At 50.5% G+C, this 81,298-nt stretch carries 75 protein-coding genes, 1 pseudogene, 1 CRISPR repeat array and 1 riboswitch; of the genes and pseudogenes, 72 read left to right on the top strand and 4 right to left on the bottom strand.

Annotation, left to right across the window (positions count from 1 at the left end; all coding sequences use genetic code 11):
• The coding region (locus ACTRC3_RS02885; RefSeq protein ID WP_440321428.1) for a GTP-binding protein TypA/BipA at nt 1–1,473 on the bottom strand (1,473 nt) is incomplete at its 3' end.
• Between the two features lie 244 nt (nt 1,474–1,717).
• Between ACTRC3_RS02885 and ACTRC3_RS02880 the strand changes: the two genes are divergently transcribed.
• From ACTRC3_RS02880 to ACTRC3_RS02830, 11 genes are all read left to right on the top strand, one after another.
• Nucleotides 1,718–2,344 carry a single-stranded DNA-binding protein gene (locus ACTRC3_RS02880; RefSeq protein WP_349164434.1) on the top strand — a complete coding sequence of 209 codons (627 nt, stop codon included), beginning with the start codon at nt 1,718–1,720 and terminating at the stop codon, nt 2,342–2,344.
• Nucleotides 2,345–2,435: 91 nt separating this feature from the next.
• Nucleotides 2,436–2,921: a cob(I)yrinic acid a,c-diamide adenosyltransferase gene (locus ACTRC3_RS02875; RefSeq protein ID WP_178038895.1), complete on the top strand. Its 486-nt coding sequence runs from the start codon at nt 2,436–2,438 to the stop codon at nt 2,919–2,921.
• Between the two features lie 106 nt (nt 2,922–3,027).
• Nucleotides 3,028–3,202: riboswitch (Lysine riboswitch) on the top strand.
• A 90-nt stretch (nt 3,203–3,292) separates the two neighbouring features.
• Complete coding sequence (gene dapA, locus ACTRC3_RS02870) at nt 3,293–4,183, top strand: 4-hydroxy-tetrahydrodipicolinate synthase (protein WP_178038896.1); 891 nt, start codon at nt 3,293–3,295, stop codon at nt 4,181–4,183.
• 3 nt (nt 4,184–4,186) lie between these two features.
• Nucleotides 4,187–4,942: a 4-hydroxy-tetrahydrodipicolinate reductase gene (dapB, locus tag ACTRC3_RS02865; RefSeq protein ID WP_349164436.1), complete on the top strand. Its 756-nt coding sequence runs from the start codon at nt 4,187–4,189 to the stop codon at nt 4,940–4,942.
• Nucleotides 4,943–5,297: 355 nt separating this feature from the next.
• A complete protein-coding gene (locus ACTRC3_RS02860; protein WP_440321425.1) occupies nt 5,298–6,248 on the top strand; it encodes an ABC transporter ATP-binding protein in 951 nt (316 codons plus the stop codon).
• Between the two features lies 1 nt (nt 6,249).
• Nucleotides 6,250–8,328 carry a Gldg family protein gene (locus ACTRC3_RS02855; RefSeq protein WP_440321423.1) on the top strand — a complete coding sequence of 693 codons (2,079 nt, stop codon included), beginning with the start codon at nt 6,250–6,252 and terminating at the stop codon, nt 8,326–8,328.
• Nucleotides 8,329–8,907: a DUF4340 domain-containing protein gene (locus ACTRC3_RS02850; RefSeq protein WP_440321421.1), complete on the top strand. Its 579-nt coding sequence runs from the start codon at nt 8,329–8,331 to the stop codon at nt 8,905–8,907.
• Between the two features lie 118 nt (nt 8,908–9,025).
• Complete coding sequence (locus ACTRC3_RS02845) at nt 9,026–9,664, top strand: TIGR01906 family membrane protein (RefSeq protein WP_440321419.1); 639 nt, start codon at nt 9,026–9,028, stop codon at nt 9,662–9,664.
• A gap of 250 nt (nt 9,665–9,914) precedes the next feature.
• Nucleotides 9,915–10,373: a hypothetical protein gene (locus ACTRC3_RS02840; protein ID WP_440321417.1), complete on the top strand. Its 459-nt coding sequence runs from the start codon at nt 9,915–9,917 to the stop codon at nt 10,371–10,373.
• A 254-nt stretch (nt 10,374–10,627) separates the two neighbouring features.
• Nucleotides 10,628–11,074: an EFR1 family ferrodoxin gene (locus tag ACTRC3_RS02835; protein ID WP_440321415.1), complete on the top strand. Its 447-nt coding sequence runs from the start codon at nt 10,628–10,630 to the stop codon at nt 11,072–11,074.
• A gap of 119 nt (nt 11,075–11,193) precedes the next feature.
• Nucleotides 11,194–11,616, top strand: a complete 423-nt coding sequence (locus ACTRC3_RS02830; protein ID WP_440321413.1) for an N-acetyltransferase — start codon at nt 11,194–11,196, stop codon at nt 11,614–11,616.
• A 78-nt stretch (nt 11,617–11,694) separates the two neighbouring features.
• Here the strand turns inward: ACTRC3_RS02830 and ACTRC3_RS02825 are convergent, their stop codons facing one another.
• Nucleotides 11,695–12,021: a DUF1622 domain-containing protein gene (locus ACTRC3_RS02825; RefSeq protein WP_440321412.1), complete on the bottom strand. Its 327-nt coding sequence runs from the start codon at nt 12,019–12,021 to the stop codon at nt 11,695–11,697.
• Between the two features lie 178 nt (nt 12,022–12,199).
• Between ACTRC3_RS02825 and ACTRC3_RS02820 the strand changes: the two genes are divergently transcribed.
• The 30 genes from ACTRC3_RS02820 to ACTRC3_RS02675 all read left to right on the top strand — a co-directional run bounded on the left by ACTRC3_RS02820 (nt 12,200) and on the right by ACTRC3_RS02675 (nt 46,313).
• The gene (locus ACTRC3_RS02820) at nt 12,200–12,697 is read left to right on the top strand and encodes a MarR family winged helix-turn-helix transcriptional regulator (RefSeq protein ID WP_440321410.1); all 498 of its coding nucleotides are present in this window, start codon (nt 12,200–12,202) and stop codon (nt 12,695–12,697) included.
• The gene (locus tag ACTRC3_RS02815; protein WP_440321408.1) at nt 12,691–14,436 is read left to right on the top strand and encodes an ABC transporter ATP-binding protein; all 1,746 of its coding nucleotides are present in this window, start codon (nt 12,691–12,693) and stop codon (nt 14,434–14,436) included. The genes ACTRC3_RS02820 and ACTRC3_RS02815 overlap by 7 nt, the downstream gene beginning before the upstream one ends.
• Nucleotides 14,433–16,352 carry an ABC transporter ATP-binding protein gene (locus ACTRC3_RS02810; RefSeq protein ID WP_440321406.1) on the top strand — a complete coding sequence of 640 codons (1,920 nt, stop codon included), beginning with the start codon at nt 14,433–14,435 and terminating at the stop codon, nt 16,350–16,352. Before ACTRC3_RS02815 ends, ACTRC3_RS02810 begins: the two co-directional genes overlap by 4 nt.
• Before the next feature lie 10 nt (nt 16,353–16,362).
• Nucleotides 16,363–16,758 (top strand): hypothetical protein, encoded by a 396-nt coding sequence (locus tag ACTRC3_RS02805; RefSeq protein ID WP_440321404.1) that lies wholly within the window; start codon nt 16,363–16,365, stop codon nt 16,756–16,758.
• 161 nt (nt 16,759–16,919) lie between these two features.
• On the top strand, nt 16,920–17,273 hold the full coding sequence (locus ACTRC3_RS02800; protein ID WP_349164459.1) for a hypothetical protein: 354 nt from the start codon (nt 16,920–16,922) through the stop codon (nt 17,271–17,273).
• 201 nt (nt 17,274–17,474) lie between these two features.
• A complete protein-coding gene (asnS, locus tag ACTRC3_RS02795) occupies nt 17,475–18,866 on the top strand; it encodes an asparagine--tRNA ligase (RefSeq protein WP_440321402.1) in 1,392 nt (463 codons plus the stop codon).
• A gap of 215 nt (nt 18,867–19,081) precedes the next feature.
• Nucleotides 19,082–20,320 carry a VWA-like domain-containing protein gene (locus tag ACTRC3_RS02790; RefSeq protein ID WP_440321401.1) on the top strand — a complete coding sequence of 413 codons (1,239 nt, stop codon included), beginning with the start codon at nt 19,082–19,084 and terminating at the stop codon, nt 20,318–20,320.
• Nucleotides 20,317–21,786, top strand: a complete 1,470-nt coding sequence (locus tag ACTRC3_RS02785; protein ID WP_440321399.1) for an ATP-binding protein — start codon at nt 20,317–20,319, stop codon at nt 21,784–21,786. Before ACTRC3_RS02790 ends, ACTRC3_RS02785 begins: the two co-directional genes overlap by 4 nt.
• Before the next feature lie 179 nt (nt 21,787–21,965).
• Nucleotides 21,966–22,349 carry a metal-sensing transcriptional repressor gene (locus ACTRC3_RS02780; RefSeq protein ID WP_440321397.1) on the top strand — a complete coding sequence of 128 codons (384 nt, stop codon included), beginning with the start codon at nt 21,966–21,968 and terminating at the stop codon, nt 22,347–22,349.
• Nucleotides 22,350–22,427: 78 nt separating this feature from the next.
• The gene (locus ACTRC3_RS02775; protein WP_440321395.1) at nt 22,428–23,285 is read left to right on the top strand and encodes a hypothetical protein; all 858 of its coding nucleotides are present in this window, start codon (nt 22,428–22,430) and stop codon (nt 23,283–23,285) included.
• A 149-nt stretch (nt 23,286–23,434) separates the two neighbouring features.
• A complete protein-coding gene (cas3, locus tag ACTRC3_RS02770) occupies nt 23,435–25,585 on the top strand; it encodes a CRISPR-associated helicase Cas3' (protein WP_440321393.1) in 2,151 nt (716 codons plus the stop codon).
• Between the two features lie 315 nt (nt 25,586–25,900).
• Nucleotides 25,901–26,563, top strand: a complete 663-nt coding sequence (cas5c, locus tag ACTRC3_RS02765; RefSeq protein WP_440321392.1) for a type I-C CRISPR-associated protein Cas5c — start codon at nt 25,901–25,903, stop codon at nt 26,561–26,563.
• Nucleotides 26,560–28,290 (top strand): type I-C CRISPR-associated protein Cas8c/Csd1, encoded by a 1,731-nt coding sequence (gene cas8c / locus ACTRC3_RS02760; protein ID WP_440321391.1) that lies wholly within the window; start codon nt 26,560–26,562, stop codon nt 28,288–28,290. Before cas5c ends, cas8c begins: the two co-directional genes overlap by 4 nt.
• Complete coding sequence (gene cas7c, locus ACTRC3_RS02755) at nt 28,291–29,202, top strand: type I-C CRISPR-associated protein Cas7/Csd2 (RefSeq protein ID WP_440321390.1); 912 nt, start codon at nt 28,291–28,293, stop codon at nt 29,200–29,202.
• Nucleotides 29,202–29,867, top strand: coding sequence for a CRISPR-associated protein Cas4 (gene cas4 / locus ACTRC3_RS02750; protein WP_440321388.1), 666 nt, complete (start codon nt 29,202–29,204; stop codon nt 29,865–29,867). The genes cas7c and cas4 overlap by 1 nt, the downstream gene beginning before the upstream one ends.
• On the top strand, nt 29,864–30,895 hold the full coding sequence (cas1c, locus tag ACTRC3_RS02745; RefSeq protein ID WP_440321431.1) for a type I-C CRISPR-associated endonuclease Cas1c: 1,032 nt from the start codon (nt 29,864–29,866) through the stop codon (nt 30,893–30,895). Before cas4 ends, cas1c begins: the two co-directional genes overlap by 4 nt.
• Before the next feature lie 8 nt (nt 30,896–30,903).
• Nucleotides 30,904–31,194: a CRISPR-associated endonuclease Cas2 gene (gene cas2, locus ACTRC3_RS02740; RefSeq protein ID WP_158364165.1), complete on the top strand. Its 291-nt coding sequence runs from the start codon at nt 30,904–30,906 to the stop codon at nt 31,192–31,194.
• A gap of 165 nt (nt 31,195–31,359) precedes the next feature.
• Nucleotides 31,360–32,181: direct repeats of the CRISPR family, unit length 33 nt; unit sequence GTCGCTCCCCTCGCGGGAGCGTGGATTGAAATC.
• Between the two features lie 214 nt (nt 32,182–32,395).
• Entirely contained in the window at nt 32,396–32,935 is a 540-nt protein-coding gene (locus ACTRC3_RS02735) for a Uma2 family endonuclease (protein WP_440321386.1), read from the top strand.
• 222 nt (nt 32,936–33,157) lie between these two features.
• Nucleotides 33,158–33,934, top strand: a complete 777-nt coding sequence (locus ACTRC3_RS02730; RefSeq protein WP_440321384.1) for an SDR family NAD(P)-dependent oxidoreductase — start codon at nt 33,158–33,160, stop codon at nt 33,932–33,934.
• Nucleotides 33,935–33,949: 15 nt separating this feature from the next.
• Nucleotides 33,950–34,627 carry a nuclear transport factor 2 family protein gene (locus ACTRC3_RS02725; protein ID WP_349164468.1) on the top strand — a complete coding sequence of 226 codons (678 nt, stop codon included), beginning with the start codon at nt 33,950–33,952 and terminating at the stop codon, nt 34,625–34,627.
• Between the two features lie 13 nt (nt 34,628–34,640).
• A complete protein-coding gene (locus tag ACTRC3_RS02720; RefSeq protein ID WP_440321381.1) occupies nt 34,641–35,318 on the top strand; it encodes a hypothetical protein in 678 nt (225 codons plus the stop codon).
• 33 nt (nt 35,319–35,351) lie between these two features.
• Entirely contained in the window at nt 35,352–36,338 is a 987-nt protein-coding gene (locus ACTRC3_RS02715; protein ID WP_440321379.1) for an ABC transporter permease, read from the top strand.
• Entirely contained in the window at nt 36,335–37,219 is an 885-nt protein-coding gene (locus tag ACTRC3_RS02710; RefSeq protein ID WP_440321377.1) for an ABC transporter permease, read from the top strand. Before ACTRC3_RS02715 ends, ACTRC3_RS02710 begins: the two co-directional genes overlap by 4 nt.
• 15 nt (nt 37,220–37,234) lie before the next feature.
• Nucleotides 37,235–38,215, top strand: a complete 981-nt coding sequence (locus ACTRC3_RS02705) for an ABC transporter ATP-binding protein (RefSeq protein WP_440321375.1) — start codon at nt 37,235–37,237, stop codon at nt 38,213–38,215.
• A gap of 3 nt (nt 38,216–38,218) precedes the next feature.
• Nucleotides 38,219–39,178: an ABC transporter ATP-binding protein gene (locus ACTRC3_RS02700; protein ID WP_440321373.1), complete on the top strand. Its 960-nt coding sequence runs from the start codon at nt 38,219–38,221 to the stop codon at nt 39,176–39,178.
• Between the two features lie 23 nt (nt 39,179–39,201).
• Nucleotides 39,202–40,836, top strand: coding sequence for an ABC transporter substrate-binding protein (locus ACTRC3_RS02695; protein ID WP_440321371.1), 1,635 nt, complete (start codon nt 39,202–39,204; stop codon nt 40,834–40,836).
• Between the two features lie 40 nt (nt 40,837–40,876).
• On the top strand, nt 40,877–42,055 hold the full coding sequence (locus ACTRC3_RS02690; RefSeq protein ID WP_440321368.1) for a lactonase family protein: 1,179 nt from the start codon (nt 40,877–40,879) through the stop codon (nt 42,053–42,055).
• A 10-nt stretch (nt 42,056–42,065) separates the two neighbouring features.
• Nucleotides 42,066–42,779, top strand: coding sequence for an MBL fold metallo-hydrolase (locus ACTRC3_RS02685; protein ID WP_440321366.1), 714 nt, complete (start codon nt 42,066–42,068; stop codon nt 42,777–42,779).
• The gene (locus tag ACTRC3_RS02680) at nt 42,776–44,767 is read left to right on the top strand and encodes an oxidoreductase (RefSeq protein ID WP_440321364.1); all 1,992 of its coding nucleotides are present in this window, start codon (nt 42,776–42,778) and stop codon (nt 44,765–44,767) included. Before ACTRC3_RS02685 ends, ACTRC3_RS02680 begins: the two co-directional genes overlap by 4 nt.
• A 43-nt stretch (nt 44,768–44,810) precedes the next feature.
• Complete coding sequence (locus tag ACTRC3_RS02675) at nt 44,811–46,313, top strand: FGGY-family carbohydrate kinase (RefSeq protein WP_440321362.1); 1,503 nt, start codon at nt 44,811–44,813, stop codon at nt 46,311–46,313.
• A 5-nt stretch (nt 46,314–46,318) separates the two neighbouring features.
• On the opposite strand, the gene ACTRC3_RS02670 is transcribed toward ACTRC3_RS02675, so the two are convergent.
• Entirely contained in the window at nt 46,319–47,275 is a 957-nt protein-coding gene (locus ACTRC3_RS02670) for a sugar-binding transcriptional regulator (protein ID WP_440321360.1), read from the bottom strand.
• Nucleotides 47,276–47,417: 142 nt separating this feature from the next.
• Here ACTRC3_RS02670 and ACTRC3_RS02665 point away from each other — a divergent pair, with 142 nt between their 5' ends.
• The 26 genes and pseudogenes from ACTRC3_RS02665 (at nt 47,418) to ACTRC3_RS02540 (ending at nt 72,887) form a co-directional block, all read left to right on the top strand.
• Nucleotides 47,418–48,680 (top strand): peptidoglycan-binding protein, encoded by a 1,263-nt coding sequence (locus tag ACTRC3_RS02665; RefSeq protein WP_440321358.1) that lies wholly within the window; start codon nt 47,418–47,420, stop codon nt 48,678–48,680.
• 129 nt (nt 48,681–48,809) lie between these two features.
• Nucleotides 48,810–49,580 (top strand): phosphoribosylformimino-5-aminoimidazole carboxamide ribotide isomerase, encoded by a 771-nt coding sequence (hisA, locus tag ACTRC3_RS02660; protein WP_440321356.1) that lies wholly within the window; start codon nt 48,810–48,812, stop codon nt 49,578–49,580.
• A gap of 37 nt (nt 49,581–49,617) precedes the next feature.
• Entirely contained in the window at nt 49,618–50,142 is a 525-nt protein-coding gene (gene hpf, locus ACTRC3_RS02655; protein WP_178039627.1) for a ribosome hibernation-promoting factor, HPF/YfiA family, read from the top strand.
• A 199-nt stretch (nt 50,143–50,341) separates the two neighbouring features.
• Complete coding sequence (gene secA / locus ACTRC3_RS02650) at nt 50,342–52,915, top strand: preprotein translocase subunit SecA (protein ID WP_178039626.1); 2,574 nt, start codon at nt 50,342–50,344, stop codon at nt 52,913–52,915.
• Between the two features lie 65 nt (nt 52,916–52,980).
• Nucleotides 52,981–53,172 carry a small, acid-soluble spore protein, alpha/beta type gene (locus ACTRC3_RS02645; protein ID WP_178039625.1) on the top strand — a complete coding sequence of 64 codons (192 nt, stop codon included), beginning with the start codon at nt 52,981–52,983 and terminating at the stop codon, nt 53,170–53,172.
• A 155-nt stretch (nt 53,173–53,327) separates the two neighbouring features.
• The gene (locus ACTRC3_RS02640; RefSeq protein ID WP_440321353.1) at nt 53,328–53,912 is read left to right on the top strand and encodes a response regulator; all 585 of its coding nucleotides are present in this window, start codon (nt 53,328–53,330) and stop codon (nt 53,910–53,912) included.
• Between the two features lie 17 nt (nt 53,913–53,929).
• Nucleotides 53,930–54,436, top strand: a complete 507-nt coding sequence (locus tag ACTRC3_RS02635; protein WP_440321351.1) for a hypothetical protein — start codon at nt 53,930–53,932, stop codon at nt 54,434–54,436.
• Nucleotides 54,418–54,711 (top strand): helix-turn-helix domain-containing protein, encoded by a 294-nt coding sequence (locus ACTRC3_RS02630; RefSeq protein ID WP_440321430.1) that lies wholly within the window; start codon nt 54,418–54,420, stop codon nt 54,709–54,711. Before ACTRC3_RS02635 ends, ACTRC3_RS02630 begins: the two co-directional genes overlap by 19 nt.
• Nucleotides 54,712–54,782: 71 nt before the next feature.
• Nucleotides 54,783–55,262: pseudogene (locus tag ACTRC3_RS02625) on the top strand (histidine kinase); the annotation flags it as partial.
• An 85-nt stretch (nt 55,263–55,347) separates the two neighbouring features.
• A complete protein-coding gene (locus ACTRC3_RS02620) occupies nt 55,348–55,491 on the top strand; it encodes a hypothetical protein (RefSeq protein WP_349164489.1) in 144 nt (47 codons plus the stop codon).
• A 64-nt stretch (nt 55,492–55,555) separates the two neighbouring features.
• On the top strand, nt 55,556–56,821 hold the full coding sequence (locus ACTRC3_RS02615) for a saccharopine dehydrogenase family protein (RefSeq protein WP_440321348.1): 1,266 nt from the start codon (nt 55,556–55,558) through the stop codon (nt 56,819–56,821).
• Nucleotides 56,822–56,904: 83 nt separating this feature from the next.
• Nucleotides 56,905–57,348 (top strand): N-acetyltransferase family protein, encoded by a 444-nt coding sequence (locus tag ACTRC3_RS02610; RefSeq protein ID WP_440321346.1) that lies wholly within the window; start codon nt 56,905–56,907, stop codon nt 57,346–57,348.
• A gap of 14 nt (nt 57,349–57,362) precedes the next feature.
• A complete protein-coding gene (gene cdd / locus ACTRC3_RS02605; protein WP_178039621.1) occupies nt 57,363–57,791 on the top strand; it encodes a cytidine deaminase in 429 nt (142 codons plus the stop codon).
• On the top strand, nt 57,788–59,830 hold the full coding sequence (locus ACTRC3_RS02600; RefSeq protein WP_440321344.1) for a hypothetical protein: 2,043 nt from the start codon (nt 57,788–57,790) through the stop codon (nt 59,828–59,830). Before cdd ends, ACTRC3_RS02600 begins: the two co-directional genes overlap by 4 nt.
• 179 nt (nt 59,831–60,009) lie before the next feature.
• A complete protein-coding gene (locus ACTRC3_RS02595) occupies nt 60,010–60,684 on the top strand; it encodes a transaldolase family protein (protein ID WP_349164493.1) in 675 nt (224 codons plus the stop codon).
• A gap of 27 nt (nt 60,685–60,711) precedes the next feature.
• A complete protein-coding gene (add, locus tag ACTRC3_RS02590; RefSeq protein WP_440321342.1) occupies nt 60,712–61,698 on the top strand; it encodes an adenosine deaminase in 987 nt (328 codons plus the stop codon).
• A 92-nt stretch (nt 61,699–61,790) separates the two neighbouring features.
• Nucleotides 61,791–62,381 (top strand): TetR family transcriptional regulator, encoded by a 591-nt coding sequence (locus ACTRC3_RS02585; RefSeq protein ID WP_178039617.1) that lies wholly within the window; start codon nt 61,791–61,793, stop codon nt 62,379–62,381.
• Nucleotides 62,382–62,642: 261 nt separating this feature from the next.
• Nucleotides 62,643–64,175 (top strand): sodium/proline symporter, encoded by a 1,533-nt coding sequence (locus ACTRC3_RS02580; protein ID WP_349164495.1) that lies wholly within the window; start codon nt 62,643–62,645, stop codon nt 64,173–64,175.
• A gap of 182 nt (nt 64,176–64,357) precedes the next feature.
• Nucleotides 64,358–66,838, top strand: coding sequence for a LuxR C-terminal-related transcriptional regulator (locus ACTRC3_RS02575; protein WP_440321339.1), 2,481 nt, complete (start codon nt 64,358–64,360; stop codon nt 66,836–66,838).
• 85 nt (nt 66,839–66,923) lie between these two features.
• Nucleotides 66,924–67,163, top strand: a complete 240-nt coding sequence (locus tag ACTRC3_RS02570) for a DUF2442 domain-containing protein (protein ID WP_178039614.1) — start codon at nt 66,924–66,926, stop codon at nt 67,161–67,163.
• Between the two features lie 28 nt (nt 67,164–67,191).
• Nucleotides 67,192–68,118 carry a hypothetical protein gene (locus ACTRC3_RS02565; RefSeq protein ID WP_440321336.1) on the top strand — a complete coding sequence of 309 codons (927 nt, stop codon included), beginning with the start codon at nt 67,192–67,194 and terminating at the stop codon, nt 68,116–68,118.
• A 12-nt stretch (nt 68,119–68,130) separates the two neighbouring features.
• Nucleotides 68,131–68,898, top strand: coding sequence for a hypothetical protein (locus tag ACTRC3_RS02560; RefSeq protein ID WP_440321334.1), 768 nt, complete (start codon nt 68,131–68,133; stop codon nt 68,896–68,898).
• An 18-nt stretch (nt 68,899–68,916) separates the two neighbouring features.
• Nucleotides 68,917–70,254, top strand: coding sequence for a hypothetical protein (locus tag ACTRC3_RS02555; protein WP_440321332.1), 1,338 nt, complete (start codon nt 68,917–68,919; stop codon nt 70,252–70,254).
• 15 nt (nt 70,255–70,269) lie between these two features.
• Entirely contained in the window at nt 70,270–71,214 is a 945-nt protein-coding gene (locus tag ACTRC3_RS02550; RefSeq protein ID WP_440321330.1) for a hypothetical protein, read from the top strand.
• Between the two features lie 10 nt (nt 71,215–71,224).
• Complete coding sequence (locus ACTRC3_RS02545) at nt 71,225–72,103, top strand: DUF3137 domain-containing protein (protein ID WP_440321328.1); 879 nt, start codon at nt 71,225–71,227, stop codon at nt 72,101–72,103.
• Nucleotides 72,104–72,350: 247 nt separating this feature from the next.
• A complete protein-coding gene (locus tag ACTRC3_RS02540; protein WP_440321326.1) occupies nt 72,351–72,887 on the top strand; it encodes a DUF3592 domain-containing protein in 537 nt (178 codons plus the stop codon).
• Nucleotides 72,888–72,961: 74 nt separating this feature from the next.
• Here ACTRC3_RS02540 and ACTRC3_RS02535 read toward each other — a convergent pair whose 3' ends face one another.
• Nucleotides 72,962–73,666, bottom strand: coding sequence for a S1 RNA-binding domain-containing protein (locus tag ACTRC3_RS02535; RefSeq protein ID WP_440321324.1), 705 nt, complete (start codon nt 73,664–73,666; stop codon nt 72,962–72,964).
• A gap of 123 nt (nt 73,667–73,789) precedes the next feature.
• Here ACTRC3_RS02535 and aroD point away from each other — a divergent pair, with 123 nt between their 5' ends.
• The 5 genes from aroD to ACTRC3_RS02510 all read left to right on the top strand — a co-directional run.
• Nucleotides 73,790–74,548 carry a type I 3-dehydroquinate dehydratase gene (gene aroD, locus ACTRC3_RS02530; RefSeq protein WP_440321322.1) on the top strand — a complete coding sequence of 253 codons (759 nt, stop codon included), beginning with the start codon at nt 73,790–73,792 and terminating at the stop codon, nt 74,546–74,548.
• 25 nt (nt 74,549–74,573) lie between these two features.
• Nucleotides 74,574–76,217: a hypothetical protein gene (locus ACTRC3_RS02525; RefSeq protein WP_440321320.1), complete on the top strand. Its 1,644-nt coding sequence runs from the start codon at nt 74,574–74,576 to the stop codon at nt 76,215–76,217.
• Nucleotides 76,214–77,935 carry a cache domain-containing sensor histidine kinase gene (locus ACTRC3_RS02520; protein WP_440321318.1) on the top strand — a complete coding sequence of 574 codons (1,722 nt, stop codon included), beginning with the start codon at nt 76,214–76,216 and terminating at the stop codon, nt 77,933–77,935. The genes ACTRC3_RS02525 and ACTRC3_RS02520 overlap by 4 nt, the downstream gene beginning before the upstream one ends.
• Nucleotides 77,928–78,668 carry a response regulator transcription factor gene (locus ACTRC3_RS02515; RefSeq protein ID WP_440321316.1) on the top strand — a complete coding sequence of 247 codons (741 nt, stop codon included), beginning with the start codon at nt 77,928–77,930 and terminating at the stop codon, nt 78,666–78,668. Before ACTRC3_RS02520 ends, ACTRC3_RS02515 begins: the two co-directional genes overlap by 8 nt.
• Before the next feature lie 204 nt (nt 78,669–78,872).
• Nucleotides 78,873–81,298, top strand: a 2,426-nt coding sequence (locus tag ACTRC3_RS02510) for a LamG-like jellyroll fold domain-containing protein (RefSeq protein WP_440321314.1), incomplete at its 3' end; no start/stop codon positions are given.

Raw genomic sequence — 81,298 nt, 5'->3', positions numbered from 1 at the left:
CATGGATCCCTGCTTCCGGTACTGAATATCTCCCTTGTACGGGCCATAGTTCTCAAAAATAGTGTTCAGCACGCCGGTTCCCTTGGTGTCGGTCATGAACTCGCCTCTGTATCCGATGAGGCCTCTGGCCGGAATCAGGAACTCCAGACGGGTGGAACCGGAGCCATTGCTGTGCATATTGATAAGCTCGCCTTTCCGCTCGCCCAGCTTCTGGATAACATTTCCCGCATACTCGTCATCCACGTCGATGTAAGCGCGTTCCATGGGCTCCAGCTTCTTGCCGTGCTCATCGTAGTGATACAGAACTTCTGCCTTGCTGACTGCGAACTCATAACCTTCGCGGCGCATATTCTCGATAAGGACGGACAGATGCAGCTCGCCGCGTCCGGATACCTTGAAACGCTCAGTGGAATCAGTCTCCTCCACACGCAGGCTGACATCCGTGTTCAGCTCGCGGAACAGACGGTCACGCAGGTGACGGGAGGTGACATATTTACCCTCTTTACCGGCCAGGGGGCTGTCATTTACCAGGAAGTCCATGGAAATGGTCGGTTCGGAAATCTTCTGGAACGGAATGGCTACCGGGTTTTCCGGAGAGCACAGGGTATCGCCGATATGGATGTCCGCAATACCGGAGATAGCTACGATGGAACCGATAGTGGCTTCATTCACATCTACCTTATTCAAACCGTCAAACTCATAGAGCTTGCTGATTTTTACCTTCTTGAACTTGTCCGGATCGTGGTGGTTCACCATGACCATATCCTGGTTGATGCGGATAGTTCCGTTATCCACCTTACCAATACCGATACGGCCCACATACTCGTTGTAGTCGATGGTGCTGATCAGTACCTGGGTTCCGGCTTCCGGATCTCCCTCCGGAGCGGGGATGTAGTCGATGATAGTCTCGAAGAGCGGAGTCATATCCTTCGGCTCATCGTCCAGGCTGCGCATTGCATAGCCTGCTTTCGCAGAAGCGAAAATGAACGGGCAGTCCAGCTGCTCGTCGGAAGCGTCCAGATCCATGAACAGCTCCAGAACCTCGTCTACCACCTCAGTCGGACGGGCCTCGGGTCGGTCAATCTTATTGACACAGACGATAACCGGAAGATCCAGCTCCAGGGCCTTACGGAGCACGAACTTGGTCTGGGGCATAGCGCCTTCAAACGCGTCAACCACCAGAACAACGCCGTTTACCATTTTCAGAACTCGCTCCACCTCGCCGCCGAAATCCGCATGGCCCGGGGTGTCGATGATATTGATTTTTACATCCTTATAAGTAACTGCCGTGTTCTTGGACAGAATGGTGATGCCTCGCTCACGCTCAATATCGCCGGAGTCCATGACACGCTCCGCCACCTCCTGGTTGGCACGGAATACGCCGCTCTGCTTCAGAAGCTCGTCTACCAGTGTGGTCTTACCATGGTCTACATGGGCAATAATCGCAATATTTCTGATATCTTCTCTTTTCATAAAACAATTCCTCAATGCAAATAAAAATACTTCGTCAACCTTTACAGTTTATCACATTTTCGGCCAATTACAAGGGAAATCTTAGGCTTGCGCGTACTTTTTCGAAAACAACTTAGAAAAAATTTACAGAAATGGTTCTAAATGGAAATATCTGGGCATATATATTTATGAATAATACAGGAGTCCGGCGGAAATCTGCGCGAAAACGTCATTTCCAAAGGGAGAAGAAGGGAGAACACAAACTATGTCAGATAAGGTAATTGAAAACAACCAGGTGTCGGTAAGCGGAGAAATTGTATCGGGATTTACGTTCAGCCATGAGGTATTCGGGGAGGGCTTTTATATGGTGGATATTCTGGTTCGCCGCCTGTCCGATTCGGCGGATCTGATTCCGGTGATGATATCCGAGCGGCTGATTGACATATCCAGGGATTACGTGGGGGAATATATCCGTATCGGCGGACAGTTCCGTTCCTATAACCGGCACGAAGAGAAAAAGAACCGGCTGGTGCTTTCGGTCTTTGCCAGAGAGGTGGAATTTCTTGACGAAGAGGTGGAAAATGCCAAGACAAACCAGATTTTCCTGGACGGCTATATCTGCAAGCCGCCGGTGTACCGGAAGACGCCGCTGGGCCGTGAGATTGCCGATCTGCTCATCGCAGTCAACCGCCCCTATGGGAAATCAGATTACATCCCATGCATCTGCTGGGGCAGAAACGCCCGCTTTGCATCCGGCTTCGAGGTGGGAGGCCACGCCCAGATTTGGGGCCGCATCCAGAGCCGCGAATACGTGAAAAAGCTCAGCGAGACCGAGTCTGAGCGGCGGATTGCCTACGAGGTATCCGTGAGCAAGCTGGAATACGAATACTGATACGCTTGCATTTCCTCCTGTTTTGTTGTATGATAAGCCTGATTATGGAGTAGTATACGGAATTGCTTTAGAAGGGAGTAGCGTATAAAAAATGGGGAAAGCACATGTAACTGTCTTTTGTGGCAACGGGAAGGGTAAGACTTCAGCGGCGCTTGGACAGGGAATCTTCGGGGCCAGCGCAGGAAAATCCGTCATTATTATACAGTTCCTGAAGGGAAAGGTTGGCGAACGTATTGATTTCATCAAGCGTCTGGAGCCTGAGATTAAGGTATTCTGTTTTGAAAAATCCGATGTGAATTTTGAGGCGCTGTCGCCGGAGGAGCAGCAGGAAGAGGCCATGAATATCCGCAACGGCCTGAATTTCGCCAGGAAAGTGCTGACGACGGACGGCTGTGACATATTGATCCTGGATGAGGTGCTGGGGCTGATCGACAGGGGAATCCTGACAATTGAAGAGCTGAAGGCCCTAATTGAAGCCGGAGATGGCGATACAGAGCTGATGCTGACCGGTATCCGGATGTATGAGGAGCTGTATCCGTGTGTAGACGATGTATTTTGCATTGATACATTAAAGTAAAGACAGATGTATCCGTTATACGGACAAATGTTGCGAGATGTCCGGAAAGCGTTGACAAGCGATACACACTGTGCTAATCTGAACATAATTCATATAATTTAATAGGAAGAAAGATAGAGGTTGCGTTTTCCATCAGTACCTTTTCGGATATGGCAGGCATAGACGAAGAAGAGGGAAAGGGGGCGACGCCGAAAGAGATTGTTTCCTGTGAGTAGTTTCTTGGGCATACCGTGAAGAACGATATGACTGTCATCAGTTTTTGATGGGGCGCTATCCGGGGAATAGAACAGAACATGCGATTCTTTTGGGGCGGGCCTTCACAGGTACGCCTCATTTTTAAACCTTATTTCATCTAGCAGGAGGAAATGAAAATGGCTATTTTTAAGGGAGCAGCAGTAGCAATTGTAACACCGTTTTTTGACAATGGAGAGATTAACTATCCGAAGCTTGCAGAGCTTCTGGACTACCAGATTGAAAATGGCACAGATGCCATCGTCATCTGTGGAACCACCGGCGAGTCATCCACACTGAGCCATGAGGAGCATCTGGAGGCTATCCGCTTTACCGTAGAGCATGTCGCTAAGCGCGTGCCGGTCATCGCAGGCACCGGCTCTAACTGCACCGAAACCGCAATCTATCTGTCGCAGGAAGCGGAAAAGTACGGCGCGGACGCTCTGCTTGTGGTAACTCCGTATTATAATAAGGCGACCCAGAAAGGTCTGATTGCTCACTATACCGCAGTGGCAGAGTCCGTAAGCCTTCCGGTTATCATGTACAACGTACCGTCCCGTACCGGATGTAACATCCAGCCGGAGACCGCAGTAGCTCTTGCAAAGAATGTCAAGAATATCGTTGGCATCAAGGAAGCAAGCGGAAATATTTCCCAGGTAGCGAAGCTGATGCAGCTGGCAGACGGATGCATCGAGCTCTACTCCGGAAATGACGATCAGGTGGTTCCGATCCTTTCCCTTGGTGGAAATGGCGTCATCTCTGTACTTTCCAATGTAGCGCCCCGCCAGACCCACGACATGGTCATGAAGTATCTGGAGGGCGACCTGGCAGGCAGCCTTGCTATCCAGCTTGCGGCCATTCCGGTTATCGATAAGCTGTTCTGCGAGGTGAATCCGATCCCGGTAAAGGCAGCCCTGAACCAGCTGGGATTCCAGGTTGGCCCCCTTCGTATGCCGCTGACCGAGATGGAGCCGGAGCACCAGGCACAGTTAAAGCAGGCAATGATTGATTTTGGAATCGAGGTAAAATAACAAATGACAAAAATTATACTTCACGGCTGTAATGGCCGCATGGGACAGATGCTGACCGGACTCCTGAAAGAGGATCCGGAGGCAGAGGTAGCAGCAGGCGTAGACGGATATACCGGTATCGCAAATGAATACCCGGTATTCGCAAGCATTGACGAGTGTGATGTGCCGGCAGACGTAGTTATCGACTTCTCAAACGCAAAGGCAGCGGACGGACTGTTGGACTACTGTGTACGGACCAAAACCCCGGTTGTTCTCTGCACCACCGGACTTTCCGAGGAACAGCTTGCGAAAGTCGAAGAGGCAGCCAAAGAAACGGCTGTTCTGAAATCCGCCAACATGTCTCTGGGTATCAACCTGCTTATGAAGCTTCTGAAGGAAGCAGCTCCGACTCTGGCGGCAGCAGGTTTTGATATCGAGATTGTAGAGAAGCACCACAACCAGAAGCTGGACGCACCCAGCGGCACCGCACTGGCACTGGCAGACGCCATCAATGAGGCATCTGACGGAGCATATCACTATGTATATGACAGAAGCCAGGAGCGTAAGAAGCGCGAAAGCAGCGAAATCGGTATCTCTGCTGTTCGTGGCGGCACCATCGTGGGTGATCATGACGTGATCTTCGCGGGAACTGACGAAGTCATCACATTTGAGCACCGCGCTTACTCCCGCGCTGTTTTCGGCAAAGGGGCGATTCAGGCGGCGAAATTCCTGGCGGGGAAACCGGCAGGACGGTATGATATGAGTGATGTTATCGGTTAGTGTATAGAAAGACGGACGGGTCGGGGCTTTGTAGTTATCTGTGTTCATCGTTTATCTGACAGTGTATGCCACCCACGGACGCAAGGTCCGCAGGTGTCACACACTGTCCGCTAAAACGCTGTACACAATGATAACTACAAAGTCCCGACCCTGGTTTTTGAAGATGCACGGCGCTCCGGACTTTCGTCCATTTGCTCGTGTTCACAAAAGTTTCACTTAAAAATCACAGAATCCATTCAGAAAAAACACAAAAGAGGAATATCCTTAGACAGATACGTCTGCCCGAGGATACTCCTCTTTTTTATTGCAGAAGAGAGAAAAGGGCCGGACGATTACGGAGAAGGAGGAAACAATCTTGATTGAAGTAAAAGATCTCGTGAAACGCTACAGCAAAAACACTGCGGTCGATCACCTGAATTTTCATGTACAAAAAGGTCAGATCTACGGATTCCTGGGTCCCAACGGAGCCGGAAAATCTACTACTATGAATATGATGACCGGCTATCTGGCTCCCACGGAAGGGCAGATTCTTATAAACGGGTACGACGTAGCGGAAGAGCCTATGGAGGCCCGAAAATGCATCGGATATCTGCCGGAGATTCCGCCTCTCTATCCGGACATGACTGTCCTGGAATATCTGCGTTTCGCAGCAGAACTGAAACAGGTGCCGAAAAACGAACGCAGCACGGAGATAGAGAGGGTTATGGATGAAACACGCATCAAAGATATGGAAAATCGGTTGATTCGTCATTTGTCCAAAGGATATAAGCAGAGAGTGGGACTGGCTCAGGCGCTACTTGGGGATCCGGAGGTACTGATTCTGGATGAGCCCATGGTGGGTCTGGATCCAAAGCAGATCATTGAAATCCGTGAGCTGATCCGCGGGCTTGGGAAGAAGCATACGGTTATTTTGAGCTCCCACATTCTCTCGGAGATCAGCAGCATCTGCGACCATGTCCTGATTATTTCCAATGGAAAGCTGGTGGCCAGCGATACGCCGGAAAATCTGGGCAGTTACATGAAACACACAGACGCGATGGAACTGCAGGTGCGTGGAAGCAAAGAAGCCTGTGAACAGGCCATAGAACTTCTGAAGCAAGTCAAGGGGCTGGAAGTGAAGACCACGACAGCAACGTTGGAGGATGTATTCCTGGAATTGACGAATGAGGAAAATAATGGAAATCCAAAGACAACAGAGGAACAGGAAAAAACAGAGAGATTTTCTCTGAGAAAAAAGCTACGCAAAACAGAAGAGAAAGAATTTTCTGTGAAAGAAACAAAATCAGACGAAAAGGAGGAAAAGTAATATGTGTGCGATTTGCAAAAAAGAACTGCGGGCGTATCTGACCTCCATGACAGGCTATATCTTCATGGCTGTACTGCTGGCGGTTACCAGCCTGTACTACGTGGCCAACTGCCTGGTGGGCGGCTATCCGGTATTCGGAGCTATCCTGTCCTCTGTTTATTTTGTGCTGTTGATTATTGTACCGGTGCTGACTATGCGCAGTATGGCCGAGGAAAAGCGCCAGAAGACCGACCAGCTCCTGATGACCGCGCCGGTTTCTCTCTGGAAAATTGTACTGGGCAAATATCTGGCTATGGTGACTGTTTTTCTGATTCCCATGGCGATCCTGTGTCTGTATCCGTTGATCTTATTGCGATTTGGCAGTGTCTCATTGCCCATGGCGTATACAGCAATCCTGGGCTACACCCTATTTGGCGCAGCCTGTCTGGCCATTGGACTGTTTCTGTCAGCAGTGACGGAGAGCCAGGTCATTGCGGCGGTACTGACCTTCGGCGTTCTGTTCTTCCTGAACATGGCATCCGGTATTGCCAACGTTATCGGAGCCAGTGGCCTTCTGGCGTCCATTCTTAACGCCCTTTGTATCTATCAGCCGTTCATTAATTTCGTGCAGGGTATGTTTGATTTGACCGGCATTCTTTACTATATGACGGTCATTGTCCTGGCTCTGTTTCTGACGGTTCAGCTTCTGCAGAAAAAGCACGGAACCTACCGCGCCAGCATGGTGGTTTTCGCCTGTGTGGCCGCCGTGCTGGTGAACCTGACAGCAGGAAAATTACCCTCCCAGTACCTGAAATACGATGTCAGTGACCAGAAGCTGTTCACTACCGGAGATCAGACGGCAGAGATTGTGAAGGGTCTGGACGAGGATATCACCCTCTACCTGATTGCCCAGCAGGGCAGTGAAGATGCCACCTTACAGGAATTGCTGGATCGCTATGCGGGACTGTCCTCCCACATCAAAGTAGAGACGAAGGATCCGGTGCTTTACCCGAATTTTGTCTCTCAGTATACCAGCGAAAATCTGTCTGAAAACAGCGTGCTGGTGGTGGGCCAGAACCGTTCCAAGGCTGTAGATTACTATGATATTTATCAGTATAGTATGGATTATTCCACTTACAGCAGCTCTTTAAGCAGCTTCGACGGTGAGGGTCAGATCACCAGTGCCATTGCCTATGTAACCGCCGAGGATATGCCGGTTATTTATACGCTGGCCGGCCATGATGAGGCAGAGCTGAGTACTACGGTCACTTCGTCCATTGAGAAGGAAAATATTGAACTGAAATCCTTAAGTCTGCTGACGGAGGAGGCTGTGCCGGAGGATGCAAAAGCTGTTATTATCTACGGGGCCATTTCCGATATTTCCGAGGATGAGAAAAATAAGCTGGAAGCCTATATGGAACAGGGCGGACAGATGGTGCTGCTGCTTGGATACACAGACAAGGATACGCCGAATCTGGACAGTCTGCTGGGCGATTATGGAATTACTTTGGCGGACGGGCTGGTGCTGGAAGGCGACAGTCAGCATCATTTGCCGAACTATCCCTATTATCTGCTGCCGGATATTCAGTCCTCGGCATATACCTCAGACGTAAGCTCCCGTTATGTGTTACTGGCCTTTGCTCAGGGTATGACGGAGGCTGCGGATATCAGTGAAGATCTGACTTATGAAAGCCTGCTGACCACATCGGCAAAGTCTTATTCCAAGACCAACCTGGAATCTGAAAATCTCGATCAGGAGGAGGGCGATATTGCGGGGCCCTTTGACCTAGGTGCTGTCGTCACCAAGACCATTGACGAAGACACAGAAGCAAAACTCATCGTGTTCTCTTCTGAGACTCTGCTGGATGAACAGGTAGACAGTATGGTATCCGGCGGCAACAGTACCCTGTTTCTGAATGTCATGAGCCAGCTGGTAGACCACGAAAGCATTGTCTCCATTGAGCCGAAAAGCATGAGTACGGAATATCTGACTGTACCGGCCGGAAGCGCCATCTTCTGGGGCATCCTGACGATTATATTGATTCCGTTGCTTCTGCTTGCCACCGGCGGCATTATCTGGTTTGGAAGGAGGAAACGGTAAATGACAAAGAAAAAGAGAAAGGTAAGACTGCTGGCGGCTATAGCCGCCCTGGCAGCTCTGGGACTTCTCTATGTTTTGGTAAGCCGCGCGGACTGGAACGGTGAGGAAGACGATACGGCTGCCGAAGAAATTGAGGCTTTAAGTATTTCGCCCGCAGAAATCAGCGAAGCTGTAATCACCAGCAGCTACGGTACTCTGCGCCTGAACTATGACGGTGAAACCTGGACCAGCCCTGACGCTCCGTCCATGGAACTCAATCAGGACGCCCTGTCCAATCTGTGGAACCGTCTGAATCCGCTGTCCGCTGTCCGCGATCTGGGCGAAGCGCCGGAGGATTTAAGCGTTTACAGCTTAGCCGATCCGGCCATCACGATCCGGATCACCCGTGACGATGGTACCGAAATTACGGTTTCCATTGGGAGTACTGCATCGGATGGAAATGTGTATGTGATGACTTCTGAAAGCGATCATATCTATACTTGCGACAGTTATTTGGCTACGGCTTTTACGTGTCAGTTAAGTGATTTTGAGGTGATAGCTGAAGAGGAAGAGCCTGATACAACGGATTCCGCTGACTAGACGGTAGATGATAGACGGCCGGGCCGGGACTTTGTCCACTTTTACCACACAAAATACTGGAAATGTGGTACAAATTATTTTATACTGAAAAAACACCGCATCAAGAGGAGAACGCCCTATGAAATCAAAACTGACCAAACTGACGCTATCCATAATCCTGACCCTGACTATCATATCTCTGGCCGTGGTTCTGACCCTGGCCTGCAAGCCGCTGTATTATCTGGACATCCATGCGCTCCATATTCCGGAAACTACCGGCTGCACGATTTCGGAGATTAAAGCGAATTATAATGCAGTCATCGATTACTGCCTGAGTTTCGGAAACGCGCCTCTGGAATTCCCGACCTTTCCCATGTCAGAAGGCGGGCGCATCCATTTTGAAGAAGTAAAGAATATCTTCAATCTCTTCAAATACATGGTTATCGGCGGCACTCTGGCAAGCACCGCCGGGATCCTGTGGATGCGACGAAAGCATTGCTATGGCTATCTGAAATTGACCGCTATCCTGACCGTGGCCCTGCCAGCCATTATTGGGGCAGCCGTGGCCCTGAACTGGGACCGGACTTTTGTTACTTTCCATGAGATTGCTTTCAACAATGATTATTGGCTTTTTGACCCGGCTACCGACCCGGTTATCAATATCCTGCCGGACCTGTATTTCCTGCATTGCGCTGTGATGATTCTGGCGCTGGTGATTCTCGAAAGTATCCTGTGTGCCTGGGCTTATCGGGCAGAAAAAAGGAAAAACAACAAATAACACAAAAAAAAGAGCTGATATCCGGAAAAACAGATCTGAATATCAGCTCATCTTATTTTAAAGTATGGACAATCGGTTGGGCGTCCTATGCATTGATCATAGTAACAAGCCTATTCGAAATGAGATTCCGAAAAAGTATAACTGAATAGAGGGAAAATTTGTAAAAAAGAGGAGGAGTCCGCCTATGAGTGTCGAAGACTGTGGTTGAAGGCGTCTGGTTTAGCATGTATAATGAGAGGAGAAGCATAGCATGAGTAGAAACCGAAATACTTCCACAACCAGACAAAAGAGAAAAGTAAGAAATACACAAAAGAAGGTACATCATCAGCATAAGGACAGATTATTCCGGTACATTTTTCAGGATAAAGAGGATTTACTGGATTTGTATAACGCGGTGAACGATACGGATTATGATGACCCGAATGGGCTGGAGATTACGACGCTGGATGATGTGATTTATCTGAGTATGAAAAATGATCTGTCTTTTATGCTTCGGATCACCCTGAATCTGTATGAGCATCAGAGTACCTGGAATGAAAATATGCCACTCAGGGGATTTTTCTATTTTGCTGAATTGTATGATAAATACATTAAGGAGCAGGGAATTAAGATCTCAGAAACGATTTGGCAGGTAAGACTTCCCTTTCCAAAGTACGTGGTGTTTTACAACAGAACGAAGGATATGCCGGAACCGGGAACTGATGCGTAAATGCCACAGACTGGCAGAGTATGCATATTTTATCGGAGAGATTCGGCGGTATATGAGCGATGGCTGGTCATTGGAGGAGGCGACTGATTTCAACATTCAGAAATGCCTCCGGAAGGAAGTATTGTCGGATATCCTGGGAAAAAGCGCAATGGAGGTGCGTAGATTTTCTGCGACAGGGAACTGTAAATACGTTGCAACTCGGCTTGTACAGTCCGAGAAACAGGAAATAATTTCTATTACAGATTGTGTTCAGAATGACCAGTACGCATTTTCCGATGAAACAATCGGAATCATCTCGCCCACTTATGATTGCCACTCCGGAAAAAGTTGCGAAGTATACCAAAAACACCGAGACTGAAATCAGCGGTGTTATTCGCAACGTCAAGGAACGCAATAGGAACAGTTATATGTCGCCACGCACCCCGGCATTCATCACCGAATGGATCGCTGAGCCAATTTATAACAGCAAAGTACGGCGCACGATGAATTTCTGTGTAGAGGATACCTGTATCGGATGTGGTCTGTGCGCCAGGAAGTGTCCCGTGCAGGCCATCGAAATGCAAGATAAGCGACCTGTCTGGGTCAAGGACAAATGTGTGATGTGCCTGGGCTGTTTGCATCGCTGTCCGAAGTTTGCCATTCAGTATGGCAGAAACACCAGGAAACATGGACAATACATGAACCCGAATGTTAAGGTTTAAATTCCGTTTTGTAAAGGTATTCGTTGTTAGTTCTGAACTGTGCAGGCGTCTGTACAGCAGAATCGGGCAAATGAAATGAATAATTGTACCAGAATCAGATTTGATGGAGAATAATTGTTGTGATTAGAAAGCTGCAGAATGTAGATATAAATAAGGTTGTTGACCTATGGTTAAAGACGAATCTGGAAGCACATAATTTTATTTCTGAACAATACTGGACCGGTAATTATGAAGCAGTAAAGAAAATGCTGCCACAGGCAGAAGTTTATGTGTATGAAGAGAATAACATAATTCATGGCTTTGTAGGTGTACAAGATGAATATATAGAAGGTATTTTTGTTTCCGGTAAAATGCAGTCCCAAGGGATAGGCAAAGCGTTGCTGGATTATATCAAGGATAAAAAAGGCAGATTACAGTTAAACGTATATCAGAAAAATGTCAGGGCAATGTCTTTCTACCAAAGAGAAGGGTTCACGATTCAGCGTGAACAACTGGATGAATTCACTGGCGAAAAAGAATATGTAATGGAGTGGAATCATTGAAATTAATTTGCAGAGATTTTCTCATAGTCTCCAAAGAAATTTGTGTAGGCTCTGAAGCATCTTTTTATTTCTTATTCTTTAAGCTTCCTTTTCCTCTTCCTTAATCTCCCAGTGAATCAAGAACGTCAGCGCAGCCCTGAGCGCAATAATTCCTGCCACCGTTCCGATTTCCTTCCAGTCCCGGACCACTACGGTTCGCAGGATCTCACTTCCCAGCTTAAATTCCAGCCCCATGGCCAGCCCCCGGGCCAGGGTCAGCTTTGTCTCCGGAGAGCGGTGCAGGTAGCTCCAGAAGCCTCGCAGGCCTGAGAAAATGATAATGCCCACGCCGATAAATTCAAAGAGCAGAATCGCTCCGTCTACGATATTTTCCAAAATGAGGTGCAGTAATTCTAAAAATTCCATAGTAAAATCCCCCCGATTTTCTAAAGTAAGATAAGGACAGTATAACATAAGTTCACACATTTTTAAGATTTATTTTGTTGACAATCCAGAACAATCGTAATAACATATAGGATACTATATAGTAAACTATATAGCGTCCTATTTATATTTTGCAAAAACGCAGAAGGAGGATCAACCAATGAGGAGGGGGCCCAGCCCAATCAGCAAGCGGATTCGTATTATCAACAACAAGTTCCGCGAGCTGTGGGATAAAAATCTTCTGAAATACAACCTGACCGGCATGCAGATGGAAATACTCTGCTACCTGAAATGCAATCCGGACAAGGAAATTCATCAGCGGGAGATCGAGTACTGGTTCCAGCTGAAAAACCCGACGGTGACCGGCATCCTGAACCGGCTGGAGGAAAAAGGCTATATCGCCAGACGGCGGAATCCGGATGACGGCAGATACCGGATCATTGAAGTGACCGAAAAAGGCAATCAGGTCATGGAGGATATGGGAGAGGGAGCCAGAAGCCTGGACGAACGAATCTACGCCTGTATGACCGATGAGGAGCAGGCAAAGCTTCTGGAGCTTCTGGATCGGATCCTGGCGACTATGACGGAACATGATGGAACAGAAGAGCAGTTAGAGCAGCATAGAGAAAGAATCACACAAGGAGGGCACACATGCTGAAGACATTAAAGGCCTATATAGGCGAGTACAAAAAGACGGCCATCTCAGCGCCGATTTTTATTGTCTTCGAGGTTATCTTTGAGATGATCATTCCGCTTCTGATGGCGGCCATCATCGACAACGGACTTGAGACAGGCAACATGAAATACGTAATCACGATGGGACTGGTGATGCTTCTGGTATCCTTTGCGTCCCTGTTCTGCGGAGCTTTTGCCGCGAAGCAGGCGGCCATCGCGTCTACCGGCTTTGCGAAAAATGTAAGAGAGGGAATGTACAATCATATCCAGGAATTTTCCTTCTCCAATATCGATCATTTCTCTACCGCAGGACTGGTTACGCGTCTGACCACCGATGTAACCAACGTACAAAACGCGTTCCAGATGATGATGCGTATGCTGATGCGTGCGCCGGTTATGCTGGTTACGGCCATGACTATGACCTTTATCATCAATGCCAGACTGTCCTGTGTATATCTGGTGGCGCTGGTATTCTTAGGAATCGTCATTGCGTTTCTGATGGGCCGCGTAGGAAAATATTTCCGTGAAATGTTTGACAAATATGACGCCCTGAACGCGGATATCCAGGAAAATCTGACCGGTATCCGGGTAGTCAAGGCATACGTGCGTGAGGAGCATGAGAAGCAGAAGTTCGGCAAGGCCTCTGAGGCCGTATACCGCTGCGCGGTCCGGGCCCAGAAGCTGATGGTCAGCATGATGCCCACCATGCAGTTTACAGTTTACGCCTGTATCATCGCGGTGTCCTGGCTGGGCGCCAGAACCATCGTGGCGGGCAATATGACCACCGGCCAGCTGATGAGTCTCTTTACCTATACGATGAATATCATGATGAGCCTGATGTTCATCGCCATGGTAGCCGTTATGCTGACCATGGCGAAATCCTCCGCAGAGCGTATCTGCGAGGTCTTAAATGAAAAGAGCAGCCTGACCAATAAGGAGCAGGCTGTCACAGAGGTTCCCGATGGTTCCATTACCTTTGATAACGTATCCTTCAGCTACCGGAACGACGAGGGGAACCTGAATCTGGATCAGATTAATCTGGAAATCAAATCCGGCGAGACTGTAGGTATCCTGGGTGGCACCGGAAGCGCCAAGTCCACACTGGTACAGCTGATCCCCAGATTGTATGACGTAACAGGAGGAAGCGTCCGGGTAGGCGGTATCGACGTCCGGGATTATGACCTGGATTCCCTCCGGAATCAGGTGTCCATGGTGCTTCAGAAGAACGTGCTGTTTTCCGGCACCATCAAGGAAAACTTGCGCTGGGGCGATAAGGACGCCAGCGATGAGGAGCTGATCCGTGTCTGTAAGCTGGCCTGCGCCGATGAATTTATCCAGCGCTTCCCGGAGCAGTATGACACCTGGATTGAGCAGGGCGGCAGCAATGTGTCCGGCGGACAGAAGCAGCGTCTCTGTATCGCCAGAGCCCTGTTAAAGAAGCCGAGAATCCTGATTCTGGACGATTCCACCAGCGCGGTGGATACCCATACGGACGCTATGATCCGGAAGGCCTTCCGGGAGGAGATTCCCGATACCACCAAGATCATCATTGCCCAGCGTATTTCTTCCGTACAGGATTCGGATAAGATTATCGTGCTGGACGACGGTGCGATTAGCGGCGTCGGAACCCATGCGGAATTATTGAAAAATAACGCAATTTACCGGGAAGTATATGAATCCCAGCAGAAGCCCACAGACAGCGAAGGAGGTGACGCAGAATGAGCAACAGCAAAAGACCCGGAGGTCCCGGAGGACCCAGAGGCATGAGAAAAGGCCCCAAGGCGAAAAACCCCATGAAGACGCTGAAGCGGATCTTCGCCATCATCGTAAAGGGCTATCCGATTCAGTGCGTACTGGTTATCATCGGTATCGTAGTCGGAGTACTGGCCAACGTATACGGCAGCTTATTCCTGCAGTCCCTGATCGATGACTATATCACACCCCTGGTGGGAAGCTCTGCGCCGGATTTCACGCCGCTTTTGAAGGCGCTGGCCACCATGGCAGTGATTTATCTGGTGGGCGTAGTCTCCAACTATCTGTACAACCGCCTGATGATTTACATTTCCGAGGGCAGCCTGAAAAAAGTAAGGGACGGCCTGTTCGACCACATGGAGACCCTGGCGATTCCGTATTTTGACACCCATACTCACGGAGACCTGATGAGTATCTACACCAATGATACAGATACCCTGCGCCAGATGATCAGCCAGAGTATTCCGCAGCTGCTGTCCTCCGCCATTACCATCGTCAGCGTCTTCGCGTCTATGGTATACTTAAGCCCGATTCTGACCCTGATGATCATTGCCATGGTATTCGTTATGACAAATGTCATCAAGAAAATCGGCGGTCAGTCCGGCCGGTACTTTATGGCGCAGCAGCAGGATCTGGGTAAAGTCAACGGCTACATCGAGGAAATGATGGACGGCCAGAAGGTGGTAAAGGTCTTCTGCCATGAGGAAGAAGCCAAGGCAAAATTCAAGGAGCTGAACGATAAACTCTTCGACAGCGCCAGCAACGCGAACATCTACGCCAACGTGCTGATGCCGGTAATGGGAAATATTGGAAATATCAATTATGTACTGACCACCATTGTAGGCTCTCTGCTGGCCATCGGCGGGATCGGCGGCCTGACTCTGGGCGGTCTTGCCTCCTTCCTGCAGCTGACAAGAAGCTTCAATCAGCCGATTGCACAGATTGCCCAGCAGTTCAACTCTATCATTATGGCCCTGGCAGGCGCGGAGCGAATCTTCAACCTGATGGATGAGCCCTCCGAGCAGGACGGCGGTTATGTAACCCTGGTCAATGCCCGCTATGAGGGTGACAAGCTGGTGGAGGTGCCGGAGCGTACCGGTATCTGGGCCTGGAAGCATCCCCATCATGACGGTACCATCACATACACGGAGCTGAAGGGCGACGTAGTCATGGACGGGGTAGACTTTGGGTATACACCGGAAAAAACCGTACTTCACGACATTAAGCTCTACGCGAAGCCCGGACAGAAGGTGGCCTTCGTAGGCGCCACCGGAGCCGGAAAAACGACCATTACCAACCTGATTAACCGGTTTTACGATATTCAGGACGGAAAGATCCGTTACGACGGTATCAACATCAATAAGATTAAGAAGCAGGATCTGCGTCGTTCCCTGGGTATGGTACTTCAGGACAGCCACCTGTTTACCGGCACCGTAGCCGACAATATCCGGTACGGCAAGCTGGACGCCACCGACAGCGAGGTCAAGGGCGCAGCCATGCTGGCAGGCGCAGACAGCTTTATCAGGCACCTGCCCCAGGGCTATGATACCATGCTCACCGGAGACGGCGGCAACCTGTCCCAGGGACAGCGTCAGCTTCTGACCATCGCCCGTGCAGCCATTGCCGACCCGCCCGTCCTGATCCTGGATGAGGCGACCTCCAGTATCGATACCCGTACAGAGGCCATCGTACAGCGGGGTATGGACAGCCTGATGGAGGGCCGTACCGTATTTGTCATTGCCCACCGTCTGTCTACGGTCCAGAATTCTGATGTCATCATGGTGCTGGATCAGGGCCGGATTATCGAGCGGGGCAGCCACGAGGAGCTGATTGCCCAGAAGGGCAAATATTATCAGCTCTATACCGGAGCCTTTGAGCTGTCATAAAGGAGAACCTATGCGAGAAAAATTTCAACATTTTATGCAAGGCCGCTACGGCGCCGACCAGTTGTCCCGGTTTCTGACTGCCATCGGCCTGGTTCTGATTATTCTGAACCTGTTTGTCCGCAGCAATGCGATCACCTATCTGGTAATGGCTCTGCTTGTTTACTGCTATTACCGGATGTTTTCCAGGGATTATAACCGCCGTTACGCGGAAAATCAGAAATTCCTGACCTGGCAGAACAAAATAAAATACAAAGTAAATAACTGGAAAAGAAACCTGGCCGACCGCAAAACCCATCACATCTACAAGTGTCCCAGCTGTGGCCAGAAGATCCGTGTCCCCAGGGGCAAAGGCAAAATCATCGTAACCTGCCCCAAATGCCGGACGGAATTTCAGAAAAAAAGCTAAAACCCAAAAAGCAATGCAGTCTGTAAAAAGATTACATTGCTTTTTTTAATAGAACAAAGTGGAAAAATAACATTTCCCTGTGTATAAAAAAATCAGGAACCGCTCATAATGTGGATAGAAACGGATACCGTCCAGCGACGGCAGAAAGGAGATTCTATATTATGAAGAGGTTCAGAAAATACACAGCAGGACTGTTGCTGCTTGTACTGGTCCTGGGCGTAAGCGCCTGTGGCAATTCCGACAACAACGGCGGAACCAACAAGCCGAACACCGAAAACAACGGAACTACCAATAACGGAGCCACCACCGACGGCACCGTGAACAATGGAACCGTCAATGACGGCAACATCGTAGACGACGCCGTAGACGGCGCAGGAGACGCAGTGGAAGACGTGGGCGACGGCATCATGAACGGTGTGGACGACGTGGTAGACGGCACAGAAAATGTGGTGGACGATATGACGAATGGGACAACGAACACCAATAACGGCACCACAAACCAGACCACTCGTTAAGCCTGAAAAGAAAGCAAAAAGCAATGCCCTGCAGATCGAGATGGATTTGCAGGGCAATTTTATGGGAAAACCTGGTCTGACGGTGAGATTCTTTGTGATTCCCGTCTTGCAGACCCGTCCAAAATGCGCTATACTGTAGACTGAATCGGCGCGCGGGAAAAGCGCCGGAAGCAAGAGAAAGAAAAGGGCAGGGATAAAACAATGAAGTGCATTACTGTAAAAGAATTATATCGCAACACCGAAAGCTATCTGGATAAGGAAATCACAGTAGCAGGCTGGCTCCGCAGTAACCGTGGCTCCAAGGCCTTCGGCTTCCTGGTTATGGGAGACGGAAGCTGCTTCCAGACACTGCAGATCGTATACCATGATAACATGGAGAATTTTAAAGAGATCTCCAAGCTGAACGTAGGTGCAGCTGTTATCGTAAAGGGAACTCTGGTTGCTACACCGGAGGCAAAGCAGCCCTTCGAGATTCAGGCAGAAGAGGTTGTGGTAGAGGGCGATTCCGCTCCGGATTATCCGCTGCAGAAGAAGCGCCACTCCTTCGAGTATCTGAGAACCATTCCCCATCTGCGCGCCAGAACCAATACCTTCCAGGCTGTATTCCGGGTTCGCTCCCTGATTGCCTACGCGATTCACCAGTTCTTCCAGGAGAGAGGCTTCGTATACGTACATACGCCGCTGATTACCGGAAGCGACTGCGAGGGCGCAGGCGAGATGTTCCAGGTGACCACGCTGGATCTGAACAATGTACCGAAGACCGAAGAGGGACAGATCGATTACAGTCAGGACTTCTTCGGAAAAGAGACGAATCTGACCGTAAGTGGACAGCTGAACGGCGAGACCTACGCTATGGCGTTCCGTGATATCTATACCTTTGGACCGACCTTTCGCGCGGAGAATTCCAATACCACACGCCATGCGGCTGAGTTCTGGATGATTGAGCCGGAGATGGCCTTTGCGGATCTGGAAGACAATATGGAAGTAGCCGAGGCTATGCTGAAATATGTCATCAGCTACGTGCTGGAGAATGCTCCGGAGGAGATGAATTTCTTCAACCAGTTTGTGGACAAGGGACTTCTGGACAGACTGCACGGCGTGCTGAACTCCGAGTTCGGTCATGTGACCTACACCGAGGCCATTGAAATTCTGGAGAAGAACAACGACAACTTTGATTATAAGGTAAGCTGGGGCTGCGATCTGCAGACCGAGCATGAGCGTTATCTGACCGAACAGATCTTCAAGCGCCCAATTTTCGTAACAGATTACCCGAAGGACATCAAGGCCTTCTATATGAAGCTGAACGAGGACGGCAAGACCGTAGCCGCTATGGACTGTCTGGTACCGGGTATCGGTGAGATCATCGGCGGAAGCCAGAGAGAGGATGACCTGGAGAAGCTGACCGGTCGTATGCAGGAGCTGGGTCTGAAGGAAGAGGATTACGGTTTCTACCTGGATCTGCGGAAATACGGTTCTGTCCGTCATTCCGGCTTTGGCCTGGGCTTCGAGCGCTGCGTGATGTATCTGACCGGCATGGGCAATATCCGCGACGTGATTCCGTTCCCGAGAACCGTAAATAACTGCGAGCTGTAATTAGAATCTAATATTTTACAAATTATATGGAAATGTAATTAGAATATCTGTATCATTCTCTGATTGGGGGTGGTGCAGATATTTTTATATTCAAAGATTTCGGGAGAGACATATTTTTTCATTTTCTTTTTTCATGGAAAGGGTTCTTTATAAAACGATAGCATCGTGTTAGAATAAAAGCTGAGAATAAAAGCAAAAGGAGCAGAGAGGGATCCATGGAAAATCAGTCCAGCCAGTACGCAACCGAATACGAAATCCTCGATCTGGTCAAGCTGAAGCTCTACCAGCGTCTCCACGGCCTTGCGCCTGTGTTGGGGGCGGTGAAGTTTCAGATAGAGGAGACGAAGCAGCTGGTACAGAAGAACCTGGATCCGAAGGAATTGGAGCAGAAATCAGACGCAGAGGGTTGGGAAAGTGAAAAGAAAGTCTGCGCGGGCTTTCGGACCGACGGCCGCCTCTTTTATCTCTCCCCGTCCCGGATCCGGTCAGATTTCCTGAAAGACAGCGATTTCCTCTGCCGGGAGCTGCTGCACATGCTCAGCCACTGCCTCCTGGGGCACCCCTTCGAGGCCTGGCGTGTGGAACGGGAGGAGCGAAAAGTCTGGGAGTCTGACTGCGACGAAAAGGCCTGGGCGCTGACGGAAGAGCTTTTGGGGAAAGCTATCCCGGAAAAGCCCCCGGTAGACGACCACAGCCTCTGGGGACAGAAGCCTGACGAGCGGGAAAAGGCCTTCTGGCAGGGGCAGGGGGAGAAGTTGCTTCGAAGCGGCAATCCCAGAGGAAAACGGAAAGCGGGGACGGCTAAGCGGCACCGCACCCGGCAGCTGGTTCCGGCAGCCGGTCAGCGGGGTGATTATCGGAGTATTTTAAGAGGCCTGTCCTCCTACCGGGAGGACAGCCGCCTGAATCTGGACGAGTTTCAGTATGCCTGGTACACTTACGGACTGGAAATGTATGGAAATATGCCGCTGATAGAACCGCTGGAATACAGCGAGGAACGGAAAATCGCCGACCTGGTCATTGTCATCGATACCTCCGGTTCTTGTGAAAAAGAACTGGTGCGGGTATTCCTGGAGGAGACCAGGGGGATTCTGGAGCAGGATCGCCTGTTTTTCCGAAGCTTCTGCCTGCACTTGATCCAGTGCGACAATCAGATCCAGCGGGACGACTGCATTCACAGCCGGGAAGAATTCGAAAAATATCTGGAGCACCTGGAGATCCGGGGCGGGGGCGGGACAGATTTCCGTCCGGCCTTTGAACGGATTGAGGAGCTGAGGCAGCGGGGAGAGCTGCGGGATTTACAGGGAATTCTGTATTTTACGGACGGCTGCGGCTGGTATCCGAAGAAGGAGCCGGACTATCAGGTCTGGTTCGTAATGCTGCAGGGGCATTTTGACAGTATTGATATGCCGGACTGGGTACACAGACTGGTATTGGAGGAGAAAAGGGCATGAATATACAGGAAGCAAAAGAAGAAATCAAAAAGACAGTCCGGGCTTATACAGCCAGAACGGCGGCGGGAACCTTCCGGATCCCGGTGCCGAGACAGCGGCCGGTGCTGCTGATTGGCCCGCCGGGTATCGGCAAGACCGCCATCATGGAGCAGATTGCCGGAGAATGCGGCGTCGGCCTGGTGTCTTACACCATGACCCACCATACCCGTCAGAGCGCCATCGGCCTGCCGGTACTGACGGAAAAGCAGTTCGCTGGGAAAGAGTATACCGTGACCTCCTATACCATGAGTGAAATCATTGCGTCGGTCTATGAGCAGATGGAAAAAACCGGCTGCAGGGACGGCATTTTATTCCTGGACGAGATCAACTGTGTGTCAGAGACGCTGATGCCGGCCATGCTGCAGTTCCTCCAGTATAAGACCTTCGGAAGCCATACGCTGCCCGAGGGCTGGGTCATCGTGGCGGCCGGTAATCCGCCTGCCTACAACCGTTCTGTGCGGGAATTTGACACCGTGACCCTGGATCGGGTACGCTGCATGAATGTGAAGCCGGATTTCACCATCTGGAAGACCTACGCCGTGGCGCGGGGGCTGCACCCGGCGGTACTGTCCTTTCTGGAACTGCGCCCGGAGCGCTTCTATGTGATGGAGCCTGGCGAGAAGGGCTTTGTGACCGGCCGGGCCTGGGAAGATTTGTCAGAAATTCTGCTGACTATGGAAGAACTGGATTTGGGTGTGGAAGACGTACTCTTCGGCCAGTATCTTCAGGACGAGGACACAGCGACGGAATTCACCTTCTACTATCGCCTCTATGAAAAATGGAAAAAGGAACTGAAGCCTGAGCAGATCCTGACCGGAGCAGCGGACATGCCGACGAACCTGCCGTCCCTGCCCTTTGACGAGCGCCTCTGCATCGTCTGGCTCCTGTTACAGCGCATTTACACCATGAGCGGGGCTTACGAGGAGCAGCAGAAGCTGGCGGAAAGCTTACGCTTCTTTTCAGACGGTCTGAGCCGTGATCTGGCGGCGCTTTCTACGGAACAGCTGACAGCGCTCATTGACGACCGCCTGGACAGCCGACGCAGAAGCCTGGCCGTGCGAAAGGAAAACGGCCTGCTGGACGCCAAAGAGGGAGAACGGGAGCAGCGATTATTCGAGGTAATCCGCGGCTGCCGGGAGGAGATCCGGCTTGGCGGGGCAGCGGACGCATTTTCCGGAAAGAGCGAAGAGGAACGGGTGCAGGCAGAACGGCAGAGGAGCGAGCTGACCGCGGCCATAAGAAATGGAGCTGCTTTCATAAAAGAGACCTTCGGAGAAAAGCAGGAGCTGGTCATCTTCCTGACCGGCATCCGGGAGCGTTCCGTCTGTGCGGGAATCCTGAAGAGGGAGCCGGAGCTTCGGACGCAAGCGGAGCAGCTTCTGGGCGCAGACCGGCGGGAAGCGGAGCTTCGAAAACGGCTGGAATAAAACAGAAAAATGACAGAAGGGGGAAGAGAGCAGATGAGAAAAAGAGTAAGGAGTATTCTGCTGGCGATCTGACATCCCCTTGACCCGGATTGTAATTTCAGGGTGTGTATGATATACTGGACAAAATAAAAGAAAGAACGCAATGGGAGCGAAACTCGTTGCGAAAGAGAAAAACAGACATGAGTGAGCATACACATCCCCATACACACATCGCGCCGGATGGTACGGTATACGAGCACACCCACACAGACGACAGCCACAGCCATGAGGGCGGCCATCCCCATAGTCATGGTCACACCCACACCCACCAGAACACCAAGGCAGTCCTGAACCGCCTGTCCCGGGCCATCGGCCACATGGAGTCCATCAAACGCATGGTGGAAGATGGCCGCGACTGCAGCGAAGTACTGGTTCAGCTTTCCGCCGTCAAAGCTGCCATCAACAACACGGCCAAAGTGATCCTGAAAGACCACATCGAACACTGTATGGTAGACGCCGTTGAAAGCGGCGACCATGAAGCTATAGAAGAGCTGACCGCAGCCATCGACCGCTTCATCAAATAAATAAAAAAATCTTCATAAAAACTTAAACGAAGCTACGGAAAAACGCGCTAAGATAACAGAAACAGGAGGCGCAAGGATATGAAGAGAAAAAAGATATTGCTATGCATATTGCTGACTGCAGCCCTGCTGGCCGACTGCAATGCCAGAAACACAGATACGGATATAACAACACCATCCCAGGGTACCGAAGACACCGCAGATTCCGATACCCCGCTGATATCCGAGAACGAAAAATCCGGAAGCGTCACCCCGCTGGCTGTCAATATCCCGACCGGGATAAACGGAACAGAATTTACCATTATCACAGAACAGGCCTACCCGGACGACGATGAATTCCTGGCCGTCAGCGCCGTATACGGCGACCAGACCCTGAAGCTTGATGAAAGCTTCGGCGTCAACGGAATCTATGAAGTCGTGCAGGCCGACGGCATCTACGTCATGACAGAGACCTATACCCTGGACGATTACGGCATCACCTATTTGGTAAAAATCGATGAGAATGGCATTACCCAGACTGACACCCGGGACGGTTCCCTTGGCGAAATGCCTGCAGATTCGAAGGATGGCTTCCCAATCACCTCCAAGATAGACGTGCTTGGCAGCTACGGCGGCACCCGGATCTACACCATTGAAAATGGCCGCTTCATCACAGACAGCACGCTGTATGAATTCCGGGGCACCCCGGACGGATACAGGCCTGTGCTAACCGTAACAGGCGAAATCAGCTGCCGGATCGAAGGCGGCAGTACGGAACTGAAGCCTGGCGATATCATTACCCCGACGGCATATTCGGAGGACGGAGTATTCTATTTTGAAAGGGAGGACGGCACTCCGGGCAGCTTCCAGGTGGATCTGGACGGGGAAGGAAATTACGCATATACAATTGGCGGCGTAGATGAGAATGAGCTGTTTGAATCGTTGCCCTATGCAGGTTAAAGACAGGTGTGGCACCCGGTCGGAAGGAATCCTTCCGCCGGGTGTTTTTGCGCGAATTTAAAAGGATTATTTTAGGAACTTAGATCTGGCTGTCGGCGCGTTGGCTTGGTACAATATAAAAAACGACGATTCATACATGGGGGAATTCAATGGATTATTATGCACATCTGACGGAGAGCAGGAAACAATCGGTAAAAGAACATTTACAGGGAACAGCAAAGCTTGCTGAAAAGTTTGCCGCAAAATTCGGATCAGCAGACTGGGGATATTACTGCGGGTTACTTCACGATATAGGAAAGTATTCATCGGAATTTCAGCGAAAAATTCAGGAGAATCCGGATCTGCGCGTGGATCACTCTACTGCAGGGGCGCAGGTAAGCAATGAATTGGGAGCATATTATAGCCTGATGAGCTATTGTATCGCCGGACACCATGCCGGACTTCCGGATTGCGGGAGAAAAGGAGTATCCGCCAGCCTGTTGGGCAGACTTGAAAAAAAGGTTTGTGATTACAGCGAATATAAAAAAGAAATAGAGATACCGAAAATCACTACGGAGCCATTTGCACCGGAACAGGTGGCGGATTTTGATTTCTCACTGAGTACCTTTATCCGTATGCTATACTCCTGTCTGGTAGATGCAGATTTCCTAGATACGGAACAATTCATGAGCGGCGGGGCAGCTCAAAGAGATTCCGGGGAAAATATGGAAAATCTTTTATTCAGGTTCAAAGAGCATATAGCGACATGGCTTGAAGATTGGGACGATAGAACCATCAACGGCAGACGAAGTGAGATCCTCAGAAATTGTCTGGAGCAGGGCAAATCATGTAAGGGGTTATTTCAACTTACGGTGCCTACCGGTGGAGGAAAAACGATTTCTTCGATGGCATTTGCATTGCAGCATGCCGTGAAAAATCAGATGGATCGGATCATTTATGTTATTCCCTATACAAGTATTATTGAACAGAATGCACAGGTATTTCGTGAAATACTGGGGAATGAAAATGTATTGGAAAATCACAGCAATGTGGATTATGAAAGCTCAGAGGAATTTAAACCGATGCAGCTGGCGGCGGAAAACTGGGATAAACCGATAGTGGTGACTACAAACGTCCAGTTTTTTGAATCTCTGTATGCCAATAAATCATCGAAATGCCGGAAGCTACATAATATTGCAAACAGTGTGATTATATTTGATGAGGCACAGATGCTTCCGACAAATTATTTAAAGCCGTGTATTGCAATCATGGAGGAATTGCTGCAGCGATATGGAGCCAGCATTGTATTGTGTACGGCGACACAGCCGGCGTTGCTTCCGCTTTTTCATGGAAAACAGACGGTCAGAGAATTATGTCCAAGAAGAGAGGAACAGTTTCAATTTTTTGAAAGAGTTACTTATCAGAATATGGGAACGGTAACGGAAGAGAATATGATAGAAAGTCTGTGTCAGGAGGGACAGGCACTGTGTATTGTTAATACACGGAAAAGAGCGCAGAGACTTTATGAAGAGCTGCGGGGAGAGGGGATCTATCATTTATCGACCAGCATGTATCCGTTACACAGAAGGAGGGTCCTGAATGAAATCCGCAGCAGGATAAAGGAGAAGGATAAAAAATGTATCGTTATTTCTACAAGTCTGGTAGAGGCGGGAGTAGATTTGGATTTTAAGTCTGTATATCGGGAACTTGCAGGTGTGGATTCCATGATTCAGGCAGCAGGACGCTGCAATCGAAATGGGAACAGAGATAAAAAAGAGAGTGTGGTTCATATGTTTCAATGGGAGGACAAAGAACACATACCGGGACAACAGCAGCAGATCGATACGACAAAAAGTCTGTTGGCAGAGGGAAAAGATATTACAACCCTGGAGCATATTACGGAATATTTCCGCAGACTTTATCACATCAGGGGCGGGAGCCTGGATAAAAAAGATATTTTAGATAAATTCAAAGACAGAGATTACCATTTTGCAACAGTCGCCAGGGAATTTAATCTGATTGAAGAAAATTCAGTTACCGTATATGTAAACAGAGAACCGGAGGCAGAGAAGCTTTTGCAGGAAATTCGGCAAAAGGGACTGACCAAAGGATTAATGAGAAAGGCCGGAAAATATTGCGTAAATGTCTATCGGGGAGACGGTCGGAAAGAAATGTTGTTTGAGAAAATGTACAGAGCGGGAATGCTGCGTCTGGTGGTGGACGGAGCACAGGATTTTTATGAGCTTACAGATAAAGAGCAGTATCTGGAAAATACAGGAATGAAACTGGACGTGGAAATGGGCGGAATGATACTGATCTGAATAAAGGAAGAATGGAAACGGCGGTACACCATAAAAAAAGTGTACCGCCGCTCTTTGAACACAACAAAAATTATAATTATTTCAATCCACAGGGATTCCCTGACGTGTATAGTGTACCACAGGTTTGGTAGTTTATTCAAGGCGATATATGATTTCAATTATAATTTATGTTGCAAAAAATAATTTACTATTGCAATTCTAAAATAAATGTGATACAGTCTAATTATCAGATAAATGCAGAATGAAATATAACGTTATCTCGCAGATACTGTAGATGAGAGTAATAGTTTGACGATGAAAGAAGGTGAAAATAAAATGGGAATTGGAGTAAAGGTGCATGTATGGGGTGATTACGCATTGTTTTCAAGACCGGAGCTTAAGACAGAACGCTACAGCTATGACGTTATTACCCCCTCGGCGGCCCGCGGCATCCTGGACGCCGTATATTGGCATCCAGGTATGAGATGGGTCATCGATAAAATCTATGTGAAAAATCCCATTTGTTTTACAAGTGTACGGCGGAACGAAGTAAAAAGTAAAATTCTGGCAAGTAATGTGCTGCAGGCGTACAATGGCGCGGACAAGCCGTTGTATATCAGCACTAGGGAGGATATTGTCCAGAGGGCAGCGCTGGTGTTGTGTAATGTTTCCTATGTGATAGAGGCGCATTTTGAAATGACAGACAAGGCAAATGCGTCGGATAATCCGGGTAAATTTAAGGATATCATTATGCGGCGATTGCGAAGGGGAGAGTGCTTCTATATGCCGTGCCTCGGATGCAGAGAATTTCCGGCAAATTTCGCTCTCTGCGAGGAAGAAGAGATCCATACCGCTTATGATGAAGTGCCGGAAAAAGATTTGGGACTTATGTTATACGATATGGATTACAGCGACCCGGAAAATATTCAGCCTATGTTTTTCCATGCGGTTATGCGTCACGGCGTGATAGATTTAAGAGAATGCGAGGTGTTACGATGATCTTGCAGGCATTGGTAAAACAATATGAGAATCTGGAAAGACAGGGAAAAGTATCCGGGCTGGGCTGGTGTCAGGCCAAAGTGTCATACGAACTTGATTTGTCAAAAAATGGAGACGTTCTGGGCGTTACTTCGCGGAAGATAGAAGAAATGCGCGGTAAAAAGACCGTCTGGGCACCAGCATCTCTGATTGTCCCGGAAATGGTGACGCGCTCTTCTGGTGTGTCAGCTAATTTCCTGTGTGATAATTCCAAGTATATGCTGGGAATTGATGTGCAGGGAACAAATCAGCGTGTTATTGATTGCTTTCAGGCCACAAGAGAAAAGCACCGGAGCGTGTTGAAAAACGCGCAGGGAGAAATAGCCCGCGCGATTTTGGCCTATTTTGAGAAGTGGGATCCGCAAAAAGCAGAACAGCATCCGGTTATTCGAGAAAACTGGGAGAAATTAACAGAAGGCGGAAACCTGATTTTCAGCGTAGAAGGGCAGGAGGCGCAGGAGGACGAGGAAATCCGGACGTGTTGGAAACAGTACCGGGAGCAAGACGATGGTGAACGTAAGGGTCTTTGCCTTGTTACAGGTAGGAAAACTGAGATTTCCCGAATCCATAAAGTGATCAAAGGGGTTCCGGGCGCGCAGTCCAGCGGAGCGGCATTGGTATCTTTTAATGCCCCGGCATTTGAGTCTTATGGAAAAGAACAGAGCTACAATGCGCCGGTGGGGAAATATGCGGAATTTGCCTATACGACAGCATTAAATTATCTTTTGACACAGAGAGATTATACCTTTTCTCTGGGCGACGCCATGGTGGTGTACTGGGCAGAAAGCGGAAAAGAAGAATATCAGAAGTGCTTTTTTGATATCCTGAGACCGACCAAGGATAATCAAAAAAAATTAAAGGATATTTTTGATAGTTTAAAAGAAGATACGAAGGTATATCTGGAAAACGCAGAGATGGATCCGGAACAGAAATTTTATATCCTGGCGTTGGCGCCCAATGCGGCTCGTTTATCGGTACGATTTTTCTACATGAATTCATTTGGGAAGATATTGCAGAATATTGCGGAACATTACGAGCGGCTCAGTATTGTAAAACCGGCTTGGGCAGAGCAGGATTATTTGGGAATTCGCGATATGCTGAATGAGACCGTGAGCCAGAAGTCGAAAGATAAAACACCCATTTCGAATATGTCGTCGCTTGTATTGCAGGCGATTCTGTCAGGAAGCAGATATCCGGCAAGTCTTTATACAGATACTTTGATTCGCATACGGGCAGAGAACGGTAAAATTACATGGGGGAGAGCCGCTATTATCAAAGCATATCTGAATCGCAACTATGGGTGGAAGAAAGGAGAAGGATTTATGGGACTAAAGGAAGAATGTACGGATACAGCTTACGTACTAGGAAGATTATTTTCTCTGCTGGAAGCAATACAGAAAGAAGCAAATCCATCAATCACAACGACAATCCGGGATCGGTATTTTAATTCCGCCTGTGCAACACCTGCAAGCGTATTCCCGGTGTTGATCAAACTGAAAAACAGTCATATCAAGAAGCTGGAAAGAGATAAAGGGGGCGCAAAAATTTATTATGAAAAACAGCTGACAGATATCATGGGGAGACTGGAGGAATTTCCAAAACGGTTATCATTGGAGCAGCAGGGACAATTTACGCTGGGTTACTATCATCAGCAGCAGAAAAGATATGAAAAAGGGGAGGAAAAATAAATGAGTGAAGCGATTAAAAACAGATACGAGTTCGTGATATTATTTGACGTGGAAAATGGAAATCCAAATGGCGACCCCGACGCAGGTAATATGCCCAGAATCGATCCGGAGAGTGGACTGGGATTGGTAACAGATGTTTGCCTGAAGCGCAAGATTCGTAATTATGTGGAAACAGTAAAAGAGGATGCGCAGGGATATAAAATTTACATCAAAGAGTCTGTACCTTTGAACCGTAGTGACAGGGAGGCCTGCGCAGATCTGGGAATCCGGGAAACAGAGGAAAAAAAGGTAACGGAAGAATTGAAGAAATTAAAGAAAGATGATCCGGATGCAGATCTTAAGCTGAAGGATTATATGTGCCGGAATTTCTATGACATTCGTACTTTTGGAGCTGTAATGACTACTTTTGTCAAAGCCTCTTTAAACTGTGGTCAGGTAAGGGGACCTGTTCAGATTGGCTTCGCCCGCAGCGTTGATCCGATTATCGGTCAGGAGGTGACAATTACAAGAGTTGCTATCACTACTGAAAAAGATGCGGAAAACAAAAATACAGAAATGGGCAGAAAGACGATTGTTCCTTATGGACTTTATCGTGCGGAGGGATATATTTCCGCAAATCTGGCGCGAAAAGTAACCGGCTTTTCGGAAGACGATCTGGAACTGTTGTGGGAAGCAATTCTCAACATGTTTGAAATAGATCATTCTGCTGCAAGGGGAAATATGGCAGTACGGGATCTGATTGTCTTTAAGCACAGCAAGGAATTGGGAGATTGTCCGGCGTACAAACTATTTGACGCGGTAGAAGTAAAGAGAAAGGAAGATGTGGAATACCCCAGAAAATATCAGGATTATATCGTAACGGTTCACAAAGAACAGATTCCTGATTCTATAGAAGTAAGAAGGATGAATTGATGGAATACGCAGAAGACGATTATCTTATGATATCCGGAATTCAGCATTTCAGGTTCTGTAAAAGGCAGTGGGCGTTGATTCACATAGAACAGCAGTGGGCAGAGAATGAACACACAGTCATTGGTGAATTGATGCATAAAAAAGTACACGATCCCTATCTTACAGAAAAACGAAAAGATATTATCATTACGCGGGCTATGCCGGTGGCGTCCAGAAAAATGGGCGTCACTGGTGAATGCGATGTAGTAGAGTTTCACCGATGTGAGGAGGGAATTCGCCTGTATGGACATCGAGGCAATTTTTCTGTTTATCCGATAGAATACAAAAAGGGAAAGCCTAAAATTACGGAAGAAGACAGATTGCAGCTGACCGCACAGGCAATGTGCCTGGAGGAAATGCTTTCCACGCATATTTCAGAGGGGGCTTTGTTCTACGGGGAGACAAGACGGCGTGAACCTGTGGAAATAACGGAAGAGCTCCGCAATGAAGTAAAAGAAATGTTTCAGGAGATGCATCAATATTATAAACGACAGTATACGCCGAAGGTAAAACCGGGCAAGAAATGTACAGCATGCTCGTTGAAAGATGTCTGCCTTCCCAAACTTGGAAAAAACGGTTCTGTGAAAATGTATCTGGCCCAGGCGCTTATGGAGGAAGACGTATGAAAAAATTATTGAATACGTTATATGTTACTTCCGAAAACAGTTATCTGTCATTGGACGGTGAGAATATTGTTATTTATGAGAAGGAAAGCGAACTGGGAAGAGTCCCATTGCATAATCTGGAAGGAATTGTATCTTTTGGTTATCGGGGAACCAGTCCGGCGCTTATGGGCGCCTGCGCAGAAAAAAATATTTCCCTGTGCTATATGACTCCTCAGGGGAAATTTCTGGCGCGCGTTACAGGAAAAACACGGGGAAATGTAATTCTGCGCAAGCAGCAGTACGAGAGCAGTAACGATGATACAATCGCGCTGGAGATTGCCAAGAGTTGCATTCTGGGAAAGGTACATAATGCGCGCTGGATTCTGGAGCGGGCTATTCGGGATCACGCTATGCAGATAGATGCGGAGCGTGTAAAAAGGGCGTCTGAAATGTTAAAAAATTCTATTGCGATGGTTCGGAGCAGTACATCAAAGGACGAACTCAGAGGATATGAAGGAGAAGCGGCCAGTATTTACTTTGGAGTATTTGACGAACTGATCTTGCAGCAGAAAAAGGATTTTATGTTTCAGGGCAGGAATAGAAGACCGCCTATGGACAAGATGAATGCAATGCTGTCATTTGTTTATACATTGCTGACCAATATGGAGACGTCTGCACTGGAAAGTGTAGGGCTGGATCCCTGTGTCGGTTACCTTCATACAGAACGGCCCGGCAGAGTTTCGTTAGCACTAGATATGATGGAAGAACTCAGGGCAGTTCTGGCAGATCGGTTTGTGTTGTCGTTAGTGAATAAGAAAATGATTACAGGCAAAAATTTTACACAGAAGGAAAACGGTGCGGTACTTCTTGATGACAATGGACGCAGACTGATATTGACGGAATGGCAGAACAGAAAAAAGGAGTTCATAACGCATCCGTTTTTACAGGAAAAGGTGGAGTGGGGAATGGTTCCTTATGTTCAGGCAATGTTGCTGGCACGTTTTTTGCGTGGCGATTTGGATGGCTATCCGGTTTTCCTGTGGAAATGAGGTGTGGAATGTTAGTATTAATTACGTATGATGTGAATACCGAAAATGCGGCCGGAAAGACAAGGCTGCGGAAAGTCGCAAAGCAGTGTGTCAATTATGGCAGAAGAGTGCAAAATTCGGTATTTGAGTGCCTCCTAGATAATGCACAGAGTATTACCTTGAAAGCAATCCTTGCGGATATTATTGATCCAGAGAAGGATAGTCTTCGTATTTATTATTTAGGAAACAAATATCAAACGAAGATAGAACATATTGGAGTAGACAGAGGGATTGCCGCAGATCAGACGCTTATTTTATAAGTTCGGTGCGAAAGCCAATGACACATAAATGGACGGAGGGATTCGCACCTGAAAATAAGTCATGGAATGTTTAAATATGTTCTGTAAAATCGAAATGTTTAATGATTTTAAAAGTTTTAAACAATTTTTGCCGAGAATCAGATAAGATTTTGGGTAAAAATTGCTGTCGCTCCCCTCGCGGGAGCGTGGATTGAAATATAATCGGCAACGGTGTATTGTTTACATCATCTGTCGCTCCCCTCGCGGGAGCGTGGATTGAAATTCAACTTTTTCCTGCAATGCAACTACGCTGTCCTTGTCGCTCCCCTCGCGGGAGCGTGGATTGAAATAGTAAACGGGTTCCATTCCAGCTTGCGCCCATCTGTCGCTCCCCTCGCGGGAGCGTGGATTGAAATGCGACATGTAGGGACTTACCCGCGCCCGGCGTAGTCGCTCCCCTCGCGGGAGCGTGGATTGAAATCCATAAGTGTAGTTCTTTCAGTTCCAGGGCCTGGTCGCTCCCCTCGCGGGAGCGTGGATTGAAATCTCCTTGATATTTTTATTCCAGAATGATACAATGGTCGCTCCCCTCGCGGGAGCGTGGATTGAAATCACCATCAAGAAATCTGACCTTGACCGCTACGGCGTCGCTCCCCTCGCGGGAGCGTGGATTGAAATCCAGCTTGCCAAGCGTCTCCGCATACTTCTGACTGTCGCTCCCCTCGCGGGAGCGTGGATTGAAATCGATATCCGCTGGAGACCATATACCCGTATCTCAGTCGCTCCCCTCGCGGGAGCGTGGATTGAAATCTCTGGCCTATACGGTGGAAGCGCAGACGGAGCGTCGCTCCCCTCGCGGGAGCGTGGATTGAAATATCAGTACATGAGAGCGTCAGGATCTCCCCGTTCGTCGCTCCCCTCGCGGGAGCGTGGATTGAAATGTTGTAGAAAATGCAATCAGCACATGTTTGACTAGTCGCTCCCCTCGCGGGAGCGTGGATTGGAATTTGCAATATGCCACATTATATTTGTCGAACAAAAATATTTGACGGCGATGTAAAATTATGCTAGTCTGAATTTATCATCATTATCTGAAAAAGTTCAGGGAGTGAATCACTCCAAATATTCCAGAGATTGTGAGCCCACAAAAGATAGCGATGCCTTTACTTTGGCAAAAGAATCAAATATAATAAAGGAAGGAGAGATGAGGAGGTATATGATTATGCCGCTTATGGAAAAGGAACACTATACGATCGAAGATATTTATGCGTTGCCGGAAGGAGAAAGGGCAGAACTGATAGACGGGCAGATGTATATGATGTCACCGCCTGGAAGAAGACATCAGTGGCTTTCTACTTATCTATTGACGGAAATAAGCCTCTATATCAGAAGTAAGAAGGGGACATGTGAGGTATATGCGGCTCCCTTTGGCGTATTCCTGAAAAATGAAAAAGGAGAGGACGATTATCTGGAACCGGATATTGTGGTAGTATGCGATCTGGACAAGCTGGACGAAAAAGGCTGTCATGGCGCTCCAGACTGGGTGATAGAGATTGTATCGCCCTCTAGTAAGAAGCGGGATTACCTGAAAAAGACTGCGATTTATATGGAGCAGGGTGTCCGGGAATACTGGATTGTGGATCCGATGCGCGAGGTGACCGTAGTTTATAAGTGTGAGGAAGAAGGCTTCCCGGTAATATACAAATTCGGCGAGTCGGTAAAGGCAGGGATATACGAAGAACTTGAGATTACGATAAAGTAATTTTCTCGCCGCTTTGTTAAAAAATTAGCAACTAAGTCCCAAAAGGCACATTTGTGCGCAAATGAATGCAAAAAAAGCCATGGTCGAACAAAATAGACGTTTCGACCATGGCCTTTTTGTTGAAAAAGTGCTTATAATGGCAAAATGTACAAAAACGAATACAATGTCCTATAATCTAATCATCAAAGTAAATAACACAAACGTGAGGAGGAACATAAAACTATGGCAAGTAATTACAGAGAACCGAACATTATCTTCGAGGGATGGACCGACAAACCGGGTACCGGCATCATCGTGACAGGAGCGGCAAGCGGAATCGGAGCTGCAACCGCGATTCTGGCAGCACAGCACGGATTGAAGGTAGCAGCCTGGGATATGTTCGTAGAGGGCGTACAGGAGACTATCGAGCGTGCAGGCGAATTCGGCTGCAACATCAAACCGATTCAGGCAGACCTGTCCTCTGACGAGGCAGTAGACAGAGCTATGAAAGAGACCCTGGAGTTCTGCAAGCCGAAGTATCTGGCCAACGTAGCAGGCCCGAAGATGCTGAACACCCAGTGGAATTATGAGCAGGTAGTCGGAATCGCATGCGCGATGATTCATCGCCTCTGCACTGCATTTGAGGCACTGGATCTGGATGAGGGCGCAGCCGTAGTAAACGTAGCGGCAGTAGCCGGAATCTTCGAGGGCGGCGGCGGAGATCCCTGGTACGCGACAGCAAAGGCCGGTATCGCAGGCTATACCAAGAATCAGGCAGATGCTCTGAAGGGACGTGTTCGTATGAACTGCGTATGCCCGGGAGGCCCGATTCACACTCCGAGAAACCACAGCGCAGTAGAAGGCGAATTCATGCAGCATCTGATTTCCATCAACCCCATGGGACGACCGGGACGTCCGGAGGAGGAAGCAAGCGTTATCCTGTTCCTGCTCGGACCGGCATCCAGCTATGTAAACGGACAGGTTATCGCAGTAGACGGCGGACTGACACTGGCAAGATAGGCGGGAGGACAGAACATGATTGCAGCAGAAAGAAAGACAGCGCTTCTGAACGCCATGCAGAAGCTGGAAGCATACAGACAGATTCAGAACGAAATGGGACGCGCGGTAGCAGCCTTTAACTTTCGTCAGGCAGACCGGCTTTTAAGCTTCTTCGCGCTGGATAAAGCGGATGTGTCCCTGGAATACGCCGACGAGGGCGTCTTCAACGGACCGGAAGCAGTCAGAGCTATCGTAAATGACGTGGTAGGAAAGGAGCCGAAGCCCGGCGAGATGCTGGATATGCAGCTGACCACCCCGATTATCGAGATTGCCGACGACCTCCAGACCGCGAAATGCGTATGGTGGATGCCCGGCGCAGGCGCCATTCCCCAGGAGGAAGGCGACCCGATGGCCATCTGGGCCTGGGGCGAGCTGGCAGTAACCTTCGTACAGGAAAACGGCGCATGGAAGATTTGGAAGCTCCACTATTTCCGTTATATGAAATGCGACTACAAGAAGGGCTGGGTAGACGACACAAGCATGATTAACCGGTTGAATACACCGCTTCATCCTATGTCAGACACCACCACCTATCACAATCCCTATTCACCCACCAACATCCGTGTTGGCATCCCCTGCCCGCCGAAGCCCTACGCGGTATACGATGCGGAGAAGGATAAAAACTGGGAGCTGGATGTAAACAAGAACTGGTAAGGAGGAACGGCAGATGTTTGATTTGACAATGGAAGATTTTGACCTCCTGACCGATGAAGAATTCGAGGTACTGGAGCAGGAAGTAGGAAGACTCACCTCTTGCTGGAAAGTATCCAATACCCGCGGTGGATCCGCTATCTACTGGGACGACCAGAGAATCGGCGAGAAGCGTCACGAGTATATGGCACTGAAACATCCGAGTGTCAATGTGGAGGCTGAGATGGCCTTCCGCAACAAAGCGGTAGTAGATTCCCTGGAGGGCAACTCCCTGATTCATCCGCTGACCACACCGGTCATCGTGGTGGACAAGACCAACACAAAATGCCGCGCCGTATGGCGTTCCATCGGCGTCGAGGGATTGTCCAAATTCCGTGAGAAGCCGCAGGCTATCATATCTCTCGGAAGCGTACAGGGAGCCAATGTACTGGAGGATGGCGAGTGGAAGCGGCTGTGGGGAGCATGGCTTCGTCTCACCAAGAACGAGTATCACGCAGGCTGGGTAGAGAGTATGGTTCCGACCAACACGAGACCGCCTCTCACACCGGAGCAGGACAGAGCGATGCTTGGAAAATACGCATACCAGAAAGACGAAATCCGCAAGCCCGCGCCGGAACCGCCCCATGACGACACCTGGGAGGTATGGCCGGACGAGACGGATCCGAGTTATCAGTTTATCAATCTGAAGGAATAACCGCTTCGAAAAACGTACAGATGGGGTAGTAGTATGGCACGATATATTGTAAAACGAATTATAATGATGATTCCTGTATTGATAGGGGTTTCCATCCTGTTATTTGCGATTCAGGCACTGACGCCGGGAGATCCGGCCAATATCGTACTGGGACAGGATGCGCCAATAGAGGAAAAAGAAGCGTGGAGAGAGGCAAATGGGTTAAATGATCCGATGGTTGTCCAATATGTCCGATATGTAAAAAATGTTGTGACCAAAGGCGATTTCGGAACATCCTACAGAAACGGAAAGCCCATCACAGGAGATTTGATTCAGCGTTGGCCTACCACATTAAAGACCTGTCTTCTGAGTTTGGCAGTGGCGGCAATTATCGGAATTCCTCTTGGAATACTCTCTGCGCTGAAACATGGAACATGGATAGATTCTGCGGCCCGATCCTTTGGAGTTCTGGGAGTTTCCATTCCGAACTTCTGGATGGCGTTGATGCTGATTATTATCTTTTCCCTGAATTTAAAATGGTTCCCGGTATCCGGTTCCTATGGACCAATCTACTGGGTGCTTCCCATAGCGACACTGGGTATCAACAATGCGGCAAATATCATGAGATATACCAGATCCGCAGTGCTTGATAATGTAAAACAGGATTTTGTAAGAACAGCGCAGGCCAAGGGCCAGAAAGAATCTAAGATTATTATGCATCATATCATGGGAAACGCCATGATACCGATTACTACCTGCATCGGCATTTTCCTAGTGAGCAACATGGCAGGTACCATCGTAATTGAACAGATCTTTTCCCTGCCCGGACTGGGTTCCCTTATGATAACAGCCGTTACCCAGAGAGATTATCCGGTACTCAGAGGATGTATTCTTCTGGTAGCAGTCACGACCTGCGTCATTAACCTGTTGATTGACCTGTTTTACGCGGTCATCGACCCGAGAATCAAGGCGAGACTGAAGCAGGAAGGCGGAAGCAGCATTATCAAAAAACGGATGCAGGGAGGTGTGGCAAAATCATGAGTGCAAAGCAGGCAGCTTTTGACAGAAAAGAAATAAAAAAGAGAAGCATGTTTGTGGAAGCCATGAACAGACTGATGCACAACAAGTCTGCAATCTTCGGACTGATCATTATGATAGCCATGATTTTGCTTTGCGTATTTGCAAATGTGATATGTCCGGAAGGCTATAACACACAGAACATCCCGGATGCATTCAGCGCTCCGTTTGGAAAGTATGTGTTCGGAACCGATAACCTGGGAAGACCGATGCTGGCCCGTATCCTTTACGGAGGCCGGAACTCCCTTCTGATTGGCTTTGCGGCAACTCTGATAGCAGCCGTCGTGGGAGTTATTCTCGGAATGTTGGCAGCATTCTACGGCGGAAGGGTGGACAATATCATCATGAGATGTATGGACGTCTTGAATTCCATTCCGAACCTGCTTCTGGCGGTATTGGTATCAGCCTGTCTGGGAAGTGGAACCGTGAACACGATGATTGCGGTGGCGGTATCAACCATCGCAGGATTCGCGAGAACCGTCCGCGGACCGATGCTGGCGATTATGGGACAGGAGTACATAGAGGCAGCCCGCTCCATTGACGCTAGCGACAAGAGAATTATGTTCAAGCATATTCTCCCGAACATTTTGTCACCGATTATTGTACAGTTTACCATGGGTACTGCGATTTCCATTCTGTGCGTATCATCCTTAAGCTTTATCGGAATGGGAATTCAGCCGCCGATTCCGGAGTGGGGCGGACTGCTTTCCGCAGGACGTCAGTACATTACCAGATATCCATATCTGTGTATTGAGCCGGGTATCGCGATTGCGTTGGTGGTATTTTCCATGAACCTGTTTGGCGATGGTCTGAGAGACGCACTGGACCCGAGACTGAAGAGATAAGGAGGAACAGAAATTATGTGTGAGAGAAAAGAACTTCTGTCGATTCAGGACTTGTCAGTACATTATATCACGAAGGATATGGGTACCTGTAAGGCAGTCAATAACGTATCCTTCAATATCTGCGAGGGCGAGACCATCGGCCTAGTGGGAGAGACAGGAGCCGGAAAGACAACCATTGCGCTTTCCATTCTGGGACTGATTCCTTCTCCGCCCGGAAAAATTGTAGATGGTAAAATTGTATACAAGGGTGAAGACCTGTTAAAGAAAAATAACAAGGCAATGCAGAAAATCCGTGGAAAAGAAATTTCTATGATTTTCCAGGATCCGATGACGACTCTGAACCCGATTGATACAGTCGGAGATCAGATTGCCGAGGTTATTGGGTTACATAACCATGTCAGCAAAAAAGAAGCGATTGAGCAGGCTGGAAAAATGCTGGAGATGGTAGGAATTCCAAAAGAACGTTATGGAGAATATCCGCATCAGTTTTCCGGCGGTATGAAACAGCGAGTTGTCATCGCGATGGCGCTGGCATGTTCACCTGCACTTCTTCTGGCAGATGAGCCTACGACGGCACTGGACGTGACCATTCAGGCACAGATTCTGGAAATGATGAACGATATCAAGAAAACCCATGACGGAGCCATTATGCTGATTACCCATGACTTGGGCGTGGTGGCACAGATGTGCGACCGGGTTGCGATTGTATATGCGGGAGAAATTCTGGAAATCGGAACCGTACAGCAGGTATACAAGAATATTCTTCATCCTTATACAAAGGGCTTATTTGAATCATTACCTGGATACAGCGCAGGAAAACGTCTGAAACAGATCGACGGTTTGATGCCTGATCCATCCGATTTACCGCCATTGTGTAAGTTTGAGCCGCGCTGCCCCTATTCCTGTGAGCAGTGCAAAAAAGAAATGCCGCAGCTTATCGACGTGGGAGACGGACATATGGTCCGATGCCTGAGAGTGCAGAAAGGGCAGGTGTAGAAGATGGAAACCATTTTAGAGGTAAATAATCTGAAAAAATATTTCCCTGTAGGTGGCAGAACCCTTCACGCAGTGGATGACATTACCTTTTCCATCAACAAGGGAGAGACCCTGGGCGTGGTAGGAGAGTCCGGCTGTGGAAAGTCGACCATGGGAAGAACGCTTCTTCATCTGCACGAAAGCACAAGTGGTACGATTCGTTTCAAGGGAGAGGACATTACCAAGGTCAATAAGAAGAAGCTGAGCGAGTTAAGAAAAGAAATGCAGTTTATCTTCCAGGATCCGTTTTCGTCCCTGAATCCGAGATTTACCGTATATCAGACGCTTGCGGAGCCGCTGGAGATAGCGGGCGGATATTCCAAGATAGAGATTGAAGAAAAAGTATACGCCATGATGGATACGGTCGGCCTGGCCAGAAGGCTGGTCAATACCTATCCCCATGAGTTGGACGGCGGAAGACGCCAGAGAATCGGCATCGGCCGAGCGATGATTCTGGAACCGGACTTCATTGTCTGCGACGAGCCGGTATCCGCGCTGGATGTGTCCATTCAGGCGCAGATCATCAACCTTCTGCTTGACATGCAGGAGGAGAAGCAATTAACGTATGTATTTATTACCCATGATTTGATGGTAGTAAAATATATTTCCACGAAAATCATGGTTATGTATTTGGGTGAGGTTGTAGAATTTGCGGAGACAGAGGAGCTTTTCGAATCTACTCTGCATCCGTATACAAAGGCATTACTTTCCGCAGTTCCGCTTCCGGATGTGGATGCGAAACAGAACCGGATTGTGCTGGAAGGAGAGGTTACATCACCGATTGACCCACCGCAGAGCTGCAGATTCTGCGCAAGATGTAAATATGCGCAGGACAAGTGCCGCAAGGAAATTCCACCTCTGACAGAGGTAAAACCGGGGCATATGGTGAAATGCCATTTTGTAAAAGAAATCAATAAAATGTGAAACATAAATCAAGGAGGTATTTTATGAGAAAGAAAGGTTTGGCATTGTTGTTGACAGTAGCTATGGTCTGCTCACTGGGTCTTACCGGATGTGGGGGAAGTTCATCCGATACGGCTGAAAATAAGGGAGAAGCAGCAACCGCGTCGAATGCGTCTGATTTACAGGTAGACAGCGCGACAGACGCCGTGTCGTCAAAGGATACCCTGACGATTGCGATGCCCAGTGATCCGGGCACCATTGATATGCATTATTCCACCGCTTACGATTATGTGGCACCATTCGTGGTAAATCATCTTCTGATTCAGGAATACGATGCAAATGGAACCGTGCTTCCGGCCATTGGAGACGAGTCTTTGGCAGCAGAATATACTTACGATGACGACGATATGGGAATTACCTTTACCCTGCGTGATGGCGTCACCTTCTCCAACGGATATGCGCTGACTCCGGAAGACGTGGCATTTTCCATCCGTCTTTGTAGTGATCAGTCTTTCTATCAGATGGTAGATTTTGACAACATTGAGACAGCAGACAATACCGTTCATATTCCTTTCTTAAAGAAAGACGCGAACGCATTATATAACATCGGTGCAACTATTCCGATATACTCTGAGCAGTATTATAACGAGCTGAATAATGAGGCAGAGTTCTTCTCCACAAGTGCTGTGGGAACCGGCCCGTATAAGATTGTAGACTGGGTAGGTGGCGACTATCTGGATATGGAAGCAAATGAGAACTATTTCGCAGGTGCGCCGAAGATTCAGAAGCTTCGGCTTCGTTTTATCACCGATGCATCCGTAGCTTACATGGAACTTCAGAATGGCGGTGTGGATATCGTGACATCCCCGAACTGGACTGACGTGGACAGTGTTCTTGCAGGCGCTGCATCCGGTATTGACTGCTGGGAGGAGTCTTCCGCATACATGCTTCAGTTTGGCATGAACTGCTCCGGCGCGTTAAGTGACCTGAAGCTTCGCCAGGCAGTTGTTACCGCTATCAACAAAGAAGAGCTTGCACAGGGCGCATTCCTTGGCTCCGGCGAAAATTCTTATTGCCTGGTATCCGAGTCTCTTCCGGGAACTATTGATTATACAGACAGTTGGCCGTACAGCTACGATCCGGAAAAGGCGAAAGAGCTTCTGAAAGAAGCAGGTTATGAGCCGGGTCAGCTTACTTTAACCTGTATCGTAGGTGCAGGCGGCGGTCCCCGTACAGACGCAGCGCAGATGATCGGCGGATATCTGGAAGCAATCGGTGTTACACTTGAGATTAAGGAAGTAGATATCGCAACATATGCATCTACCATTACTGATCAGCCTGAGTCCTGGGATTTCTGGCTCCGTAACTTCGGCTCCGGTATCGGAAATGCGCCCAGCGCCCATGACTATTTCGCAACCAACATTCCGATGAACTGCTTTATCGACAAGCAGGACTCCTCCGCAAAGATGCTGGATCTGGCATCCAAGATGGGCGAGACTATGGATGATACCGAGAGGACTGCAGTATTCAAGGAGCTGCAGGATTATTACCTGAATGAGTGTCTGTACAGTTGCCCGCTGGTACAGCAGAAGACCTATACTCTGGTAAATTCCGGACTTAAGAACCTGACAAAGTGCGGACAGTTATACTGGAATGTAAGAAACGCTTACTTTGAGTAAAAAAGTAATAGAAAGAAACGCAGCATAAAGGAGAGGAAATATGGCTGAAAATTACCTGTATGCAGGCTCATGGCTGGATGATTCAGGAAGAGCCGGAGGCGGAATTCATCGGTATCAGATAAAAGAAAACGGAGAATTGGAGCTGCTCGACCATATCGCAGAAGATGTGGCAGCAGGGTATATCGCAATATCAGCGGATAAGAAATATCTGTATACAGTCAATGAAATAAAGAGACGCCCGGATGTGGTAAAAACAGAAGGCGGAATCTATGCCTACGCTATCAATCAGAAGGACGGATCCTTACAGGAATTGAACCATATTTCCTCATGCGGTGTATTTCCAAACTATCTTGTGTTATCCTCCGATGGAAGATACCTGTACGGAATCAATTACGGTTCGGAGGATATGGTAATCAGAAGCAGGAAGAATGAAGAGGGCAGGTATGTTCTGGAGGAAGTATATGAAGAATCCAGCATGATTGCCGTGGATTTACAAGAGGATGGCAGCCTGGGAGAAATCAGTGCGATGCACCTTTTCTCAGGGGAGCCGAGCAGATATTTTGAGTGGTTCCAGGCTGCGCCCCATCCCCACTGTATCGGGTTGGATCCATCGGATCAGATGCTTCTGGTGGCAGACCGTGGTTGTGACAGGATTGTGACCTGTCACTATGACGCGGAGAAAAAGAAATTTACCCGGATTCATGAATATGCGACAGAGCATGGCGTCGGGCCGAGAAATTGTGTATTTCATCCGACGTTGCCATTTGTGTATGTCGTCGGAGAAGTAAAACCATATGTAACCGTATATCAATATAACGCGCAGACGGCGGAACTGACGGAGATAGTGTCTTATCTGACGGAAAAGCAGGAGTTGGAGTATATGCAGGGGGATGATTTCTTTGCATGTGCCCACCCCTCTGATATCCGGATTCATCCGGACGGAGGAATGCTGTATGTGGCCAACCGGGGGCCAGATACGATAGCTTGCTTTGAAATCTCACCGAAAAATGGCCTGCTGACACAGGTGGAACTGGTCTCCACGGAAGGAAAATTTCCCTGGAGTATGGATTTTTCAACACAGGGAGTCTGGATGTATGTGGGCAATAAGGTGGGCGAGTGTATCAGCGTTTTTCAGTTGGATGAGAAGCGGATTCCGAGGTATAAAGGTGAAGCAGGGCATATTGAGAGAACTGTATGCCTGAAAAGCATAGAGATATAGAGGAAGCGTTATGAGACTTATAGAAAATGTATATCAGACAAGCGGCGTTATGTATGGGACAAATTCCAGTACCTATTGCATTGATACCGGTGAGGGACTGGTATTGATTGACGCTGGATTTTCAGAAAAGCAGTATGAAATCATGCGGACAAGGCGAAAAGAGGATGGACTTGGCAATAAAAAGCTCCGGGATTTGTTCATCACACATGGTCATTTCGATCATGCCGGAAATGGCTGGCTGCTGCAGAAGGATGGCGTAAAAGTTTATATGAGCGCAGAAGACGGAGCGGCTGTGAAGAGTGGAGATGAACGGACGCTGGGTTCTCTGTTTGGAAGAAAATTTCGCGCGTTTACACCGGACGGAAAAGTCCGGGACGGACAGACCTTTGATTATGGCAATACACAGCTGACTGTTTTGGAACATCCGGGTCACACAGAGGGAACCATTTCCATTCTGGCGGAGACAAACGGAAAGAAAATTTTATTCGCAGGCGATATTTTTGTATTGAAAGCATGTAATCCGGCAGATGAGCTTCAGCCTGAAATTGGCTGGACCGGAGGCCCCGACTACAACGGAACGAAGAATCTGGAGACTTTCCGAAAGCTTAAGGAGCTGCCTCCGGTGGATCTGGTGGCGCCGGGACACGGAAGCGTTTATTTTGGCGATAGCAGGAAGCTGTTTGAGATACTGTATCATTTGGCGGAGAAGGAGGCACAGCAATGAAATATCAGACATTGTTTACCCCCATCCAGATTGGCAAGCTCACATTAAAAAACAGATTCGCAATGGCCCCTATGGGGCCATTGGGTCTGGGTGACAGGGAAGGCGGCTGGAATCAGAGGGGGATTGATTATTATACAAGACGGGCGCAGGGAGGCACCGGGCTTATCATCACCGGAGTAACCTTTTCAGACTGTGAGGTAGAGACCCAGTCCATGCCGAACTGTCCCAACAGTACGTACAATCCTGTGCATTTTGTGAGAACAAGCCGGGAGATGACAGAGCGTGTTCACGCCTATGGGGCGAAAATCTTTTTGCAGATGTCAGGTGGATTTGGGCGTGTGACAATTCCTACAAATCTGGGAGAGTTCCCGCCGGTAGCTCCCTCTCCCATTCCCCATCGTTGGCTTGATAAGACCTGTCGGGAACTTACCAGGGACGAAATTCACAAAATTATAGAAAGCTTTGGAAAGGGCGCGTTTAACGCGAAGCGTGCTGGCTTCGACGGCGTGGAGATTCACGCGGTTCATGAGGGTTATCTCATCGACCAGTTCGCCATTGCCTTTTTCAATCACAGAACCGACGAGTACGGAGGAAGCCTGGAGAACCGGCTCCGCTTTGCGAAAGAGATCCGCGAGGAAATCGCGAAGACCTGTGGCTGGGACTTCCCGGTGGCGGTGCGCTTCAGTCCCAAGAGTATGTTCAAAGACTGGAGAAAGGGCGCTCTTCCGAACGAGGAGTTCGAGGAGAAGGGCCGTGACCTGGAGGAAGGCCTTCAGACTGCGAAGCTTTTGGAAGCCTATGGATACGACGCCCTGGATGTGGACGTGGGATGCTACGACGCATGGTGGTGGAACCATCCGCCTATGTATATGGAGAAGGGGCCCTACCGGAAATATGCGAAATTAGTCAAAGAGACCGTAAAGGTTCCGGTCTTCATGGCAGGACGCATGGATACGCCGGAGATGGCTGAAAGCTGTGTAAAGGACGGTACCTGTGACGTGATTTCCCTGGGAAGACCGCTTTTGGCAGACCCGGATTACGTAAAGAAGCTGCGTGCGAACCACGTCTGTGAGATTCGTCCCTGCATCTCCTGTCAGGAGGGCTGCATGGGAAGAATCCAGACCTACTCCATGATCAATTGCGCGGTAAACCCCCAGGCGGCCAGAGAGCGCGTGACGGCCTACGAGCCGGTGGCGCGTAAAAAACGCGTGCTCATCGCGGGCGGCGGCGTGGCAGGCTGCGAGGCGGCTAGAGTGCTGGCAGAGCGCGGCCATGAGCCGGTGTTGTATGAGGCGTCTGAGAGACTTGGCGGCAATCTGCTTCCGGGCGGCGCGCCAGCCTTTAAAGAGGACGACCAGCAGCTGGTCAAATGGTATGAGAATGAGCTTGAGCGCCTGCGCGTTCCGGTTTATCTGAACACAAAGGTTACAAAAGAAATGGTGCTGGAGAGCGACTGCGACGCAGTCATCGTAGCTACCGGCTCCCGCCCGAAGATGTTCTCTCTGGGCGACGATGAGAAGGTATACTGCGCGGAACAGGTACTGATGAACCAGAAGGATCCGGGTGATAAGGTAGTCGTCGTGGGCGGCGGCCTGGTAGGCTGCGAGATGGCTCTGGATCTGGCCCAGAAGGGCAAGAAGGTTACGATTCTGGAGGCCCTGCCGAAGATTATGGCGGTGAACGGCCCCATCTGCTCCGCAAACAAGGAGATGCTGGAGGAACTGCTTCCCTTCCACGGCGTAGATATCATCTGCAACGCGAAGGTGACCGGTTTTCAGGATGGCGCAGTCAGCTACGAGACGGATGGAAAAGCAGAGAAGCTGGACGCAGACAGCATCATCCTCTCCGTAGGCTACCGCAGCGCGGACGAGCTTTATCATGAGTTGGAATTCGACGTGGCGGATCTGTATCTGCTGGGAGATGCCGGAAAGGTGTCTAATATCATGTATGCTATCTGGGATGCGTTTGAGGTGGCAAATCACATCTGAGCACGGAGCAATCCGGTATCGGAGTAGAGAGGGGGCAACGCCTATGAACATTTTAGTAATTGATGTGGGAACCTCAAGTATTCGCGGTGTCCTGTACGATGAGAAGGGAACGGAAATCTTCTGCCATCAGATTCCCTATCAGGTGCATTTCATCGACGGAACCCATGCGGAACAGGACACATCCGACTGGTCAGACACCATCGTGGAAATCGGCCGGGCGGCTGCCGCATACTGTGAAAAAGAAAATGTAAAGATTGGCGGGCTGGCTTTGACAAGCCAGCGCTCCAGTGTAATACCGGTGGATAAGGACGGCCACGCGCTGATGGCTGCCATCATGTGGCAGGATAAGCGCAATAAGGAGATCGTCGATGAATTCCGGGGCATGGAAAAGGCCATCTATAAGCTGACCGGAGCCAGGATCAATACCGTATTTTCCGGAACGAAGATGACCTGGGTGCGCCGGAACGCGCCGGAGATCTATGAGAAAACCTATAAATTCTGTACGATTGCGGACTTTATTACACATGAGATTACCGGAGAATACCGGACAGACCATACCTATGGCAGCCGCAGCCTTCTGATGAATGTGCGGACCAGGGAGTGGGATCCGAAGCTTCTGGATATCTTCGAAATCGAGGCAGACAGGCTCTGCGAACTGCGGGAGCCGGGTACCGTGATTGGCACAGTGACGGAGAAATTTGCAGCGAAGACCGGTCTTACGGCGGGCACGCCCTTCATATCCGCAGGCGGAGACCAGCAGTGCGCAGCCTTAGGGCACGGCGTAACTGCGCCGGGCAGTCTGGAGATTACCACCGGAACCGGAGCCTTTATGCTGGGCTACAGCGAGAAAGTACCCGAGAACCTGACCAATAATATCATCTGCGGTGCCCATGCGATTCCGGGCAAATATGTGCTGGAGAGCAGTATGCTGACCTGCGCGGCCCTGTACAATTGGGCGAAGGCCAATCTCTTCGCGGACAGTGAAGGGGATGAGAATCCCTTCGAGCGCATCAATGGGGCGGTAAAGCAGAGTCCGCCGGGAGCCAACGACTGTCTGGCACTGCCTTATTTCCAAGGAAGGGGAACCCCGGACTGGAACGCGGACGCCAAGGGGCATTTCGCAAATCTGGGACTGAATACGACGCGCGCGGATATGGCGCGGGCCGTTCTGGAGGCAATCGCCCTGGAAGCCAAGAACAACCTGGATATCGTGGAAGGCTACGTGGGAACCATCGACAAGCTGCTGATCGGAGGGGGCCTTACCAGGTTCCCGGAGTTTAACCAGATGCAGTCGGATATCTACCAAAAGAAGCTGCTGCATAACCAGTCAAGCGCAGAGCAGACCGCCCTGGGAGCCTGGGCCAATGCGGCGGTGGCGCTTGGTATCTATGAGACGCACAGCGAAGCAATTGAGACAGCCAAAGAAAAAGAGCAGGTAGAGATGTATTCTCCCAATCCTGCCCATGCGGAAATCTATCTCCGGAAACAGCGGCAGATGAATGCGCTGTACGACAGTGTGAAAAAGCTGTCCCGGGATATGTATTAAAAAATTTATTTTGCTTCATTTAAGATACGGGTGGCCGTCGTGCCATCCGTAATTAATGTGTTGATAAAATCGCCTTTCAGGGCGGCCAGAAGCGCAGGCGCTTTGGATACCGGAGAGGCCACGATCACTACGTCAGAGATGTTGCGAAGCTGTTGAATGGATAAACTGATGGATTTCTCATTCCAATCACAGGCAAGCTCTTGTCCATTGGCGTCAAAGAAACGGCCCAGAATGGATCCGCAGGCACCCTTTTCCACCAGATCCTTATAAATCTCAGGCGGCATACTGCCCCGCCAGTAATCGCTTTCCCGAATCTTCCCCATGGTTCCGATGCTGGCAATCACCTTATCGCAGAAAATTCCCTTTTTCAGAATCACAGAATTGTTGGCATCGTTACAGAGGGCATTCCGGACGTAATCGTCGGGAATGTACAGAGGCAGGTTCAGAAAATCCGCATGTCCGTGAAAGACTTCAGCCATGGCAGTCACAACAGCCTGTGGGGTGCTGCTGATAGATTCGCAGGTAACGGATCCCATGAGCTGGACGATATCCGGATTTAAATCCAGAGGCTGCAGCATTTTTACAAGGACGGCCAGACTGTCACCCCATCCGGTACCGATGATCAGGTTTTTCCTCATATGCTCCATCAGATATTCTGCGCCCAGCTTGCAGACGTCCCGGTGGTACATGGATTTTTCGCTGATGCGGTTGTTCAGGACGCGGGCATGCTTCAGACCGAAGCGGTTTTTCAGACGTTCTTCAATTTCATAATGACGCTCAAAGGTATAATTAACAGAGAAGGAGACGATTCCCTCATCCACGGCTTCTTTTAAGAGGCGGGAAACGCGGGTGCGGGAAAGAAAGAGCTTGTCAGCGATTTCATTCTGTGTAAGTCCCCGCTCATAATAGTCGCAGGCCACTTCAGCCAGTAAGCTTAATTTCTTGAGTTCTTTCTGATTCATAAGTCACCTCATGGATAGTCGAAATATAGATAGAATTAGCTAAAACAGATATGTATATTATAACGCTATGCAATGGAATTTCAAAGTATTTTTTCCGGCGGGGCAGCATAGTTTGTAGAAACACATCATACAGGAACCTACGATGCAAAATTTGAAATTAAAAGCCATGCAGTCCGACCTGCCGGACTATGGAAAGCTGCAGATTCATATTACTTCCGCCCGGGGCGCGCAGCCGATTCCGGGGGCGAAGGTGGCTATCTCTTATACCGGAGAGCCGGATCAGACCATGGAGGAGCTGACGACCAACAGCTCCGGGCAGACCGATGAGGTGGAGCTGGCCGCGCCGCCGCTGGAGTACAGTGTGGAGCCAAGCGAGCCCCAGCCCTACTCGGAATATACCCTGTCGGTGACCGCGCCGGGCTACGAGCCAGTGGAGATTGCGGGAACGGAGATTCTGCCGGAGGTGACGGCCATTCAGGAGATTCGGATGCAGCCCCGGCAGGGAGAAGAGTATGAGCGCTATGTCATCGGAGCTCATACCCTGTTCGGGAATTATCCGCCGAAGATTGCTGAAGCGGAGATTAAGCCGGTGGGCGAGAGCGGGGAGATCGTCCTGAGTCGTGTGGTGGTGCCGGAGTACGTCATCGTCCACGACGGCGCGCCCTCGGACAGCTCCGCGTCAGACTACTGGGTCCGCTACCGGGATTACATCAAAAATGTGGCCTGCAGCGAAATCTACGCCACCTGGACCGACGCGGCCATCCGCGCCAATGTGCTGGCAATTATGTCCTTTACGCTTAACCGGGTGTATACTGAGTGGTATAGAAACAAGGGCTACGACTTTACGATTACCTCGTCCACAGCCTTCGACCACAAATGGATCCATAACCGCAACATTTTTGAAAACATCTCCCTGATCGTTGATGAGCTCTTCGCGGACTATCTGTCCCGGCCCAATGTGAAGCAGCCCATCCTGACCCAGTACTGCGATGGCCGACGGGTGAGTTGCCCCAACTGGATGAGCCAGTGGGGAAGTCAGTCTCTGGGCGAGCAGGGCTATACGGCCATCGAGATTCTGCGGAATTATTACGGGGAGTCCATGTACATCAATACGGCGGAGGAGATCTCTGGCATACCCTATTCCTGGCCCGGCTACGAGCTGACGGAGGGAGCTTCCGGGCAGAAGGTACTGCAGCTCCAGGAGCAGTTAAACCGGATTGCCCGGAACTATCCGGCGATTCCGACCGTCTCCGAGGATGGTATCTATGGCCCGGCCACGGCGGAGAGCGTGCGGACGTTCCAGTCTATCTTTGGATTGCCCCAGACTGGGGTGGTGGATTATCGGACCTGGTATAAGATTTCGGAGATCTATGTAGGCGTGTCCAGAATCGCGGAGCTGAATTAGAACAGATTAAAAAGTACCGGCATTCAGGGAATGAATAACAACTCTCTGAATACCGGTATTTTCGCTTTACAAAAGAAAAACAATTCTATTATAATAGGGAAAATGATTGGAAAGCGGGGGAAGAAATTTATGCGTTTCCGTCCATGTATCGATATCCACAATGGCCAGGTTAAGCAGATCGTGGGAGGCAGCCTGACTGATAAAAATGATTTCGCCAGGGAAAATTTTGTGTCGGAGCAGGATGCGGCCTGGTATGCGAAGCTTTATCAGGAAGACGGCCTGAAAGGAGGCCATGTGATTCTGCTGAACGGCGCGGGTTCTCCTTATTATGAGGCCACGAAAGCGCAGGCGTTGAAAGCCTTAAAGGCCTACCCGGGGGGCCTTCAGATCGGCGGCGGCATTCATCCGGAAAACGCAGCGGAATATCTGGACGCCGGAGCCAGCCAGGTCATCGTGACCTCTTATGTCTTCAAAAACGGCCGGATCCAGTATGAGAATCTGGGGAAAATGCTTGCAGCTGTGGGCCGCGACCGCCTGGTGCTGGACTTGAGCTGCCGCAAAAAGGGCGGCGCGTACTACATCGTCACCGACCGCTGGCAGAAATTTACAGACGTCCGGGTGACGCCCGCCCTTCTGGATGAATTGTCCGGGAAATGCAGCGAATTTTTAGTCCACGCCGTGGACGTGGAGGGCAAAGCTTCAGGGATTGAAAAAGAACTGGCAGCCATGCTCGGCGACTGGGCCGGAATCCCCGTTACCTATGCGGGCGGCGTGGGCAGCCTGGAGGATGTGGAGGCACTTCGCACCCTCGGAAAGGGCCGCCTGGACGTGACCATCGGAAGCGCCTTAGATCTTTTTGGCGGTTGTATCCCGTACCGAAATGTGGTATACTTGCGTTAGAGAGAGATCTCGAAATACCCGTAAAGGAGTTGATTTTATGCGTTATGTAATCAGCGGCAAAAATATCGATGTGACAGAGGGGCTCCGTACAGCGATCACGGACAAGCTCGGAAAGTTAGAGCGCTATTTTACTCCGGACACGGAAGTACATGTTACTTTAAGTGTCGAGAAAGAAAGACAGAAGATTGAGGTAACCATTCCTGTAAAGGGAACTGTGATTCGTTCCGAGCAGGTAAGCAATGATATGTATGTATCTATCGACCTGGTGGAAGAGGTCATTGAGCGTCAGCTCCGCAAGTACAAGAACAAGATTGTACAGCGTGAGCAGGGTGCAGGAAGCTTCCGTCAGGAGTTTATCGACAAAGAGGCAGAGGATGAAGAGGTTCGCATCATCCGTACCAAGCAGTTCGATATGAAGCCCATGTATCCGGAAGATGCATGCGTACAGATGGAGATGCTGGGACACAGCTTCTACGTATTTGTAAATGCGGAGACTGAGCAGATCAACGTGGTTTACAAGAGAAAGGGCAATACCTACGGACTGATTGAGCCGGAACAGTAAAATATGATTTATCCGGGGGCTGCGCGCAGGCGCAGTCCCTTTTTGGTCTATAGGAAATACCATGTTGCAGGATTCTATTTTGGGGTTCCGGCCCCAGGGCAGGGATATTGGAAACTTCTTGAATATTCCGCCGTGTAGTGTTAAAATGTTAAACAGAGTATTGTCTGAAATGGCAGAAACTTAAGATTGGAGTTTGCAGATGAATTTATTTACAAAAATGTTTGGTACTCACAGTGAAAGGGAGCTGAAGCTGATTTACCCGCTGGTGGATCGGATCGAAGCGCTCCGCCCGGAGATGCAGAAGCTTTCTGATGAAGAACTGAAGGGAAAGACAAAAGAATTCAAGCAGCGTCTGGCCGATGGCGAGACCCTGGATGATTTGCTGGTAGAGGCCTTCGCGACTGTCCGCGAGGCTGCGAAGCGTGTGCTTGGTATGGAGCATTACCGGGTACAGCTGATTGGTGGTATTATCCTGCATCAGGGACGTATCGCCGAGATGAAGACAGGTGAAGGAAAGACCCTGGTGTCCACCCTTCCGGCTTACCTGAACGCATTGGAGGGTAAGGGCGTCCATATCGTTACGGTCAATGATTATCTGGCTCACCGTGACGCGTCCTGGATGGGCAAGGTACATGAGGCTCTGGGACTGACCGTCGGCGTGGTTCTGAACAGCAGCACAGGAGATGAGCGGCGCGCCGCTTATAACTGTGATATTACTTATGTAACCAACAATGAGCTGGGCTTTGATTATCTGCGTGATAACATGGTTATCTACAAGGAGCAGCTGGTACAGAGAGACCTGCATTACGCCATCATCGACGAGATCGATTCCATCCTTATCGACGAGGCCCGCACCCCGCTGATTATCTCCGGACAGAGCGGCAAGTCCACCAAGCTTTACGAGATCTGCGACGCGCTGGCGAAGACCATGAAGCGCGGCGAGGCCAGCGGTGAGTTCAGCAAGATGAACGCCATCATGGGCGAAGAGATCGAGGAGACCGGCGAGTTTATCGTCAATGAGAAGGATAAGATCGTCAACCTGACGGCAGACGGCGTGAAGCGGGTGGAGGATTATTTCCACATCGAGAACCTGGCGGATCCGGAGAACCTGGAGATCCAGCACAATATGATTCTGGCCCTGCGCGCTAACTATCTGATGTTCCGGGATCAGGATTACGTGGTAAAGGATGATCAGGTTCTGATCGTTGATGAGTTTACCGGACGTATTATGCCGGGACGCCGTTACTCCGATGGACTTCACCAGGCTATCGAGGCTAAGGAGCATGTAAAGGTGAAGCGCGAGAGCAAGACGCTGGCGAATATTACCTTCCAGAACTTCTTCAATAAATACGCAAAGAAGGCCGGTATGACCGGTACCGCCCTCACCGAGGAGAAGGAGTTCCGCGAGATCTACGGTATGGACGTTATCGAGATCCCGACCAACCGTCCGGTTATCCGAAAGGATCTGGACGACGCGGTATACAAGACCAAGAAAGAGAAGTTCCATGCAGTTGTGGAGGAGATCGAGCGTGCTCACGCCAAGGGTCAGCCGGTTCTGGTAGGTACCATTACCATCGAGACCTCTGAGTACTTAAGCGGACTGCTCCGCAAGAAGGGCATTCAGCATGAAGTCCTGAACGCCAAGTTCCATGAGCGCGAGGCGGAGATCGTAGCCCTGGCAGGCCAGCATGGCGCGGTTACCATCGCTACCAATATGGCAGGCCGTGGTACCGATATCAAGCTGGACGATGACGCCAAGGCAGCAGGCGGACTGAAGATTATCGGTACCGAGCGTCATGAGTCCCGTCGTATCGACAACCAGCTGCGCGGACGTTCCGGTCGTCAGGGAGACCCGGGAGAATCTCGTTTCTACATCTCTCTGGAGGACGATCTGATGCGTCTCTTCGGATCCGAGCGTCTGATGAGTGTGTTCAATGCCCTGGGCGTGCCGGAAAATGAGCAGATTGAGCATAAGATGCTTTCCGATGCCATTGAGAAGGCTCAGAAGAAGATCGAGAGCAACAACTTCGGTATTCGTAAGAACCTGCTGGAGTACGACCAGGTTATGAATGAGCAGCGTGAGATCATCTACGCGGAGCGCCGCCGGGTACTGAACGGCGAGAGCATGCGTGATGCCATCTATAAGATGCTCACCGATACCGTAGAAAATGTGGTAGACAGCCTGATTGGCGACGATCAGGATAAGTCCGAGTGGGATCTCTTAGGCTTGAACGAGTCTCTGCTCCGCACGATACCGCTGCAGACCATTACGCCGGAGCGCATTGCCGATAAGAAGAATAAGGCAGAGCTGAAGCATATGTTGAAAGAAGAGGCAGTGAAGCTCTATGAGCTGAAGGAGGCGGAGTTCCCGAATCCGGAGATGCTGAGAGAATTAGAGCGTGTATTCCTTCTGAAGGTCATTGACCGCAAATGGATGGATCACATCGACGATATGGAACAGCTGCGCCAGGGTATTGGCCTGCAGGCATTTGCCCAGCGTGATCCGCTGGTAGAGTATAAGCTCAGCGGTTATGAGATGTTCTCTGCCATGACAGCCAGCATTCAGGAGGAAACCGTCCGGATTCTGCTTCATGTGCGCGTGGAGGAGAAAGCAGAGCGTGAACAGGTAGCCAAGGTAACAGGAACCAATAAGGATACCTCCCTGGCAGCAGCGCCCAAGAAAAGGGAAAGCGCTAAGATTTACCCGAACGATCCCTGTCCCTGCGGAAGCGGCAAGAAGTATAAGCAGTGCTGCGGAAGAAAAGGCGCGTAAGTATAAAGCATAAAAAAGAAGGCCATACTCTTTTTAAAATGATCAGAAAGGGGTATGGTCTTTTTATGTCAAAAAAGAAAAAGCCGGAACTGAAGCATTTAGAGCCGGAGGAACAGTTGAAATATGAAATCGCGGAGGAACTGGGGCTTTTGGATAAAGTGCTTAAGGATGGCTGGAAATCTCTTTCTTCCAAGGAGACCGGACGAATCGGCGGGTTGATGACGAAGAAGAAAAAGGAACTGAACAAATCCAGGTAAGACGCAGCCAGCTTGCTATTTTTAACGGGGTTGTATATAATGAAGAATACAAAAAACGGAATAGAAGAAAATGTATGATCCGTGTATTAGTAGCAGATGATGAGGAAAAGGTATGTCAGTTGATTTGCAAGCTGATTCACTGGAAATAATTGGAAATGAAGCTGGTAGGAACGGCATCGAATGGAATTGGAGCCCTTCAGATGATAGAAGCGGAACATCCGGATCTGGTGCTGACGGATATCCGGATGCCCGGATATGATGGCATGGAGCTTTTGAAACGGGCGCGCATCCAAAACCCGGATATGGAATTTATTATTATCAGTGGATATTCCCATTTTGAATATGCGCAGACCGCTATCCGCTATGGAGTCAGCGATTATATATTAAAACCGGTGAATGAGGAAGCTTTGAATGCCACGCTGCAGAAGGTGCGCCAGCGTTATATGGAGCATCAAGCATTGACGGAGAAAAATCTGGAGCAAAAGAAGCAGCAGGTTCTGGATCAGGCCCGTGTAAGAGAAACCCTGTGGATGGATTTGGAGTATGCCCGGATTCTCCAGAATATGGAAGCCTTAAATGAAAAATACTGGTACCATTTTCAGGAGGGAAAATTCAGGACCTTTCTGATACAGGCCGATGTAAAAAATAACGAAGATCTCAGCGAAAATTATGCCGATAACGTGATGGAACTGGTGAATAGCAAAGCTCCGGGCCTGTTTGAAAAACTGAAAAGGTCCTGAAGGCTGGCCTGGAGAACATGATCAGCACTCTGTGCATGGAGCTGCATGCCTTTGAATATATGCGGTTTCACCTGGCAGTCAGCGGAGAAGTACAGGATATAGGACAGCTTCCTGGCTGTGTTACGGAAGCAGAGCTGACGATGGGCGAACGGCTGTTTATATGGAACAGTCAGTTTCTGGATAAAATTCCGGAAAATTCTTCCGTTGGAGAGGATGTTCTGTTCAAACCATTTAGTGTGGCCATCCGTCAATGTCTGGAGCTGCAGGAGCCGGAGCGGATGCTGGAGGTTGTGGAAAGGCTCCATATGGATGCACTGGCCTGTAAAATGAATGGCGCGCAGATGTTGAGGCTGGTGCGGGAAGCCTATCGGCTTTTCCTTCTGTCCGGCGTATTTCAGAATGAGTACCATTTTGATGAGGGGGAAGAGCAGTTTTGCCGACAGGCTGAACTGTGCAGCAGCCATGAGAGGCTGTTTGATTTTCTGGCTGACACCTTGCGGATCCCATCAGTCTGGAAGAGGTAAGCTCTGAGGTAGGATTTTCCGGAAGCTATTTCAGTACGTTGTTCCGAAAGGAAACAGAGAAAAATTTTCTTGAATATTTGACGGATGTGAGAATAGACGAGGCAAAAGTTCTTCTTCGTGAGAGCAGGATGACGATAGAAAATGTTGCGAAATCAGTGGGAATTAACGATTATAAGCGTTTTTCCAAAACCTTATCTGGAAGCCTTATCAGGAAACGACCAGAAAGCTGGGATATTTCGCGGCAAAGGGAAGCCGCGAAGATCTGGAGCAGGTGAGATATTATTATAATCTGCAGGAAAAACAGGCAATTTGTAAAACACTGGAATATATGACTACCTCCACAACGCTGGAACTCAGTAAACGGCAGGCGCAATATCAGGCTCTGCAGAATCAGATTAATCCGCATTTCCTTTATAACACCCTGGAGAGTATCCGAAGCGAGGCGCTGATATCCGGGCTGGACAGCGTGGCTGATATGTGTGAGGCCCTTGCAGGATTTTTCCGTTATACGATTAGTAATATAGAACGTACCAAGATTTGCGGCGGCGGAGCCAAGAGTCCGCTGTGGCGTCAGATGGTGGCGGATATCCTGAATGTTAAGGTGGATATCCCGAAGAGCGAAGAAGGGCCGTCGATGGGCGGTGCTATGCTGGCTGCGGTAGCTTGTGGTGAATACGCAAGTGTGGAAGAAGCAGCGGAAAAGATTGTGGAAATTGTGGATACCGTGGAGCCGATCCCGGAGAACGCAGCCCGATATGAAAAGCAGTATCAGAAGTTCCGCAGAATCTACCCGACCGTGAAGGAATTATTTCCGGTAATTGAGTAAAAAAGCTTGCATGAAGGAGCTGGGACTGGTATACTTGGTTCAAATTCATAGATCCGGTAGAGGATAACTCTAGAGACTCCGGCTGGTGAAAGCAAAAGGAGCGCCGAAGAAGCAAACTGTGGGAATTCATCATTCCGCAGTGGAAACTGACAGGCAAAAGGAAGGTTATCCGACGGAACTCTGGAGAGAGCGAGCAATCGCCGCCTACGTGGAGATAACCAACTGGTAAAAGGACAGAGAGATTGATGCACAGGCATCAGTCTCTCTATTTTTTATGGAAAAGGAGAAAAGATATGAGAATGATGCTGACAGGCGCAGGCGCCGTAGGAGAATGTATTTTAAAAATGCTGGAAAAGCGGGATCCCAAGGGAGAGTGGCTTTCCTATGTGCTGCTGGCGGATTTTGATTTAAAGCGGGCAGACGAGGTAAAGAGCCATCTGGAGCAGGAGCGGAAATACCGGGAAGGAACGCAGTATGAGACGGCGCAGGTGGACGCCAGAGACCGGGAAGCGCTGACGGCGCTTATGCGGGAGCACCGGATTGATTTCGTGATGGACGCGGCCTCTCCCTTTGTGAGCAATTTTATATTTGACGCGGCCTTTGAGGCGGGAGCCGATTATGCCAGCATGGGAACCTGGTCGGTGCCGAAGGATCATCCGGAATTCGGAAAGGGCTTTGAGGGGGCTTACCTGGAGCCCATGACCAAGTACAATTTTGACCGGCACGAGGCCTGGAAGGAAAAGGGACAGATGGCCTGTATCTGTCTGGGAATTGATCCGGGCGTGGTAAATGTATTTGCCAAATACGCGGCAGAATACTTATTTGATGAGCTGCTGGAGGTGCATGTGAAGGACGGCGGCAATCTGACGCCGCCGGAGAGCGAGAAGGACGAGATTATCTTTGGCTTCAATGTATGGACGGTACTGGACGAGGTGATGAATCCCAACGCGGAATGGAGCCGGGAGGGCGGCTTCCTCATCGAGGATGCCTTTGCGGGAGAGGAGGACTTCCGGATGCCGGAGCCCTTCGGTGTCAACCATCTGGTAAAGGTGGAGCACGAGGAGGTAGTCACCATGCCGCGGTACCTGGAAAAATATGGATTACAGAAGGCCAGCTTCAAGATCGCTCTGGACGATAACCTGCTGAACGCTCTGAAAGTCCTGGATAAGCTGGGACTTCGGAATATCCATCCGGTTCAGGTGGGAGATGTGAAGGTGGTGCCCCGGGATGTGGTAGCGGCCTGCGCGCCCCAGCCCAAGGATATCGGAGAGGACATGACAGGCGGTATGTGCGTGGGCGTGGACTGTATCGGTATCAAGAACGGAGAGAAGAAGGAATATTTTATCTATCAGCCCTTTGACAATCAGGAGGCGCTGCGGGATTTCGGACTGCAGGCAGTGGTAGCCCAGACCGGCTTTGGGGCGGCTCTGGCCATCGAGCTTATGGGCCGGGGAATCTGGAAGGAGGCCGGCGTATTCTCGCCGGAGTACTTCCCCTCCCGTCCCTACATGGATCAGATGGAGGAGGCAGGACTGGCCTATCATATTCAGGAACGCTAAGGCGTCCGGGCAAGCATGGTTGACGGAAAGCCGGATTCAAGGTACACTGTAAGTACCAATGCGTAATAAGGAGAAAAGTTACCATGTTTGCACTGAAAAAAATGACAAAAGAGATGCACGATGAAGTACTGGCCATGGTGGAGCAGTTCTACCACAGCGATGCAGTCAGCCATCCGGTTCCGATGGAAAAACTGGAACAGACCTTTGCGGATGCTGTCAGTGAGGATTCGATTCTCGAGGGCTTTGTGCTGAACGAGGATGATACAACCGTGGGCTTTGCCTATATTACGGAATACTATGCCTGTGAGGTGGGCGGACGCTGTCTGATGTTTGAGGAGCTGTTTCTGAAGGAAGAATTCCGGGGAAAAGGCTATGGCACCCGTTTCTTTGATGAAATTATGAAGGCGAAGCCGCAGGTGCGCCGTTTCCGTCTGGAGGTCACCCGCAGCAATGAGAAAGCTGTGCACCTGTATGAGCGGCTGGGTTTTGAATTCCTGGCCTATGATCAGATGGTTCTCGATCGATAAATAAGGAGATACAGATGAGTGATGAAAAATTGATGGAGCTTGCGCTGCAGGCGCGGGAGAGTTCTTACAGCCCGTATTCCCATTTCCGGGTAGGAGCGGCCCTGCTCTGCGCCGATGACAGTGTCTATACCGGCTGCAACATCGAAAATGCGGCCTTTACGCCGGGCATCTGTGCGGAGCGCACCGCCATCTATAAGGCAGTCAGCGAGGGAAAACGTGCGTTTACAGCCATCGCCATCGCAGGCGGATCGGAAGACAGTGCACCGGCTCTGACTGCGCCCTGCGGCGTCTGCCGCCAGGTCATGCGGGAATTCTGCGATCCGGAGGAGTTTCGGATCATTCTGGGAGCCGGAACCGGGGAGAAGCAGGTGTACCTGTTAAAGGAGCTGCTTCCTTTAAGCTTTGGACCGGATAATCTGAACGGGAAGGAGAAACATTCATGAATTTCTGGAAAAATCTATCAACTCGGAGAAAAGAAGTGTTCTTTTTCCTGTCCATGGTGCTGTTTGGTGTGCTGAAAGAGTTTCTGGTTTACAATCTGCCGATTATGGCGGTGCCGAAGGGCATCCATGACGACTGGATTATGGTACATATGGCGGATGCCCTGCGTGGTGGCCGGTGGTTGGGAGAATATAACGATCTGACCCTGACCAAGGGCATGTTTTTCCCCTTTTATCTGGCAGTGCTGAATTTTCTGCACCTGTCTTACCTAAGCGTGTCGGCATTTCTGTATACGGTCAGCTGCATGATTTTCGTGTACGCGCTGAGACCTCTTCTGAAAAAATACCGGGCCTGCCTGACCCTGTATCTGGTGCTTCTGTGGAATCCGGTGTCCTATTCGGTTCAGGCGTTTCAGAGAGTGTACCGCAACAGTATTTCCTATATCCAGGTGCTGCTGATCTTCGGCGGCCTGCTGGCTTTGTGGCTGCGTAGAAAGGAGCCGGTAAAGAAACAGCTTCTGTGGCTTCTGACCGCTGCGATCGGCATGGTGACATTTTTCTATACGAGGGAGGACGCTATCTGGGTGGAGCCGTTTCTCATCGTATTTGTATTGGTATATCTGGGAAATCTGTTTGTGCTGTGGCGTAAGGAGCACGCAAAAGTCTACGTGGCGAAAGCGGTTCTGATTTTGCTGCCGTTTTTAAGCGTCTGGGGTGCGGGACAGCTGATTGCCCAGGAGAACTATACCCATTATAATATCAGTCTGACCAACGAGCTGCAAAAAGGCGGCTTTGCAGAAATGTATAAGAGCATGATGGCAGTGAAGCCGGAGGAGGATATTCCGGGCGTCACTATGACCAGGGAGAAGGTGGCGCGGATGTGCGACGAGTGTCCGACTCTGAAGAAGCTGGAGCCTTATATTCAGAGCAGCCGCATCTACTGGGCCGGTTCCGAGGAAAATGAGAAGGACTGGGAGGTAAGGGACGGCTGGGTCTTCTGGATTTTCCGTACCGCTCTGGAGCAGGCCGGTTATTATACGGATGGCGGGACAGTCAATCAGGTATGCCTGCAGATCCGGGACGAGCTGGAGACCGCCATGGATGAGGGACGCCTGGAACGGCAGGCGACCATGCCTTCAACCTATATGTCCCCCTGGAGAAAAGGCTATCTGGGCGATTTGTTCGGCGCGTTAGGCAAGGCGATCGCTTATACCACCACCTATGATGAGATGGAGACACTGGTGTACCTCTACAGCGAACCGGATGATAACGGCGGCATCCCGCTGTTTGAGCGGATGACCGGCGACAAGGCTGTCTGGTATGAGTCGAATCTGGTGGAAATGGCGGGCTGGTACGCGTCCTATGAGGGTATGGATGGCGTGACTTTACAGGCGGAGCTTGCGGATGGCACCGTACTTGGAGCGGCGGATTTCACCGAGAGTGACGATATCGCGTCCTATCTGGCCGGACAGGGCATTGCGGCGCCCGGCAGCGAAAAGTGCCGGTTTTCCCTGAAGCTTTCCGTGGAGGATAAGCCACAGACCATATATCTGAAGTCCTATCGGAACGGTGCGCTTCTGGACTCCTATGAGCTGTCCGACGATGTGACCCGGATTGAGAGCGACACCTCCTGCCTGAATCTGGACTGGTACTGGGATGTACCGGAGCGCCATGGGTTCTTGGCGAAGATCAACTATAAGGGCGTCATTTTAAATGGGGTGTGTCAGGCGTACCATTACACAGGAGCTATCGCGGCTGCAGCCGGAGCGATGGCTTATCTGGTTCTCTGTGTGCGGATGCTGAAACGTCGTCTGAAAAAGGTGAAGGACGCGGATGGCCGTGATCTGTCCGTGTGGCTGACCCTTTCCGCGCTGCTGGCCAGCTATTTCGTGTTACTGGGCGGCATCTCCTACTCGGAAATCTCCGGCTGGAACGCGATTCTGTACTGGTATCTGTCAGGGGCTTATCCGATTATGATTGCCTTTGAGGGATTGGCGGTACTGTTCCTGGTGCAAGAGCTTCGTGGAAAAGCGAAACAGTAAGAAAGTACAGAATCAGGATGGATTTTTGTTTAATTTTAGACATATTATGCATTGTATTTTTATGGAATTCTAGTATAATAAAATATAACAGAACATAACAAAACATAACAAAACATGACATTTATGCAACTAAACCGGGCGAACCTGACAGAAGGTCCGTCGAAAAGGAGAGGAACATTATGAAGCTGATTATTGACAACGCCAATATTGATGATATTCGTTCCATGTACGAGTATTTTCCCATGGACGGCGTAACCTGTAACCCGACTATTCTGGCTAAGGAGAAGCGCCCGCCCTATGAGGTACTGAAGGAGATTCGTGATTTCATCGAGGAAGGCGAACTGCATGTGCAGGTTCTGAGCGATCAGGCCGATGGTATGGTGGAGGAGGCCTACAAGATACGCCGGGAGCTGGGCGATGATACATTTATCAAGATTCCGACCACCAAGGAGGGTCTGAAGGCTATCCGTATTCTGGCAGCGGCAGGGATTCATGTAACAGCGACGGCCATCTATACCCAGATGCAGGCGTTCCTGGCAGCCAAATCCGGTGCCCAGTATGTAGCGCCTTACATTAACCGTATTGACAATCTGGGATCCGACGGCGTTCGCACTGCCAAGGAGATTCACGACATGTTCCGCAACTACGGCTTCAAGACCGAGGTGCTGGCAGCCAGCTTCAAGAACTCCCGTCAGGTGATTACTCTGTGCGAGTATGGCATTGGCGCGACTACCATTTCCCCGGATGTACTGGATCTGCTGATCAAGAACGACTCTGTAACGGCAGCTCTGAACGTGTTCCGCAGAGACTTCGAGAAGGTCTGCGGAAAAGGCAAGACCATGTTGGATTGCTAATTACGGATTCATATAAGAGGATATCTTATGATAGATTTGCATTTGCATTTTGATGGTTCCCTGCTTCCGCGCACCGTATTGGAGCTTGCGCAGGAGCAGGGAATCCTGCTTCCGGCCACAGAACCGGACGAGCTAAAGCTGTTTCTGGCAGCGCCGGAAGAGTGTGGAAGCCTTAACGAATATCTGGAAAAATTTGACCTGCCCCTGCAGGTGCTGCAGACGAAGGAGGCCGTGCGCAAAGCCATGTATATTCTGGTCAGCTCCTTAAAGGAGCAGGGGATGCTCTATGCGGAAATCCGATTTGCGCCCCAGCTTCACACGAAGAAGGGTATGAGCCAGGAGCAGGTGGTGAAGGCGGCTCTGTCAGGCATGCAGGAGGCGCTTATCGGTTCGTTTTTCAACTGTAAGCTGATTCTCTGCTGTATGCGCGGAGCGGACAACCGAGAGGAAAACCTTCTAACGGTGCGGACAGCGGCGGCCTTTCTGGGCCGGGGCGTGGCGGCGCTGGATCTGGCGGGGGCGGAAGCCCTGTATCCGACGGAGGATTTCGCGGACGTCTTTGGTCTCGCGAAAGAGCTTGGTGTGCCTTTTACGATTCACGCGGGCGAGGCCGACGGGCCGGAGAGTATTCAGGCGGCGCTTGCCTTTGGAGCCAGCCGTATCGGTCACGGCGTGCGCGCGGCGGAAGATCCGGAGCTGCTTGCTCGGTTAAAGGAGCAGCAGATCCCATTGGAAATGTGCCCCAGCAGCAATGTGCAGACCAAAGCGGTGGCGACCCTTGCGGAGCATCCTGTACTTGATTTTCTGCGCCGGGGGCTGAAGGTGACGATTAATACGGACAATATGACGGTGTCGGATACCACCATCGAGAAGGAATTCGGACTGCTTAGCCGGGAACTTGGCATGACGGCGGAAGAACGGAAGACGCTGCTTCTGAACGCGGCGGACGCGGCCTTTTTAACGGCAGAAGAGCGGTGGAGACTTCGTGATGTGATAGAAAAAATATGCTGCTGAATTTAGGAAGGCTGAAAGTGACTCAAGAATGCAAAAGCTACAGATTGAATGAATAGCCCGGAAAATGGGTAATTGCAGACAGGGAGAAGAAAATGGCAAAGAAGAACGCAAGAAATACAAGAGGAAAGATCGTCAGCGCGGCCTGGAAGCTTTTTTATGAGCAGGGCTACGAGGATACAACCGTGGAGGAGATCATTGCCCTTTCCGGTACGTCCAAAGGTTCCTTCTATCATTATTTCGATGGGAAGGACGCCCTTCTTTCCACCCTTAGCTCCCTGTTTGATGAAAAATATGAGGAGCTGATGGAGGAGCTGACTCCGGACATGACAGCCATGGATCAGCTGCTCTTTCTGAATCAGGAGCTCTTTAAAATGATTGAAGACAGCATTTCCCTGGATCTGCTGGCCAGACTCTATTCCACTCAGCTGACCACCAGCGGCGAGAAGCATCTCCTGGATCATAACCGGATTTACTATAAGCTGCTGCGGAAAATCATTGCCAAAGGCCGGGAGAACGGGCAGCTGAGTCGAACGTCCGGCGTCAGCGAGATGGTAAAGCTCTACGCTCTCTGCGAGCGGGCCCTTCTGTACGACTGGTGTCTCTGCGCCGGGGAGTATTCGTTGGTGGAGTACAGTAGCCGGGTGCTGCCGGTGTTTCTCAGCAGCTTCCTGCCGCAGAACTAAATATGGATTTGAAGCGCGCCTGTTTTATTTTTTGTACAATAGAAATTTATTATTTGTATCCTTTATTTTATAAAATATCGTCTAGTTATAAAATACGATTAAATCAATAAAAATATGTATTTTTAGAAATAAAAGTACAGTATTCGTTCTATACATTATTCTGTATTGTAGTCTATTTTTCTCTGTGCTATAATAAGCCCCATGTGCGGGGCAGAAGAAGCTGTTTTCCGCGATCGAAAGATAAATGAGGAGGATGTAACTATGGCAGGACAGGTGGGAATTCTCGCGGCGATTGTGATTTATCTGGTCGCAATGGTGTACGTGGGATTCTATTTCAGTAAAAAGGGCAGCGGCGATTCGGCAGATGAATTTTATCTGGGCGGACGAAAATTAGGACCGCTGGTAACGGCGATGAGCGCGGAGGCTTCCGATATGAGCAGCTGGCTCCTGATGGGATTGCCGGGCGTCGCTTATCTGACCGGCATCTCTGACGCTGGTTGGACCGCTATCGGCCTGGGTCTGGGAACCTATCTGAACTGGCTGATTGTGGCGAAGCGTCTGCGCCGCTATTCTGTAAAATGCAACGCGATTACCATTCCGGATTTCTTTTCCAGACGTTTCCGGGACGAGAAAAACATTCTGATGTGTATCGCGGCGATTGTAATTCTGATTTTCTTTATTCCCTATACGGCGTCTGGCTTTAAGGCGATCGGAACACTGTTCTCCAGTCTCTTCGGAGTCGAGTATCATGTGGCGATGATTGTCGGAGCGGTAGTAATCGTAGGTTACACCGTCATGGGCGGTTTTATGGCCGTATCCACCACAGACCTGATTCAGAGTATTGTTATGAGTATTTCTCTGGTGGTTATCGTATTTTACGGAATCCATCTGGCAGGCGGCTGGGACGCTGTTATGGCAAATGCGAACTCACTGGCCGGATATCTTTCCATGGCGCAGATGCATGATGGCGCCACCAATACGGCTAGCCCCTACAGTCTGCTGACGATTGTATCTACCATGGCGTGGGGACTGGGGTATTTCGGAATGCCTCATATCCTGCTTCGTTTTATGGCCATCGAAGACGAGAATAAGCTGACGCTTTCCCGCCGGATTGCCAGCATCTGGGTTGTAATTTCCATGGCAGTGGCTATCCTGATCGGTGTGATTGGCTGCGCGGCTTCCGTACAGGGCGCGATTCCGACCTTTGCGACCAGCGCGGAGTCCGAGACCGTCATTATCCGTTTCGCCCATCTGCTGGGACAGCATAATTTCCTGCTTTCCCTGGTTGCAGGCGTGGTTCTGGCCGGTATCCTGGCCTGCACCATGTCTACGGCAGACTCTCAGCTTCTGACGGCGGCTTCCGGCGTATCCCAGAACCTGCTGCAGGATTTCCTGAAGATTAAGATGAGCGCAAAGGCTTCCATGATGGCAGCGCGTCTGACCGTAATTGGCATTGCTGCTGTAGCGATTTTTCTGGCATGGAATCCGGACAGCTCCGTATTCTATATCGTATCCTTTGCATGGGCAGGCTTCGGCGCAGCCTTCGGACCGCTGGTTCTCTTCGCGCTGTTCTGGAAGCGTACCAATATGCAGGGCGCTCTGGCCGGTATGATCGCAGGCGGTGTGATGGTATTCGTATGGAAGTATCTGGTTCGTCCCATGGGCGGTATCTGGAACATCTACGAGCTGCTTCCGGCGTTCATCGTATCCGCGCTGGCAATTGTCATTGTTTCTCTGCTGACAGCGGCTCCCTCCAAGGAGATCTGCGAGGAGTTTGATTCCGTAGGAAGATAAGAAATGAACGGTGTGACTGTGAAGGTCACGCCGTTTTTTTATGCCCGTGGGTAGTGCAAAAACAGGACAGATCTTTTCGTGTTCATATTCTCATGGTATAATTAAAATAAGAACGTGACAGGGGAATACAGCATTGCGCAGAAGGCAGTCGTTGTAATTCACAGCAGAAGGAGATACGCATTATGCCAAAACCGAAATGGAATTTAAATACCATTTACATATCAGAAAGGCTGCAGGAGAGTCTGCGGCCCATTTCCCGTTGCGCCATGACCACCGTGGTCGCCCCCATGGGCTACGGAAAGACCACGGCAGTAAACTGGTATCTGGGTGAGCGTGCCAAGTCGGAAACCCTGAAAATTATCCGCATCAGTGTGTACTCTGACAATCTCGCGATCTTCTGGAAAAGCGTGCAGGAGGCGTTTGCCCGGGCCGGTTTTGATGTTCTGTGTAACTATCCTTGCCCTACGGACGCTGCAGGCGCCGGACTGCTGGTGGACGCTCTCTGCCATTCGCTGGCAGATGAGGCGACCTGCTATCTCTTTATTGATGATTTCCATCTGCTGACCGACAAGCGCGCCTCGCTGTTCCTTTGTATGCTGGCAAACCGGCTGCCTGCAAACGTGCATCTGATTGTTGCCAGCCGGGACCGTTTTTTGCCTGCCGCGGAGACAGTGCGGCTGGGGGCCAAGGTGTATCAGATTGGCACAGAGCAGCTGCGCCTTAACCATACGGAACTGGCCATCTATGCCCACCGCTGCGGAACGGAGCTTTCCGACGCGCAGGTGGAGAGTCTTCTCTACTCCAGCGAGGGCTGGTTCTCCGCCGTTTATCTGAATCTGCGGACGCTCTTTGAGCACGGCGTGCTGCCCAGCCGTCATTCTGACATCTACGCCACCTTTACTGCCGCTATGATCGATCCGTTGCCGGAACAGCAGCGGGAGTTTCTGGCGGTCATGGGGCTTGCCGATGAATTCACCGTCCAAATGGCGCAGTACGTCACAGGCAACGCGGACGCCGGGCAAATTCTTTCTGCGCTGACGGAGCAGAACGCCTTTGTCACACGCCTGCCGGACGGCGCGACTTACCGCTTCCATCACATGATGAAGGAGTGTGCCGAGCGCAGCTTTCTGGCGATGCCGGCGGAAACGCAGCGGCTCTATTGGGAGCGCTTCGGCCTGTGGTACGAGCAGCACCGACAGTATCTCCACGCCATTGCCGCCTACCGGAAGAGTGAGAATTACGATGCGCTGCTGCGGGTCATTCGCAGCGATGCGGGCATCCTGCTGGCGTCGCTGAAGCCGGAGGATGTGCTGAACGCGCTGGATAAATGCCCTGCAGAAACGCTGAAAGCATGCCCCTTTGCTATTCTGGTGCTGATGCGCCGGATGTTCACCTGGCGGAAAGTTCCGAAAATGTTGGAGCTGAAGGCGCTGCTGCTGACGGCCATCGAGGAGCATCCGGAGTTGTCCGAAGAAGAGCGCGGCAACCTGCTGGGGGAATGCGACCTCATTCTGAGCTTTCTCTGCTATAACGACATCAGTGCCATGAGCCGCCTGCACCGCAGCGCCAGCGCCCGGATGTCCCGCCCCGCCATCAGCATCCAATCGAGCGGCGGCTGGACCTTCGGATCGCCGTCTGTTCTGATGATGTTCTACCGCGCGCCGGGAGCGATGGAAAGCGAGCTTGCCGAAATGGACGAATGTATGCCCCATTACTATCAGGTCACCAATCACCATGGGCAGGGCGCGGAAACCATCATGCGCGCAGAGGCACTGTTCTGTCAGGGCCGCTTCACCGATGCACACATTGAAGTGGAACGTGCCTACGCACAGGTCAAGGACAACGGACAGATTAACATGGAACTCTGCTGTGATTTTCTTTCGCGGCGGCTCTCGCTGTACACAGACGTAGAACAGCGCTATACCTTTGAGGAGCGATATGCGGATCTGCTGCGCTATCACGACGCCTCGTGGATCAACCTTTGGAGTGCCACCAGTGCCTACTACCATGCGCTGCAGGGTAAAGTGGACAAAATTCCGGAGATTTTTTCGCAGCACCGCCTTTCTGATATCAACATGCTTGCGCCGGGCAAGCCCATGATGGAAATGATCGAAAATCAGGTGTATCTTGCCCAAGGCGCCTATGCCAAGGTAGTGGGACGCAGCACAGAACTGCTGGCCGTCTGCGAGGCGATGCACTACGCATTGGTAGCGTTGCATATCCGTATCCAGACGGCGGCAGCCTATGAGCAGCTGGGCAAGAGCGAGGAAGCCCACATATGGTTAAGAAGGGCGCTTTCTGATGCCGCGCCGGACGAACTTATGATGCCGTTCGTGGAAAATTATGAGCATTTGAAGCCCCTGCTGGTGCGGGAGATCAAAACGGAACTGCTCGCAAAGATCACCGAGCTTGGCGAAGGGGCAGGGGCGCGAAACGCGGCAAGCGCCCGTCCGGCAGTCTTTGACGCGCTGACGATGCGGGAATTTGAGATCGTGGAGCTGATGGCACAGCGCCTTTCCAACCGGGAGATCGCGGAAAAACTCTATCTCTCCGAGGGCAGTGTCAAGCAGTATGTGAATCAGATCTATTCCAAGCTTCATATCGAGGGCGACACCCGAACCAAGCGGAAACGGCTAGCCGAGCTATTTGGACAAAAGACATAACCTTTGGTTAATGGTTATCCCATAGGATCCACCGTACAATATTTGTACGGTGGATTTTTATTTTTGCGGAAAGGAGGGTACGCACTTGGACCGAAGGTATCTCACAGCCGTCACGCCGCTGCCCAACCATGTTTTGCAGGTAGATTTTGTGTCCGGAAGCCGGCTTTTATTGGACATGAAGCCATATCTGGACAAGATCCGGTTTCGCCCGCTGACAGATGCGCGGGTGTGGAACAGCGCTGTGACCAACGGCATCTTTGTCCGCTTCGGCGATGTGGAGCTGAGCCATGACGAGATCTTGTCCATGGCGGAACAGGAGCATTGACTCCGTTTATCTGAAAAAGGAGAAGAAAATGATGAAACACTTAAATAAATATCTGTCTTTTGCTTTGGCGCTGGCGCTGTGCCTGAGTCTTGCCGCCTGCGGCGAGAGTAACGAAGACTATGGCGATGACGGCAGCGATTACAATTTATACGGCGTTCCGGATTCCTTCGAGGGGCTTGTCAAGGACTCCGAGCAGATGGCGAACCTCTACCTCTACGGAGGCGCGTGGACGGGCGAGGACGGCGGTACACTGATCTCCGCCACCAGCGAAGCCGGCGACGAGGTACGCTTTGCGCTGTACGATGCCGACGAAGAGGTGACCGCCAGCGGCTTCATACAGTTCGTGCCGGACTATGACTATGATTATTTCTACAATGAGCATGACGGCGTGGCTTATCGCAGTTGGTTCGACGAGGTCGGCGCGCTGCACGTGGCTGAGCTTGGTACCTTTACGCAGGTGACCGGCGACGGCCGGGGTGATGTGATCGCACAGGACGACATCCCGGTTTTGATGGGTGGCGCACTGCCCTTTACCAATATGCAGAAGCTGCTCTCCGAAAACCATGATGACGGCACCTACCGTTATGAGGACATCACCGAGGACGGGCAGCTCCTTGTGGTCAATACGGCGGAGCAAAGCTGCTTTGTTCCGGATGTACAGGAGCTGGGCGATTATCTGGCAACCTGTGCTCTGTCTTTAAGTGATGCGGATACCTATGAGCTGTTGTCCGTCGAAGAAAATGAGGAATACAGCAAAAACTTAAGCTATCCGGTTTACATCGTAACCTATACCGCTGGTGAGAACGAAGACACCCGGGAATGGACCGTATTTGTCGTGGACACCGACGTTTGCACCTATCTTTACGGATTCTGCGTATCTCCCGATGCTGCGGCGGATATGGGTGAGATCTATCAAACTATTTTTTCGCAGCTGTATTTGAGCGACGAAGAATAAGGAGGATGTTACATGAAGAGAAAAAAGCCATATCTTTTGGCAGGACTGGTGTTACTGCTTTTCCTGCTGTGCACAGCCTGCGGTGATACGGAGGGACAAATCGCCCCGCAGGACGACCCCAACGAGGGCCTGGGAGGCGACCTTACCGAGGACACCGTCAACGACTTCGGCGGCTTCGAGGGTATCTGGCTGGGCGAAGCGAACAATGACTACGATTCCATGGAGATCGACGCCGAGGGCAACTGGACCCTCTATCTCAGCGGGGAAGTGGTGGATGAAGGCTACCTCCGCTATGAGCCGGAGTGGGAGGCTATCTATGCCTACAGCAACCTGGATGATTCCGGCAGCCTCATTGCCATGGAGGAAGGCCAGCTCTACAGCGCCGCTTACGGTTACTTCAACTACGGAGATGGGATGGAGTACCTCTGGTATGAGGACGGTGGCAGTCCAGACGGAAACCCGGACTCCTATTGGAGCTGGGATTCCGACCTCTGCCAGCGGAATGTCTCGGAATTCAAGGGCATCTGGTACTATGACGGCGATCTTTCGTCTGAGACCTATATTGTCATTGACGGTAATGGAAACTGGAGCTATTACCAGCGCGTTCCCGGCGTTGAGCCTGCAGAAATGGACTGCGGAGTGTTCACCTACTCCATGGACGAGGTGAGCACCTATTATGCGGACTCCACCATGTATGACGGCGTTTCTTACCGGGTCTTTGAGGTTGACGAGGATGCTCTGGTCTGGGGCGATGAGGGCGTTTACTACATGATGGAATGATGGAAAGGAGGGAAAACCATGAAGAATCGATGGAAACATATTTTTATCTCTGTGCTGGCTATGGCAATTTGCCTGAATCTTGCCGCCTGTGGCAATTCTGACGAGGTAGCGGGAGATGACTGGCGCACCACCGGCGTGGTGGCTGGCAGCGGTACCATTACCCATGATGGTGAGAGCGTGGATGTGCTGGTCACGGTGAGTGAGAGCAGCGCGGCCTTCTACCGGGATCTGCCGGAGCAGATTCTCTTTGACAGCGTGTCTTTTCCTATGAACATTCCCGATGCAGAGCAGGCATTCAACGCCATCTCCTTCGAGGATATCGACGGCGATGAGGAAAGCGATGTGCTGGTAAGCTTTATCCATGAAAACGGTGACGCCACCGAGCTGATCTGGATCTGGGATCCGGTGGAGCGCTATGTCTTCCGGGAGGATCTCTCCACCGTTGCTCTCAGCGGCGGTGACTTAAACGGTGATGATCTCAGCGAGTATGTGGGCCTTTGGGAGTATCAGGGGGAGAATCTCTGGCTGCGCATCCGCGATGACGCCACATGGGAATTTGTGAACGACCAGGATGATGTTATCGAATACGGCACGCTGTGGGTGGACGAAAATGGCTTGATGCTCCACTTCGACGGCAGCGGCGACACCTTGCAGCTGGATCGCACCGTCAGCGGCGACCTCATCGACAGCGTAAACGGCGGCACGCTCCTGCCTGTGGAGGGTATCCAGTCTCAGGAGCCGTACTTTACAAGAAACGGGCTTGCGATCAATGCCGCCGTGGAGATGGGGACCTTCCTGCTGGAAGATGGGGTTTGCAGCTATGCGGGACTTGGCGACGGCTACAACACCGACGACTGCTATTGGGAGATTATAAAGAACGGCGATTACACCCACGACGGCATCCGCGAGTTGCACTTTGACGCCATCTGTTATGTTCCGGAAGGCTCCATTCCCTACTTTGATCAGCAGTATACGACTGTTACCAGCAGTGAACTCTATGACTTCTATACCGGTATGTGGCTCACCACCTCAACGGCCTACGGCAACAGCCAGCGCGGGGACAACTATTATCTCCACACCGTCAGCTGGCAGGGGAACAGCTACCTGATTGAATTCGCGTATTCAACCGACTGGCAGTACAACGTGGGGGACTGGGCGCAGGTTCTGACCAAGAGCTACGCCGTCTATCTTCCAGAGGACTATGACGGACTCGTTTTTGCCGCAGAGGCCCAGCCGGACAACTATAAAGACAGTGCCAAACGTATGCAGCTGGACAGCATTTCGCCCGAAGCTGCCCTTATGGATATCGACACGGTAGAGCCCTATCGCAGCCTGTACTTCAGTCTGTGTTACTAAAAGGGAGGAACGGCTATGGGAATGAAACGCAATGACTTTGACACGCCGGGAGCAGGGCGCATGACGGATGCGGAGCTGTCAAAAAAGCTGGGAAGCTGTCAGAGAATGGAGAGCATCGGCATATTGCTGGGCGTTATTCTGGTGATCACCGGGTGCATCATGATGTTTGTGTATCGTAATCTCATGGTGATCTGCATTCTGGTCTTTACCGGTGTGGCGCTGTTCCTGTTGGTGGCAAAGCCCGCCCAAACGAAGAAAAAAGCGTTGATGCAGCAAGAGCTGGGCGGCTATTTCTGCGCAGAGCTGACAAAAGCCTTCGGCCCGGAGCCGGAGCCGGCCACGCTGCCCATCGACTGGGCGTACCTGGAGGCAGCAAAGCTGTCGGCGGTCTCTTTTACGGAGTGTACCGTGACGGACTTTCACGAGGGCGAGCACAAGGGGCTGCGGTTTTCCGCTGCCAACGTGGAGCTGCGCCGCACGGTGGAAGAACGCTCCGGCCCCGACAACGACAACTGGATGACTCGAACCGAGACGCTGTTCCGCGGCATCGTGGTACGCTGCAAGGGCATCTGTGACCTGGCACTGGATATGACCGTAAACGACATGTTCCAGGAGCGGAAAAAGGACGATATTACCGATTCCGTTTTGTTTAGAAAGCATTTTTCTGCCCACAGGTCGGACGGGAAGGCGGCGGACGATCAGGTGACGCAGCAGCTTCGTGAGCTGGTGCAGAAGCTGGAGGCATCTTCCAACAGTTCCAAGCTGTGCGGTCTTATCCTCCGTGACGGCGATCTGACGCTGGCCCTGAACACCCGGTATGTGTTTGCGGGCGTTCCGGAGGAGCTGGATCTGCGGGATATCGACGGCATCCGAAAGTGGTTCACCGCCTCGCTGACCGGTATGGGCAATCTGCTGGATCTGATAACGGAAAGCCCCGCTCTGACAGGCACGACAGAATAAGGAGAAGAATATGGAAGAAAGGGACATGAACATGACGGATGAACATATGGCGCAGGAGCTGCGTAAGAGTAAGGGTAGCAAGCTGGGCGGAAAAATTCTTTCGCTGCTGGGCGTGGTGATTGCCGTGGTGGGCATCATTCTGGGCGGCAACCTTGTGATGATTGTCATCGGCGGTGTGGTTCTAAGCCTGGGGCAGATGGTGCAGGGTAAGTCCAAGGACAAGGCAGGCCGGCAGACCTTCGACGCCATCGCGCCGGACATCGTGGGCGCTGCCCTTGAAAACGTGCAGATGAACCCTGCGTCGCATCTTCTGGACGCAGAGGACACGAACATTCCCCTGCCCGGCCACACCCATTGCAGCGGCAGTGGGTATATCCGCGGAACATATCGCGGCCTGACCACGGAACTATGTACCGTAAGGCTGACGGAAGTCAGCGAGTTTCAACGGGAGGAGACCGGCCTGTGGGAAAAGAACGAGCAGGTGGTTTACACCGGCCAGTGGATGCTGTGTGAACTGGGACAAGAATTTCAAACATGGCTGACCATCTGGCCGCGGGACAAAATGGATAAGCTGTTCAACGCCCGAACGATCAAGACAGGCAATGAGATGTTTGATAAACGATTTAATCTGAGCAGCGGCGATGCGCAGGCGGCCCTTTGCATCCTGAATCCCGGCTGCATCGAGCAGATCCTGGCACTGGCAGATGCCTCCTTCGGTAAATTTGCCGTGAATCTCAATCCGGATGGCAGGCTGTATCTTGCCGTCCACAGCGGTCGCGGTTTTTTTGATATCGGCAAGGGTCGGGAGATGCCGGATCAGCTGCGCCGGCGCTTTACCTGTGAACTGCGCTGGTTCACAGATTTGATCGACGTATTCCGCGGCGTATAAGGGAGGTGGGGCATATGCCTTTTTGGCTCGCTGTTATGTTGCTGTTGCTATCGATGTTGGGGAGTGTTCTCTCACACCGTTACTTGCGGAAACCGGTTCAAATCGTCTGCGTTATGCTCTGCGTCCTGCTGGCAGTGGTATGTGCCGCTTATATCGGACTAACTATTTTGTTTGTGGATGCCGTGCGGAACCAACCGTCGGTGTCGTAAAAAGGAATCCCCGCCCATGGCGGCAGGAAGGAGGACGTATGAAGAATATGAAAGTAATCGTGATTGGTTTCATTCTTGCGGTAGTGCTTGTGGCATGGCCCGTGGAATATACGCGATATATTACAGCGGGAACCGGCTTTGTTCTCGGGGCTGTACTGGTGGCATGGCTCGGGGTCCGCCAGCGGAAAGGCGCATGGAAGGGATACAAGGATGACGTGCAGCGGTACACGGGCACCACGATGATGAAGGTGGTATGGATCGAGGAATCGGTCGATGAAAGGTGGGAGCACCAGGAGGACGGCAGTGATCGGCTGCGTCGGGAGACGGTCTATCTTCCAACCTATGAGTACACTGTAAATGGCAGGACCTACCACTACGCAAGCCGTCAGACGTTGTCCGGCAAGCGGGAGCTGGGGCGGCAGGTGGTGGGATATTATGACCCCAAGCAGCCCGACCGCATTACGGAGGACAGACCTCGAAAGCCCGTTTTCGGCGGATTCCTTTTCTTCGTTTTTGCTGTGTTCCTGCTGTGGTTCGGCATTATGACCTTCACCGGTCAGGTCTCTATTTCCTGATACCGAATATCCAGAATCAAATAGAAGCAAAAAGCGAAGGCATCCAAAATGCCTTCGCTTTTTACTTCTGTTTTTTACAGCTTAATATTCTTGAAAAGGTCTCCCAGGGTGGTGGTCAGCTCCTCGGCCTTCGGGATTTCGATTTTTTCTTCCGGAAGATCTTCCGCAGCGGCTTCGTTCAGCGCCTTCATGCTCAGGGACAGCTTGCCGTCCTTGATAGCGATAACCTTTACCTTTACGGTATCGCCGACCTTCAGAACCACGTCCGGGCTCTTGATACGCTTTTCAGAAATCTGGGATACGTGTACCAGTCCGGAGAGACCGTCGCCCAGATCGATGAATGCGCCGTAGGGCTGGATGCTCTCGACCTTTCCTTCCGTTACCAGACCGACCTGTACGCTGGCCAGCTTTGACCGACGCTCCTCGGCAGCCTTCTCGCGAAGCAGCTCTCTTGCGGAGAGAACCAGCTTCTGGTTCTCCGGATCTGCAGTGATAACCTGTACCTGGATCTTCTTATTCAGCCAGTCCTCCAGGTTCTCCACATAGCTAAGAGAAAGCTTGGAAGCCGGGATAAAGCCGCGGATTCCTTCTACGTAAGCGACTACGCCGGACTTGACAATGCCGCCGATTTTTACGGTGAGAACGGTCTTGTCCTCCAGATACTGTACCAGAGTCTGCCACGCCGGATCTGTGATGTCAGCCACATCATTCTCCTGTGTATCCTGGAAGGAAGCCTCCAGCTCTTCCTTGAAATCGTCCATTGTTGTTTTTTCTTCCATTTCCCAATACCTCATTTCCTATAAAATTCAGATTACAGACAGATTTCTGAGAAATCCGCTGTCCAATAGTTCTATTATATGGTAAAATGGTGCAAAAAGCAAACGGAATCAGGAGAAAAATAGATGAATCGAGTGAAAATAAGAAAGATTGTTTTTGGAGAAGGAAGACCGAAGATCTGCGTTCCGATAACGGGCCGCACCAGAGAGGAGATTGCGCTGCGGACGGCAGAGCTGAAAGCGGCGAAGCCGGATCTGGCGGAATGGCGGGCAGACTGGTATGAGGAAGTATTTGACAGGGAAAAACTGGAAACTATGCTGATATGGCTGCGTGAAGAGCTGGGCGAGCTGCCGCTTCTGGTGACCTTCCGGACCAGAGAGGAGGGCGGCGAGCAGAGCGTAAGCCCTGAGGAGTATGCGGTATTTTTAAGGACGGTCCTTATGTCCGGACAGGCAGATCTCATCGACGTGGAACTGTTCCGGGGAGAAGAGCTGCTTCGGGATATCTGCAAAGAGGCAAAGGCGCAGGGGGTAAAGGTGATTGCCTCCAGCCATGATTTTGAAAAGACTCCGGCAAAAGAGGAGATCCTAGCCCGGCTAATCCGGATGCAGGATTGTGGGGCGGATCTTCTGAAGCTTGCGGTCATGCCTCAGGACGCGGGGGACGTGCTGACGCTTCTTTCGGCCACATGGGAAATGCAGGAGCAGTACGCGAAGCAGCCCGTGGTAACCATGTCCATGGGTCCGAAGGGGGCGGTGAGCCGTCTGGCCGGTGAGGTCTTCGGCTCCGTCATGACCTTCGGAAGCGCAGGCGTGGCCTCCGCGCCGGGGCAGGTGAGCGTGCCGGAGCTTAAGATGGCGCTGGAGGTACTCAGACAGGGATAGGCTGGAAATGAAGGAGGAGGATGGGATGAAGAGAGGGTTATGGACCGGTATATTGCTCCTGACGCTTTTGCTGTCCGGATGTGGAGAAGCAGAAAAAATGGAAGAAAAGGCAGACACCCGGGAGGCGTATGTTCATGCCACTCTGTTCTGTGGCGTGGATTTCTGGCACGCGCCGGAATGGGATGTGACAGAGGGTACGATTACAGGCGACATTTCACGGGAAACGGGTGTTGTCATTGATGTCATGCCGAGGTTAGGAAAACCGAATCGTCAACTGAGCCTGATGCTGGTGAATAATGAACTGCCAGATATTATTTCGGTGACAGACGAAACGGTGATCCATCAATTAGTAACGTCCGGGAAGGTGTGGAAACTGGATGAATTTCTGGAAACCTACTGTCCAGATTCCCATATCCTGACTGAATTCCCGGAGGATATAAAATATGAGCTGATAAAAAGGGACGGAGCCTGGTACGCCTGGCCGTCCCATATCAATTCCCGGGACGCCAGGAAGATCTGGAAGGCCAGCGCGCCCCGTTATCGGGAGATCTCAGAGCTGGGTAACCCTGGTGGAATCATGTGGAATCGGAAGCTTCTGGAGGAACTGGGGATTGAAGCAGAAGAGCTTCAGACGGAAGACGAGGTCCTTCAGGCATGGGAGAAAGCGAAAGCCAGAGGGGATATCCAGCCCCTTCTGATAGACGGCGATGCCTGGCAGGCGTTTTCTCTGGCCTTTCTGCAAGCGACCTTTGGCGCAGAATATGTGGATGACGCGGGAAACTACCTGGATGAGATCCGACAGCCGGAGACAAAAAAGGCGCTGGCATTTCTAAATCAGGCTATGCGGGAGGGATACGCGTCCGTAGAACAGATGCTTTTTACGAACGATCAGATCAAGGAGAAAATGGCATCCGGAAAAGTTTTGTGTTTTATCGGAAATGTATGCAATACAGGCGTGGATGCACGGAAATGGATTTCATCCGGCGTAATTCAGGGAAAAGATGGAGAACGGCCGGTGCAGGGAAGAAAGTTGCAGGCTACTACCGGATGGATCAATACCTTTATAGCAAAAGACTGCCGCTATCCGGAGCAGATTGCAGCCTGGCTGGATGATATGACCAGCGAAGCAGGAATGCGGCGGTGGTGCTTCGGAGATGAGGGAGCAGATTATGTGTTGGACGAAAAAGGAAGAATTAAGCTGACAGAGGAGGGAGAGAAGGCGAGAGCAGCGGGCAGCGAGACCGACGTGAATATCTGGTGGATGTTCAACAACACAGCCTGGGAGCGGAGTGTACTGGCACCTTATGAGGAAGGCAGTCAGATACAGGCAGATGAGACAATACAGACTGCCTATGCGAAAAATGAGAAAACGGTTATCTATAACAAATCATTGGTGACGGACCTGCTGCAAAATTTCCCGGAGGATGGGGAAGAGCGAAAGATGGACGCGGTATTGGAGCAGTGGAAGAAAGTTCAGCTTCCGAAGGTGGTTCTGGCGTCCGATGAAGCTGCCTTTGAGCAGGAATATGAGACGCTGATGAAAGGACTTAGAAATCGCGGTATTGAGGAGCTTGATCAGGTGAAAAACGAGGTTTACCAGGCGAGATGTCAGGAATACGGCGAAAAACTTAAAAAGATCAATTCCACAGAGAGCAGAGGAACGGAATGAACAAGCGACAGAGCAGTCTTTTGGCAAGGCTTCTGATGATAGGCGGGCTGGTACTTATGGTACTGGTCATCGCTTATCTGGTTACGACGAAGTATGTGGCGGACAGCAATCGGAAAAATCTTACAGAACTCAATAAGGAAAAACTCTCCCAGATTTGCGCGGAGACAGACAACTTCTGTGATTTTATGAATCATGTGGCGACAAATCTGGTCTATTCCCCGCTCATGTATCAGTATCTTACAATGGAATCTGCAGATCGCGTAGTATCAGCGGAGAAAGTGGCAGAGCTTTATCAAAATGCGGTACTGTTGGAAAATAACATTGCGGGACTGTACATTTACAATCGGGATGGGGAGCTCCTGCTCAGTCTGGGTGAGCAGGTGCCCGGTGAAGAGGAAAGACTGAAAAAAAGCAGTGAAATAATGGCTTTTGGGAATGTATTTTCCATGGGGATGTCGCAGGCGGATCGTTATTTGATATATTTTCCGGTTTATGATCTGGAAAGCAAGAATTATGGTGATATGTTGGCTCGCTGCGCCTTTGTGATGAAAACCGGAAATTTCGATGATATGCTGGAACATGCCCGGGTGACGGATACGGCCGAGAACTATATTCTGGACGGAAAAAACCGGATTGTAGCAGCCAGAGGCAATGGAGGTGCTTCCGTGCTGTTGGATAGTATGCTGGAGGATAATGCGGATTATGAAGTAGAGATACGAAATCTTGCCATAGAGGGATGGCGAACGGTCAGCCGGATACCGAGCCGCACGTATAATCAGTCGATGAATCAGTTAACGTACCTGATAACAGTGGCCTATATTTTGGCTGTTCTGGCGCTGCTTGTTCTGCTGTATTTTTGTTACCGCTATCTGGTACGTCCGCTGCATCAGATTGATACGTTTATCCGACACATTATGACGGAACCCGAGGCACGCATGGAAATGGTTCGGGAGGATGAGATAGGAACGGTGATCAACAGTCTGAACCGGATGCTGGATGAACGGGAGCGGCATGACAGGGAAATGACGGAATCCAGGCAGAAGCTTTACGAAATGGAACTGTCAAAAAAACAGCTGCAGCTGCTGGCTTACCGAAATCAGATCAATCCCCATTTCTTATATAATACATTGGACTGTATCCGGGCTATGGCTTTGTACCACGATGCCGACGAGATTGCGGAGATCACCATGTCCCTGTCACGGGTATTCCGTTATGCCATTAAAGGGGAAAATGTGGTAACGGTGGAAAAAGAGATAAGTTATATCCGGGAGTACGCCCGTATCATAGAGTATCGTTTTATGGGAAAAATCCGCGTGGCGATCCATATGGAGGAGGCGGCAGCCGAGAAGCCGATTATCAAGTTGATTTTGCAGCCCCTGGTGGAAAATGCGGTCTTTCACGGCCTGGAGCAGACCATAGAGGGCGGAACGGTTCAGGTAAAGGTGGAGCACCGGGAAGGGCAGCTGATATTCCGGGTGGAGGACGACGGCTGCGGAATTGAGAAAGAGCGGCTTCAGGAGATTCGCCGGGGAATCGAAGCGGGCGAGAAGACCGGCGGGATTGGCATGAGCAATATCTATCAGCGTTTAAAGCTGTTTTATGGAGAACAGATGGAATTTCAGATAGAAAGTGAACCGGGTAAAGGAACGAGGATTACGATCCGGATTCCGGACGTAGTGCAGGACGGAAGAAAAGGCGGTGAAGAAAAGAATGTATAGTGTATTTCTTGCGGATGATGAAATCTGGATTGTCATGGGCCTGAAAAAGCTGATTGAGAAATCAGGAGAGCCGTTCCGGGTAGTAGGCGAGGCCAATAATGGGGTGACAGCTCTGGAGGAAATCAGGCGTCTGCGGCCGGATGTGGTCATCAGCGATATTCGGATGCCTGGTCTGGATGGATTGAAGCTGCTGGAAGAACTGAATCTTCAGACGCCGGGGACAAAGCTTGTTTTTGTGAGCGGCTATGCGGAATTTGAATATGCCCGGAAAGCTTTGCAGATGGGAGCGGTAGATTATCTGCTGAAGCCGGTGGAGCAGGAGCAGTTAACAGAGGTCCTGAGGCGACTGGGCGGACAGGTTGAGAAGAACGGACAGTCACGTGCAGAGAAACCCGAAAATCTGCCGCCCTCTATCCTGCAGCAGATTGTGGAAGAAATTCAGAGCAGTTATACGGAAAATATCACCCTGACCGGTCTGGCGGGGAAATACAGTTTGAGCACGGGATACCTGAGCAGCCTTCTAAAGGAAGAATTGGGATTGCCCTTTTCGGATTATCTGACTTCGAAACGCATCCAGAAGGCAAAGGAACTGTTGGCAGACGAAACTCTGTCCGTGGAGGCTGTGGCGGAACATGTCGGGTACCGGGATTACTTTTATTTTACAAAGGTATTTAAGAAAAACGCAGGGATGTCACCCAGTAAATACCGGACGGAGGTTTTGGGTCGAAAATAAAAATCTGAAAAAAATCCACCTTTTTCTTAAAATATTAAACTTTTCCGGGGCAGCTTTGAAAACTTCAAAAAAAAGAATAAAAACCTGAAAAGATAACAGGTATCTGATTTTCAGCGAATTTTGTATAGTTTTTTATAGGAAACTGGCAAAAAAAGCGGAAAACAGATACCTGTTTTTTGCATGATGTATCGGGGAGGAGAAGAGATGAAGGATAAGAAGCTTGCCTGGCAGAAGGGTCTCGCATTCCTTCTGGCTGCGGCTGTGACGGGAGGCTCCCTGGCCCCCATGACAGTACAGGCGGAAGCAGCGGGAGTGGAAGTACTGGAAGCGGAAGCGGCGGAAGAAAAAACCACGGAAGGGACTATGGAAACCGGAACAGGCGAAACGAAAGGATCCGAAGAGGAGAAGAAAGAGGAAAATTCCGGGAAACAGGAAGAGACAGAGACCGACGGAAAAACACAGACAGAAAAAACGGAAACAGAAAAAACACAGACAGAAAAAACGGAAACAGCACAGGAGACAGCCGGAGGAAAAGAAACTCCGGCAAATAAGACGCAAGCGGAAGAAGCGCAGAAGCCTGCGGAGCAGGCGGCTCCGGAAACAGAAGCTGCGGCAGTGGCAGCAGAAGTCCCGGAGGTTCTGGCAAAATTTGAGTTTGAAAATGACAGTCTGGACGGCGGCAACGCAAAGGCAGAAGTGACCGGATCTGCAACCATCAAGGAGCGGGATGAGAAGAATGGAAACGCCATGTATTTTAATGGTTCTACCTACCTGAATGTGACAGATTGTGAGGATGGAAGCCTGCTGACCGGTCTGGACGAGCTTACTGTCAGCTACGACGCAAAGCCGGATAATTCCGGTCACGCAGGCTGGACCTTTTATGCGGCGCCGGATACCACGGCTCAGAAATACGGAAGCGAGCATTATCTCGGCGTGATGAGCAAGAAGGCATCTGTGCGGGCGGAACGCTATAATTGCAGTGGAACCAGAGTCGGTAATGCGGCCACGGCCACTACGACGGCCGATGGCTGGCAGCATATTGACATTGTATATACGAAAGATAAGACGGTTCTTTATGTGGACGGCAGTAAAGAAGCCGAAGTGGAAAATAATTACGCGCTGCAGGAGATTCTCGGAGAGTCCAGTATCCTTCAGATAGGTAAGGCCAACTGGGGCGGCGGAGAATACTATAAGGGCTACCTTGACAACCTGGTGATTTACAGCAGAGCAAAATCTGAGCAGGAACTGACCAAGAATCTGAACGATGTGGAAACTGCAGACGAGGCTCTGGCACAGCTTGAAAAAATCGGGATTCCGAATGCATCCCAGATTATGGGAAATATCTATCTGCCCACAGAAATCAGTATCAAGGGTGCGGATAAGAAGGCAAGCGTGGCTTGGAGCGCCAGCATGGACGGTATCGTGACCACTACGGCCCAGGACGGAAAAGAGCCCGGTATCGTCACCAGACCGGCGGAAGATACCACTTTGACACTTACCGCCACACTGACCTGCGGGGAGGAGAAAAGAACAGCTTCTTTTGAAATTACTGTAAAGAAAGCGCCGGAGCAGATGAAGCAGACTACAGATTATCTGTTTGCGCATTTCACCGGAACCGAAGGCCGGGCCACAGACGAGCAGATTTACTTCGCTACCAGCGAGGACGGAAGCCAGTGGACGGATCTGACAGCCAACGGAAGCCCGGTGCTCAGCTCTGACGTCGGTGATAAGGGCGTGCGTGATCCGTACCTGATTCGTTCCGCTAACGGCGATAAATTTTATCTGATCGCTACCGATCTCAGCATCTATAACCGAAAGGGCTGGGGCAATGCAACCACTGGAGGCAGCACCAAACTGGTTATCTGGGAATCCACCGATCTGGTAAACTGGACCGAGCCCCGTCTGGCGGACGTGGCAGGCACCATTCCGGGAGCAGGCTGCGCCTGGGCTCCGGAGGCCTTCTACGACGAGAATACCGGAAATTATGTGGTATATTGGGCGACAGGATCCGACCAAAGCAACAAGCTGGGTGACCGCATGAACATGTATTATGCCACCACCCGTGATTTTTATACATTTTCTGACGCGGTACTCTGGATTGATCGGGAGAAGTCTATCATTGACACGACTATGATTCAGGTGGGGGACACCTACTATCGTGCGTCCGGCGACGGTCAGATTACCATTGAAAAAAGCAAATCGATCTATGACGGCTGGGAAATCATCGGAACCTTAAGGGATATTTTCAATAACGACAGATACAGCGGAAGCATGCTGGAGGGACCGGAATTCTTCCTGTATAACGAGGATGACTGGCAGACGAAGGGTGGAAAAAAGGTTCCGACCTGGGGTCTGATGTGTGACCAGTATAGAGAAGGCAAAGGATATCTGCCCTTCCGGACTACAGATATCGGGGATCAGACGACCAACAGCTGGGCACCGGCCACCGATGTCAACTTCGGCTCCCTGAAGAAGCGCCACGGTACCATCTTGCCGATTACCCGGGAAGAATATAACCGCGTCAACAAAGAAATCGGCGGAATCACCAACGACGATACGCCGATCGAGAAGCGGATCCTGGCGCAGTTTGATTTCAATGAGGCCACAGAAGAAGGCTTTACCGGCGGTAA

Origin of the sequence: Laedolimicola sp., assembly GCF_051972735.1 — a bacterium.
GTDB lineage: Bacteria > Bacillota > Clostridia > Lachnospirales > Lachnospiraceae > Laedolimicola > Laedolimicola intestinihominis.
The sequence above is the reverse complement of the archived record's forward strand: the minus strand, read 5'-3'. Positions and strand labels throughout refer to the sequence as shown.

Excerpts from the sequence above, each read along its gene's own strand:
- ACTRC3_RS02880 (WP_349164434.1), top strand. The coding sequence starts at position 1,718 with ATGTCAGATAAGGTAATTGAAAACAACCAGGTGTCGGTAAGCGGAGAA.
- ACTRC3_RS02875 (WP_178038895.1), top strand. The coding sequence starts at position 2,436 with ATGGGGAAAGCACATGTAACTGTCTTTTGTGGCAACGGGAAGGGTAAG.
- dapA (WP_178038896.1), top strand. The coding sequence starts at position 3,293 with ATGGCTATTTTTAAGGGAGCAGCAGTAGCAATTGTAACACCGTTTTTT.
- dapB (WP_349164436.1), top strand. The coding sequence starts at position 4,187 with ATGACAAAAATTATACTTCACGGCTGTAATGGCCGCATGGGACAGATG.
- ACTRC3_RS02855 (WP_440321423.1), top strand. The coding sequence starts at position 6,250 with ATGTGTGCGATTTGCAAAAAAGAACTGCGGGCGTATCTGACCTCCATG.
- ACTRC3_RS02850 (WP_440321421.1), top strand. The coding sequence starts at position 8,329 with ATGACAAAGAAAAAGAGAAAGGTAAGACTGCTGGCGGCTATAGCCGCC.
- ACTRC3_RS02845 (WP_440321419.1), top strand. The coding sequence starts at position 9,026 with ATGAAATCAAAACTGACCAAACTGACGCTATCCATAATCCTGACCCTG.
- ACTRC3_RS02840 (WP_440321417.1), top strand. The coding sequence starts at position 9,915 with ATGAGTAGAAACCGAAATACTTCCACAACCAGACAAAAGAGAAAAGTA.
- ACTRC3_RS02835 (WP_440321415.1), top strand. The coding sequence starts at position 10,628 with ATGACCAGTACGCATTTTCCGATGAAACAATCGGAATCATCTCGCCCA.
- ACTRC3_RS02825 (WP_440321412.1), bottom strand. The coding sequence starts at position 12,021 with ATGGAATTTTTAGAATTACTGCACCTCATTTTGGAAAATATCGTAGAC.
- ACTRC3_RS02820 (WP_440321410.1), top strand. The coding sequence starts at position 12,200 with ATGAGGAGGGGGCCCAGCCCAATCAGCAAGCGGATTCGTATTATCAAC.
- ACTRC3_RS02815 (WP_440321408.1), top strand. The coding sequence starts at position 12,691 with ATGCTGAAGACATTAAAGGCCTATATAGGCGAGTACAAAAAGACGGCC.
- ACTRC3_RS02810 (WP_440321406.1), top strand. The coding sequence starts at position 14,433 with ATGAGCAACAGCAAAAGACCCGGAGGTCCCGGAGGACCCAGAGGCATG.
- ACTRC3_RS02805 (WP_440321404.1), top strand. The coding sequence starts at position 16,363 with ATGCGAGAAAAATTTCAACATTTTATGCAAGGCCGCTACGGCGCCGAC.
- ACTRC3_RS02800 (WP_349164459.1), top strand. The coding sequence starts at position 16,920 with ATGAAGAGGTTCAGAAAATACACAGCAGGACTGTTGCTGCTTGTACTG.
- asnS (WP_440321402.1), top strand. The coding sequence starts at position 17,475 with ATGAAGTGCATTACTGTAAAAGAATTATATCGCAACACCGAAAGCTAT.
- ACTRC3_RS02790 (WP_440321401.1), top strand. The coding sequence starts at position 19,082 with ATGGAAAATCAGTCCAGCCAGTACGCAACCGAATACGAAATCCTCGAT.
- ACTRC3_RS02785 (WP_440321399.1), top strand. The coding sequence starts at position 20,317 with ATGAATATACAGGAAGCAAAAGAAGAAATCAAAAAGACAGTCCGGGCT.
- ACTRC3_RS02780 (WP_440321397.1), top strand. The coding sequence starts at position 21,966 with ATGAGTGAGCATACACATCCCCATACACACATCGCGCCGGATGGTACG.
- ACTRC3_RS02775 (WP_440321395.1), top strand. The coding sequence starts at position 22,428 with ATGAAGAGAAAAAAGATATTGCTATGCATATTGCTGACTGCAGCCCTG.
- cas3 (WP_440321393.1), top strand. The coding sequence starts at position 23,435 with ATGGATTATTATGCACATCTGACGGAGAGCAGGAAACAATCGGTAAAA.
- cas5c (WP_440321392.1), top strand. The coding sequence starts at position 25,901 with ATGGGAATTGGAGTAAAGGTGCATGTATGGGGTGATTACGCATTGTTT.
- cas8c (WP_440321391.1), top strand. The coding sequence starts at position 26,560 with ATGATCTTGCAGGCATTGGTAAAACAATATGAGAATCTGGAAAGACAG.
- cas7c (WP_440321390.1), top strand. The coding sequence starts at position 28,291 with ATGAGTGAAGCGATTAAAAACAGATACGAGTTCGTGATATTATTTGAC.
- cas4 (WP_440321388.1), top strand. The coding sequence starts at position 29,202 with ATGGAATACGCAGAAGACGATTATCTTATGATATCCGGAATTCAGCAT.
- cas1c (WP_440321431.1), top strand. The coding sequence starts at position 29,864 with ATGAAAAAATTATTGAATACGTTATATGTTACTTCCGAAAACAGTTAT.
- cas2 (WP_158364165.1), top strand. The coding sequence starts at position 30,904 with ATGTTAGTATTAATTACGTATGATGTGAATACCGAAAATGCGGCCGGA.
- ACTRC3_RS02735 (WP_440321386.1), top strand. The coding sequence starts at position 32,396 with ATGCCGCTTATGGAAAAGGAACACTATACGATCGAAGATATTTATGCG.
- ACTRC3_RS02730 (WP_440321384.1), top strand. The coding sequence starts at position 33,158 with ATGGCAAGTAATTACAGAGAACCGAACATTATCTTCGAGGGATGGACC.
- ACTRC3_RS02725 (WP_349164468.1), top strand. The coding sequence starts at position 33,950 with ATGATTGCAGCAGAAAGAAAGACAGCGCTTCTGAACGCCATGCAGAAG.
- ACTRC3_RS02720 (WP_440321381.1), top strand. The coding sequence starts at position 34,641 with ATGTTTGATTTGACAATGGAAGATTTTGACCTCCTGACCGATGAAGAA.
- ACTRC3_RS02715 (WP_440321379.1), top strand. The coding sequence starts at position 35,352 with ATGGCACGATATATTGTAAAACGAATTATAATGATGATTCCTGTATTG.
- ACTRC3_RS02710 (WP_440321377.1), top strand. The coding sequence starts at position 36,335 with ATGAGTGCAAAGCAGGCAGCTTTTGACAGAAAAGAAATAAAAAAGAGA.
- ACTRC3_RS02705 (WP_440321375.1), top strand. The coding sequence starts at position 37,235 with ATGTGTGAGAGAAAAGAACTTCTGTCGATTCAGGACTTGTCAGTACAT.
- ACTRC3_RS02700 (WP_440321373.1), top strand. The coding sequence starts at position 38,219 with ATGGAAACCATTTTAGAGGTAAATAATCTGAAAAAATATTTCCCTGTA.
- ACTRC3_RS02695 (WP_440321371.1), top strand. The coding sequence starts at position 39,202 with ATGAGAAAGAAAGGTTTGGCATTGTTGTTGACAGTAGCTATGGTCTGC.
- ACTRC3_RS02690 (WP_440321368.1), top strand. The coding sequence starts at position 40,877 with ATGGCTGAAAATTACCTGTATGCAGGCTCATGGCTGGATGATTCAGGA.
- ACTRC3_RS02685 (WP_440321366.1), top strand. The coding sequence starts at position 42,066 with ATGAGACTTATAGAAAATGTATATCAGACAAGCGGCGTTATGTATGGG.
- ACTRC3_RS02680 (WP_440321364.1), top strand. The coding sequence starts at position 42,776 with ATGAAATATCAGACATTGTTTACCCCCATCCAGATTGGCAAGCTCACA.
- ACTRC3_RS02675 (WP_440321362.1), top strand. The coding sequence starts at position 44,811 with ATGAACATTTTAGTAATTGATGTGGGAACCTCAAGTATTCGCGGTGTC.
- ACTRC3_RS02670 (WP_440321360.1), bottom strand. The coding sequence starts at position 47,275 with ATGAATCAGAAAGAACTCAAGAAATTAAGCTTACTGGCTGAAGTGGCC.
- ACTRC3_RS02665 (WP_440321358.1), top strand. The coding sequence starts at position 47,418 with ATGCAAAATTTGAAATTAAAAGCCATGCAGTCCGACCTGCCGGACTAT.
- hisA (WP_440321356.1), top strand. The coding sequence starts at position 48,810 with ATGCGTTTCCGTCCATGTATCGATATCCACAATGGCCAGGTTAAGCAG.
- hpf (WP_178039627.1), top strand. The coding sequence starts at position 49,618 with ATGCGTTATGTAATCAGCGGCAAAAATATCGATGTGACAGAGGGGCTC.
- secA (WP_178039626.1), top strand. The coding sequence starts at position 50,342 with ATGAATTTATTTACAAAAATGTTTGGTACTCACAGTGAAAGGGAGCTG.
- ACTRC3_RS02645 (WP_178039625.1), top strand. The coding sequence starts at position 52,981 with ATGTCAAAAAAGAAAAAGCCGGAACTGAAGCATTTAGAGCCGGAGGAA.
- ACTRC3_RS02640 (WP_440321353.1), top strand. The coding sequence starts at position 53,328 with ATGAAGCTGGTAGGAACGGCATCGAATGGAATTGGAGCCCTTCAGATG.
- ACTRC3_RS02635 (WP_440321351.1), top strand. The coding sequence starts at position 53,930 with ATGATCAGCACTCTGTGCATGGAGCTGCATGCCTTTGAATATATGCGG.
- ACTRC3_RS02615 (WP_440321348.1), top strand. The coding sequence starts at position 55,556 with ATGAGAATGATGCTGACAGGCGCAGGCGCCGTAGGAGAATGTATTTTA.
- ACTRC3_RS02610 (WP_440321346.1), top strand. The coding sequence starts at position 56,905 with ATGTTTGCACTGAAAAAAATGACAAAAGAGATGCACGATGAAGTACTG.
- cdd (WP_178039621.1), top strand. The coding sequence starts at position 57,363 with ATGAGTGATGAAAAATTGATGGAGCTTGCGCTGCAGGCGCGGGAGAGT.
- ACTRC3_RS02600 (WP_440321344.1), top strand. The coding sequence starts at position 57,788 with ATGAATTTCTGGAAAAATCTATCAACTCGGAGAAAAGAAGTGTTCTTT.
- ACTRC3_RS02595 (WP_349164493.1), top strand. The coding sequence starts at position 60,010 with ATGAAGCTGATTATTGACAACGCCAATATTGATGATATTCGTTCCATG.
- add (WP_440321342.1), top strand. The coding sequence starts at position 60,712 with ATGATAGATTTGCATTTGCATTTTGATGGTTCCCTGCTTCCGCGCACC.
- ACTRC3_RS02585 (WP_178039617.1), top strand. The coding sequence starts at position 61,791 with ATGGCAAAGAAGAACGCAAGAAATACAAGAGGAAAGATCGTCAGCGCG.
- ACTRC3_RS02580 (WP_349164495.1), top strand. The coding sequence starts at position 62,643 with ATGGCAGGACAGGTGGGAATTCTCGCGGCGATTGTGATTTATCTGGTC.
- ACTRC3_RS02575 (WP_440321339.1), top strand. The coding sequence starts at position 64,358 with ATGCCAAAACCGAAATGGAATTTAAATACCATTTACATATCAGAAAGG.
- ACTRC3_RS02565 (WP_440321336.1), top strand. The coding sequence starts at position 67,192 with ATGATGAAACACTTAAATAAATATCTGTCTTTTGCTTTGGCGCTGGCG.
- ACTRC3_RS02560 (WP_440321334.1), top strand. The coding sequence starts at position 68,131 with ATGAAGAGAAAAAAGCCATATCTTTTGGCAGGACTGGTGTTACTGCTT.
- ACTRC3_RS02555 (WP_440321332.1), top strand. The coding sequence starts at position 68,917 with ATGAAGAATCGATGGAAACATATTTTTATCTCTGTGCTGGCTATGGCA.
- ACTRC3_RS02550 (WP_440321330.1), top strand. The coding sequence starts at position 70,270 with ATGGGAATGAAACGCAATGACTTTGACACGCCGGGAGCAGGGCGCATG.
- ACTRC3_RS02545 (WP_440321328.1), top strand. The coding sequence starts at position 71,225 with ATGGAAGAAAGGGACATGAACATGACGGATGAACATATGGCGCAGGAG.
- ACTRC3_RS02540 (WP_440321326.1), top strand. The coding sequence starts at position 72,351 with ATGAAGAATATGAAAGTAATCGTGATTGGTTTCATTCTTGCGGTAGTG.
- ACTRC3_RS02535 (WP_440321324.1), bottom strand. The coding sequence starts at position 73,666 with ATGGAAGAAAAAACAACAATGGACGATTTCAAGGAAGAGCTGGAGGCT.
- aroD (WP_440321322.1), top strand. The coding sequence starts at position 73,790 with ATGAATCGAGTGAAAATAAGAAAGATTGTTTTTGGAGAAGGAAGACCG.
- ACTRC3_RS02525 (WP_440321320.1), top strand. The coding sequence starts at position 74,574 with ATGAAGAGAGGGTTATGGACCGGTATATTGCTCCTGACGCTTTTGCTG.
- ACTRC3_RS02520 (WP_440321318.1), top strand. The coding sequence starts at position 76,214 with ATGAACAAGCGACAGAGCAGTCTTTTGGCAAGGCTTCTGATGATAGGC.
- ACTRC3_RS02515 (WP_440321316.1), top strand. The coding sequence starts at position 77,928 with ATGTATAGTGTATTTCTTGCGGATGATGAAATCTGGATTGTCATGGGC.